This is a genomic window from Corynebacterium yudongzhengii, from assembly GCF_003065405.1.
Lineage (GTDB): Bacteria > Actinomycetota > Actinomycetes > Mycobacteriales > Mycobacteriaceae > Corynebacterium > Corynebacterium yudongzhengii.
In genome coordinates this window covers 1,952,277-2,067,307 of the sequence record NZ_CP026947.1, presented here as the reverse complement: position 1 = coordinate 2,067,307, position 115,031 = coordinate 1,952,277, and the positions used below count along the sequence as shown (strand labels likewise).

Below are 115,031 nucleotides of genomic sequence, written 5' to 3'. Positions count from 1 at the left end.
GCGGATGTCGATGTCGTCGTCGGCGGTGAGCCGACCCCCGAGGACCGTGACGCCATCGCGGCGGATGAGAACGTCGACAACGTCAACATCACCTCCTCGCGCACCGTGGTTCTGGCCACCGGCACGGAGGAGGACCCAGAACCGCTACAGACCGGTGGCGGCAACTCGGCGCTGTCGATTTGGTACGACCCCGACGACGTCGTCGGCGACTCGCATGAGCTCGTCGAAGGTGAGGCGCCACAGGGAGCCGAAGAGGTCGCCATCAATGCCAGCGCCGCGGAAGAATACGGGCTCGAGGTCGGCGAAGAGCTGCTCGTCGTCGATTCCGATGAGCGCTCTGTGGTCACCGTGACCGGCCTGTGGGATTCCGAGCTCTACCAGGGCACCAACGTGACGGCCTACATGGAAGAGCAGCCCTACCTGGATAACTTCGCGCCCACCCCGCCCATCAGCCAGCTCATCGTCGAAGGCGTCGAGGGCATCGAAGACCAAGAGCTCGTCGATCACCTCGCCAGCGAGTTCCCGGATCTCAAGATCGAAACCGGCGAGCAGCTGGCGGAGACCACCTCCCAAGAAGTGCAGAACGCGCTGAGCTTCGTCAACTACTTCCTCGTCGCCTTCGGCCTGATCGCGCTGCTGGTGGGAACCTTCCTCATCGCGAACACCTTCTCGATGATCGTCGCCCAGCGCACCAAGGAGTTCGCCCTCCTGCGTGCGCTGGGTGCCTCCCGCGGTCAGATCACTCGCTCTGTCACCTTCGAGGCTGTCATCATCGGCCTGATCGGTTCGGCGATCGGTGTCGTCGTGGGCATCGGCCTGGTTGCCGTCATCAAGGCATTCCTGGCGACCCAAGGCATGGAGATGCCGGATTCCGGCCTCGGTTTGTCGTGGCAAGCGATCGTGGTGCCGGTGGTGCTCGGCACCGTGGTCACCGTGGTCTCCGCGTGGGCACCCGCCTGCCGCGCTGGCCAGGTGGAGCCCGTGGAGGCGATGCGCTCGTCGGAAAGCGCGACGAGCCAGCCGCTGAAGGCGCGCACCATCGTGGGCGCGGTTGTCGTGGCGGCGGCGATCGTCGCGGCGGCGATCGGCGTGCTTTTCGACGACTGGTCCACCGCCCACCGCGCCATCGCAGTTGGTGTCGGCGCGGTGGGGGTCATCGTGGGCTTCTTCCTGGTCGGCCCGGCGCTGTCGCTGCCGATCGTGCCGACGTTCGGGCGTCTCATCGGGTTGCCGTTTGGTGCGATCGGCAAGCTGGCGTCGACGAATACGCGCCGGAACCCGCGGCGTACCTCGACGACCGCGTTCGCGTTAGCGCTGGGAATTGCGCTGGTGACGGCGATTGGGATGTTCGGGGCGTCGATGAAGAGCGCTATCGATGATGTGTTGGAGAACAACTTCACCGCCGACTACGTGCTGACCGGCCCGCAGCAGGGCGTCTTCCCCGTGCCGGCGGAAGCCCCGAAGGCCGCTGCCAACACCGAGGGCGTCGAGTCAGCCATCATCTACTCCGCGGCGCCGGTGGCTATCGACGGCGAGTTCCCGACCACCGTCGGCCCGGAAGGCGGGTTCAGCGACGTCAGCGACGGCGACCCCGCCGAGCTGATTGTCCTGGAAGGGGTGGAAGGATCCACCGACCTTTCCGACGGCGGCATGATTGCCCCCGAAGCCTACGCCGAGGAGCGGGGCTGGACAGTCGGCGAGACCTACGAACTCAGCGCCCCGGGCATTAGTCCGGAGACGGCGGAGATCGAGCTGATCGGTACCTTTGGCCAGAACGAGGTGCTTTCGAACCCCATGGTGTCGACGGTTGACGTCAGCGCCGTGATCCCGCCCGAAATGATGGAGATCATCATGATCGGTGTCACCGGCGACGGCAGCGTGGAGCACGAAGAGCTGCGCGCCAACCTCGAGGAGGAGATGGCCCAGTTCATCGTCGTCCAAGTCATGGATGGTGAGGAGATGGCCGGCCTGGCCAACCAGATGATCGACCAGATGCTCAGCATCCTCTACGCGCTGCTGGCGCTGGCGGTGATCATCGCGATCCTGGGTATCGTCAACACGCTGACTCTGAGCGTGATTGAGCGCCGACAGGAGATCGGCATGCTGCGCGCCGTCGGTTCGCAGCGCGGCCAGGTCCGCACGATGATCATGCTCGAAGCTGTGCAGATCGCCCTGTTCGGCGCGGTCTCTGGCATCGTCATGGGCCTAGGCCTGGGCTGGGCGTTCATCGAGGTCCTCGAGGACCAAGGCCTCAGCAACGCCATCGTGCCTTGGGACCTGCTGGGCGTCGTGTTGATCGGTGCGCTGATCGTCGGCCTCATCGCCGCCATCTGGCCGGCCGGGCGCGCGGCGAAGACCCCACCGCTGGACGCGATCGCGGACTAGGGCGTGTCTGACAATTTCTTCAGCTAGGTCATGACGGCGATAGTCATCACGCCGGCCCGGTAGACAACCGCGAGCTTGTCGTACCGGGTTGCCACACCCCGCCACTGCTTGAGGTTGCCGAAAACCGTTCCACCACGTTGCAGCCCTTGTAGGACTGCGCATCGAACGTCGGTAGACGCCCACCCATCGAGCCTTTCCGCTTCCGGACGGCGATCACGTCCTTCTTCTCCGGGAACGTCGCCGTGATCTTGCGCTCGCGCAGATACCTGCGCACAGCCTTCGATGCATACGCCCTATCCGCGCGCAGTTCATCGGGCCGGGTGCGCGGTCGGCCCACCATCCCGGGCACCCGCAGGCGTTTCAACAACGGGATCAGCACCGGGCAGTCACCGCGGTGGCCCGCAGTAACGATCATGGTCAGGGGCATGCCATGGCCGTCGACCAGGGCGTGGACCTTGGTAGACAGACCACCCCGTGATCGGCCGACCGCGTGATCAGGCGGCTCGGCCAGCAGGTTGTTGTAATTCGACAAAGCCCCCTGTGACCCGCGTGATGTTCGTGACGTGCTGATGGGCCCGGGCGATCGTCAAAGTCCACCGACACCGACCAGTCGATCAGGTCTTCCGTATCGGCCTGTCTAAGAAGTCGCTGAAAGATCACGTCCCAGGTGTCCGTCCTTGGCCATCCGGTTGTGCCAGGTGTAGACCGTCTGCCAGGACCCGAAGCAGGCGGGCAGGTCACACCGCGCGATCCCTGCCCGAAGGCAGTAGAGGATGGCCTCGAGCATCTGCCGGGGATCGGAGAACGGTCGGCCTTTTCTCCCCGTGCGACGGGGCAGAAGCTCTTCGACCATCTCCCACTGGGCATCACTCAACATGTGAAAACGCGACACGGGAGCCAGGGTCCCATGCCACGCTTCCCTCAATTGTCAGACACGCCCTAGGGCCGCGCGGTCAGGGCCACTGGCCAAAGATCCGGCCGGCCCAGACCGTGCCGCGCCAGGCGGCGACCACGCAGACAGCGACGGTGAGCGCCAGGTAGCGCGCGAAGATCGCCCACCGTCGCTTCTCGACGAGCCCGGCCAGCTGATTCGCGAACGTCGACCACGTCGACAGTGCGCCGCCAACCCCCACCGCGACCAACAGCGGCAGCTGGCCTGGGGCGCCGAGGCCGATTCCGAAAATCAAAGAGCCGACGGCGTTCGCGGTGAAGATCGCGACTCGGTCGGGCAGAGCTTTCGTCAGCCCCCACCGGGCGATCCCGCCGAGAAAACCGCCGGCGGCCACTAAGAGCAGGCTGCACATCAGCTCGGTCATGCGTGCTCCTCCCGCGGGCGGCGCAGTGCCCTCCCGGCGAGCGCGGACAGCACGCAGCCGAGCACAGTCGCCGCGGTGTAGGCCAGCGCTGTGGGGAGGTTCATCTCCGTGGCGTGGAAGGCGAAGGCGGACATCGTCGTGAAGCCTCCGAGGAACCCCGTCGTCCAGAACGCCGATGATGGCATCCAACCGGCGAAGAAGCAGCCGGCGATGTTGATTCCGAGAACGACGAGCACCGGAATGCCGACGGCCTCGGTGAGCCCCCAGCGCAGTGTGGCTCCGAGGGCGGCACCGAGGCCGACGAAGAAGGCTTGGCTGAACACGTCAGCACATATTAGCGCCAGTCCATCTGTTGCTGACGGATGAACTCCTGGACGGATGCCTTCGGCTTGTCCAGCTTGGGATCGAACTGCAGGTACTGCTTGGTCTCGCGGGCCACGAGGCCGGAGAGAATGAGCAGACCGATGAGGTTCGGCAGGGCCATAAGGCCGTTGGCCAGATCGGAGAAGGTCCAGGCCAACTGGATTTCCGAGACCGACCCGATGAAGACGACGACGGTGAAGACCATGCGGTAGGGGATCGAGGCCCACTCGCCGACGAGCGAGATGAGCGAGCGCTCGCCGTAGTAGGACCAGCCGATGATCGTCGAGAAGGCGAAGAAGATGAGCGAGACCGAGACGATCGTGGAGCCCCAGTCGCCCGGCAGCGCCTCAGCGAAGCCGGCGCCAGTCATGGTGGCGGCGGTGTCCTCGCCCTGCTGCCAGACACCCGAGGTGACGATAACCAGGCCGGTGATGGTGACGACGATCAAGGTGTCGATGAAGGTCTGGGTCATAGACACCAGCGCCTGGCGGGCCGGGTGGGAGGTCTTCGCGGCAGCCGCGGCGATGGCGGCGGAGCCCATGCCGGACTCGTTGGAGAAGATACCGCGGGCGACACCGTAGCGAACCACCATCATGATGGTGGCGCCGAGGAAGCCGCCGGCCGCGGAGCTGCCGGTGAACGCATCGGTGAAGACCATCGCCAGCGCGGCTGGGATCTGATCGGCCATGAGCGCGAGCACGATGATGCCGGTGCCGATGTAGATCACCACCATCATGGGCACGAACGCCGAGGTGATCCGGCCGATCGCCTGGATGCCGCCCAGCAGGACGGCGCCGACGCCGATGAACATGATCACGCCAGTGGCCACCGGATCGAGGCCGAAGGTATCCTCCACGCCTGCAGCGACGGAATTGGCCTGCGTCATGTTGCCGATGCCGAAGCTGGCGAAGGTAGCGAACAGGGCGAAGAGGAACGCCAGCACCTTGCCGGTCCCGCCTGGGATGCCGCGGCGGAGATAAATCTGCGGACCGCCGAGCTGGCGCCCGCTGGAGTCAGTAACGCGGAAACGCACGCCCAGGTACGCCTCGGTGTACTTCGAGGCCATGCCGACGAGGCCGGTCACCCAGATCCAGAACAGCGCGCCCGGACCGCCGACGGCGATCGCCGTGGCCACGCCGACGATGTTGCCGGTACCGACCGTCGCCGCCAGCGCGGTGGTCAGTGCCTGGTAGTTCGAAATATCGCCTGGGGACTCGTCTTCGTCGCTATCCACGAAGGCGTGGCGCAGCGAGCGCCCGAGGGCACGAAACTGCAGGCCTCCGAGGCGGATGGTCAGATACAGGCCGGTGCCCAACAGCAGGGGGATAAGGATAAACGGTCCCCAGACCACACCAGAGATGTCGCCGAGGACCGACGTCAGGTTGTCGATCATGAAGAAAATGTAGCGCGGAACACAGTGAGGGGCAGCGGGTGTGCAGAAAAACCACGAAATCGGCCATTAGGTGCGACGTATAGAGCCCCGTAACGGGGGTGGCGAACCCGTGCACAAACCGCCTGCGGGGCCGACAATGGAGGCGAGGTGTCGTCGATAAGCGACGGCACACCGGTCGGACGTACCCGTAGAAGGAGAACCGCAAGTCATGGCACACGAGCGCGCCGGGCAGCCCGCCCAGCAGGAAGACCTCATCGACATCGCCGAAGTCGTCTCCGCGTACTACACCCGTGAGATCGACCCTTCGGATATCAACCAGCAGGTCAGCTTCGGTACCTCCGGGCACCGCGGTTCTTCGCTGGACAACGCGTTCAACGAGGACCACATCCTCGCCGTCACGCAGGCGATCGTCGACTACCGCCGCGACAACGGCATCGGCGGGCCCATCTTCGTCGGCCGTGACACCCACGCCTTATCCGAGCCGGCGATGATCTCCGCGCTCGAGGTGCTCATCGCCAACGGCATCGAGGTGCTTGTCGACGCCGCCGGCCGCTACACCCCGACGCCCGCGATTTCGCACGCCATCCTCACCCACAATGCCCGGCTCGCCGGCGGGGTGACCGGTAAGGATTCGGCGCGTGCCGACGGCATCGTCATCACCCCCTCGCACAACCCGCCGCGCGACGGCGGCTTCAAGTACAACCCACCGTCGGGAGGCCCTGCCGACGCTGGCGCCACCGATCTCATCGCCGAGCGGGCCAACGACTACCTGCGCGCCGGGCTCGAGGGTGTGCAGCGCACGCCGGTCAGCGGCGTGCGCGACAAGCGGGCGCAGTCCTATGACTTCCTTAACGCTTATGTCGACGACCTGCCGAGCGTGATCAACCTCGAGGCGATCCGGAACTCGAAGATCTCCATCGGCGCGGACCCGATGGGCGGTGCAGCCGTCGATTACTGGGGTGCCATCGCGGAGACCCATGGGCTCAACCTGGAGGTTGTGAACCCGGCGGTAGACGCCACCTGGCGTTTCATGACGCTCGATACCGACGGCAAGATCCGCATGGACTGCTCCTCGCCGAACGCCATGGCCAGCCTCATCGGCAACCGGGAGAAGTTCGACTTGGCCCACGGCAACGACGCCGACGCCGACCGCCACGGCATCGTCACTCCCGATCACGGGCTGATGAACCCGAACCACTACCTCGCCGTGGCCATCGACTACCTCTTCTCTCATCGCGACCAGTGGGGCGGCGACATGGCCGTCGGCAAGACGCTGGTCTCGTCGTCGATGATCGACCGCGTCGTCGACTCGCTGGGACGCAAGCTCGTCGAGGTGCCGGTCGGCTTCAAATGGTTCGTGCCCGGGCTTATCGACGGCAGCATCGGCTTCGGCGGCGAGGAATCCGCCGGCGCCTCCTTCCTGCGGCACGACGGCACCGTGTGGTCCACCGACAAGGACGGCATCATCCTCGACCTGCTCGCCGCGGAGATCACCGCGGTGACGCAGAAGACGCCGTCGCAACGCTACGCGGAGCTCGCCGAACAGTTCGGCGCCCCGGCGTACGCGCGTACCGACGCCGAGGCCTCCCGCGAACAGAAGGCCATCCTGAAGAAGCTCTCCCCGGACCAAGTCAGTGCCACCGAACTCGCCGGCGAGCCGATCACCGCGAAGCTCACCGACGCGCCGGGCAACTCCGCGCCCATCGGCGGGCTGAAGGTCACCACCGAGTCCGCGTGGTTCGCCGCCCGGCCGTCGGGAACGGAGGATAAGTACAAGATCTACGCCGAGAGCTTCCAAGGCGAGGACCACTTAGCCCGCGTGCAGGAGGAAGCCCAAGCGTTGGTGAGCGAGGTCTTGGGGGATTAGCGCCTCGGCTAACTTTGCCTCTCGCCCCACGGAGTGGGGAGGCTGGCAAGCGTGGGCTGGGCACAAGGCTTATATCAGGTAGTGTCCAGCCAATTCGAGACTATTTTTCCACCTTATGTGCGTTAGCTGCGCTAAAGTAATCTTTTGTGGCAATTACTGAGACTTCGCGCGCCACTGGCCGGTCGAACGTCACTATAGCGCTCGATATTGTCAGCTTCGTTGCGCGCTTTTATATGGCGTTCATCTGGATCGCGGCGGGCCTAAGCAAGGTCGGGCAGACCATGACTGTCTCCCAGACCATTGCGGCCTACGAGATCTTCACCCCGGAGTTTTCCTACCTGCTGGCGCAGCTCATCGGCCCCCTCGAGATCGGCGGCGGCTTATTGCTGCTGTTCGGTGTCTTCTTGCGTCAGTCCGCGGCAGTTAGCCTCGGTGTTCTCGTGCTGTTCATCCTGGGCCTCAGTTGGGCCTGGGCGAACGGTCTGGAGATCAGCTGCGGCTGCTTCGGTGGGGAAGATGCCACCAACATTCCGGTGACTATCGTGCGCGACATCGGTTATGTCGCTTTGTCGGTATGGGCCATCTGGCGCCCGTACCGCCGCTTCGCCGTGCACCCCTAGACTGTGGCACGTCACCTATCGCCCGGGTGGGTGCACGGCCTTCGGGGTCAAGCTGTTAGATTGATCCCGGAACATATCCTTCTTTCGAATGACCCTTACTGAACCAACGTACGAACGGATAAGGTGAACAACGATGAGCAGCAGCAAGTCGCGTTCCGTTTCTGATCCCACTTCAAAGGGATCCTCCAGCTTCCTCTGGGTGATCGTGGCGGTGCTCGCTGTCGCAGCCGTCGTCATCGGTCTGGTGGTCTGGCAATCCCAGGGCCAGGCGGCCTCCGAGCTCGCGGAGCGAGAAAACACGGAGGTGAGCGCCGAGATGAACTACGAGGGAAACACGATCACCCTCGCGGCCCCGGACGCTAATGACCCGGAGCAGGTCGATCTGTTCGAGGACTTCTCCTGTGGCTACTGTGCCCAGCTGGCTCAGAACACTGACCAGCAGATGCTCGAGGAGATCGAAAACGGCAACCTGGCTGTGACCATCCACCCCATGAACTTCATGGACAACGGTAACGAGGGCCACTCCACCTCCGCTGCCGCCGCGACCCTGGCGCTCGCCGACAAGGGAGAGACCGAGGCCTACTGGAACCTGCGCGAGATCCTCTTCGAAGACCAGCAGGACATCTTCAACCAGTGGGATGACGATGACTTCGCGAACGCCGCCGAGGCCGTCGGCGCCTCCAGCGAGGCTGTCGACGCCATCCGCGACGGCGAGTACAAGGACCGGGCCAACGAGGTCGGCAAGTCCAACGCCGAGACGATGCAGGACGCCGTCGGCGAGGTGTCCACCCCGCGCGTCATGCAGGACGGCGAGGACGTTTCGGTCACCGACATCAACTCCTGGATCGACGAGGTGCTCGCCTAAAACCTCCCCAGCCTATGGAGCCGCCCACGGCGACTGACCGCGCAACACCAGCGGATTTGGCTGCCGTCGGCGGCTCCGAGTATATTGACATGAGTTGCGATGACCTCCGGTTATCGCCCGGCACCACGGTGCACGGGGCTATGGCGCAGCTGGTAGCGCACCACACTGGCAGTGTGGGGGTCACGGGTTCGAATCCCGTTAGCTCCACTCCGATCCGCAGCAAAGCGATCGGTACAACCGAATAACACCTTCTTGAGGGGCTATGGCGCAGCTGGTAGCGCACCACACTGGCAGTGTGGGGGTCACGGGTTCGAATCCCGTTAGCTCCACTGATAATGATGGAAACCTTGCCTGGGCCTAGCGCCGGGCAAGGTTTTTTCTTTAGCGCCGCCGCGCCGGCGAGGGGAGCTGGCCGGCGGCCAGGGCTGTCAGCGCCGTCAGGAATCCCACCATCTGCACGAGAGTCAGTGCTTCGCCCGCGATGATCGCCCCGAGCACCGCCGCGGTCAGCGGGGAGAGCAAGCCGAGCAGCGCGGTTGGGGTGACCGGAAGCTGGCGGATGCCGGCGAACCAGACCGTGTAGGCGGCGAGCGTGCCGACGACGCCGAGCCACACATAACCGGCCACTGCCGGGGCGTCGATGCCGGGTGGGATGCCGTCGATAAGCAACGCGGGGACAAGGAGCATCATCCCAGCCCCGGTGAGCTGCCACCCCGCCAGCCCGAGGGCGCTGGCGTAATCCGGCCGGCCCCACTTCTTGGTCAACACCACGCCGGCGCCCATCGACACCGCCCCGGCGAGACCGGCGAGGACCCCGAGCGGATTCAGCGCGGCGGCGGGGCCGAGCACCACCATCCCGATGCCGGCCAGGCCGACGAGGCCCCAGAACAGCCGCCACGTGGAGAGCCTTTCGCGGAGGAATGCCACCGCGAGGAACGCGACGATGACGGGGTGCATGGAGTTCAGCGTGGCCGCCACCCCGCCGGGCAGCAGCTGAGCCGAGATAAACAGCAGGGGGAAAACGCGCCCATATTCAGCGCCCCGAGCACCAGGGACTTCCACCACCAGCTGCCGCGCGGGAGTTGCCGGGCGAGGGCGATCGCCAGGAGGCCAGCCGGCAGCGTGCGCAGCAGCGCAGAGAACAACGAATGGCCCGGCGGAAGCAGGTGAGTGGTGACGATATACGTCGTCCCCCACGCCACCGGGGCGAGGGCGGTCGCGGCGATCCAGCCGACACGTGCGTTAGGGCTCGTCATGGGTTCTAGACATACACGCCTTTGCGGGCTCTCACGCTGTTAATCTGGGCGCCCATGGCGCATCAAAGCAGTGAGACTCTGACGAAAAGAACCGCCGGCCCGGAGGACGCCGGTGCCGAAGCCGCCGGTCTGCGCTGGCTGCGTGAGGGCAGCGACATTGTCGTCGACGTCATCGACGCCGGCGAGGACTACCTGACCATCGAGAAGATCCCCTCTGCGCGGCCCACCGCGGACGCCGCGCGTACCGCCGGCCGCGAGCTCGCCCGCATCCACGACACCGGTGCGGACGCCTTCGGCGCCCCGCCGCCGGGCTGGGGTGGGCGAAACTACATCGGTCGCCAGGAACAGGAGTGCACCCCGGACAGCGACTGGGCGCGCTTCTATATCAACCAGCGCGTTCTGCCCTTTGCGGAGAAGGCCGTGCGCGTCGGTCACCTCGATGCTTCCGGTCTAGCCGAGGTGGAAAAAGCCTGCGAGGCGCTGCGCGACGCCGGCATCACCGCCACCCCGGCCCGCATCCACGGCGACCTCTGGGCCGGCAACCTCCTCTTCGGCCCCGAAGGCCCCGCGCTGATCGATCCCGCCGCCCACGGCGGCCACCGCGAAACCGACCTGGCGATGCTCGCCCTCTTCGGCGCCCCGCACCTAGAGGCCATCCGCGAAGGCTACGAGGAGGTCCATCCCCTGCCGCAGGGGTGGCTCGAGCACACCTCGCTGCACCAACTGCATCCGCTCGCGGTCCACGCGGCAAGCCACGGGCCCTCCTATGGGCACGCGCTGATCGACGCCGCCCGCGACACCCTGCGCACTCTGACCTAGCGCCACCACGTATCGCGCGGCGTCGCCGGCAGGTGACGCTTGTGCGCGCCGCGGGCCCACAGCTTCTCGATCTGTATGCGATCAGCCGCCTCTACCTCGCGGCCCTCGAGGTAGTCGTCGATGGCTGGGTAGCTGACGCCGAGGGCCTCTTCGTCGGGAAGCGCGGGGCGCTCATCTTCCAGATCGGCGGTGGGGACCTTCTCCCACGTCGCCGCCGGCGCCCCGAGGTGCTTCAGCAGCGCCGCGCCTTGGCGCTTGTTCAGCCCGGCCAGCGGCACGAGGTCGGCGGCGCCGTCGCCATGCTTGGTGAAAAACCCGGTGACGTTTTCCGCCGCGTGATCCGTGCCGATCACCAGCAGCCCCCGCTCGCCGGCCAGCGCGTATTGCGCGATCATGCGCATGCGCGCCTTGACGTTGCCGTTGTTGAAATCGCCGAGCTTCTCGACGCCCGCCGCCTTAGCCACCGACCCCGCCAGCGCGGCGGTCGCCGGGGCGATGTCGACGACCGTGCGCTCGTCCGGGGCGATGAAATCGAGGGCCATCTGCGCGTCCTTTTCATCCGCCTGCACCCCGTGGGGGAGCCGGACGGCGAGGAAGGTGGCGTCGGCACCCGCGGCCCGCCGCTTCTCGACGGCCAACTGCGCCAGCCGCCCCGCCAGCGTCGAATCCTGCCCGCCTGAGATGCCGAGGACGAACCCGCGCGCCCCCGTCGCGGCGAGGTAGGAGCACAAGAAATCGACCCTTTCGGCGACCTCTCGCTCTGGATCGATCAAGTCCCGCACTCCCAGGGCATTGATAATCTCTTCCTGCTGCGTTTTCGCATGATCCGGCATGCTTTTCACCCTAGCCTGGGGCAAGATGGCAAGCCATGACAACTGCAGACACACAGGCGCGTCGATACGTGCGCCTCGTCTCCTGGACCGCGGCCCTCGGGGGTCTGCTGTTCGGTTATGACACCGGCGTGATCTCCGGGGCGCTGTTGTTCATCGCGCCCGAATTCGACATGTCGCCCGCCCAAGAAGGCTGGGTGACCTCAATGCTGCTCGTCGGCGCCGCGATCGGCGCGCTCACGGGCGGGCGGGTTGCCGACGGCCTCGGCCGCCGCGGCACCCTCATGATCGGCGGCGTCATCTTCGTCATCGGCTCGCTGTGGTGCGCGTTTTCCTCCTCGGTCGGCTCGCTCGGGGCGGCGCGCACGCTGCTCGGACTGGCTGTCGGTGCCGTCTCGATCGTGGTGCCGATGTTCATCGCGGAGAAAGTACCCGCCGACGTGCGCGGCAAGATGGTCTCGCTGAACACGCTGATGATTGTGATCGGCCAGCTGGTGGCCTTCTTGGTCAACTCCGCGCTCGCCCACACCGCGAACTGGGAGCTCATGCTCGGATTCGCCGCGGTGCCGGGGCTGATCCTGACCGTCGGCATGCTCTTCCTCGCGGACACCCCGGTCTGGTACGCGCGCCGCGGACGCCACCAGCAGGCCTGCCTCGTCGCGCAACGCGCCGGCATAGGTGCCGACGAGCTCGCCCAGCTCGTCGGCGAATCCACGAGCTCCGGCGCGGGGCGCGGGGAGTGGCGGACCTTCCGCAAGCACCGCTGGATGCAGATGACGGTGCTCGTCGCTGTCGTGATCGGCGTGATCCAGCAGATCACCGGCGTCAACGCCATCGTGTACTTCGCCCCGACGCTCATGAACCAGGTCGGGTTGTCGGTGACAAATGCGGTCTACACCTCGATCGTGATCGGCACGGTCAGCGTCATCGCCTGCTGGGTGGGCCTGCAGATCATCGACCGCGTGGGCCGCCGCCGGCTTCTGCTGTGGGGGCTCGGCATCAACGTCCTCTCCCTGGCGGTTCTGGCGGTGGTCTACGGCCGCGCAGTGGAAGCGCCGGCCCTAGCGCTCGTCGCCCTCGGGCTGATGGCCGTGTTCATCGCCTCCCAGCAGGCGGCGGTCTCGCCGACGACGTGGCTGCTGATCTCCGAGATCGTGCCGCTGCAGGTTCGCGGCCTCGGCATGGGGGTCGCGGGACTGGCGCTGTGGGCGGCGAACTGGGCGGTGGCGCAGTTCTTCCTACCGCTGGTCGAGGCCGTCTCCGCGAGCGCGACCTTCGTGATGTTTGCCGTCCTTGGCATCGCAGCCTTCGGCTTCGTGCGCGCGTTCATCCCGGAAACCAAAGGCAGAGGCCTCGACGAGGTCGGCGAAGAGTTCCGCGCCCGCTTCAGCTAGCTTGGCGGGTGGTTTGGTCTCTTCGTTGTGAGAGGCTAAGATATTTCGACGTGTCATAGCTGGCGCAGGCATCTCCGTGCACGCGCCGGCTTAGTAAATACCAGTACAGCCCAACAAGGAAAGGAGCGCCCGATGAAGGTTCGCAAGTCGCTTCGGTCGCTGAAGAACAAGCCGGGCGCCCAGGTTGTCCGTCGCCGCGGCAAGGTCTACGTGATCAACAAGAAGGAGCCGCGCTTCAAGGCTCGCCAGGGCTAAGCCCGCTCGGAAGGGCCACTCGCCGTTAAGGCGGGTGGCTCTTTTCGTTTTTGGGGTCGTTTGGCTGTGGGGTGGAAGCTGGGGCGCAGGGGGCTGATGGCGGGGCGTGGGGACGGATTGCGGGTGAAGGGTAAGCTGCGGTGTCGCTTTTCGGCGCCCGGTCGAAAGGAGTCGGTCCGAAAGGAGTCGCGCGCGGTCGAAACGAGCACTCCTTTAGGGGTCATTCCTTTCGACCAGCGTTAGCGCGGCATGGTCAGGCAAAGCACCTTAGATCATGAGAGCTTGCGGAAGGGGCTAATGCGACGCGTGGGGCTGGCGTGCCCGAGCAAAGCGGCATAACCCCCTGCCGACCGGCGGAACCCCCGTGTTGCGCTATCGCTGGTCGAAATCACCCTGACAGAAAGGAGTCCCGCGCGGTCGAAACGAGTACTCCTTTAGGGGTGGCTGCTTTCGATCAGCGTTAGCGCCTCATGCGGAGGCGGATGACCACCCCTAGTCTCGGATCGCTCTGTCAGCTAACTCTCGGTGACCTCAAGATAACAATTTGATAACGGCAGAAAGTGCGAGCTGCGGATAATCCCACGGGTGTAAGTCGCGGGACGTAAGGCGCTGGCCGCCGCGAGGCAACATGTGGGGCTCGACCCTGCAGCCACCTGGAATTTCACGGATGTAACTACTATATGTAGTGCGTGTTGCGGGTTTAGGGTACAAAGTATAGTGTCTTTTGGTGTCGCCCCCGAGAGGGGAGGACAGGAACAAAGATCATAATCAGCTCCGTCGGTCGCGGCCCTGGGACGACGTCAGGACCACTACGACGAGTCACCGCAGAGATGCTCCCTACACCGAAGCGAGGACTTTCACCCATGGCCATCACCGTCTACACCAAGCCCGCCTGCGTCCAGTGCAACGCCACCACGAAGGCTCTCGACCGCGCCGGACTCGATTACGATCTCGTCGATGTCTCCGTCGATGACGAGGCCCGTGACTACATCATGGCGCTCGGCTACCTGCAGGCTCCCGTCGTCGAGGTTGGCGGCGAGCACTGGTCCGGCTTCCGCCCGGACCGCATCCGCGGCCTCGCCGCGCAGGTCGCTTAAACCCTCGGGTCGCAGCCGCCGCCCCGGGGAGTAGGGGAGGCGGCGAAGCACGCCAGTGTGCCGGCCCACGCAAGAAGATTCCACCGCCTCGATTCGATTCCTCGGGGCGGTTTAGCTTATGAGAAGGGACGTGAGTCGATCATGCTGATCGTGTACTTCTCCTCGGTCACGGAGAACACGCGACGGTTTGTCGACAAACTGCAACTGCCCAGCGCGCGCATCCCGCTGCGGCCCACTGACCCGCCGCTGCGCGTCGACGAGCCCTATGTGCTGGTGTGCCCGACCTACGGGGGCGGGGTGTCGATAAGCGGCCAAAACAGCCGGCCAGTGCCGCCGCAGGTCATCAGATTCCTCAACGACGAGCACAACCGCAGCTTCATCCGCGCGGTGATCTCCAGCGGGAACGCCAACTTCGGCGCCGATTTCGGCAAGGCGGGAGACATCATCTCCCGAAAGTGTGGCGTGCCTTATGTCTACCGCTTCGAGATCATGGGTAACGACGAAGACGTGCGCGTCGTGCGCGAAGGGCTGAAAACCCACGCCGTGCGTCTCGGCCTAGCCGAACCCGCCGCCGGTTAAAGAGAAAACACCTGTCCACCGAAAAACTTCATCCACCTTCCGCCCACCCCAGAAAGGTCGACGTGACTTCCACCACCACTGTGCTCGGAGCCTCCGGATCGGATAAGCCGGTCAACGACGAACTCGATTACCACGCGCTCAACGCGCTGCTCAACCTCTACGACGAGAACGGCAAGATCCAGTTCGACAAGGACCGGGAAGCCGCCAACCAGTTCTTCTTGCAGCACGTCAACCAGAACACCGTCTACTTCCACGATCTGGAAGAAAAGCTGCGCTACCTCATCGAGAACAAGTACTACGAGCCGGAGGTGCTCGATAAGTACGACTTCGACTTCGTCAAGAGCCTCTACAAGCGCGCCTATGCCTTCAAGTTCCGCTTCCCGAGCTTCTTGGGCGCCTACAAGTACTACACGTCGTACACCCTGAAGACCTTCGATGGAAAGCGCTACCTCGAGCGTTTCGAGGACCGCGTCGCCATGACCGCGCTCTTCCTCGGTGACGGCAACACCGCCGTCGCCGAAGACCTCGTGGACGAGATCATGGGCGGTCGCTTCCAGCCCGCCACCCCGACCTTCCTCAACGCCGGCAAGGCCCAGCGCGGCGAGCTCGTCTCCTGCTTCCTGCTGCGCATCGAGGACAACATGGAATCCATCGGCCGTGCCATCAACTCCGCGTTGCAGCTGTCCAAGCGCGGCGGCGGCGTCGCCCTGCTGCTCAGCAACATCCGTGAAGCCGGCGCGCCGATCAAGCACATCGAGAACCAGTCCTCGGGCGTCATCCCCGTGATGAAACTGCTGGAGGACTCCTTCTCCTACGCCAACCAGCTCGGAGCCCGCCAGGGCGCCGGCGCGGTCTACCTCAACGCCCACCACCCGGACATCATGCGTTTCTTGGACACCAAGCGGGAGAACGCGGATGAGAAGATCCGCATCAAGACCCTCTCGCTCGGCGTGGTCATCCCGGACATCACCTTTGAGCTGGCCAAGAAGAACGACGACATGTACCTCTTCTCGCCCTACGACGTCGAGCGCGTCTACGGCAAGCCCTTCGGTGATATCTCGGTGACCGAGCACTACTGGGACATGGTCGAAAACGACCACATCCGCAAGGCGAAGATCAACGCCCGCGACTTCTTCCAGACCCTCGCCGAGATCCAGTTCGAATCCGGCTACCCGTACATCATGTTCGAGGACACGGTCAACCGCGCAAACCCCATCGAGGGCCGCGTGAACATGTCCAACCTGTGCTCGGAGATCCTGCAGGTCAACAACGCCTCGGTGCTTAACGACGACCTCACCTACGACACCATCGGCCACGACATCTCCTGCAACCTCGGCTCACTGAACATCGCCAAGACGATGGATTCCCCCGACTTCGACAAGACCGTCGAGACGGCCGTGCGCGCGCTGACCTCCGTCTCCGATCAGACCTCCATCGACTCGGTGCCGTCCATCCGCGAAGGCAACGACTCCTCGCATGCCATCGGCCTCGGCCAGATGAACCTCCATGGCTACCTCGGCCGCGAGCGCATCCACTATGGCTCCGAGGAAGGCTTGGACTTCACCAACGCCTACTTCGCGTCGGTGATGTACGCCGCCATCAAGGCCTCTAACAAGATCGCCCGCGAGCGCGGCGAGGCCTTCGGCACCTTCGCCACCTCGGACTACGCCGACGGCTCCTTCTTCGACCGCTACGATCCGGCGGAGTTCGCCCCTAAGACCGAGCGGGTTAAGGGACTGTTCGCAAACTCCTCGATCTACACCCCGAGCGCCGAGGACTGGGCGCAGCTCAAGGCCGACGTCATGGAGCACGGCATCTACAACGCCTACCTCCAGGCGGTGCCGCCGACCGGTTCGATCTCCTACATCAACAACTCGACCTCGTCGATCCACCCCATCGCCTCCAAGATTGAGATCCGCAAGGAAGGCAAGATCGGCCGCGTCTACTACCCGGCGCCGCACATGGATAACGACAACCTCGAGTACTTCGATGATTCCTACGAGATCGGCTATGAAAAGGTCATCGACACTTATGCCGTCGCCACGCGCTACGTCGATCAGGGCCTGTCGCTGACGCTGTTCTTCAAGGACACCGTCACCACCCGCGACATCAACCGCGCCCAGATCTACGCTTGGACCAAGGGCATCAAGACGCTGTATTACATCCGTCTGCGCCAGATGGCACTCGCCGGCACCGAGGTCGAAGGCTGCGTCTCCTGCATGCTCTAGGAGGAGATGATGGGCCCGGCTAGGGCGTCGCGCACCTCCGCGAGCAGATCGCGCGAGGCCTGCTCCGCGGCCATCGGCTCCTGCTGCGCCACGGCGCGCGCGAGCTCCTCGTGCGCATCGAGCGCGGCCGGGGTGGGTACCTCCGGCTGGAGGCCGAACTCCGTGCGGCCATAGAGCGCTTACTCCGTGCGGCCATAGAGCGCTTTAAGTAGCGACGGGGCCAATGCGCGGAACATCTCATTGCCGGAGGCCTCGAGCAACAGGGTGTGGAAGCGGATGTCTGCCTGCAAAAAGTCACTGCTGGCGCCCTGGGTGCCCTCACCGAGCGCCCGGATGACGGAGGCGAGGGCGACCAGCTCCTCGCGTTGCGCCTCCGTGGCGTTCATGGCGGCCCGGAAGGCGGCGACCGGCTCGACGGCGATGCGCATCTCCGTCAGCGAGCGCAGCTGGCGCGGGCGCTCTCGATCGTCTTGGAGGCGCCAGGTGATTACCGTCGGATCGAAAACTGACCACGACTCCGAACTGCGCACGGTAATGCCGACGCGCCGGGAGGAGGAGACCAAGCCCAGCTGCTCTAAGGCGCGCATGGCCTCGCGGGAGACAGTGCGGGAGATGTCGAAGCGCTCGCCGAGATCCTGCAAGGTGAAGATGTGGCCCTCCGGCAGCTGGCCGGAGATGATCTCTCGTCCGAGCTCGTCGAGAACGCTGGCGAGCAAAGGAGTGGCGGAAGATGCCGGGTTGTCTGTGGCCATGGCACCGCAGTCCTTTCGGTCTCTGGTGGGCCGTGACCGGCTCCACCGGTCGGGAGAGGAACGCAAACTTATAAAACTATCATACGATCCCACTGAATAAGACTTGTGATCTTAGGCCCATTTGAGGGTGAATGGGGTCACCTTGCGGCGCTGTCGGTGTGCTCCGCAGCGCCGTATCTATAACTGCATATCTCGACTACCATCACTTAGGAATCACAACGTTGAAAGAGACAGGGGAAGAATCTTTGTTCGCACCTGAAGGCCACGATTACGACGCCTACCTCGCCTCCCACGACAAACCCGTCAAAGCGATCAACTGGAACGAGATTCCCGATGACAAGGATCTCGAAGTCTGGGACCGCCTGACCGGAAACTTCTGGCTGCCGGAGAAGGTGCCGGTCTCTAACGACATCCCGACGTGGAACAAGCTCACCGGCAAAGAGCAGGAAACCACCATGCGGGTGTTCACCGGCCTGACGCTTCTGGACACCATCCAGGGAACCGTCGGCGCAGTCTCGCTGCTGCCGGACGCCAAGACCCTCCACGAGGAGGCCGTCTACACCAACATTGCGTTCATGGAGTCGGTGCATGCCAAGAGCTACTCCAACATCTTCATGACGCTGGCGAACACCCCACAGATCAACGACGCGTTCCGGTGGTCTGAGGAAAACGAGAACCTCCAGCGCAAGGCCAAGATCATCCTGTCCTACTACGACGGCGACGATCCGCTGAAGCGCAAGGTGGCCTCCGTGCTGCTGGAGTCCTTCCTCTTCTACTCCGGCTTCTACCTGCCGATGTATTTCTCTTCGCACGCGAAGCTCACCAACACCGCCGACATTATCCGCCTGATCATTCGCGACGAGTCCGTGCACGGCTACTACATCGGCTACAAGTACCAGGTCGGCCTGCGCGAGCAGACCCCGGAGCGTCAGGAGGAGCTCAAGGCCTACACCTTCGACCTGCTCTTCGAGCTCTACGACAACGAGATCCAGTACACCGAGGATCTCTACGACGAGCTCGGCTGGACCGAAGACGTCAAGCGCTTTTTGCGCTACAACGCCAACAAGGCCCTCAACAACTTGGGCTACGAAGGCCTGTTCCCGGCCGATGACACGAAGGTCTCGCCGGCGATCCTGTCGTCGCTGAGCCCGAACGCCGATGAGAACCACGACTTCTTCTCCGGCTCTGGTTCGTCGTACGTCATCGGCCGGGCCGAGGAGACCACCGACGAGGACTGGGCGTTTTAAACTGGGCCTCTCAACCTTTCGGACGACTCCGAAACCGGGGGTGGCGGCGGAAGCGACTGTGGAGTACGTCACGGCCGGCGCCCCTTTCCCTGCGGTCACGATCGACGAATAACCACGTCGTCGAATCGGGCCTTGCCTGGGGAAGTGAGAGGATACAATAACTGTGTCTCCAGTCTGGGAAACAGCTGGATTAAGTCGTTCTCAGGGATTAGAGTGAACGACTGAAAAACCAAGACGCGTCCGGATTACTCGCAAATCTGGCGCGTTCGTTGTCAGGAGGAACCAATGACCGCTGTGGCGCCAAGGCTCGACAATTACGTCGCGCCGGAACGTCCAGAGCCGACCGGGCATTCCAAGCGCGGTTCCAAGGCCTGGATGATGCTCACCACGACCGACCATAAGCAGCTCGGCATCATGTACATCATCATGTCGTTCAGCTTCTTTTTCCTGGGCGGCCTGATGGCCCTGCTGATCCGTGCGGAGCTGTTCTCCCCGGGTCTGCAGTTTCTGTCCAATGAGCAGTTCAACCAGCTGTTCACCATGCACGGCACGGTGATGCTGCTGCTGTTCGGTACTCCGATCGTCTGGGGTTTCGCTAACTACGTTCTGCCCCTGCAGATCGGTGCCCCCGACGTCGCCTTCCCGCGTCTGAACGCCTTCGGCTTCTGGATCACCACCATCGGTGGTGTCGCGATGCTCTCCGGCTTCCTCACCCCGGGCGGTGCCGCCGACTTCGGCTGGACCATGTACATGCCGCTGGCTGACGAGGTCCACACCCCGGGCATCGGCGCGGACATGTGGATCGTCGGTGTCGGTGCCACCGGTATCGGTACCGTCGCCTCGGCCATCAACATGGCCACCACCGTTCTGACCATGCGCGCACCGGGCATGACCATGTTCCGCATGCCGGTCTTCTGCTGGTCCATCTTCACCACCTCGATCATCGCCCTGATGATCTTCCCGCTGCTGCTGGCCGCTGCTCTCGGCGTTCTCTACGACCGCAAGCTCGGCGGCAACATCTACGACTCCGCCAACGGTGGCGCCATCCTGTGGCAGCACCTGTTCTGGTTCTTCGGCCACCCGGAGGTCTACGTCCTCGCGTTGCCATTCTTCGGTGTGATCTCCGAGGTCATCCCGGTCTTCTCCCGTAAGCCGGTCTTCGGCTACATCGGCCTGGTCTTCGCCACCCTGGCCATCGGCTCGCTGTCCATGGCCGTCTGGGCGCACCACATGTACGTCACCGGCGCCGTGCTGCTGCCGTTCTTCTCGTTCATGACGTTCCTCATCGCGGTCCCGACCGGTATGAAGTTCTTCAACTGGGTCGGCACCATGTGGAACGGCCACATCACCTGGCAGACCCCGATGATTTGGGCGATGGGCTTCATGGCCACCTTCCTCTTCGGTGGTCTCACCGGCATCATGCTGGCCTCCCCGCCGCTGGACTTCCACCTGGCGGAGTCCTACTTCCTGATCGCCCACTTCCACTACACCCTGTTCGGCACCGTGGTGTTCGCCTCCTACGCTGGCGTCTACTTCTGGTTCCCGAAGATGACCGGCCGTATGCTCGACGAGCGCCTGGGCAAGATCCACTTCTGGCTGACCTTCATCGGCTTCCAGGGCACCTTCATGGTCCAGCACTGGCTGGGCAACATGGGCATGCCGCGTCGTTACGCCGACTACCTGGATTCCGATGGCTTCACCCTCCTCAACCAGATCTCCACGATCTTCTCCTTCATCCTGGGTGCCTCGGTTATCCCGTTCGTCTGGAACGTGTTCCGCTCCTGGCGCTACGGCGAGGTCGTCACCGTCGACGATCCGTGGGGTTACGGCAACTCCCTCGAGTGGGCTACCTCCTGCCCGCCTCCGGGCCACAACTTCGTGTCCCTGCCGCGCATCCGCTCCGAGCGTCCGGCCTTCGAGCTGCACTACCCGCACATGGTCGAGCGCATGCGTCGCGAGGCCCACGTCGGCCACGATGCCGACCCGCGCGAGGAAGTCTCTCGGACCAACCCGCAGGGTGGGGAAGGCCCGAAGCACGCCGCTGCTCGCAGCTAGGCTCCGCGCCGCTGACGGCAGCGACCGTCATTCCTGACGATAGGTAAAACCGCCTCGTAGCCACCGACCACGGTCGTGGCGAGGCGGTTTCGCTATTTCGGGGTTATTGGGTGGGGTTGTGGTGGGTTGTTTCGGTGGGTCGAGCGGGGTGGGCTCGCCGTGGTTTTTGAGTAACTACCGACGTTAAGCTCCGTTTCGGCCTCAAAACCCCAAGACCGTCGGTACTTACTCAAAACCAGACCCCAACAGCTTCTGTTCGCACTTCCGCACCCTCCGTGCCAGAATGAGGAAGCGTGACTGATACAAACGACCCTCATAATTCAGTTCCCTCCGTCGCCCTGTCTGAAGGGTTCGTCTCTGGAGTGATTACTTCTACCGGCCCGGATTCGCCTGGTGTGTCCGCCACGTTCTTCCGCGTGCTTGCGGCCAACGGCGTCCAGCTCCTCGATGCTGAGCAGGCCCTGTTCCGGGGCCGGATCTCCCTAGCCGCGTACGTCGGTTTCGATCCCGAACGCGAGGAGCGCATCCTCACCGGTCTGCAGGATTCGCTCAAAGGCTACGGCCAGACCATCACCGTGGATTCGGAGGTGGATGCCACCGCGGGCAGCCGTCCGCGTTCGACGCATACCGTGGTGATTTTGGGTAACCCGGTGACGGCCGAGGATCTGTCGCAGGTCGGCCGTGCGCTCGCCAATTACGGTGCGAATATCGACCGTATCCGTGGCATCTCTGATTACCCGGTGACCGGCCTCGAGTTGTTTATCACCGTGCCGGATACCGGACCCGGTGGCGGTCAGAACGTGCGCAAGGCGCTGGCGGAGGTGGCGTGGGAGTCGAACATCGACATCGCCATGGAGCGCGCGGGCTTGCAGCGCCGTTCGAAGCGCCTGGTGTGCTTCGATTGCGATTCCACGCTGATTACGGGTGAGGTCATCGAGATGCTCGCCGCGCACGCCGGGCGGGAAGCGGAGGTCGCCGCCGTCACTGAGCGTGCCATGCGCGGAGAGCTCGACTTTGAGGAGTCGTTGCGTGAGCGCGTGAAGGCACTCGAGGGCTTGGACGAGTCGGTGATCGACGAGGTCGCCAACGCCATCGAGCTGACCCCAGGCGCGCGCACGACCATTCGTACCCTGAACCGCATGGGTTATCGCACCGCGGTCGTCTCGGGCGGGTTTATCCAGGTCCTCGAGGATCTGGCCGAGGAGCTCCAGCTCGACTACGTGCGCGCGAACACCCTCGAGATCGAGAACGGTAAGCTGACTGGCCGGGTCGTTGGCAAGGTGGTGGATCGCCAGGCGAAGGCGGAGTTCCTCCGGGAGTTTGCCGCTGATTCGCAGCTGGAGATGCACCAGACCGTCGCCGTCGGCGATGGGGCCAATGACATCGACATGATCTCCGCCGCGGGCTTGGGCATCGCTTTCAACGCGAAGCCGGCGCTCACGGAGGTCGCCGATACCTCCGTGAATCACCCGTTCCTCGACGAGGTGTTGTACATGCTGGGCATCCCCCGCCACGAGGTGGAGCTGGCCGACCAGGAGGACGGCACTTATCGACGGGTGGAGCTCTCCTAGTGCTCGACCAAGCACATAAGTTTCTCGCCGAGAACGTGTCGGCGGATCGCCACGCCCGCAGCGAGGATCCGGATGACCCCGCCACCGTGCAGGCCATGCAGATTGCGTTGCACATCCCGAAGCCGGAGCGCCCGCGCCGCACGCCGCTGCTGGAGTCCGCTGCCCGCGCGGTGGTGGCCGTGTGCCTCGACGATCGTGCCGTCACCGACGACGGCTGGCACGAGGGCCTGCAGCACTGGTACGACCACCTGATCCGCAAGATCGCCCGCCGTGGGCGCAACAAGCCCTGGGAGGACGTCCAAAAGCTTCCCGGCGTCACGATGGAGACTGATGGCGTGCTCGCCCGCGCCTTTGTTCCCACGGCGGTCGCGGACGTTCCGCATGAGATCAAGAAGTTGCAGATCAAGGGCACGGACCTTCCGATGGACGAAGAATCCGCCGCCGAGCCGGCACCCGGGCTGCCGCTCATCGCGGTGAATGCGGATCTCGAGATGACCACCGGCAAGGCCGCCGCTCAGGTCGGCCACGGCTCGATGCTGCTCGCCGCCGCCCAGGACCTCGAGTGGGTCCGCCGCTGGGCAGACAAAGATTTTGCCCTCCAGGTCCGCGAATACCCGGCGCAGCGTCTCCGGGAGCTGGTGGCCGACAACCCGGAGGCCGTCGTCGTGCGTGACGCCGGCTACACCGAGGTCGCCCCGGACTCGGCCACCGTCGTGGCCCTGCCTTATCAGAGCTAAGAGCTCACCAGCCGCTTGAGCGCCCCGCGCACCACCGCGGGGTCGGTGGTGTCCCAAAACCGCGGCAGGGAGGCGCGCAGAAATCCGCCGTAGCGCTTGGTTACCAGGCGGTTGTCCAGCACGGCGACCACCCCGCGGTCGTCGACGGAGCGCAGCAGCCGGCCCGCGCCCTGCGCCATGAGCAGGGCGGCGTGGGTGGCGGAGACCTCCATGAACCCGGAGCGCCCGGCCGCGTTGGCGGCTTCGGAGCGGGCTTGGAGCAGGGGGTCGTCGGGACGCGGGAACGGGATGCGGTCGATGATTACGAGCGAGAGGGAGCGGCCGGGGACGTCGACACCCTGCCAGAGGCTCAACGTCCCGAACAAGCAGACGTTCTCGCTGCGGGAGAACTTCTCGACGAGCGCGCCCGTCGCATCCTCGCCCTGCAAAAGGATCTCGAAGGGAAGGCGCGGGCGCAGCGCCTCCGCGGCCTGGACGGCGGCCCGCTTGGAGGAGAACAAGCCTAAGGTGCGCCCGCCCGCGGCGGTGATGAGCTCTGCGATTTCCTGCAGGGTTTCCTCGGCGAGCCCGTCGCGCCCGGGCGCCGGCAAGTGTTTAGCCGTGTAGAGGATGCCGGATTTCTCCGGGTTGAAGGGGGAGCCGGCGTCGAGGCTATCCCAGCTGCCGCGGGGCAGCCCCCAGTTCGCGGCGAGGACGTCGAATCTCCCGCCGATAGCCAGGGTGGCCGAGGTGAGGATCACGGTCTGCTCGCCGAAGAGGTTGTCGTGCAACAACCCGGCGACCGAGAGCGGGGCGACGGCCAGGCTCTCTTGGCGCGAATCCAGCCAGACGACGTCTTGGTCCGTGCCGGCGTCGAACACCCCGAGGATGCGCACGATGGCGTCGTGGAGGTCCTCTAAGTGGTTGGCAAGGTTGACCCGCTCGGCCGCCTTGTCGGGTTCCTCGCCGTCGCGGGGCCGGGCGATGGCCTCGCGGAGGGACCACAGGCCGTCGCGAAGCCCGTTGAGGGATCCCCGGGTGGTCTCATCAATCGTGGTCCAGCGGCCGGGGTCGAGCGTTTTGAGGAGGGCGTCGAAGTCGTCGGCGAGGTCGGTGAGGTCGTCCTCTTTGCCGTCGGCACCGAGCTTGCCGCCGCGGTTGGCGGCTAGTTTCAAGATGCGCGGCGAGATCTCGCTGGTGGCTACGGAGGTGATGCGCCCGTCGAGCTCGTGGGCCTCGTCGATGACGGTGACGTCGTGTTCGGGGAGGATGTCGACGTCGGCAAGCGCGTCAATCGCCAGCATCGCGTGGTTGGTGACGACGATATCCACCTCCCGCGACGCCTGGCGGGCATGCTCGGCGAAGCACTCCTCGCCGTGCGGGCACCGGCTGGCCCCCAGGCACTCTTTGGCGCTCACGCTGACCTGCTTCCACGCCAGATCCGGCACGCCCGGGTCGAGGTCGTCGCGATCGCCGGTCTCCGTCTCCTGGGCCCACTCGTGGACGCGCTTGACGTGGCGGCCGGTCCAGGAGATGTCGGTGTCGTCGAGAAGCGCCTCCGGGGCCTCCTCGTCGGCGCCGAGCTTGTTGAGGCACACGTAGTTCGACCGGCCCTTGAGGATCGCGAAGGTCGGGCGGCGCTCGAGGTGGTCCTCTAAAGCGTCAGCGAGGCGCGGCAGGTCGCGCTGGACCAGCTGGTTCTGCAGGGCGATCGTGGCAGTGGAGACCACCACCGTGGTCTTGGACTGCTGCGCGTGCCGGATCGCGGGCACGAGGTAGGCGAGCGACTTGCCGGTGCCCGTGCCGGCCTGGACGGCGAGGTGGCGCTCGTCGTCGATGGCGGCGGTGACGGCCTCGGCCATGGCGAGCTGCCCTTCTCGACGGCTGCCTCCCAGGGCGGTGACGGCGGCGTCGAGAAGCTCGGGGGTGCTGGGGGCGAGGGGCTGTTCGCTATCCGACACCAGTGCTAGTACTCCCGGTCAGTCACGGCGAAACCGGTAAACCGGGTGGTAATCGCCGGCTCGTTGCGCGACAGGGCCAACCCCTCCCAGGGCAGCTTGGTCAGCTGGCGGGCTAAGTGCTCGCGGGATTCCTCCAGGGTGGGCACTGCGGTGCGCTGTCCGTCGCGCATGAGCGGGATGGTCAGCTGCTCATCGGTGGCGCGGCCGGTATCCGGGGCCTCGGAGTGGAAGGGGTAGACGATCTCCTCGATCGCCACCCCGGTGGAGCGGTGGGTGCGCAGGGCCCGCTTCGCCCCGCCGGTCATGGCCTTGCCGCTGGAGCGCTTGGCGACGGGGTGTCCGTTGACCTCCACCAACTTGTACACCAGCCCGGCCGTCGGCGCCTCGGAGCCCGTGACCACCGAGGTGCCCACCCCGAAGCCGTCGACGGGGTCGCCGCGCAGGCCGGCGATGGCGAACTCGTCGAGATCCGAGGAGACGATGATCTTCGTGTTGATCGCCCCGAGCTCATCGAGCTGCGCGCGCACGCGCCGGGTCAGCGCCCCGAGGTCGCCGGAGTCGATGCGCACCCCGCCGAGCTCAGGGCCGGCGACCTCGATCGCGGTGCGTACGCCGCGGGCGATGTCGTAGGTATCCACCAGCAGGGTGGTGTCGATGCCGAGCGCGTCGATCTGCGCCTTAAAGGCGGCGGCCTCGTTCGGGGTGCCGTCGTCGTTGATGTGCAGCAGCGTCCAGGCGTGCGCCGCCGTCCCCGAGGCCGGGATGCCGTAGCGCTGCGCGGCCTCCAGATTCGAGGTGGCGGCGAAACCCGCGAGATACGCCGCGCGGGCGGCGGTGACCGCCTGGTATTCCTGCGTGCGCCGCGAACCCATCTCGATGATCGGCCGGCCGTCGGCAGCCGTGACCATGCGCGCCGCCGCCGAGGCGACCGCGGAGTCGGAGTTCATGATCGAAAGGATCACGGTCTCTAAGATCACGCACTCGGCGAAGGTGCCGCGCACCGTGAGGATGGGGGAGTAGGGGAAGTACAACTCGCCCTCGCGATAGCCGTCGATCTGGCCTTGGAAGCGGAAATCCCTCAAGAACTCGCGGGTGCGATCGTCGAGGAAGTCGAGCTGGCTCAACTGTTCGTCGGTGAAGACGAAGTGCTCCACGGCCCGCACCAGGCGCTCCGTGCCGCCGACGACGCCGTAGCGACGCTCGCTCGGAAGGCGGCGGGAGAACACCTCGAAGGCGCACTCGCGGTGGGCGGTGCCGTCTTTAAGCGCCGCCTGCAGCATCGTCAGTTCGTATTTATCGGTCAGCAGCGCCGTCGAGGCGGCCGGTCGATCGATGGTTGCATCCAGCTTCTTATCACTCACACCCAAAACCTTAGCGGAGTGCCTCGCGCTAGCCCCCTGCCGCCGGATAACAAAGCTGACTAAGATAGGTGCACATGAACGCCGAGACCGCCCCCACACGCACCTTCCGGACACGGCCGGGCGTTGTGACCATGGGTTCTCCCATGGCGAGCCCGGAGCTCGACGAGCAGCTGGACGTCGACACGGCCACCGCCGAAAACCTGCCGTGGCTGTGCATTGTCTGGGATGACCCCGTCAACCTCATGAGCTATGTCAGCTATGTCTTCCAGACCGTTTTAGGATACGACAAGAAACGGGCCACCGAGCTGATGATGCAGGTCCACACCGAAGGCAAAGCCGTCGTCTCGTCCGGAGAGAAGGACAAGGTAGAAGGTGACGTCAAGAAGCTGCACACCGCCGGGCTCTGGGCGACGATGCAGCAGGCCGGATAGGAATACCGAAGGAGACCGAAGAAGATGACTCCGTGGACCGTGAAGAAGCCGCTCATGCGTGCCGCGCGCTACACCACCACGTTGGATCCGCTGGAGCGCGAGGTCCTCGGTAATCTCACCGCACAGGTCGCCGACGCGCTCATGGAACGCGCCCGCACCGCCCCGCGCGACGAGCTCGCCCAGATGATGGACATGCCCACCGGGCATACCGACGCCCCCGACGATCCCTCGCTGGCGCGCCTGCTGCCGGACTTCGAGCGCAGCGGCGACGAGGAATACGACGGTGACAACGGTCTGCTGCGCAGCCTGCACGAATCTGACATCATTACGGGCAAGCTCGACCACCTGCGCGTCATCGCGGATGCGGTGGGGCCGGACGGCTCCGTCCAGATCTCGCTGACCGGCGACGAAGTGCCCGCCTTCATCGCGGGGCTCAACGACCTCCGGCTGTACCTCGCAGCCCAGGAGATCGACGACGTAGCGCGTGCTGCCGAGCGCGACAACCTCGTCGAATGGTTGGCCTACAACCAAGACAGTCTGCTTTCTGCCTACACCGGGGACTAATTTATGACTTACTCTGATCCCTCCCGGTACCGGAGTACCTCACCTGGCTTCGGCACCGCGGGTAACTACGGTTCGGGTGCGCCCGTGGCCACCCAGCGCGGCCGGGCCCCGCAGCCGCAGCGTCACCGCCGCGGCGGCGGGCTGTCGGGCGCGCTGCGCTACAGCATCGGCTTCGTGGTGGTGATCTGGGCGGTCCACATCATCAACCTCGTGTTCTTCGACGGCGGGCTTCTGGCCTTCGGCATCCGCCCGATGGATACCTCCTCGCTGTGGGGGATCGTGACCGCTCCGCTTCTGCACGCCAGCTTCGAGCACTTGATCTCCAACACCGTGCCCGGCGCCGTGTTCGCCTTCCTGGTCGGTTTCTCCGGCCGCAGGGCGTTCTGGGAGGTCACCGCGATCGTGGTGCTCGTCGCCGGTGTGGGCACGTGGCTGTTCGGCGGCGTGGGCACCAACCACATCGGCGCCTCCAGCCTGGTGTATGGCTGGCTGGCGTATCTGCTCGTACGCGGTATCTTCAACCGCTCGTTCCGCCAGATCCTGCTCGGGCTCGTCCTCGGTTTCTTCTACTCCGGGCTCGTGTGGGGCCTGCTGCCGGGTACTCCCGGCATGTCCTGGCAGGGCCACCTGTTCGGCGCGATTGGCGGCATTCTGGCGGGCATGATGATCACCTCGGACGACCCGCCGAAGCTGGTGGGGCGCCGCAACGCCTAGCATGAACCACCGTGAGTGATGAGGAAGCTTTAAAGGTTCATGCCGACAGCCCGATCGGCATCTTCGATTCCGGGGTCGGCGGGTTGACGGTGGCGCGCACCATCATCGACCAGCTGCCGCACGAGTCGATCATCTACGTTGGCGATACCAAAAACGGCCCTTACGGCCCGCAGAAAATTGCCGACGTCCGCGCCCACGCCATGCGCATCGCCGACGATCTCGTCGAACGTGGCTGCAAGATGCTGGTCATTGCCTGTAACACAGCCACCGCCGCGTTCCTGCACGACGCCCGGGAACGTTACGACGTCCCCGTCGTCGAAGTCATTCGGCCCGCAGTGAAACGCGCCATGGCGACCACCCGCAACGGGCGCGTCGGGGTGATCGGCACCATCGGCACGATCAACTCCGGGGCGTATCAGGACCTGTTCTCCCTCAACCCCTCCGTCGAGGTCACCGCGGCGGCGTGCCCGTCGTTCGTTGACTTCGTCGAGCGCGGTATTACCTCCGGACGCCAGATCCTGGGTGCTGCCGAGGCCTACCTGGCCCCGCTGCAGGCGGCGGGCGTCGATACGCTCGTGCTCGGCTGCACGCACTACCCGCTGCTTTCCGGTGTCATCCAGCTGGCGATGGGCGACGGCGTCACCCTCGTCTCCTCTGCCGAGGAGACCGCCAAGGAAGTCCTCAGCGTCTTGACCCGCACCGACATGCTGCACGAGGCAGAACCCGACGCAGTGCCAAAGCGCGTGTTCGAATCCACTGGGGATCCGGAAACCTTTGCCCGGCTGGCGGAACGCTTCCTCGGACCCCAGATCACCGGAATCGCCCCGGAACCGCATGAATGAGCGTGATAACCGCGCCAATCCGTGGCACAGTAACAGCATGGAGCTAACTATTCTGGGCTGCTCGGGGTCGGTGGCCGCGCCCGGCAACGCGGCGTCTGGATACCTGATCACCGTCGACAACGCGCCGGCGGTGGTCATGGATCTGGGACCGGGTACCTTCGCGCCCCTGCAAGAGCTGGCGAACCCCTCCGAGGCCGACGTCGTGTTCACCCACCTCCACGCCGACCACTGCCTGGATTTGCCCTCGCTGTTAGTCTGGCGCCGCTTCCACCCGGAGTTGGCCGCCAAGGGCCGCAACCTCTGCTTCGGGCCTGAGCGCACGCCGGTGCACTTAGGGCGCTTGTCCGCCAACGGCGACGAGGTCGACGACTTTTCCGACACCCTCGCCTTCGCCCCGTGGAGGCATGGGCAGACGGAGATCCTCGGGAAGTTGAACTTCACCCCCTACGAGGTCGACCACCCCGTCGAGGCCTACGCCTTCCGCGTCGAGCACACCGCCACCGGGTCGAGTCTGTGCTACTCGGGCGATACCGCCTACACCGAGAACCTCATCGAGGCTGCCCGCGGAGTCGATTACTTCTTCTGCGAAGCCGGCTGGGGACCCGACGGTAATGACAAGCCGATCGGCATGCATATGTCCGGCGGCGACTGCGGACGCGCCGCCCGCGAAGCCGGCGTGGGCACCCTCGTGCTCGTGCACATCCAGCCCTGGGCCGATAAAGAAGCCACGCTAGAGGCGGCGCGCGCAGAATTCGACGGCGAGATCATCGTCGGCGAGGCTGGGATGGAGTTTGAGATTTAGGTTTCTGGGTTGCGTTTGGGGGCGTTCGGGGCGTTCGGGTGCGTTCGGGGCGTTCGGGTGCGTTCGGTGCGGCGTTTTGGCACGTCGACGCATGATGCGGTAGCGATTGGGATGGTGTTTGGCGGTGCTGGTGGGTGATGCGCTAGCGCTTGTCGAAAGGAGCCGGTCGAAAGGAAGCGTCCTTTCGACCCCGTGGGACTCGTTTCTGTGCGCCTCCTTTCGACCAGCGTAATCGCGTTATGGGCGTGGGTGCTGCGGGTGTCTCCTGTCGGGGCTGCCGAGGTGAAGAGTGAGGTTGACGGGGCATGCGGGACTGATGGGATAGCGGCATCGTGGTCTTGCATAAGCGGACTGACCATGCGTCCAAGGAGCGTTAGCGCTTGTCGAAAGGGGGCGGTCGAAAGGAAGCGTCCTTTCGACCCTGCGGAACTCGTTTCTGTGCACCTCCTTTCGACCAGCGCAAGCACACCATGGGCGCAGGTATCGCGGATGCCCGCCGGGCCCGGCCAGCGCAAGCGCACCATGAGCACAGGCGTCACAGACGCCCCGCCGGACCCGACAAACCAAAGCAAACCAAAACAAACCAAAGCACCACCACGCTCCAGCGCGTCGCCGCCGTGGTCTACGCTGGATCGCATGACTGATTTCTCGCGTTACGATGGCCGCGCCACCGACGAAATGCGCCCCGTGCGCATCACCCGGGGCTTCACCTCGAACCCGGCGGGCAGCGTGCTCGTCGAGTTTGGCAACACCCGCGTGATGTGCACCGCCTCGATCGAGCTCGGTGTGCCGCGCTTCAAGAAGGACTCCGGCGAAGGCTGGCTGACCGCCGAGTACGCCATGCTGCCCGCCGCCACCCACGAGCGCATGCCGCGGGAGTCGATGCGCGGCAAGGTCAAGGGTCGCACTCACGAGATCTCCCGTCTGGTCGGCCGCAGCCTGCGCGCCGCCGTCGACCTCTCTGAGCTGGGGGAGAACACCATCAACATCGATTGCGATGTCCTGCAGGCCGACGGCGGCACCCGCACCGCCTCGATTACCGGTGCTTACGTCGCGCTGGCGGATGCCATCACCGAGCTCAAGGCCCGGGACGTTGTGCCGGGGAACCCGCTGCGCGCCCCGGTCGCCGCGGTTTCGGTGGGGCTTATCGACGGCCACGTCCTCCTCGATCTCCCCTATGAGGAAGATTCCCGCGCTGATGTGGATCTCAACGTCGTGATGACGGCTGAGGGGAAGTTCGTCGAGGTCCAGGGCACCGGCGAGCACGGTGAGTTCGGCCGCGAGGAGCTCAACGCCATGCTCGACGCCGCGGAAAAGGGCATCGCCGAGCTGCATGCCGCCCAGCGTGCCGCACTGGAGGGCTAAGCCTGTGCAGCTGCTCGTCGCGTCGAATAATCCCAAAAAGCTCGCCGAGCTGGAGCGCATCCTCGCCGCCGCGGGGGTTCAGGGTGTCGAGCTCGTCTCCTTGCGCGAGGTCGAAGCCTACGAAGAGCCCGTCGAGTACGGCCGCACCTTCGCTGACAACGCACTGATCAAGGCCCGCGCCGGGGCCCAAGCCACCGGCTTGGCGACCGTGGCGGATGACTCCGGTCTCGCAGTCGAGGAGCTCGGCGGCATGCCGGGGGTGCTGTCCGCGCGCTGGTCCGGCACGCACGGCGATGATCAGGCCAACAATGACCTGCTGCTCGCCCAGATGGCCGATGTGCCCGATGAGCGTCGCGCCGTCGCGTTCGTCTCCGTGTGCGCGCTGGTCACCCCGGACGGTACCGAGCGGGTCTCCGAGGGGCGGTGGGAAGGCCGCCTGTTGCGTGAGGAAGTCGGCGAGAACGGCTTTGGCTACGACCCGCTGTTCGTGCCGGCCGAAGAAGACGCCCCGGGCGGCGCGGGCCGCAGCTCCGCGCAGCTGAGCTTGGCAGACAAAGACGCCCTCTCGCATCGCGGGAAGGCGTTGGGTGGTCTGGTGGCAGCGATCGCCGAGCTAGCCAGCGCTTAGGGTTCCTGAAGCTGGAACTTCTTGATGACCTCCCGGCGCCGGGCCGCCTCAACGAAGAAGCTGAGGAAGGGCACCACCCCGGAGATCGCCGTGACCACCCAGGTCGCGGGCTTCCAGCGGGCCTTGAGACCCAGGTTGATCGTGGCGATCACGAACGCCAGATACGCCCAGCCGTGGCCGATGGCGATGACGGTCGCCCAGTCGGGGATGTCGACGCCTACGAGGTATTCCAGGATCATGCGGATGACCAGCGCGATGAGCATCCCGCCGGTGATCCAGGCGGCGATAGAGAAGAACCTCAGCGCCGGGCGCACGCGGCGTTTGCGCTCCGGGTGGACGCGGTGCGTGCTGCTGCTGGTATCAGTCGGGGGAGTGGGCATGCGTAGTCCTTCGGAAATGGTCGGGTTTTAATCGCGGGAGCTGTGGCCGCGACGGGGGGTGTTGATTTCGTTGAAGGTCTCGACGTCCATCTGCGGGCGCTCCGGCAGGAAGTCTTCGTCGATCTCGGTGACCGAGTCACCGAATTCCTCCAGGTCGGCCTGGTAGAGGAAGTCCGGGTCGTCGGCGTCTCGCTCGGCGGCTCGGGCCTCGTTCTCGTACTTCACGCCCATCCGGTAGGCGTAGACGGCGAACGCACCGAAGAGGGGCCACTGCAGTGCGTAGCCCAGGTTCTGGAACGTGCCGGTGCCGGACTGGAAACGAGTCCACTGCCACCAGGCGAGCCCGAGGCAGGCGAGGACAACGACGACGAGAAAGACCACGTGCCATGCCTTAATAGGCACGCGATCACGCGTCTTGTCCTCGCTTTTCTCTGCGTCCTTCACAGCCTCCGATCGTAGTCGTGATCAGTCAAAAGTAGTAGACGGGGTGCGGATGCGGGGTTTCGGCCCTGGGGGCGATACGATGGTTAGCGTTTCGGCGCCCGTGGCGGAACTGGCAGACGCGCTGGATTTAGGTTCCAGTGTCTTCGGACGTGTGGGTTCAAGTCCCACCGGGCGCACTTTTTTATGCCCTTTTTCGGCCACACCCGCCACCAATAAGTATGCAATGGGTCACTCTCAGCAGCGAAAACGGGGAAGGAAACCCAAACGGGTGTAGATTACACAGCAAAAGATGACGGTTTCCTCATGATTTTGTGGCATCATTTGGTGAGCAAAACGACGCCTATGACAGGAGTAGCAACGCTGTGACCCACCGCCTGATCTCCCGGTTCGACCCGTCCACCCTTGGTGCGCCGCCCGCACGATTCGCGGTGAGCTTCGCTGGCCAGGGCTTCGACTGGCGCCCAGCCCTCGCTGATGCCGTCGCGGCGGGGTGCGGGCACGTCGTCACGCGGCATCTCACCCAGGCCGCAGAACTGCTCGCCGGCGTCTCCACCGAGCTCGCCGGCCTGCGCCCGCATGGCTTCGACCCCCTAGGGCTCGCCGAGTCCTACGCCCGCGACGAGCACACGCCCATCGACACCGTCGCCCCGGCGATCTCGGTGCCGGGCATCCTCACCGCGCAGATCGCCACCTGCGCCTCCCTCGAACGCCAGGGCCTGAACCTGTCGGACGCCGTCGCCGCGGTTGGGCACTCGCAGGGCCGCCTCGGCGTTGAGTACCTCCGCGATCCCGACGCTGCCGCCGAGATCCTCGCCCTCGCCCAGCTCATCGGCGCCGCCATGGAGCGCGGCGTACGCACCCACGGCTTGCTTAACGACGCCACCGCCTCCCCCATGCTGGTCATCGCCGGCATCACCCGCGAGCGCCTCGACGCCGCGCTCTCCGCCCTCGACGTCGCTGATACGCAGCGGCCGGTCATCGGGCTGCGCAATGCGCGCGAGACGTTCGTCGTGGTGGGCCGCCCGCAGGACCTTGAGGCGTTGACGCGGGATCTGCACACGCAGGCGGAGGTCGAGAAGAAGGAGATCGGCGGAGTCGTGCGCGGCGGCACCGCGTTCGACCCGGAGATCACCCCGCTGGCCATCCGCGCCGGCTTCCACCACCCGTTACTCGCCGAGGCGGTGGAGCAGGTCGTTAGCTGGGCAAAGCAGTGCGACCTCGAGACCACGCGGGCGCGCCGGCTCGCCGAGGCCGTCATGACCACCCCCGTCGACTGGCCGGCAGAGCTCGAAGCCATCACCCGCGCCGAGGCCGACTGGGTCTTCGAGATCGGCCCCGATACCGGCGTGGCCAGCCTCATCCGCGAGAACCTGCGCGGGCAGGGGATCGGGGTGTTGGCCGTCGGCACCCCGGAGGGCCAAGCGCAACTGTTCGATACCGGGATGGCGCCGCAGCGCCCGCGGCCGTACCGGGAGTTCGCGCCGCGGCTCGTCGAGAAGAACGGCGAGCGGCGCATCGAGACCGCCTTTACCCGCCTGACCGGGCGCAGCCCCATGCTGCTGGCGGGGATGACGCCGTCGACGGTGGATCCAGAGATCGTCGCCGCCGCGGCGAACGCCGGGCACTGGGCGGAACTGGCCGGCGGTGGGCAGGTGACGGAGGAGATTTTCGATCGGCATATCGCGAAGCTGGCCGAGCTTCTGCAGCCCGGGCGGGCCGCCCAGTTCAACGCGATGTTCCTCGATCCTTACCTGTGGGGCATGCATTTCGGCACCGCGAAGTGGGTGCCCAAGACCCGCGCGGCGGGAGCGCCTCTCGACGGCGTGGTCATCTCCGCCGGCGTACCCGATGTCGACGAGGCCGTCGAGCTGGTGACCACCTTGCGCGAGCAGGCCCTGCCCTATGTCGCGTTCAAGCCCGGCGCGATCAAGCAGATCCGCCAGGTGCTCGCGATCGCCGACGCCCTGCGCGAGGCCGGCTCGCAGACCCAGATCATCATCCAGGTCGAAGGCGGCGTCGCCGGCGGGCATCATTCCTGGGAGAGCCTGGACGATCTGTTGCTCGCCACCTATGACGAGATCCGCCAGCGCGACAACGCCGTGCTCGTCGTCGGCGGGGGCATGTCCACCCCGGAGATCGCCGCCGACTACCTCACCGGTAGCTGGGCGCGCGCATACGGGCTGATCGACATGCCGGTCGACGGCATTCTCATCGGCACCGCAGCGATGGCCACCCGCGAATCGACGGCCTCGGTGGCGGTGAAGGAGGCGCTCGTCGCCCAGAGCGGCACCGACGCCTGGGTCCCGGCGGGCGGGGCGGCCGGCGGGATCGCCTCCGGGCGTTCCCAGCTGGACGCGGACATCCATGAAATCGATAACTCTTTCGCGCGGGCAGGCCGCTTGCTCGATGAGCTGGCGAGCGATGATGAGGCCGTCGCCAAGCGTCGCGACGAGGTCATCGCTGCGCTGAACGCCACCTGCAAGCCCTATTTCGGCGAGCTTGCGGAGATGACCTACCGCGACTGGCTCCTGCGCTTTCTGGAACTCTCCGGCCCCGATCACCGTGGCTGGGTGGACCCGACGTGGCGCTCGCGTTTCGAGGGCATGCTCGCCCGCGCCGAGGCGCGCCTGCACCCGGCCGATCACGGGGCGATCACCGCCACCGACTTCGATCTGGACTCGCCGCGTAGGGCCGTCGATACGCTGTGTGAGCTCTACCCGCAGGCGGCAAGCGCCTACCTCAGCGTGCCCGATCAGCAGTGGTTCATCCGGCACTGCCGCGTGCCGGGTAAGCCCGTGAACTTCGTGCCGGTGGTCGACGGCTCCGTGCGCCGGTGGTTCCGCTCCGATTCCCTCTGGCAGGCCCACGACGAGGTCTACGGCCGAGACGCGGACAAGGTGTGCATCATCCCCGGCCCAGCCGCGGTCAGCGGGATCACGCGTGTCGACGAGCCCGTCGCCGACCTCCTCGAGCGCTTCTGCGCCGCCTCGGCCCGGCGGCTGGAAGACGCCGGCGCGCCGGTGGCAGAAGACACCGAGGATCTCTGCGCGACGCTGCGCGCATGCCCGTTGATCGAGTGGGCGGGCCGACAGCAGCGCAACCCCGTGCCGGAGCTTCTCACCCGCGGGGCACACCTGGAATCCGCCGGACAGGATGCGGCGTATCTCACCGTCGCGGTTCCGGAATCCGGCGGCGAGATCACCCTGCGCTTCACCGCGGATCCCCAGGCGCACGGCGCGATCCCGCAGGTCAGCCGTGAGGATGCCGAAGAGGCGATGACCGCCCTGACGCGCCTGGCCGCCGGAGGCGAACTTGCCGAGATCGACGGTGGCGTGGCGCGCAGCCACACTGCGCTGAGCGAGGCCGACTTCGCCGCCTATCATTCGGTCACCGCCGGCTACCTGCCGCCGGCCAGTCCGGTGACTGGGGTGCGCACGGCGCCGGATGTGCTCGTGGGCAAAGCCTGGCCGGCGATCTTCTCCGCCGTCGCGCACGCCGAGATCCCGGGCAGGCCAGGCCAGAAGGTCGTCGAGGGCATGCTCAACCTGGTGCACCTCTCGCACCGCATCGAGCTCACAGGCGAGATCACCCCGGGTAAGCTCGACATCACCGCCGAAGCCACCGAGGTCAGCGATACGCCGGCCGGCAGGGTGGTCGAGGTTATCGCCACGATCCGCGGCGAGAACGCGCAGGCCCGGCTTCAGGAACGCTTCGCCATCCGCGGGCGCACCGGTCACGCTTCGCTGCCGGCAGCGGAGGCGGGGAAGGGGGGCGTCGATAAGCCCATCAGCCTGCGCCAGCGCCTCGAGCTGTACGCCCCGGAGACGATGCAGCCCTTCGCGGTGGTCACGGGGGATCGCAACCCGATCCACGTCAACGACGCCGCCGCGCAGCTGGCCGGGCTGGACGGCGGGGTGATCGTGCACGGCATGTGGACCTCGGCGCTCGCGGAGATCGTCGCCGCCGCTGGATCCACCCGCCCGGAGGTGCGCACCGCCCCGCGTGAGATCGTCGAGTTCGCCGCCGAGATGCAGGCGCCGATCCTGCCGGGAGCGAAACTCGAGATCACCGTCGAGCGCACCGGCGTGGACACCCGCCCTGGACGCGGGGAGATCCGGCGCGTGACCGTCACCGCCGACGGCGCGATCGCGCTTGTAGGCACCGCCACCATGGCCGCCGAGCGCGTCTTCTACGGCTTTCCCGGCCAGGGCATCCAGTCGCCCGGCATGGGCATGGACGCCTACCAAGCTTCGCCGGCGGCGCGGGAGATCTGGGACCGCGCCGACGCGCACACCCGTAACAAGCTGGGCTTTTCCATCCTGCACATCGTGCGCGAGAACCCCAGCGAGGTGCTTGTCGACGGCGAGCGCTACACGCATCCCGACGGCGTTCTGTACCTCACCCAGTTCACCCAGGTCGCCATGGCGACGCTGGGCTGCGCCCAGATCGCGGAGATGGACGAGGCCGGCGTGCTCAACCGGCCGGCGTTTTTCGCCGGGCACTCGGTGGGCGAGTACAACGCGCTGGCCGCCTATGCGCAGGTGCTCTCGCTCGAGGCGGTCGTCGAGATCGTCTACCGGCGCGGTCTGACCATGCACCACTTGGTCGAGCGCGACGAACGCGGGGTGTCCAACTACGGGCTCGCCGCCCTGCGCCCCTACAAGATGGGGATGACAGAAGATGAGGTCGCCGGCTTCGTCGCCCGCATTGGGCAGGCCAGCGGGGAGTTTGTGGAGATCGTCAACTTCAACATCCGCGGCCGCCAGTACGCCGTCGCCGGCACCCGCCGCGGCCTTAACGCTTTGGGGCAGGCGGCGGAAGAGCGCGCGCCGGGGGCGAAGGCGCTGGTGCCGATCCCGGGAATCGACGTCCCCTTCCACTCTTCGAAGCTCATCGGCGGCGTCGACGAGTTCCGCCGCCACCTCGACGAGCTCATCCCCGAAGAGATCGACCTGGAGGTGCTCGAGGGCGCCTACCTGCCCAACCTGGTGGCCCGCCCCTTCGAGCTCACCGAGGACTTCGTGCGCTCGATCGCGAAGGTCGTCGACTCCCCGGTGATCACCGAGATCCTCGCGGATCTCGACGCGCAGCGCCGCGAGCCCGCCCGCCTCGGGCGCACGCTGCTCATCGAATTGTTGGCCTGGCAGTTCACCTCCCCGGTGCGCTGGATCGAAACCCAGGACCGGATGCTTAAGCAGCTGGACGTCGACGCGTTCATCGAGGTCGGCGTGGGAGCCTCGCCCACGCTGGCGAACATGCTCGGCCAGACGCTGAACCTGCCGGCCTATGCCGACACCCAGATCGCGGTCTACAACGTCGAGCGCGACCGGGCGGTGGTCTTCGCCGAAGACGAGATCACCGTCGACGCAGACAGCACCGATGCAGGCAGCACCGACACCGAGCCCCCGGAGCCCGCAGCTGCGCAGGAGGCGCCCGCACCGGCGCCGGTGGCGTCGGCACCCGTGGCCACCGAGCGTCCCGACGACCGCGAGTTCACCCCCGCCGATGCCACCGCCATGCTCATCGCGCTGTGGACGAAGCTGCGCCCGGACCAGATCGGGGCGACCGATACGATCGAAACGCTCGTCGAGGGGGTTTCCTCGCGCCGCAACCAGCTGCTGTTGGACCTCGGCAACGAATTCGGCCTCGGCACCATCGACGGTGCCGCCGACGCCGCCTTCGAAGAGCTTAAAACGACCGTGACCCGCATGGCGCGCGGTTACCACGCATTCGGCCCGGTGCTGCAAACGTCCGTCAACGACGCTTTGCGACGGCTGACCGGCCCCGCCGGCAAGAAGCCCTCCTATGTCGCCGAGCGCGTGGCCGAGCACTGGCAGCTCGGCGAAGGCTGGGCCGATCACATCACCGCCGCGCTGGTGATCGGCGCCCGCGAGGGCTCCAGCCTGCGCGGCGGCGAACTGGCCACACTCCATCCCCTAAGCCCCACCAACGCGGCCGAGCTGAACGGGCTTATCGACGACGCCGTCACCACCACCGCCGCCACCTTCGGGGTGACGGTGACCCCGGGGAGCGCGGCGTCGGCACGCGGGGACGTGGTCGATTCCGCCGCGCTCAACGATTACGCCGAGACCGTCACCGGCGATAAGGGCGTGCTGGCGGAGATGGCCCGCGGCATCTTGAGCCAGCTGGGGCTTAACCAGCCGCCGACGCAGGATGCAGGTGATAGTGATGCCGCCGAGGTCGTCGAGCTGGTCGCCAAAGAGCTCGGCACCGACTGGGTACGCAAGGTCGCCGGCCGCTTCGACGCGGACAAGGCCGTTCTATTCGACGACCGGTGGGCGAGCGCGCGCGAGGACATCAGCCGCGTCGCTCTCGGCGAGCTGGCCGCAGACGAGGTCGATGTCACCGGCGCCGGGGTCGAAGCCGCCGCCCAGGCCCGCTACTTCGGGCTAGACGGGCTCGCCGATCAGGCCGAGGACACCAAGGCGCTGGAGTTTGCCGAGGATATCGCCGTGGTTACCGGCGGCTCGCCGCACTCGATCGCGGCCAGCGTGATCGCCCGCCTGCTGCACGAGGGTGCGAGCGTGATCGCCACGACCTCGCGTCTAGATCACGAGCGCCTCGAGTTTTACAAGGATCTCTACGCTCGATCAGCGCGCGGCGGGGCGTCGTTGCGCGTCGTACCGGCGAACCTGTCGAGCTTTAGCGATCTCGACCAGCTCGTCGAGTGGATCGGCAGCACCCAGACGGAGACGGTGGGGGCGCAGACGGTCGTCGTGAAGCCCGCTATGAAACCGACCCTGCTGTTCCCCTTCGCGGCCCCGCGCGTGATGGGCACGCTCGACGATGCCGGCGCGCAGGCAGAAAGCGAGATGCGCCTGCTGCTTTGGAGCGTCGAGCGCCTCATCGCCGGCCTGTCGCGCCTGGGGTCGGATACGCATATCGGCTCGCGGCTGCATGTGGTTCTGCCCGGCAGCCCCAACCGCGGGCGCTTCGGCGGCGACGGGGCCTATGGCGAAGCCAAGGCCGCCCTCGACGCGCTGGTGGAGCGCTGGAACGCCGAAGCCGCGTGGGCGAAGCGCACCTCCCTGGTGCACGCGCTCATCGGCTGGGTACGCGGCACCGGGCTCATGGGCGGCAACGACCCGCTGGTCGCCGCGGTCGAGGAGGCCGGCGTGCGCACGTTTTCCACCGAGGAGATGGCCGAGCGCCTCGTCGGCCAGGCCGCGTGCAGCGTGCGTGAGGCGGCTGCGCAGGCACCGGTGGTGGCCGATTTCACCGGTGGTTTAGGGCAGGCGGATATCCGGCTTAACGAGCTCGCTGCCCAGGCAGAAGAGGACGAAAAGGCCGAGATCAAGGCCCCGCGCACGCTTAGCGCGCTGCCGAATACCCGCAGCGCGCTGCCGGTAGCGGAACCGGAGTTCTCCGGGGTGACGCAGCGCCTGCAGGATATGGTCGTCGCCGTCGGCATCGGCGAGCTCGGCCCCTATGGCACCGCGCGCACCCGCTTTGAGGCGGAACTGACCGGCACGCTCAGCTCGGCCGGGGTGATCGAGCTTGCCTGGCAGATGGGGCTGATCCACGCCGAGGACGGGGTGCTTGTCGACGCCGAAGGCACCGAAATCGCCGAAGAAGACGTCTACGCCCGCTACCACGACGAGGTGCTGGCGCGCTGCGGTATCCGCGAATTCGACGACGAGGTCGGCTCCGTCGGCCAGCTGGCGCCGGAGCTGACCACGATCTACCTCGATAAGGAGTTGAGCTTCCGCGTCGATAATGCCGAGCAGGCGCGCAGCTATGTCGACTCCGATCCCGAGCGCACCACCGCGCGTGAGGTCGACGGCGAGTGGACGGTCACCCGTGCGGCCGGCTCGCCGGTGCGGGTGCCGCGCCGGGTCGCGATGAGCCGTTTCGTCGGCGGCCAGATCCCCGCCGGTTTCGACCCGGCCGTCTACGGCATCCCCGCCGATATGCTCGAGTCGCTGGATCGGGTGGCGGTGTGGAACCTCATCGTCACCGTCGAGGCGTTCCTCGCCGCCGGCTTCAGCCCGGCCGAGCTGCTCGCTGCGGTCCACCCGGCACGCGTGTCGTCGACCATGGGCACCGGCATGGGTGGCACCGGCTCGCTGCGTGCACTGTATGTCGAGCGCCTGCTCGCCGAGCCGCGCGCCAACGACATCTTGCAGGAGGCCCTGCCGAACGTGGTCGCCGCCCACGTCATGCAGTCCTATGTCGGTGGCTACGGGCAGATGGTCCACCCGGTCGCGGCGTGCGCCACCGCCGCGGTCAGCGTGGAGGAGGGCATGGACAAGATCCGCCTCGGCAAGGCGGACGTGGTGGTCGCCGGAGGTATCGACGACCTCTCGCTCGAGGGCATCACCGGCTTCGGCGACATGAACGCCACCGCGAACTCGGCCGCGCTGGAGGCCAAGGGCATCGAGCACCGCTACTTCTCCCGGGCCAACGACCGCCGACGCGCCGGCTTCGTCGAATCCGAAGGCGGCGGCACCGTGCTGCTCATGCGCGGCTCGCTCGCCTATGAGCTGGGCATGCCGGTCGCCGGGGTGATCGCGTTCGCCGAGTCCTTCGCCGACGGCGCGCACACCTCCATCCCCGCGCCCGGGCTGGGGGCGCTGTCTGCGGCACGCGGCGGCGAGGACTCCCGGCTCGCCCGGGCGCTAGGCGCCCACGGGGTGAGCCCGGATGAGGTGCGGGTGCTCTCCAAGCACGACACCTCCACCAACGCCAACGACCCGAACGAGTCCGACCTGCACCAGCGCATCGCCACCGCGCTCGGGCGCAGTGCGGGCAACCCGCTGTATGTCATCAGCCAGAAGACGCTCACCGGCCACGCGAAGGGCGGGGCGGCGGCCTTCCAGCTCTCCGGCCTGAGCCAGGTGCTGCGCACCGGGGTCATCCCGGCGAATCGCAGCCTCGACTGCGTCGACGACGCCTTGAGCGCCGATGGCTTCATGGTCTGGCCGCGCCGCCCGCTGGCCCTGCACGGCGAGCTGGCGCCGAAGGCCGGGCTGGTGACCTCCCTGGGCTTCGGGCACGTCTCGGCGCTCATCGCGCTGGTGCACCCGGCGGCGTTCGCGGCCGCCGTCGCCGCCGAACACGGCGAGGCGGCCGCCCGCCGCTGGCAGGAGCGTGCGCAGGCCCGCAAGCGTGCCGGCCTCGCGCGCCTCGAGCGGGCGATCTTCGCCGGGGAGTCGCTGTATGAACGCCCCGTCGAGCGCAACCTCGGTGCCGGAAAGGTGAAGGAACGCGAGGCGGAGGTGCTTCTCGACGACACCGCCCGCCTCATCGACGGCCGCCTGCGCCCATCACGCTAGGGCGGGTGGCAGAATCGGTGCCCATGGAGGATCAACGGCCGATGCCCTTCGTGGGCACCGATCTCGTGCAGATCAGCGCGTTCGCCGAACAGCTGGAGCGCCCGGGATCGACGTTCGAGAACGTCTTCAGCGCCCGGGAGCTGCGCACCGCGCGCACCAAGCCCTCACGTGCCGAGCACCTCGCCGGCCGCTGGGCCGTCAAGGAGGCGTTCATTAAAGCGTGGTCGCAGTCGATGTACGGATCCCCGCCGCCGATCGCCCGCGACGCCGTCGATTTCGCAGAGATCGAAACCGTGCCGGATCGGTGGAACCGCATCGCGGTGGTGGTACGCGGGGAGGTGGCCCGCGCCGTCGGCACGCACAGGGTGCAGGCGAGCATCTCGCACGACGGCGACTATGCCCTCGCCGTGGTGAACTTCTGGCCGGGGCCCTAGGCTTGAGCGACGGCGAAGAGATAGGCGATGAGCATGCGCTTGATCTCGCCGACCACGCCATCGAAGTAGGCATCGGCGTCCTCGCCCTCGTCGAGGTCGCGCACCGCGAAGTTCAGCACCGATGAGCCGGTGTGCAACAAAAACGCCGCTAATCGACGCCGCACCTCCACCGGCGCCTGCGGGTTGAGGGGCGCGAGGACGTCGATAAGCCGGTCGATCATCTCGCGCTCAGTGTGCCGCGCCGTCTGCCGGGTGGCCGGGGTCGACTGCACCGCGTGCCACACTGCCCGCCGGGACGGGTCCTCGCGCCACAGACGGGCGAGGTGATCGATGAACTCGCTGAGCACCTCCGGCCACTGCAGCGCCGGGACCTGCTGCGAGAAACGCTCCAGCTCCGCGACCGAGGCGGCGGTGTCCTGCCGGTCGAGTTCACAGATGAGCACGTACTTGTTCGCGAAAAACTGATACAAGGTGCCGATGGGCACCCCGGCGCGCCGGGCCACCTCATCGAAGGTGAAAGACTCGAAGCCCACCTCGACGAGCACCTCGCGGCCCGCCTTGAGGATCCGCTCGTAGCGTTCCCGCGAACGCGCCTGGGCAGGCCGGCGCCGGGGGACGAGCAGCCCGTCCTCCGTGGTCTCAGGATCGCTTGCAGACATAGGCTAGGCCTGGTCGATGTCCCGCAGGATGCGCTCGACGTGGCCCTTGGCCTTCACGTTGTACTTCGCCCACTCGACGGTGCCGTCCTCGCCGACCAGCACAGTCGAACGGATCACGCCCTGGACGATTTTGCCGTAGTTGTTCTTCTCCCCGAAGGCACCCCACTCGGTCATGACGGACTTATCTTCGTCCGACAGCAGCGGGAAGTTGAGGCCGTGATCGTCGCGGAACTTCGCGAGCTTCTCGACGGGATCCGGCGAGATACCCACGATATCGATGCCGGCGCCGTTCAGGCGTGCCAGGGAATCTCGGAAGTCACAGGCCTCGGTGGTGCAGCCCGGGGTGTTGGCCTTCGGGTAGAAGTAGACCAGCACCTTCTTGCCCTGGTAATCAGACAGGCTGACCTCGTTGCCGGAGTCATCGGTCAAAGTGAACGCAGGGGCGGTATCGCCCGCGGAAAGACGTGAGGAGTCAGTCATGTTTCCACCATAGCGTGTACGTACGCTGTGCGCGGTGGGCAGCGACTACAGTAGCCTGTGATTGTTAAAGCGTTTTTCACACCGACTCGCATGAGGAGTTACCCGTGGCACGAGACATCGACGACATTCAGCGTGACATCGAGCGCACCCGCGGTCAGCTGGCCGCGACCCTGGATGAGCTCGCTGACCGCAGTAAGCCGAAGAACCTGGTAGATGACGCCAAGCGGGGGATCACCGAGAAGCTGCAGGATCCCACCGTGCAGAAGGTTCTCGCCGGCTTCGGTGTCGCTGTCGCAGGCCTGATCACCGTCGCCGTGCTGCGCAACCGCAAGAAGAAGAACGACATCAAGGAAATCCAGCGCCTGCTCGCACAGCGCACCGATATTTAACCGGGGGCGTTAGGGCTTTCTGAACCTGCCGTTAAGCGCCATGGCTACAAACGCCACACCGAGCACGAGCTGTGGCGCGGCGACGAAAGCCAGGATGGGGCGCAGCGACGTGACCTCGAAAGAATTGGACACCGCCGCATAAACGGCCCCTGCCATCATTTGGATGAAGAAGAACAGCCCAGTGGGCACCCCCGGTACCGGCAGGGGCAGGGAGAGCTGTCCGTTTTGGCTATAGGGGATCACTGCCCCTACTCCCATGAACTGTGTGCACAACAGCGCAATCACGACCCACGCGGGAAGCGGTGGGGCGAGCATCCCTACCGCGAAGACCACCAAGGCGACCGCCCCGAACACCACGATCGAGAGGTGCGCCAGCTTCGTCGGGCGAGCGGTGTGTTTAATTAAGAAACTCCCGAACCAATACCCGACTGCGGGCCAGAGCATGACCACCCCGTAGGTGATGCCGGCGATCCCATAGGTGGTTTCGAAGAAGCCAGGCGAGAGAGCCAGAAAGCCGAAATAACTCATCCACACCAGCGCGAGTGCCGCCGAGTACCACAGATACGACGGGTTCATCAGTGACGCTTTGATGGACGCGAGCGTTTGCCCCAGGGAAGGTAGCGCGGGGATCTCCGCCTTCGCTGAGCCCAGAAAGGCGAGGCATAACACGGAGAAGGCCAGCCCCAGAAGGGCCAGCACCACAAAAATGACTCGCCAGGGGAAGAAGAGGGAGGCCACGCCGCCTATCAGGGGAGCTACCGCCGGTGTGAGCGATATGACCATAGTGAGGTTCGCCAGCGGTGCAATCCTGAATTTCGGATCAATGCGTCGGCGAATGATGAGACGGCACAGAACAGTCGCGGAGGTTCCCCCGAGCGCTTGTAGAAATCGCCCCACGGACAACAACGCGATGGACGGGGAGAACGCGCAGACTACGGAGCCGGCGCTGAACATGACCAGCCCGAACGCTTGGAGCTTGACCGCGTCATATTTTTCGGCCAGAAAACCGCCCGCAAACATGCTGAGCGCATATCCGGCCATATAGATCGTCGTTGTCCATTGCAGACTTGCGACAGCGACACCCAAGTCTGAGGCCATCGTGGCGAAAGAGGGCGTGATGACGCTGAGCCCCAGTTGTGGGGCCATGACGGTCAGAAGGAGGGTGCCCATAGCGCCCGCGGAGAATTTCTTAGCGAAACTGTTGTTCCCCTCAGGCACGGCTATTTCCGCCTATAGCAGCTCTGCGCCCGCGGCCTCCATCTCCGCGAGCGCCTCGTCGCCGCGGGCGTTGTCGACGGCGGCGACCAGGCCCGTGAGTACGCGGACGTCGAAACCTTCTTTCAATCCGTCCAGGACGGTCGCGCGTACGCAGTGGTCGGTGGCGATGCCGCAAACATCCAGGTGGGTGATGTCTGCAGAGCGCAGCCAGTCGGCCAGGGACTGGTCCTTAAAGGAGCCCTCGAAGCCGGAGTAGGCCGCGCTGTATTCGCCTTTGGTGAACACGGCGTCGAACTGCTGAGCATCGATCTCGTCGTGGAACTGCGTGCCCTCGGTGCCGGCTACGCAGTGCGCGGGCCAGGAGTCGACGAAGTCCGGGTTCTTCGAGAAGTGCGCGCCTGGGTCGATGTGGTTGTCGGCGGTGGCCACGATGCGGGCGTAGCCGTTGTCTTGCAGCTGCTCGGAGTGCTGGAAGGCGCCGATGAGGGCGGCGATTTCGTCGCCACGCTCGGTGGCCAGGCTGCCGTGGCAGAAGTCGTTCTGGACGTCGACGATGACGAGTGCACGCATAAAGGTGATCCTCTCCGTATCTCGGGCACACAGGCGACGGTGTGAATCCGGTCTCAGTTTCTCTTTTCAGCCTAGCTGCCCGGCGGCGTCGAGTTGGCGGATCCAGGTGGTGACCTCGTCGGTAATAGCGGGAACGGTGCCGGTGATGTCGAAGAGGCGGCCGGCTTCGTCGTCGCCTAGCGGTTCGAGCGTGGCCAGCTGCGACTCCAGCAAGCTGGGCGGCATGAAGTGGCCGTCGCGGTCTTTCATGCGCGTGCGCAGCAGCTCGGGCGAGCCGTGGACATGCACGAAGACGGTCTGCGGGCAGTGGCGGCGGATGGCGTCGCGGTAGGAGCGCTTCAGCGCCGAGCAGCCGATGACTCCGCCGGCCGGATGATCTGCGAGCCACTGTCCGATGTGCTCGAGCCAGGGCCAGCGGTCGTCGTCGTCAAGCGCCCGCCCGGCACTCATCTTGTCGATGTTGGCCTGGGGATGTAGGTCGTCGCCGTCGTAGTACGGCAGGTCCAGGCGGGCGCCGAGGAGCGCGCCGATGGTGGATTTGCCCGAGCCGGAGACCCCCATGACGACGACGTGGGGCCCGCCCGCCGCGGCCGAGTCTGGAGGTGGTTCTGTGGTCCTGCTCATAACTCCATTTAATGGTCTGATGAATGAAAGATGCAAGTCGCGGCTGTAGTAAGCGGCAAAAGGTTACGCTTGTGCCCATGGACACAGCAATTCCGCAATACCTGCAGCGACTCATCGACGACGCGCGTGCGAGAGAGGAGCGCCAGGACACCGACGGACACCCCGACGATCGCATCGGCATCGCGCTGTGCACTTCGACGGGGCATCTCTACGCCGCTGGCGATACCGGCGCGGAGTTCACCATCCAGTCGGTGTCGAAGCCTTTCATTTTCGCGCTCGCGGTGCAGCGGCGGGGCGCGCGCAGGGTGCTAGAAGCGGTGGAGCTCGAGCCTTCCGGCGAGGCTTTCGACGAGATCTCGCTCGGCGACCACTACCGCCCGATGAACCCGATGATCAACGCCGGCGCACTCGCGGTCAACCAGCTCATCTTGGGCGAGGACGCGGAGGCCGACGACCGCGTCGAGATCGTCCGCGACCTGCTCTCGAAGCTGGCAGGCCGCGACTTAAAGGTCAACCTCGACGCCGCCCGCGAGGAGTTTCGCAGCGCCGATCGCAACCTGGCGCTGGCGCACATGCTGCGCAGCTATGGCATCATCAACGACTCCGCCGAAAGCGCGGTGTGGGGCTATACCCGCCAGTGTTGTGTCTCGGTGACCGCACGCGATCTCGCGATCATGGCCGCCACGCTGGCGAATCACGGCGTCAACCCGATTACCGGCGAGCGGGTTCTCGACGCCCGCGTCTGCCGCCTGACCATGGCCGTGCTCTCGACGACGGGCATGTACGACGCCACCGGCCGCTGGATGGCGCGGGTGGGCATCCCCGCGAAGTCGGGTGTCGACGGCGGCCTCATCGGCATGCTGCCCGGACAAGCAGGCGTCGCGACGTTCTCGCCGGGCCTCGATAAACACGGCAACCCCATCCGCGGCGTGCGCCTCTTCGAAGCGTTATCCGACGACATGGGCCTTCACCTCATGAACGGCCGCGGCCGCAGCGCCGAGGATCTTTCGCGCGCCATGTACGACGACAATGGCAACCAGCTGGTCCAGCTCTACGGCGCGATCGACTTCACCGGCGCCGAGGCCGCGCTGCACAGCCTGGAGCGCCGCGACGCCGACGGCGGCGAGATCGTCCTCGACCTCTCCGAAGCCACCGAGGCGCAGGAGATGTGCTGCCAGATGCTCACCACGGGTGTCGACGAGCTGCGCGACGCCGGCTACGATATCCGCATCAGCGACCCCGACGGTTTGCTCGTCAAAGACGGCGGTTAGCTGAGCGCAGGAGACCGATCGAGGCGGGGAGCGCCCGAAAAAGGTAGTGTTCGGGGTGTTGGCTTTGACCGTGTACCCGAGACTTAAAGGAGACCTGGTAGATGGCGCAGGCACAAGGAACGGATATGAAGGGACTCATCCCGGATTACCTCACCGACATTCTCGACGAGGTCCGAGACGTCACCGACGGCGAAGTACCCGATTACATCCCCGCCCTCGCCGAGGCCGACCCGGCCTGGCTGGGCGTGGTCATCCACACCACCACCGGGAACACCTACGCCGCCGGCGACGACCTGGCCGAGTTCACCATCCAGTCCGTCTCGAAGCCCTTCACCTACGCCCTCGCCATGCAGGAGCTCGGCATCGACGCGGTGCGCGAGGTCGTCGGCATGGAACCCTCGGGCGAGGCCTTCAACGAGATGAGCCTCGAAAAGGAAGCCAAGCGCCCGTTCAACCCGATGATCAACGCCGGCGCCATCGCGGTCAACCAGCTGATCAACGGCACCGACTCAGATGTCGACGACCGCGTCGAAGTCATCCGCCAGTTCTTTTCCAAGCTCGCCGGCCGCGAACTCGAGATCGACGCGTCCGCCGTCGACGGCGAGATGGAAGGCGCCGATCGCAACCTCTCCATCGCGCACATGCTGCGCAGCTACGACATCATCGTCGACGAAGCCCACGACGCCGTCATCTCCTATACCCGCCAGTGCTCGCTGCGCGTCACCCTCCACGACCTCGCGGTCATGGCGGCCACCCTCGCCAACGGTGGCATCCAGCCCGTCACCGGCGAACGCCTGCTCAGTGAGGCCGTCTGCCGCCAGACCATGGCCGTCATGGCGTCCTGCGGCATGTACGACGCTGCCGGTCGCTGGATGGCGCGCGTTGGCATCCCCGCCAAGTCGGGCGTCTCCGGGGCGGTCATCGGTATGCTGCCGGGACAGCTCGGCATCGCCGCGCTGTCGCCGCGTCTCGACGGCGCCGGCAACTCCGTCCGCGGAGTTAAAATCTTCGAGAACATGTCTACCGACATGGGCCTGCACCTGATGTCCACCGAGAACATCGCCGGCGCCCACGCCGTGCGCTCCATCAACCGGGTGGGCGAAGATACGATCGTCACCATCCAGGGCATGGTCAACTTCATCGGCGCCGAGGCGATCCTGGGCGTCCTCAACCAGCACAACTTCCGCGACGGCCGCATCGTTCTCGACGTTTCCCGCATGGTCGAATCCAACACGATGGGCCGCCGCATGCTGAAGGAAGGCCTGCGCCGCTTGCGCGAAGAAGGCCACGAAATCGGCGTCATCGACCCCGACGGCGGCCTCAAACAGCGCCTCATGGACGACGGCTCCCAGATCCCGCTCGTCAACGAAAACGAGGGGTAGAGGCTGCGGGGCTTGGGGGGCTTCCATGGCGCATGTTGCGCTAGCGGCGGTCGAAATGAGTAGCATCTAAAGGAGTGTTGATTTCGACCGCGCGGGACTCCTTTCGGACCGACTCCTTTCGACCAGGCGCGCGAAACCGACTCCAGGCCGCGCCCTATAGGATCGGTGCCACGATCACGTAGAGAAGCAGCAGCGCCGGCAGGCCGAACAGAAGCAGGGTGACGATGCGGCCTGGGGTGTGTCCGATGTTGGTGGTGAAGTTAGAGCCGAGCGATTCTTCGGTAGGTATGAAGACGCGTTTGTCGTCGGGGTCGTTGTGAAAGATTCCCCAGCGTTTGTCTCGTTCGGACTCGGGCCTGGGTTACTTTTCCTCGAGCTTTTTGCTTAAGCGGCTGATAGTCACGATCAACGCGAGGGTCAGTGCCCCGATGGTGAGCAGGGTGAGGGGGAGCAGATCGTCGATACGCGGGTGCAGGTTGAAGCCGACGCCTGCCGCGAGGGTGATCGCCAACCCGCCCGTGTACCACCCGATGTAGTGCATGGCGGCGCGCAGGCCTTCCCAGGCGCGGTAGATGGTGTTGGCGTCACGTATGGGGGAGCCCAACTCGGTGATGTGGCTCGACTGTGCGGAGATGAGTCCTTGGGCGCCTAGCATCACCAGCAACGTGATCACGGGCCCTAGCAGGATCGTAAAGAGGAACGACTGTAGGGATTTGTCGGTGAAACGGTCGGCTTCGCCGTCGGCGCCAAAATGCACCGGCATCTGTTCGGGACGGCGGGGTAGACGTTCTGTACGAGCCACCAGGTGAGCAGCCCAACTATGATGAAGGTCCCCAGTGGCCATGCCCAGGCGACGGGGATGCGCGGTAGGTCGGGGAAATCATCCCGGCGGGAGTTGCTCATATGTGCTTGAGAGTATAGAGAAACCCCCGCTCGGGGGTGGCCTGGAGCGGGGGTAGAAGGAGTGCGCCATCAGGGAATCGAACCCCGAACCCACTGATTAAGAGTCAGTTGCTCTGCCAATTGAGCTAATGGCGCTCACGCGATCTCTCGCTGTGCTGTGCACCTTTGCGGTGCACCGGGAAGTACTTTACTTACTGGTTGAGAAAAACGAAAATCGCCAGCGCACAGCGGGTAAATGTACGTTTTTTAAAAGTTTACGAGATCGTTGTCGAATATATGGCGCGTGAGCTTGCGCGGGTGGGGGAGGCGGGTCGTAGAGTCTTTAAGAAGTATGGACATTCCAGCGCGTGGCTGGGTCACCCAGGAGGATGATTATCAACGTGCTCGCTCTGCGGAGAAGTTCCGCCGTTTCGGGGGTGGTGAAGGTCGTGGCCGTGGCGTCGGCGCTGACCTTGCTGGCCGGCGGTCTGGTGGCGTGCACCATCGGTTCCGCGGAGACCGGGGATCCGGACAAGCAGGAGTCCAGTGAGGCGCAGCAGCCGACCCCGGAGGTGGATATCTCGGTTGCCGACGGCACCACGGACCACAACCCCACCGAGCCGGTGAAGGTGACGGCCTCACACACCACGCTCGAGGACGTGGAGATGGTCAACGAGGAGGGCAACGTCGTCGAGTCCGTGCTCAACGACGATGCCACCGAGTGGCAGACCGACGAGGTCTTGGGCTACAACCGCACCTACACCCTCACCGTCACGGACGCCGAAGGTGAGGAAGAGGAGATCACCTTCGAGACCATCTCGCCGGAGGCGACGACGTCGGTCGCCCTCGGGCCGCTGGCTGACTCAGTCGTGGGCGTGGGCCAGGCTATTACTTTCGTTTTCGGTACGGCGCCGAGTGATCGGGAAGCGGTCGAAGAGGCGATTACCGTCGAGACCTCGAACGACACCAACGGCGCCTTCTACTGGGTCAGTGATCGCGACCTGCGCTGGCGCCCGGAGGAGTTCTGGGAGCCGGGCACCGAGGTGAGTGTCGAAGCCGACATCTATGGCCTCGACATGGGGGATGGCCTCTACGGCGAGACCGACAACGCCACCAACTTCACCATCGGCGACAAGGTCCACGCGGTGGTCGACGACAACACCAAGACCATGAACGTCTACCGTAACGACGAGCTGCTGCGCTCCATCCCGGTGTCCATGGGCCGCGACGGCACCCGCTGGGCCACCCCGAACGGCACCTACGTCGTGGGCGATGAGCGCGAGTCCATGGTCATGGATTCGGCTACCTTCGGTCTCGCGAAGGAAGACGGCGGCTATGAGACCGAGGTCGATTACGCCACCCAGCTGTCCTATTCCGGCATCTACGTCCACGCCGCGCCGTGGTCGCAGTACGCGCAGGGCTCGAGCAACACCTCGCACGGCTGCATCAACGTCTCCACCGAGGACGCCCGCTGGTTCCAGGAGACGGTGAAGCGGGGCGACCCAGTCGTCGTCAAGAACACTACCGCCGACACCCTGCCCGCCTGGGACGGCCTGGGCCACTGGAACATGGACTGGGAGACCTGGGAGGCAGGCAACGCCTGATGGGGCTGCAGCTGTCAGTCCTCGACCGCGCGCATAAACAGACCGGCGACAGCGACCAGGCGGCCCTCAAGCGCACCATCGCGCACGCCCGCGAGGTCGAGGAACTAGGGTTTCGCCGGTTCTTCGTCGCCGAGCACCACGGCGTTCCCGGCATCCCCGGCTCGCAACCGGCGCTTCTGGCGCAGGCGGTGGCGCACGCGACGTCGTCGATACGCGTCGGCACCGCCGGGATCATGCTCACCAACCACCCGCCCCTCGTGGTCGCGGAGCAGATTGGGCTTCTGACCAGCCTGTATCCGGGGCGTGTCGACGTCGGCACCGGCAACTCCGTCGGCTTCACCCGCCCCGTGCGCGCCGCGCTGCGCCAGGGTGAGCCCGCCGAGGCCAAAGCCCGCTATGACGATGACCTTGCCGAACTGCGCGCGCACCTCCTCGGCGACGCCGCGGTGACCTCCCGCCCGCGTCCTACCGGCGAGCTGAGCATCTTCGTGCTCGCGGGTTTTCGTTCCATCGCACTCGCCGCGCGTCACGGCATGGGTGTGATCGTCGCCGGCCCCTCGCTTCTCGACGACACCGCCCACCCCCATCACCCAGGCCTCGCACACTACCGCTCCGAGTTCCGCGACCGCGGGCTGGGCAGCCAGCCTCGGGCCATGATCGCGTTAGACATCGCGGTGGCGGAGACCGAAGACGCCGCCCGAGACCTGCTTTTGCCGCAGCACGTCGCCGGCGTGCTTTCGCGGCGCACCGGCGAGTTCGGCGCGTTGCCGACGTTGGACGAGATCCGCCGGATGGACCTCAGCGAGCGAGAGAAACGACGCGTGAAAGATTCGCTCGCCACGGCGGTCTACGGCACCCCGCATCAGGTGGGCAAGCGCCTACGGGAGATCGCTGCGTACGCGGGTGTCGACGAGATCGTCGTCACCGGAGCTATGAGCGATACTGAAGGGCGTCGGCGATCCGAACAACTACTCGCGGAGGTCTGTTCATGAGCACAGCGACGACGCCTTCCCGGCCCACCGGATACACCCGGGCGATGTGGGCCTTCGGCCTGCGGGCCGCGACCGCGGCACTGCTCGCCGCGGGACTTTTGTCGGTGATGGGGACGCGGGAGCCGCTCGTCGGTACGATTGCCGCCGTCGTGATGATGGTCGCGGTCATCCTCAGCGGCATCGTTTTGACCTGGTTCGCCTCCGCCTGGAGGATGTATACGCTGCCCCGCGCGGGCTGGGTCACCGCCCAAGGCGCGGTGGTTCTCATCAGTGCTCTTTTAGCGCCGGTCGTGTTCTTTCCGGCGCCGCTCGCTACCGGCCACATGGTGGTGTGGTACCTCGCCGCGGCGATGATCATCAGCGGGGGCCTGGAGAGCGCCGGCCGCGTGGTCGAGCATTATTCGCTGGTCGCGGGGATCTCGCAGGTCGCAGTGGGAGTCGTCTTGCTGATCGCCTCCGCTGTGCTCTCTGGTGATCACATCATGGAGATGATCGGTCCCGTCGGCGTGGTCATGGTGGTCCATGCGGTGGTGCTCGGGGCGCTGGCCTGCCGAGTCCACGGGCAGCACTCGGATTAGGTAGCGGGTGTTGCTGTTGGCCGTAGGGGGGCGCTAGCGCTGGTCGAAAGGAGGGCTATAGAAAGGAGTGCTCGTTTCGACCTCGTAGGCCTCGTTTCTATAAGGCCCCTTTCGACCAGGCATGCGAAAGTGATAGCGCCGCATGGCTTATAGGGTGCCTGGCGTTCTAGAGGTCCGCTTTTGCGCTCGAGTGTCGCACAGGTGCCCGGGAACCAACCGCAACCGAGGCTAGTCGCCCCGTTCGCATAGAGCGCTAGCGCTGGTCGAATTCACCCTTATAGAAAGGGCGCTCGCGCGGTCGAGTTCAGTACTCCTTTAGGGCTGGCTGATTTCGACAAGCGTAAACGCGGCATGCGGGTGTGGTCGCGCGGGCTGAGGGCGCGCGCCAAAACAAACACCCCCACCCGCTCAAAGCAGGTGAGGGTGCTCCCTTCGGGGTGGCTGACGGGGCTCGAACCCGCGACACCCAGGATCACAACCTGGTGCTCTACCAACTGAACTACAGCCACCATCGCTGCTCAATGGGCAGCGCTGTATAGAGTAACTCAGAGCCGGCGAATCACAAAAACCGCAGCTCACGGAGAGTTTTATCAGAAGCTCTCTCAGAGGTGCTCGGCGTAGGCGGCGATGCTGGCGTCCTTCGCCTCGCGTGCCTCGTCGCTTGAGGGGCCCGGGGCGGGGGCGAAGATGGCCCGTCGGTAGTAGTCGAGCTCGCGGATGGACTCGACGATGTCCGCAAGCGCGCGGTGCGCCATGCCCTTCTCCGGCTGCTGGTAGTAGGCGCGCGGGTACCAGCGGCGCGCCAGCTCCTTGACGGAGGAGACGTCGACCATCCGGTAGTGCAGCGCCTGGTCGAGCTTCGGCATGTGCGCGCGGATGAAGGATCGGTCCGTCGCGATGGAGTTGCCCGCCAGGGGAGCGGGGTGCGCCGGATCGCAGTGCGTGGCGATGAGGTCGAGGACCTGCTGTTCTGCGTCTGCGACGGTGGTGTGGGAGGCGCGGATCTCGTCGGTAAGCCCGCTCGAGGCGTGCATCTCGGTGACTACCTCGTCCATGGCGGCGAGGTCTTCGTCGGAGGCGTGGCACACGACGTCGACACCTTCGCCGAGGATGTTGAGGTCGGCATCGGTGACCACGGCGGCGACCTCCACGATGACGTTCTTGTCGGGATCGAGGCCGGTCATCTCAAGGTCGACCCACACCAGGCGGTTGTTCTTCGCGGGTACTTCATCGCTGGAGCTCATGTTTTCCACTCTAGGTCAGCCCATCTGTGAGTAGAACTTGCCGATCAACGGGCTGAGCACAGCCGTCGGCGCGTAGGTTGAGATGAAATCCATCCCCTTCGACAGTGGGCCCGGCACCACGCGGCGACGGTTCTTCGCCATCGCCTCGAGGGTCTCGTAGGCGCAGGAGTCGTAGGTGGTCCATAGAAAGTCGGGCACGACCTTATCGACGATGGTCTGCTCGTCATCCGGCACCACGTCCTCGCGCACTGGTCCCGGGGCAAGCAGCGTGCAGCTGACCCCGGTGCCGCGCAGCTCGTAGTGCAGGGACTCGGTGAAGGTGTTCACGCCCGCCTTGGTGAACACGTAGGTGGCGTTGTTCGGGATCGGGATGTTGCCGGCGGCGGAACCGACATTGCAGATCGCGCCCTCGCCGCGCGCGAGCATTGGGTGGACGAGTGCGTGGGTGAGGCGGAAGACGGCCGTCGCGTTGAGGTGGAACTGTTTCGTCTCGTAGTCCCAGTCCTGCTTCACAAAAGGCCCGAAGCTCGCGATGCCCGCCGAGTTGATGGCAATGTTGACGTGGACGCCGTCGAGGTAGTCGATGAGCCGGTCGACTTCTTCCTCGCGGGCGAGGTCACAAGGGTAGACGTCGACGGTGACGCCGTGGGCGTCGTGAAGCTCCGCGGCTAGTTTGTTGAGCACCTCCTCGCGCCGGGCGACCACGATGAGGTTGTGGCCGCGCTGGGCTAAGCGACGAGCGAGAGCCTCCCCGATGCCTTGGGAGGCGCCGGTGATGAACGCGCGAGTGTCAGGGCCGGGTGAGGGAAGTGCCATGGGAAACCGCCTTTTCTGTCGGGGCCGTGGGGGTCTTCGTCGAATGTCCCAGCGTAACCGAGCACTCGCCGCGGTGAGAGGAGATGGCACTTTCAGGTATTGAAAAGTTTTTTCATTTTTTGGGGCACAGAGGGGCGATAATGAGATAGAATTCACCTGGCAGAGTTTCTGCAATTCTTATAAATTGCAAGCATTCTAAGGACGTGCCCAGAATGGCTTTCTCATCGATCCGCCTGGCTGTCGCCGGGCTCACCACTGTCGGCCTCGCCGTCGGAGCGCTGGTCACTCCCACCAGCGCGGACGCCGCAACCGCTGCTCCCGGCGCCCCCATCCGCACCCACCCCGTCGAAACCTCGCTGCCGAACGTGCCGGTCGAACTCGACGCCGGTATGTGTTCGCAGGGCCCTGTCGGCATGCTCACGGAGGGTGGCCAGGCACCGCGCCCGGTCATGCTGACCGCCGGCCACTGCCTTCTGCCCATGGACCCGCAGTGGGTCCCCACCCATGAGGTCTTCGTGCCGCGCCCAGACGGCGACGAGCTCATCGGTTATCGCGGAGAGGCCAAGCTCATCGAGCCGCGTGAGACCAACGTTGTGGACGCGGCCATCGACGTGGCCCTGGGCGCTGACTGGGGTGTTGTCGAGCTCAACCCGGGTGTCTCCACCACCCGGATGGCGCAGTCGGTGGACCGCTTCGGCAACCCACAGGGCCCGGGCGTTGAGCTCACCGGCATCCGCGACTACCCGGACCTGGCTCCCTACCAGATCAGCATCGACAACTTCGGTCAGCCGATCTGCAAGGATGGCACCACCTCCGGCCGCTCCTGTGGCACCCAGCTGTTCCGCTCCCAGCACATGGTCTACAGCTACAACCTGAACTACCTGAAGGGCGATTCGGGCGGCATCAACTATGACCCGAACAACGGTGAGGTTATCGGCATGACCTCTCAGGCCTTTGGGTCGGTCGGTAGCGCCAGCACGGCCGATGCTGCCCTGCAGGAGGCCTACGGCATCCCGGACGGGCAGGTCAACGACCACTTCCAGCTCTCTGAATCCACCGAGCCGCACGACACGGACTTTAGGACCGTGAACCAGGACAACGAGGCTGGGCAGCAATGGGCCCAGGAGAACCTCGATGTCCCCGACCTGTCCGCGGAGCTCGACAAGGCGGTCGGCGAGGCCCAGGCGGACGCCGAGCAGTACGCCGGTCAGCTCACCGACCAGGTCACCTCCGGCGACTTCGCCGGCGCTGAGCAGACCTGGAACGAGGCTACCGTTACGGCGCAGGATCACATTGATAACATCGGCCCGCTGGGCATCGCCGTCGGCCTGGAGCAGCTCCTCGAAGAGTTCTAGTCCCCGGCGCCTCAAAAACGCCGAAAGCGCGGTCGGAGAAACCGGCCGCGCTTTCTTTGTGCCTAGAACCGGGCAAACACTCAGCCCAGCCGGCACCGATGAAAAGGTTTTAGAGAATAAAGACCGTCACCACGAAACCTACGATCAAAACCGCCGCGATAATCGCGAATCCGATCATTTTCGTATTGCTCACGATGGCGTGCTCGCCGGCGTCATCCGTGGCGACGACGTGGCGAGACAGCGCGTAGGCGATGAGGTCAACACCACCGCCTCGAGGGGCCAGACCCACCACGGGTAGTCCTGTGAGGACATGACGATCCCGGAGCCCGCCGCAATGGCGGCAGAGACTGCCGCCGCGTAGAGGATCAGCGGGATGCGGAATCCGGCTGGGTGGTCACGATTGTGCTAGTTGATACGTCGCTCACTGCTGGCTCCTTCCCATGGGGGCTTTACCCAGCGCCGAGGCAGTGGGGGCGACTGATATGTCACTGTGGGCACACGACGTCTCGCACCCGACGATAACAATGAAAAGGCGCCCCAACTAGGATCATAAGGGATATTTTTCAAAATCTTTACTTGAATAATAAAACTATTCACCCTATCGAGGCCGCCCACCCCGCCCCCAAAGAAAAGCGCCCCCGGCAGGATTCGAACCCGCGACCAGCCGGGTAGAAACCGGATGCTCTAATCCACTGAGCTACGGGGGCAGGCCCGCAGGCTTAACCGCGGGCCACCGCAGACGTGCGCTGCGGTGCGCCTGAAGTGTAGCGCATCACCGTCTAGGGCTAAGGCTTAGGGCCTGATCCATCGACGGTTTAGGGTGTAGTCCATGGCCACTGCGCAGTCATCACAGTCGTCCGTAGACCACCAGCCCACTAGTGCCGGCTCTGCCCGGAAGGCACGTCCCACCTGGCCGCTCTACCTCGTCGCGATTCTGGTCGCCGCTCTCGTTGGCGCCACGATCAGTTATTCGTTTGTCGGGGATTCCCTGGCGGCGCTCGGCATCCCCGACCCCGGGGCGCTGACCACCTACGGCCTGCCCTTTCTCCGGGCCGCTGCGTGGATACTCGCCGCTCTGTCCATCGGATCCTTCCTGTTTGCCGCGTTCTTCATCGACCCGCGCCCACTCCCGGACGGTGGCCGCAGCCTGGCGGAGGCTCGCTTAAGTGTCGACGGGCACATCGCCGCCCGTACCGGCGCCCTCAGCGCGCTGGCGTTCGCGGTGGTGGCGGCGGTAATGATCCCCATGACGCTGTCGGACATCTCCGGCACGCCGTTTTTCCAGTCCCTGGACCCGGGCTCGTGGGCGCTGGCGATCGAGCAGGTGGCCACCAGCCAGGTGTGGCTCGTGTGTACGGTGATCGGCGCCGTCGTCGGCATCGCCGGGCTTATCCTGCGCACCTGGGGCCTGCAGCCCGTGCTATTTGTCGGCTCGGTGGTCATGATCATCCCGCTCGGCATGGAAGGCCACGCGGCCTCCGGCGGCGCGCATGACTACGGCACCAACGCTTACCTCTGGCACCTGGTGTTCATGGCGATCTGGATCGGCGGGCTCATGGCGCTCATCGCCCACGGTCGCCGCCTGGGCCCGGGCCTGCCGAAGGCCGTGCGCCGCTACAGCAAGGTGGCGCTGTTCTCGATCATCGCGGTGGCGATTTCCGGCGTGATCAGCATGCTCATCCGCATCCAGATCACCGACTTGTTGACCACCCGCTACGGGCTGATCATCTTCGCCAAGATTCTCGGCACCGTCATCCTCGCCCTCATCGGCTTCTGGCACCGCCAGGTCACCATGCCGCAGCTGGGCAAGAAGAACTCCGCGTTTGTGCGCCTGGCGGTCGGGGAGGTCGTCGTCATGGCGGCCATCGCCGGTATCGCCGTGACCATGGGCCGGACGCCGCCGCCCCCGCTCGACCCGAACCTGTCTCCGATGGAGATCCAGCTCGGCTACGAGCTCTACGAGGAACCGACGCTTGTCAACGTGTTCACCATGTGGCGCTTCGAGATCCTTTACGGCACCATCGCCCTGCTGCTGGCGGGCTTCTACCTAGCTGGGGTGCGCGTCGCGAAGCGGCGCGGTCAGCAGTGGCGCACCTCGTGGACCATCTGGTGGCTGGTGGGCTGCGCGTCGCTGTTTATCACGGTCAGCTCCGGTATCGGGATGTACATGCCGGCGACCTACTCCATGCACATGCTCGCGCACATGCTGCTGTCCATGGTCGTGCCGCTGTTTCTCACCATGGGCGCGCCGCTGACGCTGGTGATGCGGGTCTGGGACCCCGGCGAGAACGGCGATTTCACCCCGCACGACTGGGCACACGCGCTGTGCCATTCCCGGCTGGTTAAGGTCATCACCACCCCCTGGGTGAACCTGCTGCAGTTCCTCGTGTTCTTCTACGTGCTCTACCTCTACATCCCGCTCTACGAGGTCGCGATCTCCGAGCACGCCGGACACGTCATCATGAACGGCATGTTCTTGGTCTCCGGGTACTTCTACTTCTGGGAGCTGATGGGTCCGGATCACATCCCGGATCGCCGCCCAGCCGCCATCCGGCTGGCCTGGCTGGTGATCTCGATGCCGGTGCACCTCTTCCTCGGCGTCTATCTGATGATGCTCACCACCGTCATGGGCCTGGAGTTCTACCAGTCCCTCGAGCTGCCGTGGGATCCGGATCTGCTGCAGGACCAGCGCGTCGGCGGCGGCATCGGCTGGGCCTTCGGCTCCTTCCCGCTGACCTTCGTCTTCCTCATGCTCTTCTTCGAGTGGCGGAGGGAGGAGAAAATCAACGAACGAGCGCTCGACGAGCGTCTCGACGCCGCAGAGCGCCGGCACACCGAGCACGACCAGCCCGCCGAGGCCACGGCGCCGCGTGGCGAAGAACCGGAGCACAAGGCCGTTGCCGTCGACAGCTCCCGCACCTCTTCCGGGATCCTTTCCCTGCACGGTCAACGTGTGGATAACGCTGAGACCAGCGCCGATGACGAGGAGGCGGAGGATGATATCTCCGAAGATCTCGACGCCTACAACGCCGTGTTGCGCCGTTATCACGAAGGAGGCGGCAGCATGCAGGGCGACTATTACGGACGCGAGTTCCGGCGCAGCAGAAAGAAGCGCTAGCCGCAACCGCGGGTGAAGGATCTGTGGATAACGGCCGTCGAAAAGTGCCTTCCGGGCGAGTTATCCACAGGTTTGCGACACCTCGGCGCGAAGCCGCAATTTTCTCGGCACAGTAACAAGCGAACGCCACCGAAGGCGTTTCACATCCAGTTACATCACCGCCGGATGCCCCGGCGGCCAGTTCCGAGGAAAGGTCCGAAGACGCTATGCCCCAGCACCCGATCACGCTCGTCGGCAATTTGACCAGCAACCCGAAGCTCAAGCGCACCAGCAACGACAACCTCGTCGGCGAGATCCGGCTGGCCGCGTCCCGCTCTGTTCGTGATCTGCAGACGGATACGTGGCGCGACGTCGACAACCTGTACATCACCGGGGAGATGTGGGGCCAGCTGGCCACCAACGCGAAGGCCTCGCTCGTGAAGGGCATGAGCGTGGTGGTCACCGGCCGCATCGTCACCGAGGAGTGGAAGGAGACCATCTACACCGACAGCTTCGGCAAGCAGGCCGACGTCAACCGCCAGAAGATCAAACTCAAGATCGAGCGCCTCGGCGTCGATCTGTCCAAGCACATCGTCTCGTCGCTGCGCACCGACCACGCCACCCACAAGGCGCACGAGGCCCTCGACGCCCCGGAGATGCCGAAGGTCGACGAACTGCTCGACGAAGACCGCGGCGGCGATATCGCAGCGCAGAACGAATCCGCGGCGGCCGCCGCCGCAGCAGGCGCTGAGGCCGGGGAGGAGGGCGGCAAGCAGCCCCCGTTCTAAGACGCCTGATGTACCCTTTGTCAGGAACAGAATACTTCTTCGACAAAGGGGAATAATGGCGGAATTCATCTACACGATGAAAAACGTACGCAGGGCCATCGGGGACAAGCTCATCCTCGACAACGTCACCATGGCCTTTTACCCGGGCGCCAAGATCGGCGTCGTCGGTCCGAACGGCGCCGGTAAGTCGTCGCTGCTGAAGATCATGGCCGGCATCGACGAACCCAACAACGGCGAAGCCTTCCTCGACCCCGGCGCGACCGTGGGCATCCTGCTGCAGGAGCCGCCCCTCAACGAGGAGAAGACGGTCCGCGAAAACGTCGAGGAGGGACTCGGCGACATCATGGTGAAGAAGGCCCGCTTCGAGGAAATCGCCGAGGAGATGGCCACCAACTACTCCGACGAGCTCATGACCGAGATGGGCAAGCTCCAGGAGGAGCTCGACGCCGCCGATGCCTGGGAGGTCGACTCCAAGATCGACCAGGCGCTCTCCGCGCTGCGCTGCCCGCCGGCCGATGAGCCGGTCACTCACCTCTCCGGTGGTGAGCGCCGCCGAGTTGCCCTGGCGAAGCTGCTGCTGACCCAGCCGGACCTGCTGCTTCTCGACGAGCCCACCAACCACCTGGACGCCGAGAGTGTCCTGTGGCTGGAGAAGCACCTGCAGGACTACCCGGGTGCCGTCCTGGCGATTACCCACGACCGCTACTTCCTCGACAACGTCGCGGAGTGGATCTGTGAGGTCGACCGCGGCAAGCTCTACCCCTACGAGGGCAACTACTCCACCTACCTGGAGAAGAAGGCCGAGCGCCTCGAGGTCGCGGGCAAGAAGGACCAGAAGCTGCAGAAGCGCCTCAAGAACGAGCTCGAGTGGGTGCGTTCCTCGCCGAAGGCCCGCCAGTCCAAGAACAAGGCCCGCCTGGAGCGCTACGAGGAGATGGCGGCCGAGGCCGAGAAGTACCGGAAGCTGGACTTCGAAGAGATCCAGATCCCCACCCCGCCGCGGTTGGGCAACAAGGTCGTCGAGGTTCAGGACCTGGTCAAGGGCTTCGACGGGCGTACCCTCATCAAGGACCTGTCGTTCACCCTGCCGCGCAACGGCATCGTCGGCGTCATCGGCCCCAACGGCGTGGGCAAGACTACCTTGTTCAAGACCATCGTGGGCCTGGAGGAACCGGACTCCGGCTCCGTCGAGATCGGCGATACTGTCCAGCTGTCGTATGTCGACCAGAACCGTGAGAACATCGACCCCGAGCAGACCGTCTGGGAGGTCGTCTCCGGCGGCCTCGACTACATCCAGGTCGGCCAGAACGAGATGCCCTCGCGCGCCTACCTCTCGGCGTTCGGCTTCAAGGGCCCGGACCAGCAGAAGCCGTCGAAGGTGCTCTCCGGTGGTGAGCGCAACCGCCTGAACTTGGCGCTGACGCTCAAGCAGGGCGGTAACCTGATCCTCCTCGATGAGCCGACCAACGACCTCGACGTCGAGACGCTCGGCTCTCTGGAAAACGCCCTGACCAACTTCCCGGGCTGCGCCGTGGTCATCTCCCACGACCGCTGGTTCTTGGACCGCACCTGTACCCACATCCTCGCCTGGGAAGGCGATCACGAGGAAGGCAAGTGGTTCTGGTTCGAGGGCAACTTCGGCGACTACGAGAAGAACAAGGTCGAGCGCTACGGTGAGGCCGCCGCACGCCCGTCGTCGACGACCCACCGCAAGCTGGCCCGCTAAACGCTTCCCGCTGTAGAACGCCGCCCCACCGCGTAAGGTATCGCCCGGAGAGCATCCTCTCTTCGGCCACCGGCGCGCCGGGGCGGTGTTTGCGCATCGGGTTGCGCGCTTCGGGTTCCACCAGCCGCTCTGCCGTATAATGGCGCCCGGCGAGATCCTCGCTAGCAATTGAGATTCAGCATTACCAACGATAGGAATTAGTCTTTTCCCATGTCGGCATCCAACTTTGTTCACACCACCCGGGTTCCGCTGCGTTGGGGGGACTTCGACCGGTACGGGCACGTCATGAACGCCAATTACATCGAGCTGGCCCAGGAGGCCCGCGTCGCGTTCGCGGAGGATAACTTCTTCTCTCAGGGACACGACTTCCCGGTGTTCGTGCGCCGTCTCGAGGCCGACTACTTCAAGCCGATCCTCAGCGACACCACCGAGGTGACCGTCGAGACCACCGTCGTGGAGATCGGCACCACCTCTTTTATCACCCGCCAGGAGATCAAGGACCGCCAGAACCGCCTGGCGTGTGTGATCGAGTGCGTCCAGGTCGCCGTCGATCTGCAGACGGAGTCCCCGCGCGCGCTGACGGACACCGAGATCGGTATTCTCACCGAGGCCCCGAAGCAGGCGGAGCTGACCGACGAGGTGCCTGATTACGGGGACGAATTCTAGATGGCCTCGGAGTCGCTGACTGTCACGGCCGGAAAACCCGGCCTGATCTCCCTGGTGGGCAGGGCAACGGATTTGGACGCGGGCGCGTCGGTCCGGTTCCGTCAGCTCGGCGGCGGGGTCATTGACTGCTTCGTCACCACGCCGTTCGAGGTGATCGCTTCTCGACGCATCGAAGGCGAACTCTCCCGCGACGGTGCGGTCGTCGCGGCCGATAACGTGCTCAACGCTTTGCGCCTCGAGAGCCGAGACATCGGCGCACCCCGCGACCCGAGCTGGCCGGGCGCCCTGCCCCCGGCCGAGGGCTATCAGCTTTTAGATACCCTCCCGGTCACCGACGTCCGTCAGCTCGCCGACGAGGGCCAGAAACTTGCCCGGCAGTTCTCCGGGCCGCTGGGCCCGCCGTCGTCGCTGATGAACCAGACTGTCATCACGGTCGAAGGCGGCGGCGAGAAAGTGGAGATCCCGATGCGCATGATCTTTACCTGCACCTCGCTGCGCCTGATCCCGGGGTTCTCCGCGGGCATGGACATCCCCCGGCACCTGCGGGTGGCGGCGGCCGGCCGGTGGGTGCGTCTCGACGCCCCGTTCGGCAGCGTCTACTATTCCCGCGGCCTCGGCGGCGTGCTGCCCATCTAAGGCGTCGTCCCTCGTCGCGCCGGTTTACAGGAAGAAGAAGCCAGCCACGGCGCCGAAAAGCGCCACCGACCACGGCGGCGCCTGGAACTGCGCGAGCATCAGCCAGCAGGCCGCGGCGATCGCCAGGGAGGGCAGGCCGGTGATGCCGTGGGTGATGATCGGGTCGTAGAAGGCGGCCATAAGGATCCCGACGACCGCGGCGTTGATCCCCGTAAACGCCGCCTTGAGCCACGCGGTGTCCTTCCAGCGGGTCCAGAAGTGCAGGCCGGCGATGATGAGCAACGCCGAAGGCAGAAAGATCATCACGGTGGCAAGCACTGCGCCGCCGATGCCGCCGTCGACCGCGCCGAGGTAGGAGGCGAAGGTAAACAGCGGCCCGGGCACGGCCTGGGCGGCGGAGTAACCAGTGATGAACTCTTCCTGGCCCATCCAGCCGCCGCCGACGGCGTGCGACTGCAACAGCGGCAGCACCACGTGCCCGCCGCCGAAGACGAGCGCGCCGGTTTCATAAAAGGCATACGCCCGAGTGAAGAAGTAGCCGCCGATCACGTGCGCTCCGGCCCACAGGCCCGCCAACAGCGCGAAGAATGCGACGATCGCCCCGATCGCCACCGACTGACTGACCGGGCGGATACGCTCCGCTTGCTCCGAGTCCTCAAGCTCCGCGGCCGCCTCGGAGCGCAGCGTCACCAAGCCGATCACCCCGGCGGCGAGGATGACCGCCACGTGGGTGAGCGAATGAGGGAAGATCAACACCACCAGCGCGGTGGCCACCGCGATCGACGCCTTGAGCGCCCCGTTGGCCATCGACCGAGCCATCCCTGAGACCGCGTGGAAGACCACCGCCACCGCGAGCAGCCCGCTGATCCAGCCGGCTGACGCGTCGACGTCGCTCAGCTCCACAATTAACCCGAAGGCGGCCAGCACGACCGCCGAGGGCAGGGTGAACAGCAGCCAGGCCAGCGCCATGCCCAGCCAGCTGCCGCGGTGATAGCCCAGCGCCATGCCGACCTGCGAGGAGGCGGGCCCGGGCAAGAATTGGGAGACGGCGACGATATCCGCGTAGCTCTGATCGCTGAGCCAATGCCGCCGGTCGACGAAGGCGGTACGGAAGTACCCCAAATGCGCCGTCGGCCCGCCGAAGGACGTCAACCCCAGGAGGCTGAACTGGCTGGCGACCTCGGAATTTCGGGTCGGAAACTCAGAAGGGGAGGGCTGGGAAGTCACACCCATGAAGGTTATTGCACCTGTGTGCTTAACGCAGCGCAGCTCAGCCCGGGCGGTTGATCATCATGTACGCGACCTGCTGCATGTGGTTCCAGATCGCGGCGCGGTGCGGGGCGGGGAGAGTCTCGTTGTCAATCTGCTCGAGGGAGCGGGCCATCAGCTCCAGCCAGCGTTCGGCGGCTACCTCATCGATAGCGAAGGGGAAGTGGCGCCGGCGCAGCATCGGGTTGCCGCGCTTTTCTTGGTAGGTGCGCGGCCCGCCCCAGTACTGGGAGAGGAACCAGTAGAGGCGGTCCTCGGCGCCGGCCATGTCCTCTACCGGGTACATGGGCCCGAGGATGTCGTCGTCGGGAACTTGCGCGTAGAAACCGCGCACGATCTTCCGGAAGGTCTTCTCGCCTCCCACGGCGGCGAACAGGCTCGGTTGGTTAGTGGTCGTTCTCTTCGCCGGTGGCGATGTTTTGTGCCTGCGGCGCCATGCCGATGCCGTTCGGGTACGGCAGGGCCACGCCCTTGTCGCGCAGGATGTTGACCAGCTTGGACTGGATGATGCGCTGCACGTCCCACTGCTTGGCGGGCAGCGTCTTCACGGAGGCCCGGAAGGTCACCGAGTCCGGGTTGATCTGGGTCAGGCCGTTGACCGTGGGGGTCTCCATGACGTATTCGCTGATCAAGGGGTCGTTGGAGATGTCGGTCACGGCGTCGAGGATGATGTTCCAGGCCTCGTCCATGTCGTTGCTCAACGCGACGGGGACCTCGATGCGGGCGATCGAGTACTCGTCGGAAAGGTTGCCCACGCGCATGATCTCGCCGTTGCGCACGTACCACAGGGTGCCGTCGATGTCGCGGATCGTGGTGATGCGCAGGGAGATTTCCTCGACGTCGCCGACGATGTCATCGCCGACGTCCACCACATCACCCACGCCGTACTGGTCCTCGAGCAGCATGAACACGCCGGCCAGGAAGTCCATGACCAGCGACTGGGCGCCGAAGCCGAGGGCCACGCCGATCACGCCGGCCGAGGCGATGATCGGGCCGACGTTGATGCCGAGCTCACCGAGGATGGCCAGCACCGCCCAGGTCCAGATCACTAGGACGGCGGCGGAGCGGCCGACGCCCGCCAGGGTTTTCACCCGGGAGTGGCGGCGCTGTTCGCGGGCGCGGTGCATGGCGGCGAGGCGGGCGTCGTCACGCACTTCGGCGTTTTGGTCCTTCTTCTTGCCGGAGCGGCCCTTGGAGAGTTTGCCGCCCTTGGCGATGTTGCCATCGGCGGCCCGGTCGATGAGCCGGCGGGCGATCGCCTGCAGGATCAGCGCGATGATAATGACGATGAGGATGCGCAGCGGGGTGGCGATCAGCCACTGCTGCACTTCGGGGTTCTCCCAGAACCCGGTGACGCGTTCGACCGTTTCGGCCCCAGCGTCGGAGAGAGTTTCGGCGGTACTTCCGTCCTGACTGAGAAGATACGTTCGCATATTCATCGGCGATGAGTATAGCGGCGGATCCTGATATCTCGATTCAGGAATATAAAACCGCCCCTTCGGCCCGCCGAGCGTACCGCTTGGTCTATTGTGGGTGCAGTCCCGAATTAAAGGAGTGAGCACCGATGATGACAGCTGATCAGCAGGGCTTCTCGACGGCCTCGATCCACGCCGGCTACCACCCGGATAGCCACATGGGCTCGATCAACATCCCGATTTACGCCTCGACGACCTACGCCCAGGACGGCCCCAACCAGCTGCGCGGCGGCTTCGAGTACGGCCGCGTCGCCAACCCCACCGTCGCCTCTTTGGAGCGCACCGTCGCCGCGCTTGAGGGCGGAAGCCACGGCGTGGCCTACTCCTCCGGTATGGCCGCCACCGATACGGTCCTGCGCATCCTGCTGCGCCCGGGTGATCACATGATCTTGGGCAACGACGCCTACGGCGGCACCTGGCGGCTCATCGACAGCGTCTTCGGGGCGTGGGGCGTCGACTACACGGTCGTGGACACCACCGACGTCGACGCCGTGGCCGCCGCGCTGAACGAACGCACCCGCCTGATCTGGCTGGAGACGCCGACGAACCCCTTCCTCAACGTCACCGATATCGAGGCCGTCGCGCGCATCAAGGGCGAGGCGAAGCTGGTGGTGGATAACACCTTCGCCACCCCGTATTTACAGCGCCCGCTGGCCTTGGGCGCCGACCACGTTTTGCACTCCACCACGAAGTACTTGGGTGGCCACTCGGATGTGATCGGCGGTGTCGTCGTCACCAACGACGCGGATTTCGACGAAGAGCTGCGCTTCTTCCAGGGCGGCGTCGGCGCGGTGGCCAGCCCCTTCGATGCCTATTTGACCACCCGCGGCATCAAGACGCTGTCGGTACGCATGGAGCGCCACTGCGATAACGCCGAGGAGATCGCGCGACTGCTCGACGCCTCCGAGCACGTCGCCGAGGTCCACTACCCGGGCCTGGCCAGCCACCCGGGCCACGAGGTCGCCTCCCGTCAGATGGATCGTTTCGGCGGGATGATCTCCGTGAGCTTCCACTCCGAGGAGGCGGCGCGCACCTTCTGTACCAACACCGAGCTGATCTGTTTGGCGGAGTCGCTCGGCGGCGCGGAGTCGCTCGTCGAGCACCCGGCGTCGATGACGCACCAGTCGGCCAGCGGCTCGCAGCTGGAGGTGCCCCGCGAGCTGGTGCGCATCTCGATCGGCATCGAGGACATCGCGGACCTGCGCGCCGATGTCGAAAAGGCGCTCGCCGCGATCGGCTAGCGCCTGAAGTAGGCGCTACTTAGAGCGTATCGACGAGCGCGCCGGCCACCAGGTCGGTCTCCTGCAAGAAGGCCGGGTCGGTGCCCGGCAGTGGGGAGCTCGTCGTATCGGGGCGGACGTCGTGCAGCGGGATGCCCTCGGCGAAGATCCGCTCATCCGGCGTGCCTGCTGCGGTGATGAGACGCCCGGTGGCCTGCTCGATCTCCGGGGAGCCGGAGGCGGTGTCATCCGGGTAGACATACGGGCGCGAGCGCCCCGCCGCGCGGATCGCGGTGATGAGGCTATCGGCCGGGCGGCGGCTATCGGAGTCGTGCAGCCACGCGTCGATGAGCGTGGTGGCAAACACCGGCTCGTTCTGCGTCGTCGGCGAGGACACACGGTAGCCGCCGTCGACGATCTCCAGGCTCGGCGAGGCGCCGAGGAAGCGCACCAGGCCGGCGTCGATAAGCGCGACGAGCTGCTCGTTGCGAAACGCCGGCGGGCCCGAGCCGGCCATCTGCCCAAGTCGTTGCACCAGGCGCAGATACCCGTTGCGGGTCCTGAAACGCCCCGGGGTGCCGAGCAGCGACGAAGGCTTGCGCGCCGCCCCGATCACCGCGAGGGCCTGCTTGCGGGGGCTTTCGCTGGCGGCGGCGGAGTCGGCGAGGTCGTCGATAAGTCCCTGGCGCACCAGCGCGGTCAGCGAGTCGATGTCGGTAGCCACCCCGGCCAGCGGCGCCGCCTCATGGTTGAGGTCGAGGCGCTCGGTGTCTGGGACAAGCTCGGCGAAGGCGGCGTTGAGCTCGTCGATGGTGGAGTGCTTATCGACGACACCAGCCACCGTCTCAGCGTCTAAGCCCAAGGTGAGGTAGTAGGCCTCGTAGGCATCGCGTAAAACGTGCGTCCACACCTCGGTGTCGTAGTCGATGTCGCTGCGCCCGGACAGCTCAGCGATGGCGGCGCGGGTGCGCGGCATATGGGCGGCCGGCGGCATGGAGCCATACTGCGGCTTCGCCAGGTAGGGCCAGCCGCGCCCCGAGGTGACGATCAGGCGCGGTTCGCGCCCGGAGGGCTCGTAGATAAGCCCGGCCTCGTTGTCGCTGGGCACGAAGCGGCCGCCGCGGTCGAGGGTGAGCATGGCCATGATGTCGAAGAAGCCCATGCCGAGGCCGCGGACGAGGACGTCTTCGCCGGCCGGGACCTCATCCAGGGGCTGCTCGACCGGGTTGCCGGGGCGCACCCAGGTGCCGGTGGAGGCCGCCAGCGCCTCCTCTTCGGCGGTGGCGGCCGGCTGCAGCCAGCCGAGCGCTAAGACCGAACGGTCGACCTGCAGGGTGGAGGTGGCCCCCGCGGAATCGGTGAGTGTTAGCTCGTCGTAGTCGCCGCGATCGACGAGGTCGGTCACGCGCGCGAGGTGCTCGACCACGGTGAGGTTCTCCGGCAGCCGCTCACGCACGACGGAATAGACCCAGGAGATATAGGCGCCATAGAGCGCGCGGGTGGGATGCGAGTGCTCGACAAGCCCGTCGATCTCTTCCTTAAACTCCTCGTACGTCTTTTTTGAGACCGCCAGGCGGTGATCGGCGGGGACCTCATCGAGATCGCCGCGCATGAGCTTCGCCCACTCATAGAGCGTGGGGCCCGGCTGGACGGCGCCGCTCACGGAGGATCCGGGCTCGGTGAACAGCGTGACGCCGTGTGCGAGCGTGTTCATACACAGCGTCCGGGTCTGGTCGGTGCGCCAGATGGCGCCGGGGCCGATTTCAGTGTCGTCGATGAGGTGCACAGTGAGGTGATGATCGGTGCGCTCTGCGTGGGCAGCCAACCGTTCCAGGGTGGAGATGCCACGAGGGCCGACGCCGACGAAAGCCACGTGGAATTCAGATATGAGCCCCATTGTGTCACACAGCGAACACCGGACAGACCGATAGGTCTACGTTTCTGGGTAAAATCATTTCCGTGTCGAGGAAAACCCTAGGTCAGAATGTAGACAGAGCAGTCTTTGGATTTTTCGAGTATTCGTCCTATCCATGTCGATCCATGGACTTAGAACTAAGTCTCAATCAAAAACACCCCTTTGATAGGAAGCGTTGGTAGACGAGTGGCGATACACAAAAGAGGTCTGCGTTCGGCGCTCGGCGCGATCGTGGCGAGCGTTCTGGTCGCGGTGAGCGTGAGTGCCTGCTCGAGCGAGCCCGAACGCGGCATCACGTACGTCGAGCCGAACATGTTCAACAGCCTGTATCCGCCCTCGGGTGGCTACTATCCCAACGGCGGCGTGCTCAACAACATCGCCGACCGCCTGCTCTGGCAGCACCCCGAGACGCTTGAGCTCCACCCGTGGATCGCCACCGAGCTTCCGGAGATCAACGAGGATGCCACCGAGTTCACCTTCACCCTGCGCGAGGACGTCACCTACTCCGACGGCACGAAGCTAGACGCCGAGAACGTCGCCGCCAACTACGACCTCTACGGCTTCGGCGACCCCGATCGCGCGCTGACCCCGTCGGACCAGCTCGGCGGTTATGAGGGCGCCGAAGTGCTCGACGACTACACCGTCCGCTTCCACTTCGACCGGCCCTCGCCCGGGTTCCCGCAGGCCACCAGCACCATGAACCAGGCACTGTTGTCCACGCCCACCCTGGAAAACGGCAACACTGGATTCTCCCCGGGAAACGCGGAGAACATCTCCGGCTCTGGGCCCTTCGTCATCACCGACGAAGAACTCGGCACCGGGCTCACGCTGAGCGCCCGCGAGGACTACGACTGGGCGCCGCCGGCGCGCACCGACCACCAGGGCCCGGCCGAGGTGGAAGAGATCCGCTTCACCCTGGCCGAGGAGGACTCGGTGCGCACCGGCTCCCTGGTCGCCGAGCAGTCCGACATCGCCCGCCAGATCGAGGCGCCGGATGAGCGTCACCTCATCGACCAGGGCATCAACATCCACTCCGCCGGCACCAACGGTGTCAACAACGCCTATCACTTCCACTTCCGCCAACCGCTGATGGAAGACCAGCGCGTGCGCCAGGCGATCATCCACGCCATCGACCGGGAGAACATCCTCAACACGCTCTACTCCCAGTCCTATCCCGCCGGCACCTCGATACTGGCGGCCAACGCGCTGGGCTACCGCGAGCAGGACGGCGCCTACAGCTTCGACCCTGAGCGCTCGCGCGAGCTTCTCGACGACGCCGGCTGGCAGATCGGCGAAGACGGGGTGCGCGTGCGCGACGGCGAGCGGCTGTCGGTGACCTTCAACGAGGCGGTGCCGCAGCCGCGCTCCCGGGAGATGTTCACGAAGGTGCAGGAAAAACTGCGCGACGTCGGCATCGAGGCCGAGCTCAACCCGGGCGATCGCACCGCCCAGCAGGAGGCCATGCAGGACTTGGAGCGCATCCAGGTCCGCCACACCATGGTCGGGCGCGCCTCCTATGACACCCTGCCGAACTGGCTGGATGTCGACGGCCGCAACTCCTTCCTCAACGGCTGGGAGGACACCGTCGGCGACGAAGAGATGCAGCAGATGGTCGACGACTACTTCGCCCTTGTCGACGAAGACAAGCGCGCCGCGGCGGTCGGAAAGATGCAGGACTATCTCACCGAGCACGCACTCGTTCTGCCCATGTTCGAGGAACCGCAGGTCTACGGCTTCCGCGACACGATCAGCGGCTTTTCCACAGAAGCCATCGGCCGCCCGTCCTTCTACGCCGTGCGCGAGACCGGAGGAGAAGAATAAATGACCACCGCACATGTACTGCGCCGCATCGGCCAGGCGCTCATCGTCATCTGGGCCACGTTCACCCTGGCGTTCATCCTGCTGACGGTGCTGCCCTCGGATGCCGTCGCCGCCCGCTACGCCGACCCGGTGCTGGGGCTGACCGACGCGCAGCTCGAGGAGATCCGCGCCGTCTACGGCGCCGATGAATCGGCCCTGTCACGGTACTTCGCCGCCTTAGGAGGTTTTCTCACCGGCGATCTCGGCTACTCGGTTGCCAGCGGCACCGCCGTGACCGACCTGCTCGCCGAGACCCTCCCCGCCACCCTCACCCTGGCGGCCACCGCGTTTCTCCTCGGCGTCGCCATGGCCTTCGTCATCGCGGTGTGCGGGAACTTCGGCCCGGTGCGCTCGTTCTTCCAGGCACTGCCGCCGCTGATGGTCTCGCTGCCCACGTTCTGGGTCGGCACCATCCTCATCCAGCTGTTTTCCTTCCAGCTGGGCCTGGTGCCGGTCATCGGCGGCAACAACGCCGAAAACCTCATCCTGCCGGCCATCACGCTCGCGATCACCGTCGCCGCCCCGCTCGCCCAGGTGCTGCTGCGCTCCATCGACGAGGTCTTGGGCCAGCCCTTCATCACCGCCGTGCGCGCCCGCGGCGCCAGCGACTGGTGGATTCTAAGCCGCAACGTCTTACGCAACGCGCTGTTGCCCGCGCTGACGATGGCCGGCATCCTCTTCGGCGAGCTCGTCGGCGGCTCCGTGGTCACGGAGGCCGTCTTCGGGCGCACCGGCATCGGCTCCATCACCGTCGACGCCGTCACCGACCGCGATACCGCCGTCCTCTTGGCCGTCGTGGTCATCGCCGCGGCGGTATTCGTCCTCATCAACCTGATCGTCGACCTGCTCTACCCGGTCCTCGACACCCGACTGCGGAAGAAGGCCACCCGATGAACACTCTCCGATCCTCACGCCGTCGCGCCCTGCTCACCCCGGGCACCGTGGCCGCCGGCCTCGTTCTGCTCATCGCCGTGGCCTGGGCGGCGTTCCCCTCGCTGTTTACCACCCACGACCCGATCTCCGGCGGCGATACCCCCGCGCTGCTGGCCCCCAGTGGCACCCACTGGTTCGGCACTGATGCCGTCGGCCGCGACCTCTATACCCGGGTCGTCTACGGCACCCGCCAGACGATGCTCGGTGCGCTGGTGGCGGTGGCATTCGGCTTCGTCGTCGGCACGCTGCTCGGGGTCATCGCCGGCGTGCGCCGCGGCTGGCTGGAAACCGTCATCATGCGACTTGTCGACGTCCTGCTGTCCATCCCCGGCCTGCTGCTGAGCCTCACCGTCATCATCGTGCTGGGCTTCGGCACCTTCAACGCCGCGATCGCCGTCGGTGTGACCTCGGTGGCCACCTTCGCCCGCCTCGCCCGCTCCGAGGTGCTCGCGGTCGCCGGCAGCGACTTCGTCGAGGCCGCCTACGGCGCCGGCGGCACCAGCGCACATGTGCTGTTCCGCCACATCCTGCCGAACTCGCTGACCGCCGTCGTCGCGCTCGTTGCCGTCCAGTTCGGCTCTGCCATCTTGCAGCTGGCCACCCTCGGCTTCCTCGGCTTCGGCGCCCCGCCGCCGGTGCCGGAGTGGGGACTGATCATCGCCGAGAGCCGCGACTACATCGCCACCGCCGGCTGGCTGACGATCCTGCCCGGCATCGTCGTCGCCGCCGTGGTGCTCGCCGCCAACACGCTCAGCCGAACCCTGCAGAAGGTCGTGTAGACAATGCTCGATATCACCAACCTCACCGTCAGCTACCACGGCACCACCGCCGTCGAAAGCGTCGACGTCACCGTGCCCCGCGGCGAGATGACCGCTATCGGCGGCCAGTCCGGCTCGGGCAAGACCACCACCGCGATGGCCGCCCTCGGCCTGTTGCCGCGCAGCGCCACCGTCGACTCCGGCACGATCGCGCTTAAAGGCCGCGAGGTCAGCGATAAGGAGATCCGGGAGCTTCTGGGCACCACCATCGGGCTGGTGCCGCAGGATCCCAACAACTCGCTCAACCGGCTACGCACCATCGGTGCCTCCGTGGGCGAGGGTCTGGCCATCCACGGGCGCCGCGACAAGAAACGCGTGCTGGAGCTGCTCGAGCGCGTCGGCATCGACGAGCCCGAGAGGCGTTATGAGCAGTACCCGCACGAGCTGTCCGGCGGTATGAAACAGCGCGCGCTCATCGCCGCGGCCGTGGCCTTAGAGCCGGAGCTCATCATCGCCGACGAGCCCACCAGCGCCCTCGATGTCACGGTGCAGAAACAGGTGCTGGACCTGCTCGACGAGATGCGCCGCGATCTCGGCCTGTCCATCCTCTTCATCACCCACGACCTCGCCGTCGCGGGCGACCGGGCCGACCGTATCGTCGTCATGGAACAAGGACACGTCCGCGAAGAAGGGCTCGCCCCGGCCGTGCTGTCGAATCCCCGGCACGCCTACACGCGGCAGTTGCTTGCCGACGCCCCGTCGCTGGCCGTCGACGCCGCCGAGACCGCCCCGCGGCCAGCACCGACGGGGGAGACGATGCTCACCGTCGACGGGGTGACCCAGCGCTACGGGGACTTCACCGCCGTCGATGAGGTCTCCTTCGAGGTCGCGCGCGGCTCGACCCACGCGATCGTCGGCGAGTCCGGTTCCGGCAAGACCACCTTAGGTCGCATGATCGCCGGCTTCGCCGAGCCGGCCGCAGGCACGATTACCCTCGACAGCCAGCCCCTAGAGCGCGGCCGCGACCTGCGCCGCAGCGTGCAGCTGGTGTATCAAAACCCCTACTCCTCGCTGAACCCGCGCCACAACATCGCCCGCATCGTCGCCGAGCCGCTGCGCAACCTCACCGAGCTCTCTCGCGCTGAGGTGGGACAGCGCGTCGAGAAGATGCTTCAGCGCGTCGGCCTGCCCGGTTACGGGGAGCGCAAACCGCACGAGCTCTCCGGTGGGCAGCGCCAACGCGTCGCGATTGCGCGTGCCCTCATCATCGAACCGGAATTGGTCGTCCTCGACGAGGCCGTCTCCGCGCTGGATGTCACCGTCCAAGCGCAGATCCTCAAGCTTCTCGACGACCTGCAGCGCGAACTCGGCGTCACCTACATCTTCATCTCGCACGATCTCGCGGTCGTCCACCAGATCTCCGATTCGGTGACGGTGATGAGCCGGGGCCGCCAGATCGAGAAGGGACCGACCGCCGAGGTCTTCGCCGCCCCGCAGGACGACTTCACCCGGCGGCTGCTCGAGGCCATCCCCGGCACCCGCTTCCGCCAGGGCGACTACAACTTGGGCCTATAAGCCATTTTCTTTAAGGAGTTATCCCATGACCGACATCATCGATTTCCTCACCGCGAATTCCGCCACCGAGGTGCGCGCGCAGCGCCCGCAGGCCCGCGACAACGCCCAGTACTCCTTCGAGGCGCTCTTCGAATCCGACAACGCCTTGCCGGAGAGCTTCGCCGTGGCTGCCCGCATCGCGAAGCTGCACGGCGTCGCCGAGGACTTCTACGCCGATCTGGCCGCCGACGAGACCGTCGATGACGAGGCCCGCCTGCAGGCCGCCTTCGAGTTCACCGACTTGCTCGTGGCCCGGCCGGCGGATGCGCAGCCGGCGGACGTCGAAAAGCTCGGCCGGCACTTCGATGCCACCGAGACCGTCACCCTCGCCCAAACCATCGCGTGTGTCGCCTTCCAGCTGCGAGTCATCCACGGCCTCAACGTCGTGGCAGGCACCGCGGACGCCGTCGAGGCAGAGCGGATCGGGCCGGCGCACACGGCGAGAAAGCGCTTCAGCACGGAGACGCTCGGCTGGCGGCCGTGGGTCACCCCGCTTAAGAAAAGCGAGCTGACGGACGTGCACCGCGACGCGCTCATCAAACCGGAGCGGGAAAACATGCCCTACTTCCGGCTGCTCGTGCGCAACCCCGAGGCACTCAAGGCCCGGACGCTGACCGATCTCGATATCTTCTACAACACGAACGGAGGGCTCAGCCGCGCCGAGCGCGAGATCTCGGCCACCCTGGCCTCCCGGTTTAACGCGTGCCCTTATTGCGCCAGCGTGCACCAGCGCCGCGCCAAGGAGGAAGGCGCCGATCCCAAGCTTCTCGACGAGCTCATCGCCCACGGCGTCGATATCGACTTCGGCTCCAGCCGGCTCAACACCATGCGGGATGCGGCGATCGCGCTGACCCGCACCCCGGTGGAATTCGGAGCTTACCACGTCGAGGCGCTGCGCGGCGAGGACTTCGGGGATCTCGAGCTGCTCGACTTCATCTCCGCGGTGGCGTTTTTCAACTGGGCCAACCGGCTGATGCTCTCGCTCGGCGAGGCCACCTACTAGCGCAGCCGGTACCCCGAGCCGCGCACGGTCTCGATGCGCTCGGCGCCGATCTTCTTGCGCAGCGTGCGGATGTAGACATCCACGACGTTGGAGCCCGGGTCGAAATTCATCCCCCACACCATCGACAGAAGCTGCGCCCTCGAGAGGATCTGCCCCGGGTGGCGCATGAAGGTCTCCAAAAGGCCCATCTCGCGCCGGGAGAGGTCCTTCCAACGCTCGTCGATCTTCACCCTTTGCGTGCGCAGGTCCAACACCATGTCGTGGCGGGTCATCCGGGTGGAATCGATCCCGGCCGGGCTACTCGACGGATTCGCCGCCGCGAAACGCAGGCGCACCCGCGCCAGCAGCTCGGCGAATTGGAAGGGTTTGGGCATGTAGTCGTCGGCACCCGATTCCAGCGAGCGCACCCGCTCTTCGATCTTGGTGCGGGCGGTGAGCACGATGATCGGCACGCTGACCCCGAGCGCGCGCAGCTGGGTGAGCACCTCCGCGCCGTCCATATGTGGCAGGCCCAAATCGAGGATCATGAGGTCATAGTCGCCGGTGCGCGCGAGGGCGAAAGCCGCCGGGCCCGAATCGGTCACCTCGCAGGTATAGCCGGCCGATTCCAACCCGCGCTGGATGAAGTCGGCGATCCCGCGGTCGTCTTCCGCAATGAGGATCCTGCTCATGAGTTCTCTGCCTCTCCGTGATGTTTAGCGGGCGCGGGTATTTCCAGACCGAATACCGAACCCAGTCCTACCGTAGAATCCACGTACGCCCGGCCCCCGTGGGCACGCCCTATGGCCTGCACGATCGACAACCCCAAACCGGCGCCCGTCGGCCGGGCGTTGCCGCTTTGCTCGCCGCGGGTGAAACGATCGAACAAGCTCGCCTGGTTCTCGGCGCTGATGCCGCGGCCCCGGTCGCGCACCCACAGCCGCAGCACGCGCTCGGCGCCCTCGCCGTGGTACGACGAGCCGATCGCCACTTCGCCGTCGCTATAGCGCAGCGCGTTGCCGAAGAGCTCGAGGATCGCTTCCGTCACCCGGTTCTCGTCGAGGGCTACCGTGCCTTCGGCGACCTCGACGAGTTGCGCGCGATCCGACAGGGTCAGCGCCTTGTCCTCGATGTCGATCATGAGCTCGGCGACGTCCACGTCCGCGAGGTCCACGAAGTCACCGGAATCGGCGACCGCCAGGGTGAGCATGTCGTTGACCATGCGCGACATCCGGTCCAGCTCGTTGGTAGCCAGCTCGATGCTGCGCCGGCGGCCTTCCGCGTCGGTGCTCTCCAGCAGCTCCAGCTGGCCGCGGACCACCGTGATCGGGGTGCGCAGCTCGTGGCCGGCGTCGTCGACGAAGGTACGCTGCTCGTGATATGCCGTCTCCAGGCGGTCGAGCATCCGGTTGAACTCGTGCGCGAGGTGCGCGAGCTCGTCGTTGCCGTCCTCCGGTACGCGCTGGGTGAGATCCTTGTTGGCGATCTCGGCGGCCACCCGACGTAAATGCCGCAGCGGGGCGAGGATCTGGCCGGAGATGATGTAGGCGATCACGGTGGAGGCCACCAGCCCGCCCAGGCCCATGAGCGTGATGATCCGGATCTGCTCGTTGACCTGCGCCCGATCCTCCGCGGTGTGGTAGGCGACCGCGAAGTACGCCTCCTGGTCGGAATCGATGGGCACCCGGCCCCAGTGCACGTCGCCGAGCTGTGGGTCGTCGTAAATACCGGAGGACTGCGGGGACCGGAAGATCTCTCGGGCCAGGGGAGTGCCCGGGCGCAGCGTAGGTGGGAAACGCCCGCTGACCGAGGAGTAGTCGAACTGGATCAGGTTGTTCTCGGCGAGGCCGACGAGCAGCTCATCGTCGTCCGGGTACTGCCGGGACATATAGGTCTCGATCAGCCGCCTCGCCGAGGTGAAAGGCTCCTGGGTTTCGGGGTCGATGCCTTCGGTGGCGAAGCGGTGGAACTCGTCGATCTCCTGCTCTACGGCCGCGTTCGCATTCGAGTTGATCTGCGAGAACATCACCGAACGCGTCATGAAGATGACGCTGAACAGCGCCGCGGTGACCACGAGGGTGATCCAGACTACGATGCGCAGCCGCAGCGAGCGGGCGGGTCTCAACGAGGCGGACATGTTAAGGAGAAACCGGCAAGCCTAGTCGTCCCAGTCGTCGTCCCAGTCATCGTCATCCCAGTCGTCATCGTCGGAGTCCTCGTCATCATAGGGGCGATAGTCCAGCTGCGGCGCGGGTGCTGGTGCGGGCGCGGGGCGCTCGGTGGGCTCGTCGATAGCCGTGGGCTTATCGACGGCCTCGCTACTCGCCGGGGCCTTGCTACTGACCGGGGCGTCGCTCGATGCGGACGTGATCGGCGACGAGGTGGCCGAGGGGATGGTGACCTCGCTGGCGTCCTGGCTGATCTCCGGGACGTCGCGGTTATTCGCCAACGCCACCCCGCCGAGCGCGACGATGATCAACAACACCACGATCGACAGCGCTGGCGCGTATTTCTTCACAACACTCACGGCTTCACTCCTTTATGCCCCTTAAGCATCTTTCACCATCGTGAAACGGGAGTGAAGCGTTTATGAGGAAACTTTCATCGAGGTTTTCACTAGCCTGGCGGCCACACCAACCCAGAGGAAAGGATTCGGCTGTGACCACCTCGATTGAGACCCTGCTGCCGGAGGAGATGCTTAAGCGTTTCCGCTCCCGCGCCGCCGGCTACGACGAGCGCAACGAGTTCTTCACCGAGGACCTCGAAGAGCTCAAAAACGCCGGCTACCTGCGCATGCTCGTGCCCGAAGAGTTCGGCGGCCACGGGCTGAGCTTGAAGGAAGCCACCCGCGCGCAGCGCCGCCTCGCCGGCGCCGCCCCGGCTACCGCGCTGGGCATCAACATGCACCAGGTGATCGTCGCGCTCGCCTACACGTTGTGGCTGCGCGGACGCAGCGAGCTGAACTGGGTCTTCGACGCCGCCGTCGACGGGGAGATCTTCGCCTTCGGCATTTCGGAGGCCGGCAACGACGCCGTGCTTTTCGATTCCGTCACCACCGCCGAAAAAGTCTACGGCGGCGGCTACCGCCTGACCGGCACGAAGATCTTCACCTCGCTTTCCCCGGTGTGGTCGAAGCTCTTAGTCCACGCCCGCACCCCGGATGACCAGCTGGCCTTCGGCTTCATCGACCGCCAGGACGAGGGGGTTGAAATCCGCAACGACTGGGATACCCTCGGCATGCGCGCCACCCAGTCGTGCACCACGCACCTCAACGAGGTCTTTTTGCCCGAGAAGAAAATAGGCACCCACGCGCCGCTGGGGCCGAACATGAACCCGCTGGTCTTCGGCATCTTCGGCCCCTTCGAGCTGCTGCTGGCCTCGGTGTATACCGGCATCGGCGAGCGGGCGGTGGAGCTGGCGAGCGAGATCGTCGCCCAGCGGATGAGCCGCGCCAAGCAGCAGCCTTATGCGCAGGATCCCGATATCCGCTTCCAGATCGCCGAGGCCGGCATCTTAACCGACGGGTCGGTGCTGCAGCTCGACAAGCTTGCCGACGACGTCGATCACCTCTTCGAAGTCGACCACGGCACGAAGTGGCTGCTGCACTTCTCCGGAGTCAAGCACCGCTGCGTGGAGGCGGCGAAAGAGGCCGTCGAGATCGCGCTGCGCACCACCGGGGGAGCGCAGTACTTCCGCTCCTCCGAGCTGCAGCGCCTCTACCGGGACGTCATCGCCGGGATCTACCACCCCAGCGATTCCGAATCCGTCCACGCCTCCTACGCGAAGGCGCTGCTTGGCCCAATCGACTAGCGCGTCCCGGGGCTTAGGCCGCGTCCACCTGGCGGAGACGGTGGGCGCGCTCGAGGTGGTCGAGAAGCTCCGTGGTCAGCCGCTTCAGCCCGGCCGGCAGGTCGCGCTCGAGGAAGCCGCGGGCCTTGTCGATGCCGGCGTCGGTGATGTTCCACGCCGGGAAGATGCCGCTGAGCGTGCGCAGCGCCATCTCGGAGGAGAACTCGCGCCACAGGCGTTCGGCGACCTCGAAGTAGGTGTCGTTGAACTGCTCCAACGTCTCGCGAGCACCCACGTAGGTCAGCCCCGCCATGAGGTGGCGGGCCTCCAGGTTGGAGGACTCGCCGGCCAGCAGCTCGTCGACAACCGCCTTCTTGTTCTCCGCATCCGGGCGCGCGGCCCGCGCAGTGATCGCGTGCAGACGCCCCGAGGCCGTTTCATCGCGGCGCGCCTGCTTCTCGATCAACTCCTCGCCATAATCACCGCGCGCCACCAGGGCGGTCGTGGCACGCCAACGCTGCTCGGCGTCCTTAGAATCCAGCAGGCCGGTGAAGAACTCGGCGGCCTCGTCGGTCAGCGGGATGCGGGCCAGCGCCTGCTCGAAGACGAGCGCGGCGTCTGGGTTCTCTCCGCGGGCGCCGGCGAGCAGGGCGTCGGCCAGCAGGGTCGAGCTTTCGGCGAAGTCCGGATCGGCGTAGTTCTTCAAGGCGGTGACCGCCTGGCCGACGATGCGCTCGAGCACCCCGAGCTCCGTCTCGGCACCGGCGCCGCGGGCGATGAGCGCGAGGAAGTCGCGGGCCTTCATCTCGCCGGCACGGGTCATCTCCCACGCCGCCGACCAGCACAGCGTGCGCGCCATCGGGTCGGCGATGGTGTCGATGTTGTGCACGGCGAACTTTAGGGAACGCTCGTCGAGATCAATGAGCGCGTAGGTGAGATCCTCGTCGTTCGGCAGGATGAGATCGCCGGCGCGGGTTCCGATGAGCTCGTCCACCGGCGTGCGCTCTCCCGACACATCCAGCTCGGCGCGGGAGATGCGGTGGGTGGCGCCGTTGTCACCAGCGGCGTAGACGCCGACGGCGAGGCGGTGGGTGCGCGCCGGGGTGCCGGTCTGCACGATGTCGAAGCGCTCGTAGGTGCCGTCGGCGGCGATGGCGACATCGGCGCGCAGGTGGTTGACGCCGGAGGTCTTCAGCCACTGATTCGCCCAGAATCCGAGGTCGCGGCCCGAGGTGTGCGCCAGGGCGCCGAGCAGGTCGTCGAAGGTAGCATTACCCCAGGCGTGCGTGGCGAAGTGGCGGCGCACCCCGGCGAAGAACGCCTCGCGGCCGACGTAGGCCTGCAGCTGCTTGAGCACGCTGGCGCCCTTGGCGTAGGTGATGCCGTCGAAGTTCTGCTCGACGGTCTCGATATCGGAGGCGTCGGTGAACACGGGGTGGGTCGTGGGTAGCTGGTCTTGGGCATAGGCCCACGCCTTCTCGACGTTCGCGAACGTCACCCACGCCGTGTCATATTGGGTTTCCTCGGCCTGGGAAATCGCGGCGGAGAAGGTGGCGAAGGACTCGTTGAGCCACAGGTCATCCCACCAGCGCATGGTCACCAGATCGCCGAACCACATGTGGGCGAGCTCGTGTAGGACGGTGTCCGCGCGGCGCTCGTAGCGGTAGTGGGTGGCCCGGGAGGTGAAGACGTATTCGTCGCGGATCGTCACGCAGCCTGCGTTTTCCATCGCGCCCGCGTTGAACTCCGGCACGAAGACCTGGTCATACTTGCTAAACGGGTAGGCCATGCCGAAGTTGCGGTGGTAGAAGTCGAAGCCCTGCTTGGTCTCGGTGAACAGGCGCTCAGCGTCGAGGTGCTCGGCGATGGAGGCGCGGGCGAACAGGCGCAGCGGCACTTCCATTGTCGACGGCTGGCCTTCAGGCGTCTCCTCGTGGTGGGTGAGTTCACCGCGCCACGTGTCGCAGAATTCGGTGTACTCACCGGCGCAGAGGGCCACCAGGTAGGTCGACAGCGGGTAGTCGATGCGCGAGGTGTGCCGGGTGGCGGTCTCATCGAGCGGGGTGGATTCCACCGGCTCGTTCGTGATGACCTTCCACTCCGGGCGCGCCAGCACGGTGAAGGCGTAGGTGGCCTCGATATCCGGCTGGTCGAAGCAGGCGAACATGCGCTTGGCGTCGGCGGTTTCGAACTGGGTGTAGAAATACGGCTTGCCATCGGCGGCGTCGACGCTGCGGTGCAGGCCCTCGCCCGTGCGCGAGTAGGGGATCCGCGCGGCGACAGTGAGGCGGTGCTCGCCGGCGCTTAAGTCTTTTAAGGCCAGGCCGATGGTGGGATCGTAGTCATCGACGTCGATCGGTTCGCCGTCCAGATCCGCCGCCTCGACGGTATTGGTGCGCAGATCGATGAAGGTCGAGCCGTGCTTTCGGGCCTTAAAGCCCACGGTGGTCTCGGACAAGAAGTACTTCTCGGAGACCGTGAGGTCGATGTGGACGTCGTAGTGGACGTCGGTGATTAGATCGCTGCGGTGTGTCGCCTCATCGGCGGTTAGGTTGATCGAGCTCATACGCGCCAGGATACGTCCGTCCACGATTTCGGTAGGGTGGAAACATCCGTGAAGACAAAACCTCCGTGCCCGGAAAGGTGGCCAACATGCCCACGACCGTGAAGTTCTACTTTGATGTTGCCTGCCCGTTCGCCTGGAAGACCTCCCAGTGGATCCGCGAGGTCGAATCCCACCGTGACATCGACGTCGAGTGGATCCCGATGTCTTTGTCCGTGCTCAACGAGGACCAGGACATCCCGGAAGAGTACGCCGAGAAGCAGAAGGCCAACTGGGGTCCGGCCCGCGTATTCACCAAGGTGAAAAACGAGCTGCCGGAGAAGGTCGGGGAGCTCTACGAGGTGATGGGCACCATCGTCCACCACGAGAACGAGGCCGGTAAGGACGGCTTTGGGGCCTATGACGACGTCATCGCCCGCGCCCTCGAGAAGGCCGGCATCGACGCCTCGTTCGCCGAGGTGGCGAACACCGAGGAGCTGGACGCTGACCTGCGCGCCTACCACCAGCAGGGCCAGGACGCCGTCGGCGATACCTCCGGCACCCCGATCGTGCAGATCGAAGACAACGCTTTCTTCGGGCCGGTGATCACCCGTTTCCCCGACGGTGAGGAGGCGGCCCAGCTTTTTGACGCCTACGCCGCCCTCGCCGCCTACCCCTACTTCTTCGAAATGAAGCGCAACCGTACCGAGGCGCCGCAGCTCGACAACGGCAACTAGCGGCGCCGGGATATCGAAAAGGAAGGAACCCGTATGGGAACCACTGCCACAGCCATCATCATCGCCATCCTCGCCGGCATCGGCACCGTCTACACCTGGGACACCAACAAGCTTCTGTCCTTAGCCCTCGCGGCGGTCACGATGATCGCCGGCATCATCGGCACCGTCGGCGCCTTCATCTCCGCGCTGGGGCTCTTCTTTAAGCTGCTGCCGCTGGTGCTCGTCGGCGTGGGCATCTACCTGATCTACAAGGTCGTGCAGAAAAACCGCGACGAGCAGCCGCCCGTCAAGCAGCAGTAACTTACCCGTAGTCCAGCGAGTAGGGGGCCAGTTCGGCTAGAGTCGGGGCCATGCGCGTTTACCTTGGAGCTGACCACGCCGGATTCGAGATGAAGAACATCATCGCCGCCCACCTCGAAGAAGCGGGCCACGAAGTCATCGACTGCGGTGCCCACACCTACGACCCCGCCGACGACTACCCGGCCTTCTGTATCGAGGCCGCCTCCCGCACCGTCAACGACCCGGGTGCCCTAGGCATCGTGCTGGGCGGTTCGGGTAACGGCGAGCAGATCGCCGCCAACAAGGTCCCCGGCGCCCGCTGCGCGCTGGCCTGGTCCGTCGATACCGCCCGCCTCGCCCGCGAGCACAACAACGCCCAGCTCATCGGCATCGGCGGCCGCATGCACTCCGAAGAAGAGGCACTCGCTATCGTCGACGCCTTCCTGGTGCAGGAGTGGAGCGAGGAGGAACGCCACCAGCGCCGCATCGACATTCTCAGCGAGTACGAGAACACCGGCATCGCCCCGGAGGTTCCCGGCGCCGAGTAGTTCCGAGCACCGCGGTGATGACGGCCGCCTGCGCGGTCAGTAGCACGCCCGCGGTGAGAATGGCCGTGGTGACCGTCGAGCGAGCAGGCGAGTTATCGACGCCGATAATCAGCTCTGCCTGACCGCCGCGTTCGTCGCGAACGACCACGCGGTGTGTGCTGACCGTGGGGGAGAGGGCGGCGGGGTTGTCGAGAAGCACCTGGGGATCGACCGCGCGCCCGCTGAAGCCGGTGACCGGGAGGTAGACGAGGTGATCGTCGATAAGCCCGGCGAGCAGCATGTCCGCCGGCGGTATTTCACGGCTCAAAAACTCGTGCACGACGTCGCCGGCACTGTGGCCTTCGCGGGCTTGGCTGAAGGCGAAGAACTCCTGCCGGTAGGTATCGAGCCGCTGGTGGTTCGTATGCTCTGCCGCGAGGTTGAGCACCGCGCCCAGCGCGAGGATGACGAGGGCGCTTAAGGCCCAGAGCACGAGAACGACGCGGAGTGAGGACATGCCCGCAGTATGGCCGGGCAGACTAAAACCCCCGTGAGCTCACCATGAGGAAAGCTTCATCGGGGGTCGAGCTGTGCGTGGGGAGGTTTATTCGAAACCGAAGTCGAAGATGCCGCCGCCGTCGCCGCCGAACAGGCCGCCGTCTCCACCATCGCCGCCAAAGAATCCTCCGCCGTCGCCCATGTCTCCCATGTCGCCGTCACCAGCGTTACCAGCATCGCCTGCGTCACCGACGTCGCCGCCGGCGTCGGCGAGGCCTTCGTCATAGCCGGCCTCAAAGGCTGCGGCGGACGGGGCGCCGGCCATGCCGGAAAACATCATCGAGAACATCATGACCGAAGACATGGTCCACATGCCGGAAGCCATCGCCGGCGCCCACCACGGAGTGGAGTACCAGCCGGCCGGCACCGGGCGGCCGGCGACGTTGCCGCCGGGGTAGTAGTGCGGTGCGTCCTCGCTGGCCTCGGGGGAGACGGTGATCTCCTGGCCCTCGTGGGTGATGGTGCGGCGCTCGGTGACCTTACCGGCCTTCTTCTGCCCCTCGAGCTCCGGCAGCTCGGGGCCGGCCGGCATGCCCATGATCTCGCGGGCCGCGTTGACGTAATGCAGGCCCTCCAGGGCGGACTCGCGGGCCAGCTGGAACTCGCGGGCCGACTGTGCGGTCGACAGCGCCGAGTTGGCGGCGTTGTAGCGGTCCGACGCGTCCGCCAGCGCCTGAGTAGAGGCCTGGTCAGTGCCGGATAAGGTTAAGACTTGGTGGCTGAGACGCTCGGTCCAGCGCTGGGCGTCGGCGCGGGCATCGGCCGCTTTGCGCTGTTCGATCTCAGCATCGCGCTTCTTATTGTTGCGACTGGACAGCCAGATCGCCGCGCCGGCGACCACGGCGAGGATGAGCAGGAGTTCCACGGTGTGTCCACCACTTTCGTCGTCGGGTGCAAAAGTCTCGAGGCTTCTTTCCTGTATAACGCATCAAAGGCCCGGATTGTTCCCGTTCTGCTCCTGGTTTGAGCGCTGTGGGAGCGATTTTCGTCGAGGCCCGGCGATGCTATAGACTTGTCGTCGTTGCATCGGCCGCTTCGAAGTTGATGCCCATGGGGATGTCGTATAGTGGCTAATACCTCAGCCTTCCAAGCTGAAGACGCGGGTTCGATTCCCGTCATCCCCTCCACGTTTTCTCGCGCCATCGTCAGCAGACGGCGCGGGATTTTCTTTACCCTCGGATGATCCCCCGTCGAGCTCACAGTGTCCGCTTCGTGTTCTAGCGTAGGAGGCGGATCGAACGCTTGATCTAGATACCGGGGTGGGGATGCCGGTGAGCGATTATCGGGACGCTCAGTCTAGCGGGCTGGGTCATGCGCGTCTGTTGGCGCAGCAAGACCTGCTGGCGTGGTGGAAGCAGACTGAAGCCATACCGTTATCCTTGTCGCTTCGGTGCGCGTTGTCCACGCTCAAAGCCTGGGAATCTGCTATGTGTTCGCATAGTTTCTCGCCCACGTCCGTTATTTACGCCCCGAATGCACACGCACTTAGGGGGACAGGCTAGACTTTCCACACGTCGAAGATCCTCTTCGGCGCGTGTGCTTGCACACGGGGCGTGGCGCAGCTTGGTAGCGCACCTGCTTTGGGAGCAGGGGGTCGCAGGTTCAAATCCTGTCGCCCCGACTCACGGGACCGGATGGCCGGGCCCCGCACAGAAGACATATCTATTCGAACCGTTTAGACAGCCAGGAGACTTTCAACGTGAAGACGTCCGTCGAGAAGCTCAGTGAGACCCGCGTCAAGCTGAACGTGAACGTTCCGTTCGACGAGCTCAAGAATGAGGTCGACAACGCGTATAAGGCGATCGCCCAGCAGGTGACCATCCCGGGTTTCCGTAAGGGCAAGGCCCCGCGTCAGCTGATCGACGCTCGCTTCGGTCGTGGCCTGATCCTCGAGCAGGTCATTAACGATATGCTGCCGACCAAGTACCAGGCTGCGTGCGAGGAGAACGAGCTCAAGGTCATCGGTCAGCCGGACATCAACATCCAGCAGATCGAGGACAACGACTTCGTCGAGTTCACCGCCGAGGTCGACGTCCGCCCGGATGTCACCGTCCCGAACTTCTCGGAGATCTCCGTGACCGTCCCGGCGATTTCGATCGACGACGAAGCCGTCGACAAGGAGCTCGACAACCTGCGTTCCCGCTTCGGTGAGCTCAAGGACACCAAGCGCAAGATGAAGACCGGCGATTTCGCCATCATCGACATCGACGCCCAGGTAGACGGCGAGAAGCTCGAGGACCTCTCCCACGAGGGCCTGTCCTATGAGATCGGCTCCGACGACCTCATCAAGGGCCTCGATACTGCTCTGCGTGGCATGAAGACCGGCGAGGACAACGAGTTCACCGCCGAGCTGCAGGCCGGTGAGCACAAGGGCAAGGAAGCCACCATCAAGGTCCACGTCCAGCAGTCGAAGGAGCGTAAGCTTCCGGATCTCGACGACGACTTCGCCCAGGAAACGTCCGAGTTTGACACCGTCGAGGAGCTGCGCAACAGCACCCGCGAGCAGCTCGCCGAGCGCAAGAAGGCCGAGCAGGCCGGCGCTATCCGCGACGAGGTCCTCAAGCAGGCCCTCCCCCAGACCGAGGTTCCGCTGCCGGAGTCCGTGGTCGAGGAGCAGGCCCACCAGCGTTTGCACCAGGTGCTCGGCCAGCTGGCGCACGACGAGAAGGCTCTCGCCCAGCTTCTCGAGGCCCAGGGCACCACCCGCGAGGAATTCGACAAACAGTCCCGCGAGGAGGCCGAGGAGTCCGTGCGCACCCAGCTGTTCCTGGATGCGGTCGCCGACGAGAAGCAGCCGAAGCTGACCCAGGAAGAGGTGACCGACCACATCGTGTTCACCGCCCAGTCCTACGGCATGGACCCGGCTGAGTTTGTCCAGCAGATTCAGCAGTCCAACCAGATGGGCAGCCTGTTCGCCGACGTCCGCCGCGGCAAGGCACTGGCCGAGGCTATCTGTGCGGTCACCGTCACCGACGACGAGGGCAACTCCGTCGACCCGAACGAGTACTTCGGTGAGGAAGAAGAGCCGGCTGAGGAGAACGCCGAGAACACCGAGGCTCCCGAGTCGGTTGAGGCCGAGTCCAACGAGGCTGAGGCTTCGGAGTCCGACGAGAAGTAGCCGCGTGCCGACGCCCAGCCTCACCGGCTGGCGCTAAGCACGAAAGTTAACGCCCGCCCCTGGTTGCGCCAGGAGGCGGGCTTTTGGCGTTTGAGTTGGGCTGCTTAGGCGGGTGGAAAGGAGCACTTCTGCGTGCCTCCTTTCGACGGATGCGGCTCCCATCCGCTGCTTTTCCGTTAATCCTGCCGATTCGGGGTAGATGCTAGTGCCTGTCCGCGTAGTTGGTAGTAGGTTTCCGACAACCTGGTAGCACCCTAGCTCCGACGCATCTCTGATGTGGAGGCCCTGTAGTTCGGCATTTGCTACGTCAGTAATACGGAAAGTCATTCTTCTTTTCGGTCGCACAGAGAGCACAGCGACACGCCTGATTCCACGCTGTACGGCACCGCGGAGTCTCTCTTGCCGGAATCTTCTTACCGGAGTGTTCTTCACGCCTCGGCGATCAGTCCGAAAAGGATTTCTGGACCGACGCCTTGGTCTACTGGCAGAGGTGAAGAAACGAAACCTACCTATGCGACTATGCCGCCGCATAGTGCGGACTGGGTTTACGCACGTGCGTAATCGGGAATCGATGAATTCCGGGGAATTCATAGGTACACGAGATGTATTGTGGCCTTGGGTCTCTGGTTTTTGTTCACATGCGTAAAAATGGGGCTCTCGCTTGGAGTCTTCGCTCTCGCAGACCGTGGCCGCCCCAATGATCCCGGAGTCGACCACCAGGCTTTCTATGCCGCGGCATAGTGCGGATTGGGTTTTACGCACGTGCGTAATCGGAAATCGATGAATCCCGCCGAACTCATAGGCAGACGATACGCATCGTCACTTTAGACCTCTAGGTTTTACACACGTGCGTAAAACCTCCGTCGGTTGGCTTGGCTGGCGCTTGCGGCCGCTTTCACTGCCGCGTGCGTCATGCGGCGAGCATTTGTGCCGCCGCGCTCGTTGCCTGCTAAGCGTTGGGGGTCTGCGCCGCCGAGGCCTGCGCCGTGGCGGACAGGACCGGATGGCTGCTATCAACTGCCCGGAAACCGTCGCAACCGTCTTGCCAGAGAAGCGCTTCTACCAAACCGCATCTGACAAATCCGACGGCCGAACCCACCCGCACCCCAACGCTGACAGCGAACAGAGCGGCGGAATGAAAGCGCTCGCTAGTAGGGTTGTGCGTTAGAGAAGAATCAGAGACGAATATCAGGAGTACCCACTTCCATGACTGACAAGCTGCAGATGACCGCGCCGGCATCCGGTATGAACCTGGGTGACTCGGTGTACGAGCGCCTGCTGCGCGAGCGCATCGTCTTCCTGGGCCAGCAGGTGGACGATGACATCGCCAACAAGTTGTGCGCGCAGATCCTTCTGCTTTCGGCCGAGGACCCGCACCGGGACATCTCGCTGTACATCAACTCCCCGGGCGGCTCCGTCACCGCCGGCATGGCCATCTACGACACGATGAAGTACTCCCCGTGCGACGTCGCCACCTACGGCATGGGCCTGGCCGCTTCCATGGGCCAGTTCCTGCTCTCCGGAGGAACGAAGGGCAAGCGCTTCGCTCTGCCGCACTCCCGCATTATGATGCACCAGCCGTCGGCTGGCATCGGCGGCACCGCCGCGGACATCTCCATCCAGGCCGAGCAGTTCGCCCAGACCAAGCGCGAGATGGCGCGCCTGATCGCGGAGCACACCGGCCAGACCTTCGAGCAGATCACCAAGGACTCCGACCGTGACCGTTGGTTCACCGCGCAGGAGGCCAAGGAGTACGGCATCGTCGACCACGTCATCACCAACGCTCAGGGCGAGATCAGCAACTAGGGGACAAGGAGATTAAAGGAGCCATTATGAATAACGCACACATGCCGCAGTCCCGCTACGTCCTGCCCTCGTTCATCGAGCAGTCCTCGTACGGCACGAAGGAGACCAACCCGTACTCCAAGCTGTTCGAGGAGCGCATCATCTTCCTGGGCACCCAGGTGGATGACACCTCGGCCAATGACATCATGGCCCAGCTTTTGGTCCTCGAGTCTCAGGACCCGGACCGGGACATCACCATGTACATCAACTCGCCGGGCGGCTCGTTTACCGCCCTGATGGCGATCTACGACACCATGCAGTACGTGCGTCCCGACGTCGCCACCGTCTGCCTGGGCCAGGCCGCCTCGGCTGCCGCCGTCATCCTCGCCGCCGGAGGCAAGGGCAAGCGCGCCCTGCTGCCGAACTCGCGCGTGCTCATCCACCAGCCCGCTACCCAGGGCACCCAGGGCCAGGTTTCGGACCTGGAGATCCAGGCCGCCGAGATCGAGCGCATGCGTAAGCAGATGGAAGAAACGCTGGCACGCCACACCGGTAAGACGCCGGAGCAAATCCGCGAGGACACCGACCGTGACAAGATCCTCACCGCCGAGGAGGCTGTCGAGTACGGCATCGTCGACCAAATCTTCGACTACCGCAAGCTCAACAGCTAAAGCGGACAGTCGCACCTGAAAGGGGCCCTGCGGGGCCCCTTTTTTCATGCCCTCGAGGTCAGAACTCGGAGAGCACCCCGGGCAACTCGTTGCGCGTGCGCACGCCGAGCTTCCGGTAGACGCGCGTGAGGTGGTATTCCACCGTCTTCGACGACAAGAACAACTCGGTGGCGACCTCCCGGTTCGTCGCACCGCCGGCGACCAGCTTCGCGATCTCCTCCTCCTGCGGCGTCAGCCCGCCGGCCCGCGAGGTCCGCGTCCCCAGGCCGCCGGCCCGACGCTCCCGGTTACACCGCTTGACAAACTCCGCCGCCCCCATCGACTCGAAGACCTCGCCGGCGCGGACGAACGCTTCGTCGGCACGCCGGCGCCGCCCCAGGCGCCGCAGCACACGGCCGTACTCGTAGAGCACGCGCGACTGATACGCCGGAACCGGCAGCGATTCGATCTGCTCGATTGATTCCTCGAAGTGTTTCAGCCCGGTGTCGATGTCACCCTTCTGGATGAGGATGCTGGCCTTTGGCACTCCGAGGCGCGCGATCATCGACTCGATGCCGGAGCCCTCCGCACGCTCGAGGGCGCGGGAGGTGATCTCGTCGGCTTCGTCGATCTCGCCGGCCGCGATGAGCTGCGGCGCCCAGACGTCCTCCCACACCCAGTAGCCGGGATGCCCGATGTCGTGGGTCTCCGCCAGCTTCGTCAGTGCCCGGCCGGCGCGCATGACGCCGGCCTGGTCGCCTTCGATGCCCGAGACCAGCAGCCGGCACATGCCCGAGGGGATGCGCTGGATCATGAAGGAGTCGTGGCTCAAACTCAGCCTGTTGGCATAAGAGCGTGCGAGGTCTCGCTCGCCGCGGAAGGACGCGACCTGCGAGCCGGTCCACAGCAGCAGCGGCTCCAAGAAGCGCACGCCGTAGCGTTCGGCACGCATGAGGCCGCGCTCGACGACGCGCTGCGCCTCCGTGAACTCGCCCAAGACGAAGTGGGTGCGCGCGAGCCACCCATCCATCCAGAGTCGGATGCGCTCGGAGCCTTCCGCGCCGTCGATGTCGACAGAGCGGCTCAAGCGCTGGCGGGCGGCGATTGGGTCGTCGTGGACGAGGTTGAGCCAGCCGGCGGCCATATCGCGGCGCAGCGCCAGCACCGGGGTCTCGCCGGGGAAGGGCTGGTCCTCGGGCAGCTTGCCGGTGGTGGCGGCCTTGCCGATCATCGAGATGTACTGCGCCTCGATCGCGGCGGGAGAGTCCGGGATAGCCCACTTCTCCGTCGTCGCGGCCCAGGACACCAGCCGCTCCGGCTGCCACTCGGACAAAGCGAGCAGCACTTGGCGGGAGGCGACGAGGGTACGCAGGTTCGGGTCGGTGTTGTTCTGCTCATCGAGGGTGCGCCACGCGAGGTCGATGAGCCCGACGGCCTCGGAACGCCGGCCCTCGTGGAGCGCGAGGTAGCCGCGCATCGAGTACAGGCGAGCGTCGCCGGTCATGTGCCCGATGGTGCCGGCGTGTTGCTGGGCCTGCGGGATGTCGGAGGCGGAGATCAGCGCCTCGACGCGCGAGAGGTGGCGTTCGAGGACGCGGTCGGGGCCGTTGGCGGTCTGCGAGGCGAGCCCGTAGGCGTCGGCAGCTGAGCGCCACCGCCCGGCCTGGGCGAGGGTGTCCGCGCGCTTGGCGACGGCGTCCGAGATGTCATCGTCCGTGCCCTCCGAACCGAGGGCTTCGTGGACGAGCGCCCGATCGGGGTCGTGGTTGTCGTGGTAGTAGCGTGCCGCTTCCCGGTGGAGGCGGGCGGCCTCCGCGGGGGAGGTCTGCGAGCGGATCACCGCCCGGTCGGTGGCGTGCCGGAAGCTGATGACCTTCTGGCCCGCCTGGGTGAGCGACTCGAAGATGCCGGCGTCGAAGGCGGCGGTGAGCGCGGCGCGGTCGTCGCCGGTGAGCGTGAGCAGCAGGTCCGGTAGCGCCGTGCCCGGATCCGGCATGATCGCGGCGGCGGTAAGGATACGATAAACCTGCTTTTCGTTGACCCGGTTGAGACGGCGCTGCAACGCCGCGTGCCAGGGCCGCGGGATGGGGATGCGCACGTTTTGCGAACCCCAGATGTCATTCGGCGCGGCGTCTAAGACCTCGCGGATTCTGCCGGGCAGCCCGCCGGTGAGGGAGCGCAGGTCCGCGGCCACGGAGGGGGAGAGGTGGGCCCCGGCGTGGGCGAGGGCGAAGGCGCGGACGTCGTCGAGCGTGTACGGAGGGATGCCGATGTCAATGTCGCTCATCTCGCGTAGCTGCGTCATCGACGGCTGTCCGACGCCGTCCTCGTTGTCCAACGCGGTGATGATCACCGCGATGCGGCCCTCGCGCACATACCGGGTGGCCTCGACGAGTTCCTGCAGAGAGGTCTCATCCGTCCAGTGCGCGTCATCAACCACTAAGGCGACGCTGCTCGAGGGGGAGTCGAACGCGTCGAGAAGCGTGTGTTCCGCAGAACCCGCCCGATCGAGCAGAGCGCGCACGACGTTGCCCTCGTCCTCGGCACGCCACGACAGTGCCGCGACGCGCACGGCCGACCAGCCGGGCAAGGAGCGTACGAGCTCGTCCACCAGCTCGGTTTTGCCCGAACCGTGCGGGCCCGTGACGACGATGAGCCCACCGTGGCCCGGTTCGATGTCCGTCACGGTTTCGGTAAGCAGCTGCATCGTGGCCTGGGTGGCCAGGCGCGGGCTCGTCGAGAAGGTCGCGGTCATGGCAGTCTATCCCTGGTCGCCGCCGGCGACCGGCAGCACCGAACCGGTGATGTAGCTGGCCTCCTTCGAGGCCAGGAAGACGATCGGGGCGGCCTGCTCGTCGAGGGTGCCATAGCGCTTGAACAGGGAGGAATCGACGGTCTGGTCGACGATCTCCTGGTACCACTGCTTGGCCTGCTCGCCCTCGGGGCCGGGGCCGCGCTTGATGGCACGCTCCGGGGCGAGGGTGCCGCCCGGGGCCGTGGCGACGACGCGGACGTTCTTCGGCGCCGCCTCCAGGGCCAAGGCACTGGTCAGGGCGTTGACACCGCCCTTGGAGGCCGCATAAGGCACCCGGTTGGTGCCGCGGGTCGCCACCGAGGAGACGTTGACGATGGTGCCGCCACCCTGGTCGACGAGATGCGGCAGCTCCGCGCGCACCGACCACAAGGTGGTGTACAGTGAGCGGTTGACCTCCTTCTCGATCTCCTCCGGGGTGTAGTGCTCGAAGGGCTTGGCCCAGATGGTGCCGCCGACGACGTTGATGGCGACGTCGATACCCCCGAGCGCGGAGACCGCCTGGTCCATCATCTCCTCAGCGCCGGCCCAGATCTCCAGATCGGCGGTGGCGGAGGAGATGGTGCCGTCGCCGGCTTTCTCGAGCTCGCCGGCGACCTCGTAGACGAGGTCCGCGCGGTCGACCAAGAACACGGAGCCGTTCTCATAGGCGATGCGGTGGGCCACCGCCAGGCCGATGCCTTGGGCAGCACCCGTGATGAGCACGCGCTGACCCTGGAAGCGGTCGGGCGTGTACACGGCCGGCGGTTTGCTGAGATCCACACCCTGGCCTTCGGGCATGGAACCGTGGGCGTTGTTCTTCTCGGTGGACATGACTAGTGGATCTGTGCCTTCTTCTCGATCGCGGTGTTCATCGTGCCGACGGCCTTCGCGCTGTGGCGCGAGACGACCTCCTTGACGGCCTCGATGTCCTTACCCTTCAAAGCCTGCACGAAGTCGAGGTGGTCCTGGGCCAGGCCCGGCTGGACCTGGAAACCGTCCTCGAGCTGCTCCTGCATGATCTCGACGTTACGCAGACCAGCATAGGCCTGCTGCATCGACGGGTTGCCGGAACGGTCGAACAGGTACTCGTGGAAGTCGTTGTTCGCGTCGATGAAGCGGGTGACATCCGCGAACTCGTCGTTATGGATGTACTTGTTGGCCTTTTCGGCGAGTTGCTGGAGCTTGTCGAGGTCCTCGTCGTCCAGCTGGTTGATCAGCAGGCGGGCGACGCCGATCTCGAGGGCGCGCAGAGCCTCGAAGATGACCTCGGACTCGGTCTTCGCCAGGTGGATCTCGCCGGACTCGCGGTCGCCGTAGGAGACGGACATCGACTTCGACTTCTCGTCCGAGGAGTGGGTGACCGTGACCTCTTCCTCCTTCGGGGCGGCGTCGGTACCCGAGCCGGATCCCGTCGCGGCGCCGGACTCCGCGTTGGCGTTGGGGGTGAACTTCTCGTAGTAGAAGTTCGACGGCGGGTTGTCCAGGTCGTTGAGGTAGACGCGGACGGCCTCGACCATCGGCGGCGGGCCACAGAGGTAGACCTCGGCATCGCCTTCGTGCAGGTGCTCCTGCGGGTCCATGTGGTCGGTGACATACCCCTTGCGCTCGTGCTCCTCGTCTTCGCTGGAGACGACGGTGAACCAGTCGAAGTCGGCGAGCTTCTCGCCCAGGGCCTCGATGCGCTCAGTTTCGACGATGTCGTGGTTGAAGGTCGCACCGTAGATCAGGCGGACCGGCTGCGAGTGACCGTTTTCCGCGAGCTTGTCCAGGATGGACAGCACGGGTGCCAGGCCGGTGCCGCCGGCGAGCAGCAGGATCGGCTTGTCGGCGTCGCGCAGGAAGAAAGACCCCATCGGTCCGGTGAGGTTCAGCTTGTCGCCGACCTTCGCTTCCTCGGTGAGGTAGTGGGTCATCTTGCCGCCCGGGGTGTACTTCACCAGGAAGGTGCAGTGATCGTCGTTGTTACTCGACGAGAAGGAGTACGAGCGGTGGAAGTCCGAGTTCGGCGGGGCGATGTTCATGTACTGCCCCGGCAGGAAGGACAGGTTCTCGCGGTTTTCGAGCTTTACGCCCAGCTTGACGGTGGACTCGGACAGCCGCTCGAGCTCGGTGATCTCGCCGGCGAAGGTGGTGGCGCCGGTCTTGGCCTGCGCGGAGGTCATCGGGACCTGGACCAGCATGTCTGAGATCGGGAAGGTCTGGCAGTTGAGGATGTAGCCCTCGTCGGCCTCATCCTCGGTCATGGCCTCGTCGATGAACTCGCCTTCCTCGTACTCGCCGGTCTCGCAGAAGGCCTTGCAGGTGCCGCAGGCGCCGTCACGGCAGTCGAAGGGGATGTTGATGCGGGCCTTGTAGGCGGCGTCGATGATCGTCTGGTCTTCTTCGACCGTGATCATGCGGGTCACGCCGTCTTCGAAAGCGAGAGTGACCTGGGGCTGAGACATGCGTACTCCTCGGGGGAAGAAAAGTTTTTAAGCGAATAGGTAATAACTGCGACCTTCGCCGCAGAAAGCCGGTCGGTAGGGAGCCGACCGGCTTTCTGGCAAGGGGAAAAGTCGACCAGGCTTGGTTCCTAGAGCTGGTAGATGTCCACGACGTGGTGGATGTAGTCGTTCTTCAGGATGATCTTCTTCTTCAGGATCTTCGGCTCATCGCCGGAGAGATCCAGGGTCAAGAAGGTCGTACCGAAGTAGTGGTCGGTGATGTCGTAGCGGAAGTAGTACGAGATCCAGTTGTGGCGGACGTCGACCTGGTCCTCGCGGCGCTCGAGGATCTCGAGGTTGGTCAGGTTATGCCCGGTGCGCGGATCCGGGATCGAGGTCGCAGAGGAGCGCTCGGTGCGGATGCGGAACACGCGGTCCTCGAGGCCGGCGCGGTTCGGGTAGTAGATCAGCGAGATCTCGGACTGCGGGTCGGTGGTGAGGTTGTCGTCGACGTCCCAGGACGGCATCCAGTACTCGGCGTCCTCGTGGTAGCACTCCAGCCACTCCTCGAACTGACGGTCGTCGAGAAGGCGGTTTTCCTTGTAGAGGAAGTCGAGGATCTCGTCGCGGGTGATGTTACCGGCGGAAGCGGAAGTCATGAAAGCTGTTCTCCTTGATGAAAGCGTGGGTCGGTGGCGGACTCGTGCAGGTGCCGGTGGGTTACTGCTTCCGGCGACGGCGGCGACGACGGCGGCCGTCTCCACCGGAGGTGCCGGAGGACTTGCTAGACGACGCCGCCTTAGCCGCGGCCTTCTCCTTCGCGAAAGCGACGGTGGCGGCAGAGGCCTGCTCGTCGTTGCGGACGTTCTTGCTGGTCTGCTCGGCCAGGTTGGCGTCCTCGGCGTCGACCGCGGCCTCCATGACCTGCTCCCAGTACATGTGCTGGATCGGGTACAGGCCCTCGTCCTCGGTGCGGGCACCGGAGGAGAGCACGGAGTTCATGCCCAGAGCCTTGGCGCGCTCGCTCGGCCCCTCGATCTGGTGGCCGAGGCCACGGGTCATGTCGTTCCACGGGAAGGAGGTCGCCTGGTAGGTCTTCTGGCAGGCGCGGAACTCCTCGAGGTCATCCGGGGTGGCCATGCCGGTGGCGTTGAAGAAGTCCTCGTACTGGCGGATACGGTTGGCGCGGTTCTCCGCGGACTCGCCCTTCGGGGCGATGCAGTAGATGGTCACCTCGGTCTTGTCGACGCCGACCGGCTCCAAGCGACGGATCTGGGTGGAGAACTGGTCCATGATGTAGACGTTCGGGTAGAGGCACAGGTTACGGGAGACACCGACCATGAAGTTGGCGCGCTCCTCGCCGTGCAGCTCCTTGAGGGTCTCCAGGCGGTCGTAGACCGGGCGGTCCTCCGGGTTGCCCCACTCCTGCCACAGCATCAGGTGGCCGTTCGGGTAGGAGAAGTAGCCGCCTTCCTTCTCACCCCAGGAGCCGGCGGACATGGCCTTGGTCTCGTTCTTGGATTCGCCGGTGCCACGACGGGAGGTGGTGGCGGCGTAGTTCCAGTGCACCGAGGTGACGTGGTAGCCGTCGGCACCATTTTCGGCCTGCAGCTTCCAGTTGCCGTCGTAGGTGTAGGTGGAAGCACCCTTGAGGACCTCGAGGCCCTCCGGGGACTGGTCGATGAGCATGTCGAGGATGGCGGTGGTATCGCCCAAAAATTCCTCGAGCGGCTGCACGTCATCGTTGAGGGAGCCGAAGAGGAAGCCGCGGTAGGAGGCGAACTTCGGGACGCGGCGCAGGTTGTGGGAGCCGTCGTTGTCGAAGGCCTCCGGGTAGCTGCCGGCCTCCTGGTCCTTGGCCTTGAGGAAGGTGCCGTCGTTGGAGAAGACCCAGCCGTGGAAAGGGCAGGTCAGGGTGGTGCGGTTATCAACCTTCTTGCGGCACAGCATGGCGCCGCGGTGGGAACACGCGTTGATCAGGCAGTTGAGCTCGCCGTTTTTGGAGCGGGTGATCACGACCGGCTGACGACCGATGTTGGTGGTGAAGTAGTCGCCGGGGTTCGGGATCTGGGACTCGTGGGCGAGGAACAGCCAGTTGCCCTCGAAGATGTACTTCATCTCGAGCTCGAACAGGTCCTCGTCGGTGAAGATCTCGCGGTTCAGGCGAACGGTGCCCTCTTCCGGGTTGTTCTCGAGGGCGCGGGAAAGCAGCTCGCGGGTATCAGCGGTCGGGCTGGTCATGGTTGCACTTCCTTGTATCTACTCGTCAGAACCTATGAGACGGGGTTCCGTTGATAGGTTGAAGGTGATGCCGCTCACATCTCGTGAGGGATGAATTCCACTATGCATGACATTGACCCGCGTCACACTAGGGAATTACCTAGGATATGTTAGGGGGTAGATGTGCGAAAAGTGTATACGACGTTCGCTGGACGGATTTACCTGTGCTGAGCTGCTGGGATGCTGGTTTGCTGCGCTGGGTTTTGCCTGCAGCTTGCGGGTGGAGTGCGTTGAATCCAGAAGATTCGCATCTGTCCAAGGGTTACTTAGGGTACCCTTCTCACCCTTGTGGGGTTAGTCACCCTAAGGGCATTCACTAGGTTTATCCTAGGGTGCCTAGGGCAGATAATGACCTGCGATCCGGGCACATGCGGCACTGCCAGTGCTTTTGCGAATTCTTAAGAGATTTTGCTGGCGAGATGCCCTTGGGGCCCGGGTAGGGGATCTTGCAGTGCTCAGGTGGCCTGAGACACAATCAAGTCAGTCCAGCGCAGCACATCACCGACGTATGTGGGACGTTGGAGTCCATCTCCGTATCGAAACTTCTACTACAGGAGACATTCATGACCTTCCATAACCTTTCCGGTGAGCAGGGCGACCCGACGGCGAAGTCCTCCGGTAACGCCGCCACCGACAAGTTCAAGAACCTGGCTGCCAAGTCCGACACCAGCCCGGAGCGCGCCCGCGCGATCTACCAGGACGTCTTCAAGGCGATCGAGGAGATCGCCCACAAGCACCAGATCACCTACGACGAGTACAACGTCCTCAAGCAGTGGGTCATCCAGGTCGGCGAGTACGGCGAGTGGCCGCTGTGGCTGGACGTCTTCGTCGAGCACGAGATCGAAAAGGTCAACTACGACCGCAAGGACTACACCGGCACCAAGGGCTCCATCGAGGGCCCGTACTACGTCGAGAACTCTCCGAAGCTGGAGTGGGACGCTCAGATGCCGATGCGCGACAAGGACAAGGAGGCCAAGACCCTCGAGTTCAAGGGCCAGGTCACCGACCTCGACGGCAACGGCCTCGGCGGCGCCACCGTCGAGCTGTGGCACGCCGATGAGGATGGCTACTACTCCCAGTTCGCCCCGGGTATCCCGGAGTGGAACCTGCGTGGCACCATCGTCACCAACGACAACGGCGAGTACCACATCAAGACCCTGCAGCCGGCTCCGTACCAGATCCCGACCGACGGCCCGACCGGCTGGTTCATCCTCTCCTACGACGGCCACCCCTGGCGCCCGGCCCACCTGCACCTGCGCGTCAAGCACCCGGGCTACCGTGAGATCACCACGCAGCTGTACTTCCGTGGCGGCGAGTGGGTCGACAACGACGTTGCTTCCGCCGTCAAGGAGGAGCTGATCCTGGATCCGCAGGAAAACGCCGACGGCAACAACGAGGTCACCTACAACTTCGCCCTCGATAAGGAGGACTAGTTCCTCTCTGCAGAGGTCTGTGATCCTCTGTGCTCAGGCACCCCGCCTCGCCCTACGATGGGACGTTCGGCAGGGGTGCCTTTTCGTCTAACTTTCGAAGGGAATGACTCAATCTATGTCCGATCTGACTATCTCCCGGGTCGAGACCCGGCTTCTCGACGTCCCGCTCATCCGTCCCCACGGCTTCGCCACCTACACCGCCACCGCGCAGCCTATCCTGTTGATCTCGGTGCACCTCGAAGGCGGCGTCGTCGGCTACGGCGAGGGCGTGGTCCCCGGTGGCGCCTGGTGGGGAGGCGAGGCCGCCGAGACCATGAAGATCATCATCGATCGTGAGCTCACTCCGGTCACCGTCGGCAAGGAAGTCACGGCACTGACCGGCATCGTCAAGGACTGGAACCGCTCGGTGGCCAACATGCGCTTCGCCAAGGCCGGCCTCGAGATTGCCATGTACGATGCCTGGGCCCGTGCCCTCGACGTGCCGCTGGCCCACCTGCTCGGCGGCAAGTTCCGCGACGAGCTCGACTGCGTCTGGGCGCTCGGCGTCTTGCCTCTCGACGAGGCCATCTCCGAGGTCAACGAACGCATCGAAACCATGGGCACCCGCAGCTTCAAACTGAAGATGGGCTCGGGCGACCCGCGCGTCGATACCCGGCGCATCTCTGAGCTCATCGCGAATACCTCCGACGAGCTGTCGTATCGCATCGATATCAACGCCCGCTGGGACCGTCTGACCGCCCTGACCTGGCTGCCGAAGCTCGCGGAGGCCGGCATCGAGCTCTTCGAGCAGCCGACGCCTGCCGACGATCTGGACACCCTCCGCGAGATCACCACCCGCATCGGCGTTCCCGTGATGGTCGACGAGTCGGTGTGCTCGCCTGCCGACGCCCTCAACGTGGTGAGGAAGCAGGCCGCCGACGTGGTGGCCATCAAGACCACGAAACTCGGCGGCCTGGAGGAGTCGAAGAAGACCGCCGCCATCGCGGAGGCCGCAGGGCTCGCCTGCCACGGCGCGACCTCGCTCGAAGGCCCGTTCGGCACCGCCGCCTCGCTGCACTTCGCGGCCTCGACGCCGGCGGTCACCTACGGCACCGAGCTCTTCGGCCCGCTGCTGCTCAAGGAGAGCTACGCGCAAGAAGAGATTGTCTACCGCGACGGCAAGGTCGTCGTCCCTGAGGGCCCGGGCTCTGGCATGAACCCGGATTGGGACAAGATCAACCACTTTACCCGCGAATAGGGTGGCGCGTTTCTCCGGGCTTGGTCGGGTTGGCGCTGGTCGCGGTCACACGGAAAGGAGGGCTGGTTTCTGTGCGCCTCCTTTCGGCCAGCGTTAGCGCGCTATAGCCGGGGAGGTGTGGCAGGCTGCGGGCGTTTTGCAGGAGAGGTAGATGGGGCTGGTGGGGCGACTAGCTAGTGGGGTCACGCGTCTGCCCGGCTGTGCGCTCATGGTGCGCTACCGCTGGTCGAATTCACTCTCACCGAAAGGAGTGCTGTTTTCGACCGCGCGGGACTCCTTTCGGGCCGCCTCCTTTCGACCAGCGTTAGCGCGCTATAGCCGGGGAGGTGTGGCAGGCTGCGGGCGTTTTGCAGGAGAGGTAGATGGGGCTGGTGGGGCGACTAGCTAGTGGAGTCACGCGCCTGCCCGGCCGTGCGCTCATGGTGCGCTACCGCTGGTCGAATTCACTCTCACCGAAAGGAGTGCTGCTTTCGACCGCGCGGGACTCCTTTCGGACCGACTCCTTTCGACCAGCGTTAGCGCAACACGGACGATAGACCACCCGCTACCACCGCAAACGGCAGAACCCTTACCACCCACGCTCCGCCAACCGGTGCGGGGCGGGTAGGTCGGCGACGTTGATCCCGACCATCGCCTCGCCGAGCCCGCGCGAGACGTCCGTGATCACGGCTGGGTCGTTGAAGTGTGCCGTCGCCTTCACCACTGCCGCGGCACGTGCCTGCGGGTTGCCGGATTTGAAGATGCCGGAGCCGACGAAGACGCCGTCGGCGCCGAGCTGCATCATCATGGCGGCATCGGCGGGCGTCGAAACCCCGCCAGCAACGAGAAGCGGCACCGGAAGCTTGCCGGTCGCGGCGACTTCGCGCACGAGATCCACCGGCGCGGCAAGCTCCTTCGCCCGCACGTAGAGCTCGTTCTCAGGGGTGTTCGTCAGCTGCCGGATATCCGAGGTGATGGTGCGGATGTGCGTGGTGGCCTCCGACACATCCCCCGTGCCTGCCTCGCCCTTGGAGCGGATCATGGCCGCGCCTTCGGCGATTCGGCGCAAAGCTTCGCCGAGGTTCGTCGCCCCGCAGACGAAGGGCACCTTCAGCGCGTGCTTGTCGATGTGGTGGGTGTAGTCGGCGGGGGAGAGGACCTCGGATTCGTCGACCACGTCGACGCCGAGCTGCTGCAGGATCTGCGCCTCGACGAAGTGGCCGATGCGCGCCTTGGCCATTACCGGAATGTCGACCGCCGCGATGATCTCCTCGATCAGCTCGGGATCGGACATGCGGGCCACGCCACCCTGGGCGCGGATGTCGGCGGGCACGCGCTCGAGCGCCATGACCGCTTGGGCGCCGGCGTCGGCGGCGATGCGCGCCTGCTCGGCGTTGACGACATCCATGATCACCCCACCGGTGAGGTGGTCGAGCACTCCTCGGCGGGCGTGTGGGTACTGGTAGGTATTCGTGGAATCGTTCATGAGTGTCTATTCAACGAGCCCGCGTGGTCTAACATGAAGTCCAGAAACTCACCGAACTTTTGGACCAGTCGTGACCATTCCTGCCCGCATCGCCCGTGAGCTGCGCGAGCGTATCACCGCCGGCGAGCTCAGCGCTGGAGACCGCCTCGAATCCACCCGTGTGCTGGCCCGCCAGATGGGGGTATCGCGCGGCTCGGTCGTCGCCGCCTATGAACAGCTCGTTGGCGAGGGCTACCTCGACACCACCCACGGCGGCACCCGCGTCAGCGCCGCGTCAGCGCCGCGCCCGCGACCAACAGCGCCTACCCCCGTGCCAAAGCACCTCCGACCCGGGCTTCCCGACGGCCACGGCCTGACCACCACCCTGTGGCGCTCCAGCTGGCGCGCGGCCGCCGCCGACCCGCAGGCTCACCCCGTGCCGGGCTCGCACAGGCTGCGCAGCCAGCTCGCCGAGCACCTCCGACTCACCCGTTCCGTGGTGGTCGACGAAGAATCGCTCCTGGTCACCGCCGGGGTGCGCGACGGGCTGACGCTTCTGCTCCAAGCGCTCGATCCCGCCGGCACCGTCGCTGTCGAGGACCCGGGGCTTCCCACCTTGCGCCGCGTGCCCGCCGCCCTCGGCCGCCGGGTCGTCCCGGTCTCCTCGGACGAGGAGGGCATACGCATCGCCGATCTCGAGCGCCTGAAACCGCAGGTCGTGATCGTGATGCCGAACCACCAGTACCCGCTGGGGACCCAGATGGCCTTCCAGCGCCGCCTCGAACTGCTGGAGTGGGCGCGGGATAATGGCGCCTTCCTCGTCGAGGACGACTACGACTCCGAGCTGCGCCGGGCGCATCCCGCCCTCGTCGCCTTGGACCCAGGGCTGGATCGCGTCGCGATGCTGGGCTCTTTCGCCAAGACGCTCTCCCCGGCGCTCGGGCTGGGCTATCTCATCGCCCCGGAAGCCCTGCGCGAGCGCGTTTTCGCGCTGGCCACGCCGGTCTCCGGCATCGTGCAGGACGCCATGGCGGAGTTCCTCGCCCACGACGGCTTGCGCCGGCACACCGCCCGCATGCGCCGGGAGTATCGCCGCCGCCAGCGCCTTTTTCGCGAGGTCTTTCCTGCCGGCCACGCGATGGACGGCGGGCTGCACGCAGTCATTGAGGTAGCAGACGAGGCGAAGGTGGTGCGTCGGGCGCGCGCCCGCGGCTTCGGGGTGGAGGGCTTAGGCCAGTACTGGAGCTCGGCGACGCGCGACGGGATCGTGCTGGGGCTCGGCAGTGAGGCTAACGAGCGCCTGCGTTCTATGCTGGTGAGGCTGCGCGAGGTCATCGAGGAGGGCTGATGCTTTTTCACGCTCGCTTAGATATCGCCGTCCCCCGCGGCATGGACCCAGAGGTGCGTGCCGATCTCTTCGAACGCGATCGCTCTTATCTGGCCCGCGCCGAGGGCGTGCGTCGTCTGCAGGCGGTCGGCGAGCAGGTCGAGTTCTTGCTCATCGAGGCCGCCGACCACGAGCAGGTGCACACCTGGCTGGCGGAAAGACCGCTGGCACGCTTTGCGACGATCACCCTTACCGCCGTCACCGCCCATCGTTAAACGCGCGGTCGGCGTACCGAAGCCACCCCTACACCCCTGAAGTGCACCCCTGAGTCGACCCCGACGCGCGGGCGTGCAACATCCGCGCAGGTGAAAAGGCGTGCGCTCCACGACCGTCGAGTTCGCCTAGCGAACCGTTTTTGTGACCTGGGTTACTTTCCTAGCATGAGCGGCATCAGCTCCCAGATACGTTCAAAGCCGAAAGGATCCCGCGATGACGGATCGCTTTCATCACTTGCTGTCATCCGCGCCGGAGCAGAGGCACAACGCCCCCACCGATAATGCTTATGCGCCGCTGCACTTTCCGGACTACCGCACCACCAGCCTGCGCAACCCCAACAACGAACTGATCATGATGCCAGAGCGCCTCGGCGAGCTCACCGGCCCCGTTTTCGGCGAGCGTGACTTAGGTGGCGTCGATAATGACATGACCCAGGCCAACGGGGGAGAGGCCATCGGCCAGCGCATCTTCGTCCACGGCCGCGTGCTCGGCTGGGACGGCAAGCCCGTGCCCAACACTCTCGTGGAGGTCTGGCAGGCCAACGCCGCCGGCCGCTACCGCCACAAGAACGACTCCTGGCCCGCCCCGCTCGACCCGCACTTCAACGGCGTCGCCCGCACGCTGACCGACGATGACGGCCACTACCACTTCTATACCGTCCATCCCGGGGCATACCCTTGGGGCAACCACCACAACGCCTGGCGGCCCGCCCACATCCACTTCTCCCTCTACGGACGCCAGTTCACCGAGCGCCTGATCACCCAGATGTATTTCCCCGGCGATCCCTTCTTCTTCCAGGACCCGATCTACAACTCGGTGCCAGAAGATGCCCGCGCACGCATGATCTCGGTCTTCGACTACGACGAGACCCGCCCCAACTTCGCCGTCGGCTACAAATTCGACATCGTCCTACGCGGCCGCCACCAGACCCCGTTCGAAAACGCCTAGGAGTACCTCATGATCGATTCCGACTCCTCCGGGGACTACCGCTACCCCGTCTCCCAGATCACCGACCAGGACGACGCCGCCTCGGGCATCACCCCGTCGCAGACCGTCGGTCCCTATGTCCACATCGGCCTGCTCAACGAGGGCTCCGAGACCCTCGTCACCGGCGACGATCCCGAGGCCATCGAGCTGAGCATCACCGTCGTTGACGGTGCTGGCAAATACATCAAAGACGCCATGGTCGAGCTCTGGCAGGCGCGTGCCGACGGCACGTTCAACGCCCCCAACGACCCCCGCACGGCCGCGGCCGCCACGGAGCAGGGTTTCCGGGGCCTAGGCCGCGGGTTTTGCGACGATAATGGGCGTGTCACTTTCCGCACCGTCGTTCCCGGAGCCTTGCCGGGCCAGGCGCCGCACATCAACGTCGGCATCTTCGCCCGCGGTATGCTCGAGCGCCTGATCACCCGCGTCTACTTCCCGCAGCACGCCGGTTGGCACGCGGCGGATCCGGTGCTGACAAGCGTCGATAAGCCCCGCCGGAGCCTACTCGTGGCCGAGGAAACCGACGCCGGCTACGCCTGGACGGTGCACGTCCAGCACCCGGATGCGGGCCTAGAAACCCCCTTCTTCCACCTCTAGAAAGCCTCGATATGTCTCTTAGCAGGAACGCTTATGCGGATTTCGCCGCCGTCGGCGATAATGCCCTCGGCGCGAGTGCCCAGCTATCCGATACCGCCTGGCTCAAGGCACTGCTGCGCTTCGAAGAAGAACTTGCCGACGCCGCCGCCACCGTCGGCGCCGTCACCGAAAAGCAGGCCCGCACCGCACGTGCCGGGATCGCCGACTACCGCGCAGGCCTCGATGTCGAACACATCGCCCGCGCGGCCGCCGCCGGGGCCAACCCCGCGATCCCCATGGTCGCAGAGATCAAGGCGCTTCTCGACGACCCCCGCGCCGTCCACTTCGGCGCCACCAGCCAGGACGCCGTGGACACCGCCACCGTGCTGGTGGTGAAGGAGGCGGCCGGGATCGTCGACAAGCGACTTAGCCATCTCGCCGGCCTGCTGCGCGAACTCTGTGACACCCACCGGCGCACGCCCATCATGGGGCGCACCCTGGGACAGCAGGCGCTGCCCACCTCTTTCGGGCTCATCGCCGCCGGCTGGCTGCAGGGCCTCGCCGCCGCCCGCGCCGCGCTGCGCGAGGCCGCCGCCGCGCTGCCGGTCCAATACGCCGGCGCCACCGGGGATCTGCAGGCCAGCGCCCCTTTAGGCCTACAGCTTCACGACGCACTCGCCGAACGCCTCAGCCTCAACACACATCCGCGGGTGTGGCACACCGACCGGCAGCCCGTGCTTGCCGTCGCCGCAGCGTGCGCCCGGGTGTGCTCGGCACTGCGCAAAATCGCCGGCGATATCGTCGCCCACTCGGCCACCGAAGTCGGCGAACTGCGCGAAGCTCACCCCGGCGGCTCGTCGGCCATGCCGCATAAAAGGAACCCGGCCGCGGCGGTGGCTTGCGAAGGCTACGCTCGCCGCGCCCCCGGGCTCACCGTCACGCTTTTCGACGCCGCCGATACCCGCCATCAGCGTGGCGTCGGCACCTGGCACGCCGAGTGGCAACCCCTGCGCGAGCTTCTCGCTGTCACCGACAACGCCGCCGCCCGCCTCGAGGCGAGCCTCGACGGCATCACCGTCGATACCGAGGCCATGGCCGCGCGCGCCGGAAAGTGCCGCTTCGAGCACACCGACGAACTCATCGACGACATCCTGGAAAGGAGCACCTAAATGAGCACCTACGACGACGGCCGCACGGCCGCCTACGAACGAGGCATGAGCATCCGCCGCGCCGTGTTGGGCGATGAGCATGTCGACGCCGCGCTGAAGAAACAAAGCGCCGTCACCGAGAAGTTCCAGGACTTCATCACCCGCACCGCCTGGGGAGACATCTGGAACCGCGAGGGCCTCGACCACACCCAGCGCCGCCTTTTGACCATCGCGATTCTCACCGCGGTGGGCAACCACGGCGAGCTCGACATGCACATCAACGCCGCCCTGCGCGCCGGGGTGGATGCCGAGATTATCGGCGAGACCCTTTTACACACCGCCGTGTACGCCGGCGTGCCCAACTCGAACCATGCGTTCAAGTTGCTGGACGCGGCCGTCGAGAAGCACACCGACCCCGAGGAGCACTAAACATGACGCACACCCCAGTCGCCATCATCGGCGCCGGCCCCGCCGGGCTGACGCTTGCGCACCTCCTGCATCAACACGGCGTCGAATCCGTGATCTTCGAGGCCCGCTCCCGCCAGGAGGTCGAAGAAACCGTGCGCGCCGGCGTGCTCGAACAAGGCGTCATCCGCATGATGCGGGAGACCGGCGTCGGCGAGCGCATGGACCGCGAGGCCGACATCGACGACGCCATCGACATCTCCATTCGCGGCGAGCGCACCCGCATCGACCTCAAGGAACTCACCGGCCACCAGATGGCCGTCTGGCCGCAGCACGAATACCTCAAGGACTTCATCGCCGCCCGGCTGCGCGATGGCGGCACGATTCTTTTCAACACCACCGTCGACGACGCCGAAGGCTTCGACGGTGAGAAAGTCACCGTCCGCTACACCGACGCCGACGGCCATAGCCAGCAGTTAAATGCCGACTGCCTCGTCGCTGTCGACGGCTCAAAATCACCCTACCGCAGCCACATCCTCGACGTGGGTGGCGCGCGCCGGGATCGGCACGAATACCCGTATGCGTGGTTCGGCATCCTGGTCAACGCCCCGCAGACGCAAAAAGAGCTCATCTACGCCACCCACCCGGAAGGCTTCGCGCTGATCTCCACCCGCTCCGAGACCGTCCAGCGCTACTACCTGCAGTGCGACCCCGACGATGAGGTTTCCGACTGGAGCGACGAGCGCATCTGGGAGCAGCTTCACCAGCGTGTCGACGGCAGCGGCCTCACCGTCAGCGAAGGCGAAATCTTCGACAAATCCGTGCTGCGCTTCCGCTCCGCGGTGACCGACCCGATGCAGCGCGGCCGGCTGTTCATCGCCGGCGACGCCGCCCACACCGTGCCGCCGACCGGTGCGAAGGGGCTCAACCTCGCGGTCGCCGGCGTCTCCGTCCTTGCCCCGCCCTCGCCCGCGCGGTGAAGAAGAACACCGTTGATCTACTCGATCAGTACTCCGCCCTGGCCGTGCCGCGCGTGTGGAAAGCCCAGCACTTCTCGTACTGGATGTCCTCCATGCTCCACTCCGTGCCCGATGCCGGGCACTTCCACCACCAGCGCCGCCTGGCCGAGCTCAGCGCGATGCTCGGCTCCGAGGCGGGGCGCCGCTACCAGGCCGAGCAATACGTCGGCCTCGACTTACCGAGCTTCGAGGTGTGAATGTCATGTCTGCTGAGGTGCGTTCCACCGCCGTTGTGACGATCCTGCTGTGGATCGCCGTGCTTCTCGACGGCTTCGACATGGTCGTCATTGGAGCCGTTTTGCCCTCGATGATCGAGGATCCCACCTGGCAGCTTACCGCCGGGGAAGGAACCCAGATCGTCACCGCCGGACTGGTCGGTATGACGATCGGTGCTCTCGCGATTGGCACGCTCACTGACAAGCTTGGCCGGCGCTGGGTGATGATCGTATCGGTCTTCGCTTTCTCCCTGCTTACGTTGGCCATGGGGTTTGCGAACTCCGTGTGGATGCTCATTGTCCTGCGCTTCCTCGCCGGTGTTGGTCTCGGTGGCTGCCTACCGACTGCGATTTCTATGGTGACGGAATTCCGTGGCCGCGCGAAGGCCGGATCGTCCACGACGACGGTCATGACCGGCTATCACGTCGGCGCCGTGCTCACCGCGCTGCTCGCCATCGTCATGATTGAGCCCTTCGGCTGGCAATCCCTGTTCATCGCGGGGGCTATCCCAGGGTTGATCCTGGCCCCGGTGATGTTCTTCTTGCTGCCGGAGTCTCCTCAGTATCTGCTGGCTAAGGGTCGGATCGGGGATGCCGAAGCGATCGCGGCCCGTTATGGCATGGAGCTTTCCGACGAGCTCGATCGCACCGCCGCCCAGGCCGCACAGAAGGACAAGCAGCGCAATTCTCTCTCCGCGCTGCTCGCGCCTCGCTATCGCCGGAATTCCCTGGCGATCTGGGTGACGTCGTTTATGGGGCTTCTGCTGGTCTACGGGCTCAACACGTGGCTGCCACAGATCATGCGTGCCGCGGATTACGACATGGGCAACTCGCTGGGTTTCCTGCTGGTGCTCAACGTTGGCGCCGTCGTCGGTCTCGTGATCGCCGGACGGGTCTCCGATACTCACTCGCCCCGTGCCACCGGCCTCGTATGGTTCGTCTTGTCCGCACTCTTCCTCGCGCTCATGGCCATCAAGCTTCCGCTCGTGGCACTCTACGTCGTCGTGTTCATCACCGGCGTGTTCGTGTTTTCTGCGCAGAACCTCGTCTACGCCTTCGTCGGCGAGAACCACCCGTCCAACATGCGCACCACCGCCATGGGCTTTTCCGCCGGCATCGGTCGCCTCGGTGCTATTTCTGGACCGATGCTTGGTGGCCTGCTCATTAGCCTCGGACTGGCGCATCCTTGGGGTTTCTTCGCCTATGCAGCTGTTGGGCTGTTGGGAGCTGTCATCTTCGCACTGACCCGACCGGTGTATCGGCGGTAGGTAGCCGACGACTCTCGGCACAAAAAGAACCCTGGGCGGGTGTGCCCAGGGTTCTTGGTGCGCTTATGCCTTTAGGCCTTCGGGAAAGGATGGATCACGACGCCACGCACCACGCGGTTCACCTGGCCGGTGGGGCTCGGGGTATCCGGGGTGTTATCCACCTTGACCGCGTTGATGAGGGCCACGACCTGGCCCACCATCACGAACGGCAGGGCGGCATAGGCGGCCGGCAGCAGCGGGAAGTCCCGGAAGGAGAAGGACTCTCCGTCGTAGGACTCCAGGCCTTCGCCTTCTTGCTGGATCGCCACGACCTTGCGGGCGATGCTGTCGGCCTGGACCTCCTTGAGCAGGTCGAGGTCATAATCACGGGTGTACGGATCGTTGGAGACGAACACGAACACCACCGTCGTCTCATCGACGAAGGACTTCGGTCCGTGCCGGTAGCCCATCGAGGAGTCGAAGGACGTGGGCACCAGGCCGCGGGAGAGCTCCAGGATCTTCAGCTGCGCCTCCTGGGCCAGGCCCGCGAAGGCACCCGAACCCAGGTAGGTCAACCGCTGGGCATCACCCAGAATGAACTGGGTGATCTCCGCTTCCCGCTGCGTGACCTGCTCACCCATCGTGGCGGCCTGCTCGACCCAGGTGCGCTTGACCTCCAGGTCAGCCGGGTCGAAGCAGAGCGTGGCGAGCAGCGACATGCAGGTAAACGAGCCGGTCATGGCGAAGCCACGATCGTTGGCATCCGGCAGCAGAAGGGTGAGGCTGTCCGGATCGTCCTGCGCCTGCTGCGCCAGCTTGCCCTCTGGTGCGCAGGTGATGTTGAGGAAACGAACGTCGGGAAGGAACTCGCGCGCGATGTTCACCGCGGCGAGGCTTTCCGGGCTGTTCCCCGAGCGGGCGAAGGAGACCACGACGGTCGGCTCCTCGGGGTCCAAGAAACTCTCTGGAGCCGAGACGATATCCGTCGTGGCGATGGGGCGGAATGCGTAGGCCTTCCGGTCCGCGGCCGTGCGTAGGTACGGGGCGATGGTGTCGCCCACGTAGTCGCTGGTGCCGGCACCGGTGAAGATGACGGTGAGCCGCTTGTCACCGGCCATCTTTTGTGCCTGGGTGAGAAACTCGTCGATAGCCTGCCGGTTGGCCTCATAGATGGCCAGGGTGTCGCGCCACAGCCGCGGCTGCTGGGCGATTTCGGCAGTGGTGATCGCCGCACCGATCTTCTCGAGCTGAGCTTGCGATTTCTCGAACATTCCAGTGGATCCTTTCCCGATACTTCGTTGACTTCACAGACAGTGCGATTACCAGATGTTGGGCCACCAACCGAAGGGGCCAGCACCCAGGATGCCGATGAGCAGCACCAAACCGATGCCCTTGAGCGGGGTGAAATTCCTCCGGGTGAAGAGGTAGTACAGCAGCATGACCAGGTCCAGCGGCACGAGCTTCGGCAGCACCGTATCGAGGGTCTCAGCCACGGAGAACTCGACCGGCTCTTCCTCGACGACGCCGTAGGTCACGGAGGTGAAGCCGTTACCCAGCTCCTCGACGCTCGTCGGGGTCTCGTTGCCCTCTTCGTCGACGGAGACCAGCGGGTTGCCGTCTTGGTCGGTCATCGCCACGGTGCCGGGCGGGGCGTTTTCGACATCGACGCCATCGAGCTCGGTGAAGCTCTCGGCTTCTTCATCGGACACCACGATCGTCTCGGTGGAGACGGCGCGCTGTTCGCCGTTGGGCACGGACAGGTTGACCTGGGTGTCACCGAGGATCACGGTCAGGCTGGCCACCACGAACACACCCATGATCGAGGCGGCTCGGGTAAATGCTGGCATGTGGTCCATGAGCACGTCGATCGCCGATGTGCCGAGCTTGTAGGACCAGTGCATCAACCCGAAGCGCAGGGCGAACTGCGCGGCGTTGAAGATGAGCAGGAAGACCACAGGGCCCACCCAAGAGCCCTGGATTGCCCAGTTGGAGGTGATACCTGCGGTGATCGGCACCAGGGCGAGCCAGAAGAGGGCGTCACCGATGCCGCCGAGCGGGGAGGCCGCGGAAATACGCACAGCGCGGATGGACTGAGTGTCGGCCTTGTTCTGCTCCAACGAGAGAACAATACCCATCACGAACGTCACCAAGAAGGGGTGCCTGTTGATGAAGTCCAAGTTGTGATACATGGACGCCGACAGGTCTTTTTTGTTCTTGTGGATCTTCTTCAGACCCGGGAGCATGCCGAAGAGCCAGCCGCCGGACTGCATCGTCGCGTAGTTGAAGGACGACTGCAGGAACAAAGACCGCAGCGCCATGCTGTTCAGCGTCTTATTGTCCAGCTGGGGAGCCGGCTCTAGGTCTTCGTACTTGTCGGGGATGGCGTACGTGTTGTCTGCGGGGGCAGCTTTAGATGCCATCGGTAACCTTCTCGCTCGATGCGGCGGCACCCTTCAGCTTCGTTTGCTGCTGGTAGTCCCAGAAGGCTAGGCCGAAGCCGATGAAGGCCAGGATGAGTAGGGCAGAGCTGGACAGCGCGTCGATGCTGCCGACGATGGCCGCGATGCCGAAGCCCATGATGAAGAACGCCCACATGTCGCCGTTCATCATGATCTTGAGCAGGATGGCGAAGCCGACGAAGCGCATCATGCCACCGGCCGCTTCCAGACCGTTGTTCAGCCAATCCGGGAATGCAGAGACGATCTGCTCACCGACTCCCAGGCCACCGATGAAGAACAGGGTGACCACGGAAGCGAAGATGAGACCCAGGATCACTTCGGAAATGATTGTCCAGCGCAACACCCGAGAGGGATCTGCCTTGATGGCAGCCTCGCGGAACTTCTCGATCATCGGCGCACGGGCCGTGAACAGGAGGGTGACGCCGTACTGTCCGAGTAGTGCGAACGGGATCGCTGTGGCGACGGCTTGCTCTGGTGGCAGGTCTAAGGACACTGCGAAGATGGTGGCCATGATGCCACCGATGACTGCGTTCGGCGGCTGCGCACCACCAATGGGCATGAGACCGATGGTGATGAGCTGGTAGGTGCCGCCGACGATGAGGCCAGTTTCAAGATCGCCCAGGATGAGTCCGATGATCGGGTCCGTGACGATCGGTTGGTAGAGGGACTCCAAGAAGTCGAACTGATCGATCGCGACGATGAACGTCCACACGAAGATCAGCAAGATCTGGATTATTGAATAATCCACCGCAACTTCCTTTCGGAACCAGGAGCACCCGGTTCGTAATCAATGTTCTGCGGGGATGCGGGGCCCTGATCGAACTCTTAAACCCCGGCATCCGTCTGGTTATGGGGTTGGTTGGGTGGCCGTGACGTGTGTCAGGAGTTACTTGAACAACTTGGAAACGTCTTCGGCTGCAGTGCTGGGCACGCGTCGGATTTCGAGTTCCACCCCCTTCTCCTGCAACGCGCGGAAGGTGGCGACGTCATCATCATCGACAGCGACAGAGGTAGCTACTTGCCGCTTCCCTTCAGACATGTGCATGTTGCCGACGTTGAGCTTGGTGATGGGGACCCCGTTTTCCACCAGCTTCAGCGCATCCTGCGGGCTTTCCAGCAGGATGAAGATCTTCTGGCGCGGGGATGCGTTGCCGATGACGTCAATCGTTTTCTGAAGGGAGAAAAACGAGTGGCCACGCCTACAGGCGCGGCCATCTTCATAAGGTTCTGATGCATCTTGTCCTCGGCGACAGCATCATTTGCCACCAGGATCAGGTTGGCGCCAATCGTGGAATTCCACTGCGTAGCCACCTGACCGTGGATCAGGCGGTTATCAATACGGGTGAGAAGAATGTTGGGAGTGGGCATGCAAACAACCTTTCTCCACTCAATGAACCGGAAAATGCTAAGCCAGAAACCGAAATTCCCAGCAATAACATCCGATATAAAGCAAACATTCTTAGAGATATAAGAACTACTTATGTTAGTAAAACCAGGACATTAGCGCAATAATTTCAACCAGTTCTTAAGGTTTCTAGTATTTGCGGAAGGGGTCTTCGGGGTGGTTCCTGCTGCGGGGGTGGTGGCGGGGTTGTTGGCGGGCGGGATTTGAGGCGCTATTCGTATAGCGCGGTAGCGCTGTTCGAAAGTAGGCGCATGGAAAGGGCTCTCGCGCGGTGAGGTCAGCACTCCTTTAGGGGTGGCTGCTTTCGACTAGGCGAGTGCGCGGGCGCTCGATGCGGATGCGGTGCGCTCTGGGCGGGACTGTTGGGGAAGGTGTGACTGGTAGTGTGACTGGCTGGCTGTGATTGGCGCTTCGCACGCCGATCGTGCATGCCGCGCTAACGATGGTCGAAATCACCCTCACAGAAAGGGCCCCTCCTTTCGGCCGCGCGGGACCCCTTTCGGGCCGACTCCTTTCGACCGGGCGTGTGAAAGCGATACCGCCTCATAGTCGACAAGGCAACCTAGCCGCTCCACAAGCTCCACAAGCACCACAAGCATCACAACCCCCAGCAACACCAAAACCCCTTCCAGCGCCCACGGAGCGGGCACTGGAAGGGGACTAGAACCACCCGCAGCTACTGCGGCTGTTCTTCCTTCTGGATGTTCTGGATCGAATAGCGGGAGATGTCCAGGCGCACGCCGTCGCGGACGCGGACGGTGACGCGGTCGTCGATGATGTCTTCGATAGTGCCGTAGATGCCGCCGCAGAACATGATGTCCTGTCCCGGTCGCAGGGAGGCGTGGAGATCCTGGAAGAACTCCCGCTTCTTCTTCATCGCCTGCTGGCTCCAGAGCATGTAGATCACGCCCATGACCAAAAGGAGAGCGGCGACGACGATGGAGGCGGCGAGGATATTGGCTCCGAGTCCGTCCACTAGATTCCCTCCCCGTCGTCGGTGCCTTCGTCGGCATCGTCGGCGGCGAGTTCCGCGGGGTTCGTCACGCTGATGCTTACTTTCCCGATCTTCAATGCGGTATCGCGCAGCTTCTCCAGCGAGGTGTTGTCCTTGCGCCGGGTGCACAGCTCGATGAGGATGGGGAGGTTCACGCCGGCGATGACTTCGACGTTGCTCTGGCTCTGTGCGGCCATCACGGCCTGGTTGAACGGCGTTCCGCCCAGCAGGTCGGCGAAGATCAACACCCCGTCGCACTCCGCACGCATCTGCTCGATCGCGCCTGCCAGGGCGGGGCCGAAGGAGTCAGCGTCTTCTTCTTCGAAGGTGATCGCCTGGAAGTGGGGCTTGTCCCCGGCGATCATGTGTACGGCGCTGGCGAGGCCGGCGGCGAACTGGCCGTGGCCAGTGACAATGAAACCAATCATGGTGGTGTCCCCTTTCAGTCGTGAGAAAGCTCCTGCCCGCCCATGAAAATGCGCGCCGGCAGGTAGGTTTCGGGGTCGAGAATGAGAATATCGGAGGGGAATCCGGCGGCGAGGCGTCCGAACTCTTTGTCGCGCCCAATCGCCTTCGCCGGGTGGTGCGTGGCGGCGGCGACCGCTACATCCAGCGGCACACCGACGTTGCGCACCGCGTTGGCCACGGCGCGGTCCATGGTCAGCGTCGATCCGGCCAGGGAGCCGCCCTCGGTGAGGCGGGCTACCCCGTCGGACACCGTGACGGCGAGATCACCCAAGCGGTAGGCGCCGTCGGCGGCGCAGGTCGCGGACATGGCGTCGGTGATGAGGATCATCCGCTCCTCGGCCTCGGTGAACAGGCTCTTGACCACCGCGGGGTGGACGTGGATGCCGTCGTTGATGACCTCCAGCCAGACGTTTGGGTTGCGCAGCGCCGCGATCACCGGGCCCGGGGCGCGGTGGTGGATGCCGCGCATGCCGTTGAACGCGTGGGTGAGGATGCGGGCGCCGGCGTCGAACGTCTTCTCCGCGTCCTCGAAGGTGGCGGAGCTGTGGCCGAGCGAGGCGACGATGCCCTTCTCGACGAGCAGCTTCACGGCCTCGAGGCCGTCGTCACGTTCGGCCGCCAAGGTGAATTGGACGAGGGTGCCGTCGGCGGCGTCGATGAGCTGGCGGACATCGTCGGGGTGGGGGGCGCGCAGCAGGTTCTCGTCGTGGGCGCCCTTGTGCTCTGGGTGGAGGAAGGGGCCTTCCGGGTGGATGCCCAGCAGGCGGTCGTTTTCGCGGGTCAGTGCGGCGAGTTCGCGGATGCGCTCTTCCATTACGTCGAGCGCGCCCGTGACCAGCGACATCACCATGCGGGCGGTGCCGTGGCTCTGGTGGGCGGCGAGGATCTTAGCGACGGCCGCGGCACCGTCCTCGAACGCGAGGCGGTCCGCGCCGTGCACGTGGATGTCGATGTAGCCGGGCACGACGGGGGCGCCGTGGGCGTCGATCACCGCGGTATCGGCATCCCGCTCGAGGTTCTTACCGACGCTGTCGATGCGCCCGTCGCTGATAAGCAGCTCCGCCTCGTCGGTGGTA

Annotated in this window: 100 protein-coding genes, 8 tRNA genes and 3 pseudogenes (2 of these 111 cut by a window edge); 63 read left to right on the top strand and 48 right to left on the bottom strand. The window is 65.3% G+C overall.

The window, feature by feature from the left end; translation table 11 throughout:
- Positions 1-2,385 carry the 3' portion of an ABC transporter permease gene (locus tag C3B44_RS09620; RefSeq protein WP_108432178.1) on the top strand. 171 nt of this gene lie to the left of the window's left edge, so the window shows 2,385 of its 2,556 coding nt (coding positions 172-2,556); the start codon falls outside the window, past its left edge; it ends in the stop codon at positions 2,383-2,385.
- A gap of 46 nt (positions 2,386-2,431) precedes the next feature.
- On the opposite strand, the gene C3B44_RS11815 is transcribed toward C3B44_RS09620, so the two are convergent.
- The 5 genes from C3B44_RS11815 to C3B44_RS09600 form a co-directional block, all read right to left on the bottom strand.
- Positions 2,432-2,917 carry a transposase gene (locus C3B44_RS11815; RefSeq protein WP_199906015.1) on the bottom strand — a complete coding sequence of 162 codons (486 nt, stop codon included), beginning with the start codon at positions 2,915-2,917 and terminating at the stop codon, positions 2,432-2,434.
- Between the two features lie 105 nt (positions 2,918-3,022).
- Positions 3,023-3,262, bottom strand: a complete 240-nt coding sequence (locus tag C3B44_RS11810) for a transposase (RefSeq protein ID WP_108430616.1) — start codon at positions 3,260-3,262, stop codon at positions 3,023-3,025.
- Positions 3,263-3,338: 76 nt separating this feature from the next.
- Positions 3,339-3,701 (bottom strand): fluoride efflux transporter FluC, encoded by a 363-nt coding sequence (locus C3B44_RS09610; RefSeq protein WP_108432177.1) that lies wholly within the window; start codon positions 3,699-3,701, stop codon positions 3,339-3,341.
- A complete protein-coding gene (locus C3B44_RS09605) occupies positions 3,698-4,024 on the bottom strand; it encodes a CrcB family protein (protein WP_108432176.1) in 327 nt (108 codons plus the stop codon). The genes C3B44_RS09610 and C3B44_RS09605 overlap by 4 nt, the downstream gene beginning before the upstream one ends.
- A gap of 11 nt (positions 4,025-4,035) precedes the next feature.
- Entirely contained in the window at positions 4,036-5,457 is a 1,422-nt protein-coding gene (locus tag C3B44_RS09600) for an alanine/glycine:cation symporter family protein (protein WP_199222383.1), read from the bottom strand.
- Positions 5,458-5,665: 208 nt separating this feature from the next.
- On the opposite strand from C3B44_RS09600, the gene pgm reads away from it, so the two are divergent.
- The 5 genes from pgm (at position 5,666) to C3B44_RS09575 (ending at position 9,138) form a co-directional block, all read left to right on the top strand.
- Complete coding sequence (gene pgm / locus C3B44_RS09595) at positions 5,666-7,324, top strand: phosphoglucomutase (alpha-D-glucose-1,6-bisphosphate-dependent) (RefSeq protein WP_108432175.1); 1,659 nt, start codon at positions 5,666-5,668, stop codon at positions 7,322-7,324.
- A 146-nt stretch (positions 7,325-7,470) separates the two neighbouring features.
- Positions 7,471-7,944 carry a MauE/DoxX family redox-associated membrane protein gene (locus tag C3B44_RS09590; protein ID WP_328588276.1) on the top strand — a complete coding sequence of 158 codons (474 nt, stop codon included), beginning with the start codon at positions 7,471-7,473 and terminating at the stop codon, positions 7,942-7,944.
- A gap of 133 nt (positions 7,945-8,077) precedes the next feature.
- Entirely contained in the window at positions 8,078-8,809 is a 732-nt protein-coding gene (locus C3B44_RS09585) for a DsbA family protein (protein ID WP_108432174.1), read from the top strand.
- Positions 8,810-8,943: 134 nt separating this feature from the next.
- Positions 8,944-9,016 (top strand) — tRNA-Ala (locus tag C3B44_RS09580).
- 49 nt (positions 9,017-9,065) lie between these two features.
- A tRNA-Ala gene (locus C3B44_RS09575) sits at positions 9,066-9,138 on the top strand.
- Between the two features lie 52 nt (positions 9,139-9,190).
- On the opposite strand, the gene C3B44_RS09570 is transcribed toward C3B44_RS09575, so the two are convergent.
- Complete coding sequence (locus C3B44_RS09570) at positions 9,191-9,787, bottom strand: DMT family transporter (protein WP_235840364.1); 597 nt, start codon at positions 9,785-9,787, stop codon at positions 9,191-9,193.
- Positions 9,772-10,065: a hypothetical protein gene (locus C3B44_RS11995; RefSeq protein WP_235840365.1), complete on the bottom strand. Its 294-nt coding sequence runs from the start codon at positions 10,063-10,065 to the stop codon at positions 9,772-9,774. Before C3B44_RS11995 ends, C3B44_RS09570 begins: the two co-directional genes overlap by 16 nt.
- Positions 10,066-10,119: 54 nt before the next feature.
- On the opposite strand from C3B44_RS11995, the gene C3B44_RS09565 reads away from it, so the two are divergent.
- On the top strand, positions 10,120-10,884 hold the full coding sequence (locus C3B44_RS09565) for a fructosamine kinase family protein (protein ID WP_108432173.1): 765 nt from the start codon (positions 10,120-10,122) through the stop codon (positions 10,882-10,884).
- On the opposite strand, the gene nadE is transcribed toward C3B44_RS09565, so the two are convergent.
- Positions 10,881-11,717 carry an ammonia-dependent NAD(+) synthetase gene (gene nadE / locus C3B44_RS09560; RefSeq protein WP_108432172.1) on the bottom strand — a complete coding sequence of 279 codons (837 nt, stop codon included), beginning with the start codon at positions 11,715-11,717 and terminating at the stop codon, positions 10,881-10,883. The two genes, C3B44_RS09565 and nadE, sit on opposite strands and share 4 nt — an antisense overlap.
- 35 nt (positions 11,718-11,752) lie before the next feature.
- Between nadE and C3B44_RS09555 the strand changes: the two genes are divergently transcribed.
- From C3B44_RS09555 to nrdE, 5 genes are all read left to right on the top strand, one after another.
- Positions 11,753-13,108, top strand: a complete 1,356-nt coding sequence (locus tag C3B44_RS09555) for a sugar porter family MFS transporter (protein ID WP_108432171.1) — start codon at positions 11,753-11,755, stop codon at positions 13,106-13,108.
- A gap of 132 nt (positions 13,109-13,240) precedes the next feature.
- Positions 13,241-13,363, top strand: coding sequence for a type B 50S ribosomal protein L36 (ykgO, locus tag C3B44_RS09550; RefSeq protein ID WP_005511141.1), 123 nt, complete (start codon positions 13,241-13,243; stop codon positions 13,361-13,363).
- Positions 13,364-14,226: 863 nt separating this feature from the next.
- Entirely contained in the window at positions 14,227-14,460 is a 234-nt protein-coding gene (gene nrdH, locus C3B44_RS09545; protein ID WP_108432170.1) for a glutaredoxin-like protein NrdH, read from the top strand.
- 141 nt (positions 14,461-14,601) lie between these two features.
- The gene (gene nrdI / locus C3B44_RS09540) at positions 14,602-15,039 is read left to right on the top strand and encodes a class Ib ribonucleoside-diphosphate reductase assembly flavoprotein NrdI (protein WP_108432169.1); all 438 of its coding nucleotides are present in this window, start codon (positions 14,602-14,604) and stop codon (positions 15,037-15,039) included.
- 62 nt (positions 15,040-15,101) lie between these two features.
- A complete protein-coding gene (nrdE, locus tag C3B44_RS09535; protein ID WP_108432168.1) occupies positions 15,102-17,267 on the top strand; it encodes a class 1b ribonucleoside-diphosphate reductase subunit alpha in 2,166 nt (721 codons plus the stop codon).
- On the opposite strand, the pseudogene C3B44_RS09530 reads toward nrdE, so the two are convergent.
- Positions 17,264-18,019, bottom strand: a pseudogene (locus C3B44_RS09530) (FadR/GntR family transcriptional regulator). The gene nrdE and the pseudogene C3B44_RS09530 sit on opposite strands and share 4 nt — an antisense overlap.
- A 245-nt stretch (positions 18,020-18,264) precedes the next feature.
- Between C3B44_RS09530 and nrdF the strand changes: the two are divergent.
- The 4 genes from nrdF to C3B44_RS09510 all read left to right on the top strand — a co-directional run bounded on the left by nrdF (position 18,265) and on the right by C3B44_RS09510 (position 23,629).
- On the top strand, positions 18,265-19,266 hold the full coding sequence (gene nrdF / locus C3B44_RS09525) for a class 1b ribonucleoside-diphosphate reductase subunit beta (protein WP_235840366.1): 1,002 nt from the start codon (positions 18,265-18,267) through the stop codon (positions 19,264-19,266).
- A 285-nt stretch (positions 19,267-19,551) separates the two neighbouring features.
- The gene (gene ctaD / locus C3B44_RS09520) at positions 19,552-21,321 is read left to right on the top strand and encodes an aa3-type cytochrome oxidase subunit I (protein WP_108432166.1); all 1,770 of its coding nucleotides are present in this window, start codon (positions 19,552-19,554) and stop codon (positions 21,319-21,321) included.
- Positions 21,322-21,614: 293 nt separating this feature from the next.
- Positions 21,615-22,892 carry a phosphoserine phosphatase SerB gene (serB, locus tag C3B44_RS09515; protein ID WP_108432165.1) on the top strand — a complete coding sequence of 426 codons (1,278 nt, stop codon included), beginning with the start codon at positions 21,615-21,617 and terminating at the stop codon, positions 22,890-22,892.
- The gene (locus C3B44_RS09510; RefSeq protein WP_235840367.1) at positions 22,892-23,629 is read left to right on the top strand and encodes an aminoacyl-tRNA hydrolase; all 738 of its coding nucleotides are present in this window, start codon (positions 22,892-22,894) and stop codon (positions 23,627-23,629) included. The genes serB and C3B44_RS09510 overlap by 1 nt, the downstream gene beginning before the upstream one ends.
- Here C3B44_RS09510 and C3B44_RS09505 read toward each other — a convergent pair.
- Positions 23,626-25,569 (bottom strand): ATP-dependent DNA helicase, encoded by a 1,944-nt coding sequence (locus C3B44_RS09505; protein ID WP_108432164.1) that lies wholly within the window; start codon positions 25,567-25,569, stop codon positions 23,626-23,628. The two genes, C3B44_RS09510 and C3B44_RS09505, sit on opposite strands and share 4 nt — an antisense overlap.
- A 5-nt stretch (positions 25,570-25,574) precedes the next feature.
- Entirely contained in the window at positions 25,575-26,930 is a 1,356-nt protein-coding gene (locus C3B44_RS09500) for a nicotinate phosphoribosyltransferase (RefSeq protein WP_268876415.1), read from the bottom strand.
- A gap of 143 nt (positions 26,931-27,073) precedes the next feature.
- Here C3B44_RS09500 and clpS point away from each other — a divergent pair, with 143 nt between their 5' ends.
- From clpS to C3B44_RS09465, 7 genes are all read left to right on the top strand, one after another.
- On the top strand, positions 27,074-27,361 hold the full coding sequence (gene clpS / locus C3B44_RS09495; RefSeq protein ID WP_108432637.1) for an ATP-dependent Clp protease adapter ClpS: 288 nt from the start codon (positions 27,074-27,076) through the stop codon (positions 27,359-27,361).
- Positions 27,362-27,385: 24 nt separating this feature from the next.
- Complete coding sequence (locus C3B44_RS09490) at positions 27,386-27,925, top strand: DUF2017 domain-containing protein (protein ID WP_108432163.1); 540 nt, start codon at positions 27,386-27,388, stop codon at positions 27,923-27,925.
- Between the two features lie 3 nt (positions 27,926-27,928).
- Complete coding sequence (locus C3B44_RS09485) at positions 27,929-28,639, top strand: rhomboid family intramembrane serine protease (protein ID WP_108432162.1); 711 nt, start codon at positions 27,929-27,931, stop codon at positions 28,637-28,639.
- Positions 28,640-28,650: 11 nt separating this feature from the next.
- Positions 28,651-29,481: a glutamate racemase gene (gene murI, locus C3B44_RS09480; RefSeq protein ID WP_108432161.1), complete on the top strand. Its 831-nt coding sequence runs from the start codon at positions 28,651-28,653 to the stop codon at positions 29,479-29,481.
- A gap of 37 nt (positions 29,482-29,518) precedes the next feature.
- Positions 29,519-30,283: an MBL fold metallo-hydrolase gene (locus C3B44_RS09475; RefSeq protein WP_108432636.1), complete on the top strand. Its 765-nt coding sequence runs from the start codon at positions 29,519-29,521 to the stop codon at positions 30,281-30,283.
- A gap of 636 nt (positions 30,284-30,919) precedes the next feature.
- Complete coding sequence (rph, locus tag C3B44_RS09470) at positions 30,920-31,648, top strand: ribonuclease PH (protein ID WP_108432160.1); 729 nt, start codon at positions 30,920-30,922, stop codon at positions 31,646-31,648.
- A gap of 4 nt (positions 31,649-31,652) precedes the next feature.
- Complete coding sequence (locus C3B44_RS09465; protein ID WP_108432159.1) at positions 31,653-32,276, top strand: non-canonical purine NTP pyrophosphatase; 624 nt, start codon at positions 31,653-31,655, stop codon at positions 32,274-32,276.
- On the opposite strand, the gene C3B44_RS09460 is transcribed toward C3B44_RS09465, so the two are convergent.
- Both C3B44_RS09460 and C3B44_RS09455 read right to left on the bottom strand, forming a co-directional pair.
- Positions 32,273-32,656 carry a DUF3817 domain-containing protein gene (locus tag C3B44_RS09460; protein ID WP_108432158.1) on the bottom strand — a complete coding sequence of 128 codons (384 nt, stop codon included), beginning with the start codon at positions 32,654-32,656 and terminating at the stop codon, positions 32,273-32,275. The genes C3B44_RS09465 and C3B44_RS09460 overlap by 4 nt on opposite strands.
- A gap of 27 nt (positions 32,657-32,683) precedes the next feature.
- The gene (locus tag C3B44_RS09455) at positions 32,684-33,100 is read right to left on the bottom strand and encodes a hypothetical protein (RefSeq protein ID WP_108432157.1); all 417 of its coding nucleotides are present in this window, start codon (positions 33,098-33,100) and stop codon (positions 32,684-32,686) included.
- Positions 33,101-33,194: 94 nt separating this feature from the next.
- On the opposite strand from C3B44_RS09455, the gene C3B44_RS09450 reads away from it, so the two are divergent.
- The 3 genes from C3B44_RS09450 (at position 33,195) to acpS (ending at position 42,830) form a co-directional block, all read left to right on the top strand.
- A tRNA-Leu gene (locus tag C3B44_RS09450) sits at positions 33,195-33,276 on the top strand.
- 186 nt (positions 33,277-33,462) lie between these two features.
- The gene (locus C3B44_RS09445) at positions 33,463-42,396 is read left to right on the top strand and encodes a type I polyketide synthase (RefSeq protein WP_108432156.1); all 8,934 of its coding nucleotides are present in this window, start codon (positions 33,463-33,465) and stop codon (positions 42,394-42,396) included.
- A 23-nt stretch (positions 42,397-42,419) separates the two neighbouring features.
- Positions 42,420-42,830 (top strand): holo-ACP synthase AcpS, encoded by a 411-nt coding sequence (gene acpS / locus C3B44_RS09440; RefSeq protein ID WP_108432155.1) that lies wholly within the window; start codon positions 42,420-42,422, stop codon positions 42,828-42,830.
- Here acpS and C3B44_RS09435 read toward each other — a convergent pair.
- The gene (locus tag C3B44_RS09435) at positions 42,827-43,489 is read right to left on the bottom strand and encodes a TetR/AcrR family transcriptional regulator (RefSeq protein ID WP_108432154.1); all 663 of its coding nucleotides are present in this window, start codon (positions 43,487-43,489) and stop codon (positions 42,827-42,829) included. The genes acpS and C3B44_RS09435 overlap by 4 nt on opposite strands.
- A 3-nt stretch (positions 43,490-43,492) precedes the next feature.
- A complete protein-coding gene (gene bcp / locus C3B44_RS09430) occupies positions 43,493-43,969 on the bottom strand; it encodes a thioredoxin-dependent thiol peroxidase (protein ID WP_108432153.1) in 477 nt (158 codons plus the stop codon).
- Between the two features lie 104 nt (positions 43,970-44,073).
- Between bcp and C3B44_RS09425 the strand changes: the two genes are divergently transcribed.
- On the top strand, positions 44,074-44,358 hold the full coding sequence (locus tag C3B44_RS09425) for a DUF3618 domain-containing protein (RefSeq protein WP_108432152.1): 285 nt from the start codon (positions 44,074-44,076) through the stop codon (positions 44,356-44,358).
- A 9-nt stretch (positions 44,359-44,367) separates the two neighbouring features.
- On the opposite strand, the gene C3B44_RS09420 is transcribed toward C3B44_RS09425, so the two are convergent.
- The 3 genes from C3B44_RS09420 to C3B44_RS09410 form a co-directional block, all read right to left on the bottom strand.
- Positions 44,368-45,576, bottom strand: coding sequence for an MFS transporter (locus C3B44_RS09420; protein ID WP_146183448.1), 1,209 nt, complete (start codon positions 45,574-45,576; stop codon positions 44,368-44,370).
- Positions 45,577-45,588: 12 nt separating this feature from the next.
- Complete coding sequence (locus C3B44_RS09415; protein ID WP_108432150.1) at positions 45,589-46,146, bottom strand: isochorismatase family protein; 558 nt, start codon at positions 46,144-46,146, stop codon at positions 45,589-45,591.
- A gap of 66 nt (positions 46,147-46,212) precedes the next feature.
- Positions 46,213-46,707 (bottom strand): gluconokinase, encoded by a 495-nt coding sequence (locus tag C3B44_RS09410; RefSeq protein ID WP_108432149.1) that lies wholly within the window; start codon positions 46,705-46,707, stop codon positions 46,213-46,215.
- 140 nt (positions 46,708-46,847) lie between these two features.
- Between C3B44_RS09410 and glsA the strand changes: the two genes are divergently transcribed.
- Together glsA and C3B44_RS09400 are read left to right on the top strand one after the other, a co-directional pair.
- Positions 46,848-48,041, top strand: a complete 1,194-nt coding sequence (gene glsA, locus C3B44_RS09405) for a glutaminase A (RefSeq protein ID WP_108432148.1) — start codon at positions 46,848-46,850, stop codon at positions 48,039-48,041.
- 125 nt (positions 48,042-48,166) lie between these two features.
- Positions 48,167-49,423, top strand: coding sequence for a glutaminase (locus C3B44_RS09400; RefSeq protein WP_108432147.1), 1,257 nt, complete (start codon positions 48,167-48,169; stop codon positions 49,421-49,423).
- Between the two features lie 361 nt (positions 49,424-49,784).
- Here the strand turns inward: C3B44_RS09400 and C3B44_RS09395 are convergent, their stop codons facing one another.
- A complete protein-coding gene (locus C3B44_RS09395; RefSeq protein WP_159077386.1) occupies positions 49,785-50,225 on the bottom strand; it encodes a DUF1648 domain-containing protein in 441 nt (146 codons plus the stop codon).
- A gap of 163 nt (positions 50,226-50,388) precedes the next feature.
- Positions 50,389-50,461 (bottom strand) — tRNA-Lys (locus C3B44_RS09390).
- A 239-nt stretch (positions 50,462-50,700) separates the two neighbouring features.
- Between C3B44_RS09390 and C3B44_RS09385 the strand changes: the two genes are divergently transcribed.
- Genes C3B44_RS09385 through C3B44_RS09375 form a run of 3 tightly spaced genes read left to right on the top strand, consistent with a single transcriptional unit; the run spans position 50,701 to position 53,479 of the window.
- Positions 50,701-51,909 (top strand): L,D-transpeptidase, encoded by a 1,209-nt coding sequence (locus C3B44_RS09385; protein WP_412841940.1) that lies wholly within the window; start codon positions 50,701-50,703, stop codon positions 51,907-51,909.
- The gene (locus C3B44_RS09380; RefSeq protein WP_235840368.1) at positions 51,909-52,901 is read left to right on the top strand and encodes an MsnO8 family LLM class oxidoreductase; all 993 of its coding nucleotides are present in this window, start codon (positions 51,909-51,911) and stop codon (positions 52,899-52,901) included. The genes C3B44_RS09385 and C3B44_RS09380 overlap by 1 nt, the downstream gene beginning before the upstream one ends.
- Positions 52,898-53,479, top strand: a complete 582-nt coding sequence (locus C3B44_RS09375) for a hypothetical protein (protein ID WP_108432144.1) — start codon at positions 52,898-52,900, stop codon at positions 53,477-53,479. The genes C3B44_RS09380 and C3B44_RS09375 overlap by 4 nt, the downstream gene beginning before the upstream one ends.
- 436 nt (positions 53,480-53,915) lie before the next feature.
- Here the strand turns inward: C3B44_RS09375 and C3B44_RS09370 are convergent.
- From C3B44_RS09370 to cmrA, 3 genes are all read right to left on the bottom strand, one after another.
- Positions 53,916-53,988: transfer RNA gene (locus tag C3B44_RS09370), tRNA-His, on the bottom strand.
- Between the two features lie 93 nt (positions 53,989-54,081).
- On the bottom strand, positions 54,082-54,723 hold the full coding sequence (gene orn, locus C3B44_RS09365; RefSeq protein WP_108432634.1) for an oligoribonuclease: 642 nt from the start codon (positions 54,721-54,723) through the stop codon (positions 54,082-54,084).
- Positions 54,724-54,738: 15 nt separating this feature from the next.
- Positions 54,739-55,539 carry a mycolate reductase gene (gene cmrA, locus C3B44_RS09360; RefSeq protein WP_108432143.1) on the bottom strand — a complete coding sequence of 267 codons (801 nt, stop codon included), beginning with the start codon at positions 55,537-55,539 and terminating at the stop codon, positions 54,739-54,741.
- A gap of 212 nt (positions 55,540-55,751) precedes the next feature.
- On the opposite strand from cmrA, the gene C3B44_RS09355 reads away from it, so the two are divergent.
- Positions 55,752-56,894: a trypsin-like serine peptidase gene (locus C3B44_RS09355; protein ID WP_108432142.1), complete on the top strand. Its 1,143-nt coding sequence runs from the start codon at positions 55,752-55,754 to the stop codon at positions 56,892-56,894.
- 109 nt (positions 56,895-57,003) lie between these two features.
- Here C3B44_RS09355 and C3B44_RS09350 read toward each other — a convergent pair whose 3' ends face one another.
- Entirely contained in the window at positions 57,004-57,186 is a 183-nt protein-coding gene (locus tag C3B44_RS09350; protein ID WP_108432141.1) for a hypothetical protein, read from the bottom strand.
- Positions 57,187-57,527: 341 nt separating this feature from the next.
- A tRNA-Arg gene (locus C3B44_RS09345) sits at positions 57,528-57,601 on the bottom strand.
- Positions 57,602-57,723: 122 nt separating this feature from the next.
- Here C3B44_RS09345 and C3B44_RS09340 point away from each other — a divergent pair.
- The 5 genes from C3B44_RS09340 to C3B44_RS09320 all read left to right on the top strand — a co-directional run bounded on the left by C3B44_RS09340 (position 57,724) and on the right by C3B44_RS09320 (position 63,807).
- A complete protein-coding gene (locus C3B44_RS09340) occupies positions 57,724-60,012 on the top strand; it encodes a bifunctional copper resistance protein CopD/cytochrome c oxidase assembly protein (RefSeq protein ID WP_108432140.1) in 2,289 nt (762 codons plus the stop codon).
- A gap of 206 nt (positions 60,013-60,218) precedes the next feature.
- Positions 60,219-60,779 carry a single-stranded DNA-binding protein gene (locus tag C3B44_RS09335; protein ID WP_108432139.1) on the top strand — a complete coding sequence of 187 codons (561 nt, stop codon included), beginning with the start codon at positions 60,219-60,221 and terminating at the stop codon, positions 60,777-60,779.
- Between the two features lie 55 nt (positions 60,780-60,834).
- Entirely contained in the window at positions 60,835-62,505 is a 1,671-nt protein-coding gene (ettA, locus tag C3B44_RS09330; RefSeq protein WP_108432138.1) for an energy-dependent translational throttle protein EttA, read from the top strand.
- Positions 62,506-62,715: 210 nt separating this feature from the next.
- On the top strand, positions 62,716-63,171 hold the full coding sequence (locus tag C3B44_RS09325; protein WP_108432137.1) for an acyl-CoA thioesterase: 456 nt from the start codon (positions 62,716-62,718) through the stop codon (positions 63,169-63,171).
- The gene (locus tag C3B44_RS09320) at positions 63,172-63,807 is read left to right on the top strand and encodes a DUF8185 domain-containing protein (protein WP_108432136.1); all 636 of its coding nucleotides are present in this window, start codon (positions 63,172-63,174) and stop codon (positions 63,805-63,807) included. It begins immediately after the preceding gene.
- A 24-nt stretch (positions 63,808-63,831) separates the two neighbouring features.
- Here the strand turns inward: C3B44_RS09320 and chrA are convergent, their stop codons facing one another.
- The 3 genes from chrA to C3B44_RS09305 are packed head-to-tail and all read right to left on the bottom strand — an operon-like array spanning position 63,832 to position 66,515.
- Positions 63,832-65,034, bottom strand: a complete 1,203-nt coding sequence (gene chrA / locus C3B44_RS09315; RefSeq protein WP_235840369.1) for a chromate efflux transporter — start codon at positions 65,032-65,034, stop codon at positions 63,832-63,834.
- 43 nt (positions 65,035-65,077) lie between these two features.
- Positions 65,078-65,452: a globin gene (locus tag C3B44_RS09310; RefSeq protein ID WP_108432134.1), complete on the bottom strand. Its 375-nt coding sequence runs from the start codon at positions 65,450-65,452 to the stop codon at positions 65,078-65,080.
- Positions 65,453-65,462: 10 nt separating this feature from the next.
- On the bottom strand, positions 65,463-66,515 hold the full coding sequence (locus tag C3B44_RS09305; protein WP_108432133.1) for a mechanosensitive ion channel family protein: 1,053 nt from the start codon (positions 66,513-66,515) through the stop codon (positions 65,463-65,465).
- A gap of 128 nt (positions 66,516-66,643) precedes the next feature.
- On the opposite strand from C3B44_RS09305, the gene C3B44_RS09300 reads away from it, so the two are divergent.
- Positions 66,644-67,792 carry a cystathionine gamma-synthase gene (locus C3B44_RS09300; protein ID WP_108432633.1) on the top strand — a complete coding sequence of 383 codons (1,149 nt, stop codon included), beginning with the start codon at positions 66,644-66,646 and terminating at the stop codon, positions 67,790-67,792.
- A gap of 19 nt (positions 67,793-67,811) precedes the next feature.
- Here C3B44_RS09300 and C3B44_RS09295 read toward each other — a convergent pair whose 3' ends face one another.
- A complete protein-coding gene (locus C3B44_RS09295; RefSeq protein ID WP_242979241.1) occupies positions 67,812-69,644 on the bottom strand; it encodes an FAD/NAD(P)-binding protein in 1,833 nt (610 codons plus the stop codon).
- A 228-nt stretch (positions 69,645-69,872) separates the two neighbouring features.
- Between C3B44_RS09295 and C3B44_RS09290 the strand changes: the two genes are divergently transcribed.
- The 5 genes from C3B44_RS09290 to C3B44_RS09270 are packed head-to-tail and all read left to right on the top strand — an operon-like array spanning position 69,873 to position 75,854.
- On the top strand, positions 69,873-71,507 hold the full coding sequence (locus C3B44_RS09290; protein ID WP_412841939.1) for a TIGR04028 family ABC transporter substrate-binding protein: 1,635 nt from the start codon (positions 69,873-69,875) through the stop codon (positions 71,505-71,507).
- Positions 71,508-72,440 (top strand): ABC transporter permease, encoded by a 933-nt coding sequence (locus C3B44_RS09285; protein ID WP_108432130.1) that lies wholly within the window; start codon positions 71,508-71,510, stop codon positions 72,438-72,440.
- On the top strand, positions 72,437-73,258 hold the full coding sequence (locus C3B44_RS09280; protein WP_108432129.1) for an ABC transporter permease: 822 nt from the start codon (positions 72,437-72,439) through the stop codon (positions 73,256-73,258). Before C3B44_RS09285 ends, C3B44_RS09280 begins: the two co-directional genes overlap by 4 nt.
- Positions 73,259-73,261: 3 nt before the next feature.
- Complete coding sequence (locus C3B44_RS09275) at positions 73,262-74,812, top strand: dipeptide ABC transporter ATP-binding protein (RefSeq protein WP_108432128.1); 1,551 nt, start codon at positions 73,262-73,264, stop codon at positions 74,810-74,812.
- Positions 74,813-74,837: 25 nt separating this feature from the next.
- Positions 74,838-75,854, top strand: coding sequence for an alkylhydroperoxidase domain protein (locus C3B44_RS09270; protein WP_108432127.1), 1,017 nt, complete (start codon positions 74,838-74,840; stop codon positions 75,852-75,854).
- On the opposite strand, the gene C3B44_RS09265 is transcribed toward C3B44_RS09270, so the two are convergent.
- The 3 genes from C3B44_RS09265 to C3B44_RS09255 are packed head-to-tail and all read right to left on the bottom strand — an operon-like array spanning position 75,851 to position 78,360.
- The gene (locus C3B44_RS09265; RefSeq protein WP_108432126.1) at positions 75,851-76,525 is read right to left on the bottom strand and encodes a response regulator transcription factor; all 675 of its coding nucleotides are present in this window, start codon (positions 76,523-76,525) and stop codon (positions 75,851-75,853) included. The genes C3B44_RS09270 and C3B44_RS09265 overlap by 4 nt on opposite strands.
- Entirely contained in the window at positions 76,522-77,970 is a 1,449-nt protein-coding gene (locus C3B44_RS09260; RefSeq protein WP_108432125.1) for a sensor histidine kinase, read from the bottom strand. The genes C3B44_RS09265 and C3B44_RS09260 overlap by 4 nt, the downstream gene beginning before the upstream one ends.
- A gap of 21 nt (positions 77,971-77,991) precedes the next feature.
- Positions 77,992-78,360 carry a hypothetical protein gene (locus C3B44_RS09255; RefSeq protein WP_108432124.1) on the bottom strand — a complete coding sequence of 123 codons (369 nt, stop codon included), beginning with the start codon at positions 78,358-78,360 and terminating at the stop codon, positions 77,992-77,994.
- 131 nt (positions 78,361-78,491) lie between these two features.
- On the opposite strand from C3B44_RS09255, the gene C3B44_RS09250 reads away from it, so the two are divergent.
- A complete protein-coding gene (locus tag C3B44_RS09250) occupies positions 78,492-79,643 on the top strand; it encodes an acyl-CoA dehydrogenase family protein (RefSeq protein WP_235840371.1) in 1,152 nt (383 codons plus the stop codon).
- Between the two features lie 13 nt (positions 79,644-79,656).
- Here the strand turns inward: C3B44_RS09250 and pepN are convergent, their stop codons facing one another.
- Positions 79,657-82,188 (bottom strand): aminopeptidase N, encoded by a 2,532-nt coding sequence (gene pepN, locus C3B44_RS09245; RefSeq protein WP_108432122.1) that lies wholly within the window; start codon positions 82,186-82,188, stop codon positions 79,657-79,659.
- Positions 82,189-82,274: 86 nt separating this feature from the next.
- On the opposite strand from pepN, the gene C3B44_RS09240 reads away from it, so the two are divergent.
- Genes C3B44_RS09240 through C3B44_RS09230 form a run of 3 tightly spaced genes read left to right on the top strand, consistent with a single transcriptional unit; the run spans position 82,275 to position 83,728 of the window.
- Entirely contained in the window at positions 82,275-82,901 is a 627-nt protein-coding gene (locus C3B44_RS09240; protein WP_108432121.1) for a mycothiol-dependent nitroreductase Rv2466c family protein, read from the top strand.
- Positions 82,902-82,934: 33 nt separating this feature from the next.
- Positions 82,935-83,201, top strand: a complete 267-nt coding sequence (locus tag C3B44_RS09235) for a hypothetical protein (protein WP_108432120.1) — start codon at positions 82,935-82,937, stop codon at positions 83,199-83,201.
- Between the two features lie 50 nt (positions 83,202-83,251).
- Complete coding sequence (locus C3B44_RS09230; protein WP_108432119.1) at positions 83,252-83,728, top strand: ribose-5-phosphate isomerase; 477 nt, start codon at positions 83,252-83,254, stop codon at positions 83,726-83,728.
- On the opposite strand, the gene C3B44_RS09225 is transcribed toward C3B44_RS09230, so the two are convergent.
- The gene (locus C3B44_RS09225; RefSeq protein ID WP_108432118.1) at positions 83,676-84,224 is read right to left on the bottom strand and encodes a hypothetical protein; all 549 of its coding nucleotides are present in this window, start codon (positions 84,222-84,224) and stop codon (positions 83,676-83,678) included. The two genes, C3B44_RS09230 and C3B44_RS09225, sit on opposite strands and share 53 nt — an antisense overlap.
- 87 nt (positions 84,225-84,311) lie before the next feature.
- Positions 84,312-85,130: a hypothetical protein gene (locus C3B44_RS09220; protein ID WP_108432117.1), complete on the bottom strand. Its 819-nt coding sequence runs from the start codon at positions 85,128-85,130 to the stop codon at positions 84,312-84,314.
- Between the two features lie 187 nt (positions 85,131-85,317).
- Here C3B44_RS09220 and C3B44_RS09215 point away from each other — a divergent pair.
- From C3B44_RS09215 to C3B44_RS09195, 5 genes are all read left to right on the top strand, one after another.
- Positions 85,318-85,392: transfer RNA gene (locus tag C3B44_RS09215), tRNA-Gly, on the top strand.
- A gap of 420 nt (positions 85,393-85,812) precedes the next feature.
- Positions 85,813-85,886 (top strand) — tRNA-Pro (locus C3B44_RS09210).
- A 78-nt stretch (positions 85,887-85,964) separates the two neighbouring features.
- A complete protein-coding gene (gene tig, locus C3B44_RS09205) occupies positions 85,965-87,383 on the top strand; it encodes a trigger factor (RefSeq protein WP_108432116.1) in 1,419 nt (472 codons plus the stop codon).
- A gap of 1,206 nt (positions 87,384-88,589) precedes the next feature.
- Positions 88,590-89,189 (top strand): ATP-dependent Clp protease proteolytic subunit, encoded by a 600-nt coding sequence (locus tag C3B44_RS09200; protein ID WP_108432115.1) that lies wholly within the window; start codon positions 88,590-88,592, stop codon positions 89,187-89,189.
- A 26-nt stretch (positions 89,190-89,215) separates the two neighbouring features.
- Positions 89,216-89,839, top strand: coding sequence for an ATP-dependent Clp protease proteolytic subunit (locus C3B44_RS09195; protein ID WP_108432114.1), 624 nt, complete (start codon positions 89,216-89,218; stop codon positions 89,837-89,839).
- Between the two features lie 58 nt (positions 89,840-89,897).
- Here C3B44_RS09195 and C3B44_RS09190 read toward each other — a convergent pair whose 3' ends face one another.
- The 5 genes from C3B44_RS09190 to benA form a co-directional block, all read right to left on the bottom strand.
- Entirely contained in the window at positions 89,898-92,573 is a 2,676-nt protein-coding gene (locus C3B44_RS09190) for a helix-turn-helix transcriptional regulator (protein ID WP_108432113.1), read from the bottom strand.
- A gap of 6 nt (positions 92,574-92,579) precedes the next feature.
- Complete coding sequence (locus tag C3B44_RS09185; RefSeq protein ID WP_108432112.1) at positions 92,580-93,443, bottom strand: 1,6-dihydroxycyclohexa-2,4-diene-1-carboxylate dehydrogenase; 864 nt, start codon at positions 93,441-93,443, stop codon at positions 92,580-92,582.
- Between the two features lie 2 nt (positions 93,444-93,445).
- On the bottom strand, positions 93,446-95,056 hold the full coding sequence (gene benC, locus C3B44_RS09180) for a benzoate 1,2-dioxygenase electron transfer component BenC (protein ID WP_108432111.1): 1,611 nt from the start codon (positions 95,054-95,056) through the stop codon (positions 93,446-93,448).
- 128 nt (positions 95,057-95,184) lie between these two features.
- Positions 95,185-95,694: a benzoate 1,2-dioxygenase small subunit gene (gene benB / locus C3B44_RS09175; RefSeq protein ID WP_108432110.1), complete on the bottom strand. Its 510-nt coding sequence runs from the start codon at positions 95,692-95,694 to the stop codon at positions 95,185-95,187.
- A gap of 61 nt (positions 95,695-95,755) precedes the next feature.
- Positions 95,756-97,276, bottom strand: coding sequence for a benzoate 1,2-dioxygenase large subunit (gene benA, locus C3B44_RS09170; protein ID WP_108432109.1), 1,521 nt, complete (start codon positions 97,274-97,276; stop codon positions 95,756-95,758).
- A gap of 602 nt (positions 97,277-97,878) precedes the next feature.
- Here benA and catA point away from each other — a divergent pair.
- On the top strand, positions 97,879-98,748 hold the full coding sequence (gene catA, locus C3B44_RS09165; RefSeq protein ID WP_108432108.1) for a catechol 1,2-dioxygenase: 870 nt from the start codon (positions 97,879-97,881) through the stop codon (positions 98,746-98,748).
- A gap of 115 nt (positions 98,749-98,863) precedes the next feature.
- A complete protein-coding gene (locus C3B44_RS09160; RefSeq protein ID WP_108432107.1) occupies positions 98,864-99,985 on the top strand; it encodes a muconate/chloromuconate family cycloisomerase in 1,122 nt (373 codons plus the stop codon).
- Between the two features lie 568 nt (positions 99,986-100,553).
- Here C3B44_RS09160 and pdxS read toward each other — a convergent pair.
- Positions 100,554-101,450, bottom strand: a complete 897-nt coding sequence (pdxS, locus tag C3B44_RS09155; RefSeq protein WP_108432106.1) for a pyridoxal 5'-phosphate synthase lyase subunit PdxS — start codon at positions 101,448-101,450, stop codon at positions 100,554-100,556.
- Between the two features lie 70 nt (positions 101,451-101,520).
- Here pdxS and pdxR point away from each other — a divergent pair, with 70 nt between their 5' ends.
- The 8 genes and pseudogenes from pdxR (at position 101,521) to C3B44_RS09115 (ending at position 108,650) form a co-directional block, all read left to right on the top strand.
- Positions 101,521-102,777, top strand: coding sequence for a MocR-like pyridoxine biosynthesis transcription factor PdxR (gene pdxR, locus C3B44_RS09150; RefSeq protein ID WP_108432105.1), 1,257 nt, complete (start codon positions 101,521-101,523; stop codon positions 102,775-102,777).
- A complete protein-coding gene (locus C3B44_RS09145) occupies positions 102,777-103,031 on the top strand; it encodes a muconolactone Delta-isomerase family protein (RefSeq protein ID WP_108432104.1) in 255 nt (84 codons plus the stop codon). The genes pdxR and C3B44_RS09145 overlap by 1 nt, the downstream gene beginning before the upstream one ends.
- A 214-nt stretch (positions 103,032-103,245) precedes the next feature.
- Complete coding sequence (gene pcaH / locus C3B44_RS09140; protein WP_108432103.1) at positions 103,246-103,980, top strand: protocatechuate 3,4-dioxygenase subunit beta; 735 nt, start codon at positions 103,246-103,248, stop codon at positions 103,978-103,980.
- 9 nt (positions 103,981-103,989) lie between these two features.
- Positions 103,990-104,616, top strand: a complete 627-nt coding sequence (gene pcaG / locus C3B44_RS09135; RefSeq protein WP_108432102.1) for a protocatechuate 3,4-dioxygenase subunit alpha — start codon at positions 103,990-103,992, stop codon at positions 104,614-104,616.
- 11 nt (positions 104,617-104,627) lie between these two features.
- On the top strand, positions 104,628-105,764 hold the full coding sequence (locus tag C3B44_RS09130; protein ID WP_108432101.1) for a lyase family protein: 1,137 nt from the start codon (positions 104,628-104,630) through the stop codon (positions 105,762-105,764).
- The gene (gene pcaC / locus C3B44_RS09125) at positions 105,765-106,172 is read left to right on the top strand and encodes a 4-carboxymuconolactone decarboxylase (protein WP_108432100.1); all 408 of its coding nucleotides are present in this window, start codon (positions 105,765-105,767) and stop codon (positions 106,170-106,172) included.
- A 2-nt stretch (positions 106,173-106,174) separates the two neighbouring features.
- Positions 106,175-107,364, top strand: a pseudogene (locus C3B44_RS09120) (4-hydroxybenzoate 3-monooxygenase).
- 5 nt (positions 107,365-107,369) lie between these two features.
- Positions 107,370-108,650: an MFS transporter gene (locus C3B44_RS09115; protein WP_108432099.1), complete on the top strand. Its 1,281-nt coding sequence runs from the start codon at positions 107,370-107,372 to the stop codon at positions 108,648-108,650.
- Positions 108,651-108,721: 71 nt separating this feature from the next.
- On the opposite strand, the gene C3B44_RS09110 is transcribed toward C3B44_RS09115, so the two are convergent.
- From C3B44_RS09110 to nagA, 7 genes and pseudogenes are all read right to left on the bottom strand, one after another.
- A complete protein-coding gene (locus tag C3B44_RS09110) occupies positions 108,722-109,900 on the bottom strand; it encodes an AgaS family sugar isomerase (RefSeq protein ID WP_108432098.1) in 1,179 nt (392 codons plus the stop codon).
- A 48-nt stretch (positions 109,901-109,948) separates the two neighbouring features.
- The gene (locus tag C3B44_RS09105; protein ID WP_108432097.1) at positions 109,949-111,049 is read right to left on the bottom strand and encodes a PTS system mannose/fructose/sorbose family transporter subunit IID; all 1,101 of its coding nucleotides are present in this window, start codon (positions 111,047-111,049) and stop codon (positions 109,949-109,951) included.
- Positions 111,039-111,836, bottom strand: a complete 798-nt coding sequence (locus C3B44_RS09100; RefSeq protein WP_108432096.1) for a PTS mannose/fructose/sorbose/N-acetylgalactosamine transporter subunit IIC — start codon at positions 111,834-111,836, stop codon at positions 111,039-111,041. Before C3B44_RS09100 ends, C3B44_RS09105 begins: the two co-directional genes overlap by 11 nt.
- Before the next feature lie 138 nt (positions 111,837-111,974).
- Positions 111,975-112,456, bottom strand: a pseudogene (gene agaB, locus C3B44_RS09095) (PTS galactosamine transporter subunit IIB).
- Positions 112,457-113,169: 713 nt separating this feature from the next.
- Positions 113,170-113,469 (bottom strand): preprotein translocase subunit YajC, encoded by a 300-nt coding sequence (gene yajC, locus C3B44_RS09090; RefSeq protein ID WP_108432095.1) that lies wholly within the window; start codon positions 113,467-113,469, stop codon positions 113,170-113,172.
- Positions 113,469-113,915, bottom strand: a complete 447-nt coding sequence (locus tag C3B44_RS09085; protein WP_108432094.1) for a PTS sugar transporter subunit IIA — start codon at positions 113,913-113,915, stop codon at positions 113,469-113,471. The genes yajC and C3B44_RS09085 overlap by 1 nt, the downstream gene beginning before the upstream one ends.
- Before the next feature lie 14 nt (positions 113,916-113,929).
- On the bottom strand, positions 113,930-115,031 hold the 3' portion of the coding sequence (nagA, locus tag C3B44_RS09080; protein WP_108432093.1) for an N-acetylglucosamine-6-phosphate deacetylase. The gene runs 53 nt beyond the window's last position; the window shows 1,102 of its 1,155 coding nt (coding positions 54-1,155); the start codon falls outside the window, past its right edge; its stop codon occupies positions 113,930-113,932.

What these genes read in the sequence shown, in the direction of transcription:
- C3B44_RS11810 (WP_108430616.1), bottom strand. Translation starts at nt 3,262, where the DNA reads ATGTTGAGTGATGCCCAGTGGGAGATGGTCGAAGAGCTTCTGCCCCGT.
- C3B44_RS09610 (WP_108432177.1), bottom strand. Translation starts at nt 3,701, where the DNA reads ATGACCGAGCTGATGTGCAGCCTGCTCTTAGTGGCCGCCGGCGGTTTT.
- C3B44_RS09600 (WP_199222383.1), bottom strand. Translation starts at nt 5,457, where the DNA reads ATGATCGACAACCTGACGTCGGTCCTCGGCGACATCTCTGGTGTGGTC.
- pgm (WP_108432175.1), top strand. Translation starts at nt 5,666, where the DNA reads ATGGCACACGAGCGCGCCGGGCAGCCCGCCCAGCAGGAAGACCTCATC.
- C3B44_RS09585 (WP_108432174.1), top strand. Translation starts at nt 8,078, where the DNA reads ATGAGCAGCAGCAAGTCGCGTTCCGTTTCTGATCCCACTTCAAAGGGA.
- C3B44_RS11995 (WP_235840365.1), bottom strand. Translation starts at nt 10,065, where the DNA reads ATGACGAGCCCTAACGCACGTGTCGGCTGGATCGCCGCGACCGCCCTC.
- C3B44_RS09565 (WP_108432173.1), top strand. Translation starts at nt 10,120, where the DNA reads ATGGCGCATCAAAGCAGTGAGACTCTGACGAAAAGAACCGCCGGCCCG.
- nadE (WP_108432172.1), bottom strand. Translation starts at nt 11,717, where the DNA reads ATGCCGGATCATGCGAAAACGCAGCAGGAAGAGATTATCAATGCCCTG.
- C3B44_RS09555 (WP_108432171.1), top strand. Translation starts at nt 11,753, where the DNA reads ATGACAACTGCAGACACACAGGCGCGTCGATACGTGCGCCTCGTCTCC.
- ykgO (WP_005511141.1), top strand. Translation starts at nt 13,241, where the DNA reads ATGAAGGTTCGCAAGTCGCTTCGGTCGCTGAAGAACAAGCCGGGCGCC.
- nrdH (WP_108432170.1), top strand. Translation starts at nt 14,227, where the DNA reads ATGGCCATCACCGTCTACACCAAGCCCGCCTGCGTCCAGTGCAACGCC.
- nrdI (WP_108432169.1), top strand. Translation starts at nt 14,602, where the DNA reads ATGCTGATCGTGTACTTCTCCTCGGTCACGGAGAACACGCGACGGTTT.
- ctaD (WP_108432166.1), top strand. Translation starts at nt 19,552, where the DNA reads ATGACCGCTGTGGCGCCAAGGCTCGACAATTACGTCGCGCCGGAACGT.
- clpS (WP_108432637.1), top strand. Translation starts at nt 27,074, where the DNA reads ATGGCGAGCCCGGAGCTCGACGAGCAGCTGGACGTCGACACGGCCACC.
- C3B44_RS09490 (WP_108432163.1), top strand. Translation starts at nt 27,386, where the DNA reads ATGACTCCGTGGACCGTGAAGAAGCCGCTCATGCGTGCCGCGCGCTAC.
- C3B44_RS09485 (WP_108432162.1), top strand. Translation starts at nt 27,929, where the DNA reads ATGACTTACTCTGATCCCTCCCGGTACCGGAGTACCTCACCTGGCTTC.
- C3B44_RS09475 (WP_108432636.1), top strand. Translation starts at nt 29,519, where the DNA reads ATGGAGCTAACTATTCTGGGCTGCTCGGGGTCGGTGGCCGCGCCCGGC.
- rph (WP_108432160.1), top strand. Translation starts at nt 30,920, where the DNA reads ATGACTGATTTCTCGCGTTACGATGGCCGCGCCACCGACGAAATGCGC.
- C3B44_RS09460 (WP_108432158.1), bottom strand. Translation starts at nt 32,656, where the DNA reads ATGCCCACTCCCCCGACTGATACCAGCAGCAGCACGCACCGCGTCCAC.
- acpS (WP_108432155.1), top strand. Translation starts at nt 42,420, where the DNA reads ATGGAGGATCAACGGCCGATGCCCTTCGTGGGCACCGATCTCGTGCAG.
- C3B44_RS09435 (WP_108432154.1), bottom strand. Translation starts at nt 43,489, where the DNA reads ATGTCTGCAAGCGATCCTGAGACCACGGAGGACGGGCTGCTCGTCCCC.
- bcp (WP_108432153.1), bottom strand. Translation starts at nt 43,969, where the DNA reads ATGACTGACTCCTCACGTCTTTCCGCGGGCGATACCGCCCCTGCGTTC.
- C3B44_RS09415 (WP_108432150.1), bottom strand. Translation starts at nt 46,146, where the DNA reads ATGCGTGCACTCGTCATCGTCGACGTCCAGAACGACTTCTGCCACGGC.
- C3B44_RS09410 (WP_108432149.1), bottom strand. Translation starts at nt 46,707, where the DNA reads ATGGGGGTCTCCGGCTCGGGCAAATCCACCATCGGCGCGCTCCTCGGC.
- glsA (WP_108432148.1), top strand. Translation starts at nt 46,848, where the DNA reads ATGGACACAGCAATTCCGCAATACCTGCAGCGACTCATCGACGACGCG.
- C3B44_RS09400 (WP_108432147.1), top strand. Translation starts at nt 48,167, where the DNA reads ATGAAGGGACTCATCCCGGATTACCTCACCGACATTCTCGACGAGGTC.
- C3B44_RS09380 (WP_235840368.1), top strand. Translation starts at nt 51,909, where the DNA reads ATGGGGCTGCAGCTGTCAGTCCTCGACCGCGCGCATAAACAGACCGGC.
- C3B44_RS09375 (WP_108432144.1), top strand. Translation starts at nt 52,898, where the DNA reads ATGAGCACAGCGACGACGCCTTCCCGGCCCACCGGATACACCCGGGCG.
- orn (WP_108432634.1), bottom strand. Translation starts at nt 54,723, where the DNA reads ATGAGCTCCAGCGATGAAGTACCCGCGAAGAACAACCGCCTGGTGTGG.
- cmrA (WP_108432143.1), bottom strand. Translation starts at nt 55,539, where the DNA reads ATGGCACTTCCCTCACCCGGCCCTGACACTCGCGCGTTCATCACCGGC.
- C3B44_RS09355 (WP_108432142.1), top strand. Translation starts at nt 55,752, where the DNA reads ATGGCTTTCTCATCGATCCGCCTGGCTGTCGCCGGGCTCACCACTGTC.
- C3B44_RS09340 (WP_108432140.1), top strand. Translation starts at nt 57,724, where the DNA reads ATGGCCACTGCGCAGTCATCACAGTCGTCCGTAGACCACCAGCCCACT.
- C3B44_RS09335 (WP_108432139.1), top strand. Translation starts at nt 60,219, where the DNA reads ATGCCCCAGCACCCGATCACGCTCGTCGGCAATTTGACCAGCAACCCG.
- ettA (WP_108432138.1), top strand. Translation starts at nt 60,835, where the DNA reads ATGGCGGAATTCATCTACACGATGAAAAACGTACGCAGGGCCATCGGG.
- C3B44_RS09325 (WP_108432137.1), top strand. Translation starts at nt 62,716, where the DNA reads ATGTCGGCATCCAACTTTGTTCACACCACCCGGGTTCCGCTGCGTTGG.
- C3B44_RS09320 (WP_108432136.1), top strand. Translation starts at nt 63,172, where the DNA reads ATGGCCTCGGAGTCGCTGACTGTCACGGCCGGAAAACCCGGCCTGATC.
- C3B44_RS09305 (WP_108432133.1), bottom strand. Translation starts at nt 66,515, where the DNA reads ATGAATATGCGAACGTATCTTCTCAGTCAGGACGGAAGTACCGCCGAA.
- C3B44_RS09300 (WP_108432633.1), top strand. Translation starts at nt 66,644, where the DNA reads ATGACAGCTGATCAGCAGGGCTTCTCGACGGCCTCGATCCACGCCGGC.
- C3B44_RS09285 (WP_108432130.1), top strand. Translation starts at nt 71,508, where the DNA reads ATGACCACCGCACATGTACTGCGCCGCATCGGCCAGGCGCTCATCGTC.
- C3B44_RS09280 (WP_108432129.1), top strand. Translation starts at nt 72,437, where the DNA reads ATGAACACTCTCCGATCCTCACGCCGTCGCGCCCTGCTCACCCCGGGC.
- C3B44_RS09275 (WP_108432128.1), top strand. Translation starts at nt 73,262, where the DNA reads ATGCTCGATATCACCAACCTCACCGTCAGCTACCACGGCACCACCGCC.
- C3B44_RS09270 (WP_108432127.1), top strand. Translation starts at nt 74,838, where the DNA reads ATGACCGACATCATCGATTTCCTCACCGCGAATTCCGCCACCGAGGTG.
- C3B44_RS09265 (WP_108432126.1), bottom strand. Translation starts at nt 76,525, where the DNA reads ATGAGCAGGATCCTCATTGCGGAAGACGACCGCGGGATCGCCGACTTC.
- C3B44_RS09260 (WP_108432125.1), bottom strand. Translation starts at nt 77,970, where the DNA reads ATGTCCGCCTCGTTGAGACCCGCCCGCTCGCTGCGGCTGCGCATCGTA.
- pepN (WP_108432122.1), bottom strand. Translation starts at nt 82,188, where the DNA reads ATGAGCTCGATCAACCTAACCGCCGATGAGGCGACACACCGCAGCGAT.
- C3B44_RS09240 (WP_108432121.1), top strand. Translation starts at nt 82,275, where the DNA reads ATGCCCACGACCGTGAAGTTCTACTTTGATGTTGCCTGCCCGTTCGCC.
- C3B44_RS09235 (WP_108432120.1), top strand. Translation starts at nt 82,935, where the DNA reads ATGGGAACCACTGCCACAGCCATCATCATCGCCATCCTCGCCGGCATC.
- C3B44_RS09230 (WP_108432119.1), top strand. Translation starts at nt 83,252, where the DNA reads ATGCGCGTTTACCTTGGAGCTGACCACGCCGGATTCGAGATGAAGAAC.
- C3B44_RS09225 (WP_108432118.1), bottom strand. Translation starts at nt 84,224, where the DNA reads ATGTCCTCACTCCGCGTCGTTCTCGTGCTCTGGGCCTTAAGCGCCCTC.
- C3B44_RS09200 (WP_108432115.1), top strand. Translation starts at nt 88,590, where the DNA reads ATGACTGACAAGCTGCAGATGACCGCGCCGGCATCCGGTATGAACCTG.
- C3B44_RS09195 (WP_108432114.1), top strand. Translation starts at nt 89,216, where the DNA reads ATGAATAACGCACACATGCCGCAGTCCCGCTACGTCCTGCCCTCGTTC.
- C3B44_RS09190 (WP_108432113.1), bottom strand. Translation starts at nt 92,573, where the DNA reads ATGACCGCGACCTTCTCGACGAGCCCGCGCCTGGCCACCCAGGCCACG.
- C3B44_RS09185 (WP_108432112.1), bottom strand. Translation starts at nt 93,443, where the DNA reads ATGTCCACCGAGAAGAACAACGCCCACGGTTCCATGCCCGAAGGCCAG.
- benC (WP_108432111.1), bottom strand. Translation starts at nt 95,056, where the DNA reads ATGTCTCAGCCCCAGGTCACTCTCGCTTTCGAAGACGGCGTGACCCGC.
- benB (WP_108432110.1), bottom strand. Translation starts at nt 95,694, where the DNA reads ATGACTTCCGCTTCCGCCGGTAACATCACCCGCGACGAGATCCTCGAC.
- benA (WP_108432109.1), bottom strand. Translation starts at nt 97,276, where the DNA reads ATGACCAGCCCGACCGCTGATACCCGCGAGCTGCTTTCCCGCGCCCTC.
- catA (WP_108432108.1), top strand. Translation starts at nt 97,879, where the DNA reads ATGACCTTCCATAACCTTTCCGGTGAGCAGGGCGACCCGACGGCGAAG.
- C3B44_RS09160 (WP_108432107.1), top strand. Translation starts at nt 98,864, where the DNA reads ATGTCCGATCTGACTATCTCCCGGGTCGAGACCCGGCTTCTCGACGTC.
- pdxS (WP_108432106.1), bottom strand. Translation starts at nt 101,450, where the DNA reads ATGAACGATTCCACGAATACCTACCAGTACCCACACGCCCGCCGAGGA.
- C3B44_RS09145 (WP_108432104.1), top strand. Translation starts at nt 102,777, where the DNA reads ATGCTTTTTCACGCTCGCTTAGATATCGCCGTCCCCCGCGGCATGGAC.
- pcaH (WP_108432103.1), top strand. Translation starts at nt 103,246, where the DNA reads ATGACGGATCGCTTTCATCACTTGCTGTCATCCGCGCCGGAGCAGAGG.
- pcaG (WP_108432102.1), top strand. Translation starts at nt 103,990, where the DNA reads ATGATCGATTCCGACTCCTCCGGGGACTACCGCTACCCCGTCTCCCAG.
- C3B44_RS09130 (WP_108432101.1), top strand. Translation starts at nt 104,628, where the DNA reads ATGTCTCTTAGCAGGAACGCTTATGCGGATTTCGCCGCCGTCGGCGAT.
- pcaC (WP_108432100.1), top strand. Translation starts at nt 105,765, where the DNA reads ATGAGCACCTACGACGACGGCCGCACGGCCGCCTACGAACGAGGCATG.
- C3B44_RS09115 (WP_108432099.1), top strand. Translation starts at nt 107,370, where the DNA reads ATGTCTGCTGAGGTGCGTTCCACCGCCGTTGTGACGATCCTGCTGTGG.
- C3B44_RS09110 (WP_108432098.1), bottom strand. Translation starts at nt 109,900, where the DNA reads ATGTTCGAGAAATCGCAAGCTCAGCTCGAGAAGATCGGTGCGGCGATC.
- C3B44_RS09105 (WP_108432097.1), bottom strand. Translation starts at nt 111,049, where the DNA reads ATGGCATCTAAAGCTGCCCCCGCAGACAACACGTACGCCATCCCCGAC.
- C3B44_RS09085 (WP_108432094.1), bottom strand. Translation starts at nt 113,915, where the DNA reads ATGATTGGTTTCATTGTCACTGGCCACGGCCAGTTCGCCGCCGGCCTC.